We start from the raw sequence: 113,995 nt of genomic DNA, 5'->3' as shown, positions 1-113,995 counted from the left end.
CACACGGGCCGAGCATCACCGAGATCTGCGGGATGACGCCGGAGGCCTTGGTGTTGCGCTGGAAGATGCCGCCGTAGCCGGCGAGCGCCGAGACGCCCTCCTGGATGCGGGCGCCGGCGCCGTCGTTCAGGGAGACCAGCGGGGCACCGGCCGCGATGGCCATGTCCATGATCTTGTGGATCTTCGTGGCGTGGGCCTCGCCCAGCGCGCCGCCGAAGATCCGGAAGTCGTGCGCGTAGACGAAGACCGTGCGGCCCTCGACCGTGCCCCAGCCGGTGATGACACCGTCGGTGTACGGCTTCTTCGCCTCCAGGCCGAAGCCCGTCGCCCGGTGCCGGCGCAGCTGCTCGACCTCGCTGAAGGAACCGGCGTCGAGCAGCAGCTCGATGCGCTCGCGCGCGGTCAGCTTGCCCTTCGCGTGCTGGGCCTCGGTGGCGCGGTCACTCGGGCCGCGGAGCGCCTGCTCGCGCAGGACGTGCAGCTCGGCCACTCGGCCACGGGCGTCAGCGGGCTCGCTCGGGATCTGGTCCACAACGGTCATGTACCGACCCTACGAAGTCGGACAAGAAAACCCCGCCGTCGACTCCGTACAGTCTCCCGTGTCGATTCCTGGTGGGGCTGGACAGAACCATGGCCCGTCCAGCCCGAGTCAACAGCCAGACACCCCCCGTGTTTGTGGGGTTCTCACATAGACGAAGCCGGGCCGAAACGAACCCCGCCCTAGAGGAGGACCTCGCAACGGTGCGTGGCGCCCGCCGTACCGGGGGTGATCCGCAGCCGCAGCGAGCCGCCGGTGCCGAGCACCTCCACCGAGGGGTCGTGCGTGAGCACCCGGCGCACCGGGCGGTCCCAGACCAGCTCCAGCGGCTGCCCCGTGCGGGGCGGTTCGGAGACCCGCAGATCGAGCACGGAGCGGCGCCTGCGGGCGAGGACGCTCACCGGGGCGGTGACCGTGAGCGGCCCCACCGTACCGGCCTGCCAGAAGTTCGCCGCGGTCAGTCCGAGGGACGGGACGGCGACCGCCTGGCGCTCGGCGCTGTTGTCGAGAACGTGCAGCCAGTCCGGGTCGGCGGCGCGGGCGGCGATCCGGCCCCGGGAGGCACCGGGCATCAGGACGTACGCGTACGAGGCGGCGACCGGGTCCGTGCCGTGGTCGAGCCAGAGCGTCCGGTACCGGCGGCTGCGGCGCTCGGTGGAGCTGGTGGTGTTGATGTCGCTCCAGGCCCCGGTGCGGTCGTCCAGGAGGGTGTGGAGCTCCCCCGTACCCCCGGGGAAGACCCAGCCGCCGTGGCCTTCCAGGTGGGCCCAGCGGTCGCCCGTGGTAAAGGCCCGGGTGCCGGCCTCGCCGAGGAGGCGGTTGTCCACGACCGTCTCGACGGGCACGCCGTCCGTCGCGGTGATGCCCGCGCCGAGGCAGACGACCGCGTCGGCCGCGCAGAACCAGGACTTGCGGGCCTCCAGGGTGGAGCCGAGGCCCTTGACGTGCTGGCCGACGGCCGCGTACTCGCCGTCGGTGGCCCCGCCGACCCACCGGACGGCCGGCTTGGGCGCGCCCCACTCGCCGCCGGCGCGGTCGGCGAGGCGCTTGGTGGAGACGGTGGTGCCGGGGAGGCGGTACGGGTCGACGGTGGGCCAGAACCAGTCGGTGTACTGGTCGCCGAGGTCCGGGGTCCACCAGGAGAGCATCCCGGCGCCGGTGTGCCAGCCGCGCGGGTTCTCGCCGTTGCCGCACTCGTAGAACGAGATCCGGTCGGAGGCCATGGCGATGTTGGCGGCCCAGCCGGGTCGGCGGTGCACGGCCCGGTCCATGGCGGCGAAGAGCCGGTGCCCGGTGGGTTCGGGAGCGGCGGGGACGGGCGCGGCGGCCACGGCGTGCAGCCGGGCGAGGTCGGCGACGCCGAACTGGCGGGCGGCGAGGATCGGGGAGACGGTGTCGCGCTGGATCCAGCCCTTCACGCGCGCGTGCCAGCGGTCGCGCTCGGCGGCGGAGGCCCCGCCGGCGAGGAGCGCGATGGCCGCGATGACGCCCTGGCCGTGGAAGTGGTCGGAGCGCATGATCTGCCGGTCGTCGCCCTTGAGGTATCCGCGGCTGATCGCGCGGCCGTTGACGCTGTCCATCATCAGGCCGTCGTAGATGAGGGGCGCGTAGGCCTTCTCGACGCTGTCGAGGACGATCCGGCGGTTCGGGTCGGTGACGGCCCAGCTGGATCCGGCGAGGAGCGAGAAGAGCCGGCCGAGGCCGTCGAGCATGACCTGTCCGTACGTGCCGGAGTAGGCGACCCAGGTGTGCTGGACGAAGGAGCCGTCGGCGTAGAGGCCGTCGCCCTTGGTCACGTACGGGAAGACGGGCGAGAGGGCGTCGCGGGCGAGGGCGATCTTGGCCGGGTTCGCGCCGAGGACCCCGCGCAGGGCGACCGAGCGGCACAGGTCGACGCGGTTGGCGCCGGTGGAGGTGCCGCTGTAGTCCGTGAGCACCGCGTCGGGGACGAAGTGGTCGACGGCGGCGCAGGCGGCGGCGATCCGCTCGGCGCCGAGGTGCGGGTGGAGCGCGGCGACGATGTCCATGAGGAGGCGGGGGCTGCCGATCTGCCACTCCCACCAGTTGCCGTAGCGCGGGGCGCCCGCGCGGTAGACCGTGGCGGAGAGGTGGTCGAGGCCGGTGAGGACGTCGGCGAGCAGGGCCGGGTCGCCGGTGAGGCCGGTGCCGGGCTGGGCGTACGCCTGGGTCATGGTCCACAGGCGGCTGTAGCTCTGGGTGATGCCGGCCGGCGGGTCGAAGGGGACGCCGGGCCAGAGGGAGACGGGCGCCGGGGCCATGGAGGCGCGGAACGCCCGGGCGAGCGTGCCCGTCTCGGCGAGCTTGGAGGCGTACGGCTCGGCCCCGGCGTCGAAGCCGGAGCCGAGCGCGAGGTCGAGCCAGCGGAGCCGCAGCGCCTCGAACTCGCCGTCCGCCGCGTGGGCGGGGGACGGCGGGAGTCCGAGGGCGGCGGCCGCGGCGGAGGCGGTGATCAGGAACGTGCGGCGGGACCAGGCGGGGACGGGCACGGGAGCCTCCCGGGGGAAGTGGTGGAGACCGTTCGGCGCCTGGTGTAACACCGTTTTTCCGACGCAATCAATGAGCACGGCACGGCGGGGAGCGTCGATGGCGAAAGCGCTTACCGCCTTGTGCCGTCTACTCAGCCTCCGCAGTGGAAGCGGGCGTTCCCCCAGTCCGCGTGATCGTTGCCGTTGCCGTCGCCGCCGTCCCCGACGACCAGGTCGACATAGGAGGCGCCGGTGACGTCGGCGGTCAGCGACCAGGCCGTGTCCGTGGCCTTGAGGACCGGGGACTTCACCTTCTCCGCGCCGTCCGCGAGCACGCTGAACTGCACGGTCCCGCGGCTGGTCTGGACGTCGTCGACGCCGACCTCGGCGGTGAGGGAGGTGCAGCGGCCGCCCAGGTAGTAGCGGACCTTGGCGGGGGCGTGGCTGCCGAGCCCCTTGGCGTAGGTCACTCCCCCGATGCGCAGCGGGGAGCCGTCGCCGGTGCCGGTCTCGCCGTTGGAGAGGTCGCGCTCGACGGGTCCCCAGCCGTTGGTGGACGAGGTCCAGTCGAGGTCGCTCGCCCAACTGTCGGCGGTGGGCGGCGGCGGCAGGGTGCGGACGGTGGTGGCGGCGGTGAGCTTCCGGGCGCCTCCCCCGAGGGTGTACGCGACCTCGGCGCCGAGCGTGTACGGCCGGTAGGCGGCGTCCACGGGCGGGGTGACCCGCCAGGTGACGGTGGCGGTGCCGCCCGCCGCGACCGGGTCGAGGGCGACGGGCGCGGCCGGTTCGGCGGTCCAGCCCTCGGGGAGGGTGAGCGCGGCCCGGGCGCCGGTGATCGCGGCGGCCTCGTCGTTGGTGAGGGTCGCCGTGACCTCGTTGGCGCGGCCGGGCTCCAGGGTCTCCGGGGCGGCGACGGCGAGGGTGCCGCAGGCGGCCCGCTCGGCGGCCGGGCCGAGGTCGGTGACGGTGAAGGAGTCGAGGACGAAGTCGGCGCCGTCGGGGGCGTCACCGCGCTTGCGGAGGCCGGTCCAGGTGTCGCCGCAGCCGGCCGTCACGGTCTCGGAGAAGTGCCCGGTCGTGCGCTGCTGCCCGATCGGGGTGCGGCGGGTCTCGACGGCCGGTCCGGTGCCGGTCGTGCGGTCGTAGCCGGTGACCCACTCGTACGCGCCCGCGTGGCTGGACTGGAAGTCGTACTCGACGCGGTAGGTGTTGCCGTCCTTCATCGGGACGGTCCAGGGCGCGGTCCGGTAGACCAGGCCGCTGTTCTCGTCGTGCGACTTGAGGGACTCGGCGCCGCCGATGACGTCGTCGATCGGCTTTCCGTTCCAGCCGGCCTGGGTGTACGGCGCGTGCAGCTGGGCGATGTGGGTGCGCGGGTCGGTGGTCCCGCCGGAGTCGCCCTTGAGGAAGGGGCCCCAGCCCTGGTCGACGGCCTCGAAGTCCTCGTACGCGGCGGCTCCGGCCTTCGTCGCCGGAGCGTTGGCCACGATCCGGACGTCGTCGATCCGGACGCTCGCCGTGCTGCCGCTCGCGGCCTCGATCCGCAGCGGGGCGGAGCCCTTGGCGGGCGCGGTGAAGGTGACCTTGGCGCGCTGGAAGCGGGTGCCGTTCCAGTCGGAGGCGGCGACCCGGTCGTCGAGGGCGGAGCGTTCGACGGTGACGGACTTCCCGCCGATGGAGAGGGTGGTCGGGCGGGTCTTCCCGGCTTCGACCTCGATGAGGGCGGAGGCGGTGTACCGCTTGCCGGGGGTGAGGCCGGTGACCTGCTGGCGTACGGACGCGGTGGCCGCGCCGCCGAGCTTCGCGCTGTTGCGGCCCTGCGCGTCGGTGTCCCGGGCGACGGTGCCCGTCCTGGTCCAGTCACGGAGCCCGGCGTCGTTGAAGCCGGGGTCCTTCACCGGGGTGCCCTGGCCCCACTTCGGGGCGCGCTGCTCGGGGGCGCGGTCGGGGTGGAGGACGTAGGGCTGCCCGGCCGCGGCGTCGAGGGTGATCTTCCCGTCGACGGGCCGCACGGTAGCGGTCTTCACGCGGCCGTTGTCGGTGAGCTTGTAGACGGAGTACGAGCGGGTCCCGGCAGGGACGGCCCAACTCGTCGTGCCGCCGGTCTTGTTGTAGTGGTAGAGCTTCTCGCCGCCGCCTTCGGCGTCCCACGGGAGGAGGTAGTTCTCGCCGTCGAGGACCTTGCGGTCGTCCTGGTAGAAGGTGCGGCGGCCGTTCTCGACGGTGCCGCGGACGCCGCCGGTGAAGGTGATGTCGTTGCCGTTCCAGCGGGTGATCTTCTGCTGCTGGAGGTACTTGGCGGGGAGGTTCCGCTGCCAGATGTTGGCGGTGAAGTCGTTCCAGTCGGTCTCGCCGGTCCAGCCCTCGAAGTCGACGAGCGCGGTCTGGCCGAGGACGGGGTGGTTGTTCCAGACGTCCTTCTCGCCGTTGCGGATGAAGCGGACGATCTGGGAGTTGAGGCCCTTGTTGGTGGCACCGCCGTAGTCGAGGTCGTTGGCCCAGTGGGACCAGAGCGAGGCTCGCTCGAACTTCTCGGACCACTCGGTGGCGACGTTCCAGCCCTGCGCCTGGACGGCCTGCATCGTCTTGTCGGCGATCCAGCCGTGCGTGTAGTAGACGTCGATGTAGAGGGTGGAGAGGTTGGGGTCGGTCTCGTCGCGGAGCTGCTGGAAGCGGCGGGCGAGGTCGCCGCTGTTGATGTCCCGGCGCTGGTCGATGTAGTAGCTCTGGTTGAGCCAGTTCCAGCCGGGCTTGGTCTTGTCGACGAGGGTCTCGCTGAAGTTCTTCGCCTCGGGGTACGACTCGGTGGCGTTGACGTGGACGCCGAAGCCCACGCCCCACTTCCGGCCCTCCTTGAGGAGGGTGTTGAGGTCGGCGAGGCCGCCGGCGCGCTTGTTGTAGTTGCCGCCGTAGTCGGGGTGGGCGGAGTCGTGGCCCTCGGAGCCGTATCCCTTGAGCAGGGCGAACTGGCCGAGTCCGTCGGTGGCGAGCGAGATCCGCTTGACGTCGTCGAGGGTGCGCAGGAAGGGGTGGGTGGCCTGTGAGGCGAAGTTGAACGGGATGTGGGCGACGACCCGGTCGGGGGTCTGCTCGCTGCCGGGGGCCTTGATCCCGATCGTCCGGAAGGCGAGGGCGCCGTCCTGCCAGTCGGTGGCGCCGTCGGCGTTGGCGTCGGGGGTGACGACGACCTTGGCCCAGGGCAGGCCGTCGCCGCTCTCGGGCGCGGGGGCGCCGGCGCCGCGGTAGGTCCACTGGCCGGACCAGACGCCGACGCGGGTCTCGGTCCCGGTCGTCCTGGCCTGGTGCCAGAAGCGGGCGCCGTCGCGGGCGGAGGCGCCTGCGGGCTTGTCGTAGCTGGAGTTGGACTCGACGGCGGCGGCCAGCTGCCCGGTGCTGACGATGGCGTAGCTCGCGCCGACCGGCGTGCTCTCCGCCGGGGTGCCCGCGGTGACCTGGGAGAAGACGTCGGCGGTGCGGGTGGAGTCCGGGTCGAGGCGGGTGAAGGCGGTGGCGGCGCCGGCGTCCGACGAGCCCACGGAGACGAGGTCGTGGCCGGGGATGTCGAGGGTGCCGACGCGGAAGGTGTCGGTGTCGCGGACGGCGGTGACCCGGAAGGTCGTGGCCCGGCCCTCGACGCTCAGGCTCGCGTCGATCTCGACGCCGGGCAGCGCCGGGAAGGCGAGGGTGTACGCGGCGGAGGAGGCGGTCAGGACGGGGGCGCCCTTGGCCTGGACGGCGTAGGCGGTGCCGTTGAGGACGACCTGCGTGACCGGGGCCGTACTGCCGAGGAGGCGGGCGCCGCCGGCCCGGTCGGTGTACGAGAGGACGCGGGGGAAGTCCTCGGCGACGGCGACGGAGAGCTGGGCGGAGGAGATGACGGGGCCGTCGGCGGCCGCGGTGTCGGTGGCCGCGGGGGCGGCTGCCGCGCCCCCGGCCGTGGCTCCCTCGGCCAGGGCGGGCCCGGCCAGGGCGAACACGGCGGAGGAAGCGACGGCGAGCGCACAGGCCGCACGGATTCTTCGCGAAGGGGGGAGGGACATGCGCACCAGTCAGCCCCGCCCCGGCGGCACCGTCAACGAGATCGTGCCGCGCGGGCCCCTCCAGTCCAAGAACCCCCTCCGGTTAGTCCAAGTGACCACCGGAGAGGGTTCTTTCGGGCGGGGGTGCGGTCAGCAGCCGCCGCAGTTGTAGAAGGTCACGTCCCAGTGGTTGCCCTCGTCGGCGTAGACGTTGCCCGCGCCGGACTTCCACTGCGGGGCTCCGTCACCGCGCAGGCCGATGTAGGTGAACGTGTTCTTGATGTAGTTCCCGACGCACGTGTACTTGCTGAAGTCGAGCTTGTAGCCGTTCCAGTGGGAGTACGTGCCGCTCGCGTGGCCGGTCTCGGTGCCGCCGGTGATGTTGAGGGCGCAGCCGCTGGCGCTCTTGAGGGTCTGGGCGCCCTGGGCGGTGGCCAGGTTGAGCTGCTCGAAGGACGTACAGGTGGAGACGTTGCGGTCGGAGCAGTTGCCGGACGAGGACCAGGTGATGCCGGACGACCGGAACATCGAGGTCGCGGTGGCGTGACTGATCTTGGTGACCGCGTGGGCCTCGCCCGCGGCGGTGAGGACGCCGACGCCGGGGGCGAAGAGCGCCCCGAGGACGAGGGCGAGGGCGGTGAGGACGGAGCGGAGCTTCATCGGGAGTGCCTCCTGCTGGTGACCGTGACGGTTGGGGACGGCGGTGCAGGTGGAGCCGGTGGCGCGGGGGGAACCGGTGGCGCGGATGAAAGCGGTTGCGCAGGGAGATGGTGCCGTAGTTCTACGCGCGTCCGAAAGGGGGCGTCGGGCATCTTTCGGCGCCGTACGGGTGAACATCCTCCGGAGATGTTGAAACTTGAACGGAATAGGTCTACAGTCATTCTCGTTGAAGGTTCAACAAACACCGATCAAGGAGCTGTACGTCATGGGTCTCTTCAACCGCAAGACCAACGAGTCCGCCGTCGCCACCGCCACCGCCACCCTCCCGGTGGACCCCGCCCTGGCCGCCCTGACCGGTGACTACACCATCGACCCGGCCCACAGCAGCATCGGCTTCACCGTCCGCCACGCCATGGTCACGAACGTCCGCGGCACGTTCGCCGAGCACGAGGGCGCGCTGAAGCTGGACGGGGCGAACCCGGGCGCCTCCTCCGCCACGATCGACGTCAGGATCGCCTCCATCGACACGGGCATCGGCGACCGCGACGGACACCTGCGCAGCGGCGACTTCTTCGACGCCGAGCAGTTCCCGCTGATGACGTTCCGCTCCACCCAGGCCGAGCAGCTGGGCGGCGACAAGTACCGCGTCACCGGCGACCTGACGATCAAGGACGTCACCAAGCCGCTCGCCATCGACCTGGAGTTCAACGGCACGGCCACGGACGTCTACGGCAACGAGCGCGTCGGCTTCGAGGGCTCGGCCGAGATCCTGCGCTCCGCGTGGGGCCTGACCTGGAACGCGGCGCTGGAGACCGGTGGCGTGATGGTCAGCGACAAGGTCAAGCTGAACTTCGACATCTCCGCGATCAAGAACGCCGCCTGATCCACCCGGAACCCTTCCGGTCACACGAGCGCGCCCGCCCTCCGCAGCAGCGGAAGGCGGGCGCTCGGCGTTCGCGGGGGGGGGCGGGCGCGGGGGGCGGGCGGTCAGACCGCCTTCGCCGCCGCCTCGACGACGGCCGGGATCAGCCGGGCGTTCTCGGCGGCGCCCGGGCCCCCGGCGAAGGCGAAGCGGCGGCGCGCGTAGCTGTAGGCGAGGCCGGTCGCCGGGTCGGCGAAGGCCTGGGAGCCGGGGGCGCCGCTGTGGCCGACGGCGGCCGGGCTCAGGGACGGGTAGCGGGTGGCGAGCGGGACGAAGCCGAGCCCGAAGGCGTTCTCCTCCCCCGTGACCAGGTCCTTGCCCGCCGAGTGGATCCGGGCGACCTCGGCGAGGGTGTCGGGCGCGAGGAGCGGGGGACGGCCGTCGAGCTCGCCCGCGATCGCCGCGTACATCCGGGAGAGGCCGCGCGCGGAGCCGACGCCGCCGCCGGAGAGCGGCGCCCGCTCCCGTACAGCGCGGGAGTTGGCGTAGCCGACGATGTCGAAGGGCGGGTCGGCGTGGAAGTTGAACGCGATGGCCATGAGGCTGTCCGGGGCGATCGGGTTCTCCGCGAGCAGCGCCTGCTCGGCGGGGGTGGGCAGCATCGGGAGGGCCGTACGGAAGCGGGGCTCCAGCTCCTCGGGCAGGCCGAGGTGGTAGTCGATGCCGTACGGGGCCCGGACCCGCTCCTCGTACAGGTCCTGGACCGTCCGGCCGGTGGCCCGCAGGACCACCTCGCCGACCAGGGCGCCGATGACCGTGGCGTGGTAGCCGTGCCCGGTGTCCGGCTCCCAGAAGGGGCGCTGGCCCGCGAGGCGGGCGGCGATCAGCCGGTCGTCGGCGAGCTCCTCGGCCGAGAGGCCGCCGTCGGCGCCGATCACGCCGGAGCGGTGGGCGAGCAGCTGGCGGAGCGTGATCTCCCTCTTGCCCTCGGCGGCGAACTCGGGCCACCAGGAGGAGACTTCGCGGTCCAGGTCGAGGGCGCCCTCCTGGACGAGGAGGGCGGTGATCAGGGCCATGGCGCCCTTGGAGGAGGAGTAGAGCCCGAGCAGGGAGTCCCCGTCGACGCCGTCCCCGCCCCAGAGATCGACGACGAGCCGGCCGCGGTGGTGGACGGCGAGCTGCGCGCCGCCGTCCCGCGCCTCGTTCGCGGCGATCTCCGCGAACACCTCTCGTACGGACTCGAATCCGGGCTCCACCCTGCCGTGGACGCGGATGTCGCTCATCGTGCGCTCTCCCCCTGTGTGCCGCTGTCGTGATGCCTGCCGCCGCATGGAGCGGACGTGATCAGACCGTAGAACGGACGCGGGTGCGATTCCCTTCCCGGGCGGCCGTGTTGCCCGTCCCGGCCTCGTCCCGGGACGTCGCGAAGAGCAGGCCGGCCGTCAGGAGGACCACGACGCCGGTCGCCGCGTGGATGCCGAGCGCGGCCGCGTAACCGCCCCCGTGCGAGAGGACGGCGAGGCAGTCCCCGAAGGGGACGATCGCCATCAGCAGCATCACCCAGGCCAGCGGGCGGCGCTTGCCGAGGGCGAGCAGGGTCAGCACGATCGCGCCGTTGGCGAAGTCGCGGGCGGCCTTGACCCCGAAGTATCCGGCGGCGTCGCCCTCGGGCCAGGACGGGACGCCGAAGCCGGCGGCCGCGGCCTCGGGGGTGAACGTGAAGTTGAAGCCGAACCAGAGGCAGGCGAGACCGAGGAGCACGGCCAGGACGTTGGTGACGCGGTGCAGGTGCATGGTGATTCCCCCAGAGCTTCGATCTAGCATCGCTAGGACTGACAGCAACGCTAGACCTAGCATCGCCCTCTTGTCTAGCGATGCTAGAAAACACGTCGTTGTCAGTGGCGGCCTCTAGCGTCGGCCGCATGGAAATCCGTATCGACAGCGCCGTGTTGACCGAAGCCGTGGCCTGGGCCGCGCGCGTCCTGCCCGCCCGCTCCCCGATGCCCGTCCTCGGCGGACTGCTCCTGGAGGCGGCGGACGGCCGGCTGCGTGTCTCCGGCCTCGACCACGAGGCCTCGGCCCGCGTCGAGGTCGAGGCCGACACGACCTCCGGGGGCCGGGTGCTGGTCCTCGGCCGGCGACTGCTCGACATCTGCAAGGTGCTCCCCCGGGGGTACGCGGAGCTCGCCGTGGAGGACGCCCGCCTCTCGGTGACCTCCGGGGACGCCCGCTTCGGCCTCTCCCTGTTGCCGCTCGACGACTACCCGGCCGCGCCCGCGCTGCCCGAGGTGCGCGGCCTGGTCGACGGCGACGCCTTCGCCTCGGCGGTCGCCCAGGTAGCCGTCGCGGCGGGCCGGGACGGCTCCCTGCCGGTCCTCACCGGGATACGGCTCGCCCTGGACGGCACGGCCGTGACGCTGGCGGCCACCGACCGCTACCGGTACGCGGTCCGCACGCTGGAGTGGAAGCCCGAGGGCGGTGCCGACCCGGAGTCCGCCGACGTGGTCGTCCCGGCCCGCCGCCTCACCGAGATCGCCCGCTCCCTCGCGGGCGCCGGCCCGGCCCGCCTCGCGCTCGACTCCGGCTCGATCGGCTTCGAGAGCGGCGGCATGCGCACCACCACCCGGCTGCTCGAAGGCCGCCTCCCCCGCCACGACAAGCTCTTCGCCCTCGGCGACCACGCCCTGGCGGTCACCGAGCGGGCGCCGCTGACCGAGGCCGTCAAGCGGGTGGCGGTGGTCGCCGAGGGCGACAGCCCGGTCCAGCTGACCTTCACCGCCTCGGGAGTCCACCTCCAGGCGGGGTACGAGGACGACGTCGCCTCCCAGCACCTCCGGGGCTCCCTCGGCGGGACGGACTCCATGACGGTCGCCTTCAACCCGGGCTACCTTCTGGACGCGCTGACCTCCCTGGACACCCGGGAGGTCCGCTTCCACCTCCTCGGCCCGGGCCAGCGGGCCCTGCTCACCGACGCCGAGGACCCGGCCCACCGGCACCTGCTGATGTCGGTGAAGCCGCTGGTCTGAGCGGTCAGAACCCGCCGCCTCCGCCGTCGAATCCGCCGCCCCCGCCGAAGTCGCCGCCGCCGAAGCCGCCACCCGAGCCGAAGTCTCCGCCGGAGAAGTCCCCGCCCGAGAAGTCGCCGCCGCTGAAGTCGCCGCCGGAGAAGTCGCCGCCGCCGTACTCGGAGGCGTACGCGGGGGTGGAGAGCATCGAGCCGAGCATGGTGCCCATGAGGAGGCCAGGGAGGAGACCGCCGCCGAAGTAGCCGCCGGCCCAGGGGCCGTAGGCGGGGCCCGCCTCCCAGTAGGGGCGGCGGCCGGTGTCCGTGTCGACGGTCCGGGCGAGGGGGTCGAGGCCGTCGTCGAGGCGGGCCGCGTCGGCGGCGCAGACCGGGACCCGGCGTGCGGTGCTGCCCGCCGGCTTCCAGTCGCGGTCCTCGACGGAGGGCCCGTGGCGCGGGTCGAAGAAGCAGGGGGCGCGCCGCTCGGGCAGCGGGCGGGACTCGCGGCGGGCGGCGAGGAGCGCGAGGGAGAAGCGCCCGTCCTCCAGGGCCTCGGTGACCGGGCGGACGTCGTGCGGCCGGGTCGCGGAGCCCATGAGCGACTTGGCCTTGTCGTAGGAGTCGAGGGCGCGCTCGTAATCGCCGCGCTGGGCGTCGTCGGCGCCCGCCTCGGCGGGGTGGAAGTCGAGGCGTTCGAGCTCCTCGCCGAAGGCCGTGATGTCCTCGTCGACGACGACCCGCAGCTTGTCGAGGGCCTCCCGCTCCTCGGCCTCCTTGCGGAGCCGCTTGCGGCGGACGACGGTGTACGCGGCTCCGCCGCTCACGGCGACGACCGCGCCCAGGGTGACGAGTCCGGCGACGGGGACCCCGGAGTCCGTACCGACGGCGCCCCAGGACGAGGGGGCGGAGCCGCGGAGGGTGGGGAGGGCCTGGTCGGCGAAGTTGTTCAGCTGGGTGGCCGCGTCGACGCCGGGCTGGCGGACGGAGGTGACGAGGTTCTGCACGGCCTGCTGCGAGATGACGGAGGAGTCGGCCTTCGCGTCGAATCCGTCGCCGAGGCGGATCGCGTACAGGCCGGTGATGCCGGTCTGGGTGCGCAGGTTCTGGAAGAGGTCCTGCGGCGGGAACTCGGCGTTCGCCGGCAGGACGGCCACGAAGAGCGGCTTGTCCGCGTCCTTGATCTTCTGGGCGAGGGCGTCCGCGTCGGCCTTGGAGAGCTGGTCGGCGGCGCCCGGGTCGACGTACACCGGGCCCTGTTTCAGCGCTGCGGCCGCGTCGGATATCCCCGCGGCCCTGGCGCCCGCGGACGGGGCCAGGGCCAGGAGCAGCAGCAGTATCAGCCCGGCGAGGGCCGACCATCCGGTTATCGCCCTGGTCCTCATGCTCTGAAGCTACCCGAACCAGGCCAAACCGAACATAGGGGGCTACTCGGCGGGGTCGATCCCGGCCCGGAGCAGCCCGTACGTGAAGGCGTCCTCCAGGGCCTGCCAGGAGGCCGCGATGACGTTCTCGCCGACGCCGACCGTGGCCCACTCGCCGTTGCCGTCGCTGGTCGTGATCAGGACCCGGGTCGTGGACTCGGTGCCGTGGCGGCCCTCCAGGATGCGGACCTTGTAGTCGACCAGCTCGAACTTGGCGAGCTGCGGGTAGATCCGCTCGAGCGCGACCCGCATCGCGAGGTCGAGGGCGTTGACCGGGCCGTTGCCCTCGGCGGTGGCGACGATCCGCTCGCCCTTGGCCCAGAGCTTCACGGTGGCCTCGTTGGCGTGGGTGCCGTCGGGGCGGTCCTCGACGATCGCGCGCCAGGACTCCGTACGGAAGTAGCGCCGGGCCCGGCCCTCGGCCTCCTCGCGGAGCAGCAGCTCGAAGGAGGCGTCGGCGGCCTCGTACGTGTAGCCCTGGAGCTCGCGCTCCTTGACCCGCTCGACGACGCGGGCGACGAGCGCGCGGTCGTCGCCCAGGTCGACGCCGAGCTCCTTGCCCTTGAGCTCGATCGAGGCGCGGCCGGCCATGTCGGAGACGAGCATCCGCATGGTGTTGCCGACGAGCTCGGGGTCGATGTGCTGGTAGAGGTCGGGGTCGACCTTGATGGCGGAGGCGTGGAGCCCGGCCTTGTGCGCGAAGGCGGAGACGCCGACGTACGGCTGGTGCGTGGAGGGGGTGAGGTTGACGACCTCGGCGATGGCGTGGGAGATCCGGGTCATCTCGGCGAGCGCGCCCGCGGGGAGGACCGTCTTGCCGTACTTGAGCTCCAGGGCCGCGACGACGGGGAAGAGGTTGGCGTTGCCGACCCGCTCGCCGTAGCCGTTGGCGGTGCACTGCACGTGGGTGGCGCCCGCGTCGACGGCGGCGAGGGTGTTGGCGACGGCGCAGCCGGTGTCGTCCTGGGCGTGGATGCCGAGGCGGGCGCCGGTGTCGGCGAGGACGGTGGCGACGACGGCCTGGATCTGGGCGGGGAGCATGCCGCCGTTGGTGTCGCAGAGGATGACGACGTCGGCGCCGGCCTCGTGCGCGGCGCGGACCACGGCCTTGGCGTAGTCGGGGTTGGCCTTGTAGCCGTCGAAGAAGTGCTCGCAGTCGACGAAGACGCGGCGGCCCTGGGAGGTCAGGTAGGAGACGGTGTCGCGGACCATCTCCAGGTTCTCGTCGAGCGTGGTGCGCAGGGCCAGTTCGACGTGCCGGTCGTGCGACTTGGCGACGAGGGTGATCACCGGGGCGCCGGAGTCGAGCAGCGCCTTGACCTGCGGGTCCTCGGCGGCGTTGCCGCCGGCCCTGCGGGTGGCGCCGAAGGCCACGAGCTGCGCGTTCTTGAACGCGATCTCCTGGCGGGCGCGGGCGAAGAACTCCGTGTCGCGCGGATTGGCGCCGGGCCAGCCGCCCTCGATGAAGCCCACGCCGAAGTCGTCGAGGTGGCGCGCGATGGTCAGCTTGTCGGCGACGGTGAGGTTGATGCCCTCACGCTGCGCTCCGTCGCGCAGCGTCGTGTCGAAGACGTGGAAGCTGTCGTCGACATGGCGGTCGTCGAGGCGCGGGCTCTCGCCGTTCTCCGTGGTCATGACTGTGATGGCTCCTGTCGGATGTGGCTCCGGAAGGTCTGGATCCACTTGCCCCCATTCTCACGCGCTGTCCGCTTCCGGCATGGGTGGGGCCGGAAAACGAAAAAACCCCTCGCGGGTGCGAGAGGTCTGCGCGCGGGTCTGAGGCACGGTGTCCACTGCCGCGGGGGGTTGTGCCGCGGATTCAGTGGCCACTGCGGACCGGCGCGCCGCTGCCGATAATCATCGTGGTAGCAAGCACGCCGGAAGTCTGACACAGGTGGGGGGCCGCCGGGACGGCGGTCTCACGATACGGGCAGCTGATCTCGCTTCTGGCCGGGCAGGGTGCCGGGGCCGCCGGAGGCGCCGACCCGGCCCAGGTCGATGTCCCGGGTCTCCCGCATCGCGAGATAGACGACCAGGGAGACGGCCGCGCAGCCCGCCACGTACCAGGAGAAGCCGGATTCGATGCCCGCGTCCTTGAACCACAGCGCGACGTACTCGGCGGTCCCGCCGAAGAGCGCGTTGGCGATGGCGTACGGGAGGGCGACGCCGAGGGCACGGATGCCGGTCGGGAAGAGCTCGGCCTTCACGCAGGCGTTGATGGAGGTGTAGCCGGTGACGACGAGCAGCGCGAGCAGGGAGAGGCCGAGGGCCGGCCAGAAGGAGCCCGCGTGCTTCAGCATCGCCAGGATCGGCACGCTGAGGAGGGTGGAGCCGACCGCGAAGGTGATGAGGAGCGGGCGGCGGCCGATCCGGTCGGAGAGCCGGCCGGCGAGCGGCTGGAGGCAGGCGAAGACGATCAGGGCGCAGAAGGAGACGAGAGTCGCGGTCTGCTTGGGGAGTCCGGCGGAGTTGGAGAGGTACTTGGTGAGGTAGGTGGTGTACGTGTAGTAGGCCACGGTCCCGCCCATGGTGAGGGCGATGACGAGGAAGGCCTCGCGCTTGTGCGCCCAGAGCGCCTTGAGGGTGCCCTGCTCACCGGCGGCGACCCCGTCGCCCGCGCTCTCCTCGTACACCTCCGTCTCCAGCATCGTGCGCCGCAGGTAGAAGACGACGGCCGCGCCGAGGGCGCCGATGACGAAGGGGATGCGCCAGCCCCAGCTGTGCAGGGCCTCGCTGGACATCGTCTGCTGGAGGATGATCAGCAGGCCGAGGCCGAGGATCTGGCCGGCGGTCATCGACACGTACTGGAAGCTGGAGGCGAAGCCGCGGTGCTCCGGCGCCGAGGCCTCCGTGAGGTAGGTGGCGCTGGCGGCGTACTCGCCGCCGACGGAGAGGCCCTGGAGGAGGCGGGCGATCAGGAGGACGGCGGCGCCGCCGTAGCCGGCGACGGCGTAGGTGGGGGCCACGGCGATCAGGAGCGCCGAGGCGGACATCAGGGTGACGGTGAGGGTGAGCGCCGCCTTGCGGCCCTTGCGGTCGCCGACCCGGCCGAGGAGCCAGCCGCCGACGGGCCGCATGAAGAAGCCGACGGCGAAGATGCCGGCGGTGTTCATGAGTTTGGCGGTGTCGTTCCCCTCGGGGAAGAAGGATCCCGCGAAGTAGGTGGCGAAGCTCGCGTACACGAACCAGTCGAACCACTCGACCATGTTGCCGGCGGAGCCGACCCAGATCTTCTTCCAGTGCTCTCGTCCCATGGACCGGAACCGTGCCGGAGTTCCCGCCCGGGCAACAAGGCTGTAGCGCGCAACGATCCTGTGTACTTACGTGCGTTACGGTCGCGGCAGCAGGTCCTGCTCGATGAACTCCCGTACGTGGGCGAGAACTTGCTCCCGACCGGTGCCCGGGATCCCGACGGCCACATGCACACTGAAGCCGTCGAGCAAAGCCCTCGTACGGGTGGCGAACCGGTCCGGGTCGACCGCCCGGAACTCGCCCCGCGAGACCCCCTCGGCGAGGATCGCGACGAGGTCCCGGTGCCAGGCACCCTCGATGGCGGCCTGCCGGACGCGGGCGTCGTCGTCGGCGTTCTGCGAGCGGTTCCAGACCTCCAGCCACAGGGTCCAGTGCGGGTCGCGCGGCCCGCGGGGCACGTACACGTCGACGTACCCGTCGAGCCGCTCGCGCGCGGTCCCGGGCCGGGCGAGCAGCGCGCTCCGCGCGGAGCCGAGCCGCCCCTCGCTCCACTCCAGGGTCTGGAGCAGCAGCTCGTCCTTGGTGCGGAAGTAGTAGAGCAGGTGCCCGCTGCTCATCCCGACCTGCCGCCCGAGCCCGGCCATGGTGAGCCCGTCGAGCCCACGCTCGGCGATGGTGTCCATGGCCGCGGCGAGCACGTCCTCGCGGGGCGGGGCGGCCTGGTTGCGGCGGCGGGGAGAAGGGTCCGGGTTGCTGCTCTGACTCACCCGTATGTTCTACAGGATGGCCCTGCCGGGGCCGGTCGTCGCGGTCCACGCGCGGAGCTTCTCCGGGTTGCGGACCGCCCAGATGCGGGCGACGCGGTCGCCGTCGAACTCGAAGGCGGCCACGGTCACGGTCACGCCGGTGAACTGGGCGACGAGACCCGGCCTGCCGTTCACCGACCGCTCCAGGAGCCGCAGCCCCGGCGCCTTGTCGGCGATGTGGATCAGGTACGCGGCGATCTCCTCGGCGCCCACGACCGGGTGCAGGACGGTGCCCACCAGACCGCCGCCGTCGGCGACCATCGCGGCGTCGGGGTCGAGGAGACCGACGAGGGCCTCGATGTCCCTGGCCTCCCACGCCTCCTTGAAGTGCCGCACCAGACCGGCCTGCCCGGCCGACGGCGCCGCCGGGGTCCGCGCGGCGCTGACGCGACGGCGGGCCGAGGTCGCCAGCTGGCGGCAGGCCGCGGGCGTCCGGCCGATGATCTCGGCGATCTCCGCGAAGGGATAGCGGAAGACGTCGTGGAGGACGAACGCCACGCGCTCGGCCGGCGTCATCGACTCCAGCACGACGAGGAAGGCCATGCTCACCGACTCGTCCAGGGTGATCCGGTCCGCGGGGTCGTCCCCGCCGGCCCACTCCGCGCGGTCGGGAAGCGGCTCGGGGATCCAGGCGCCGACGTAGCTCTCGCGCCGGGCCCGCGCCGAGCCGAGCACGTCGAGGCAGATGCGCCCGGCCACGGTCGTCAGCCAGGCACCGGGCGCGGCGATGGCAGCCTGCTCCCGCGGCGACATCGCGTACCAGCGGGTGTACGTCTCCTGCACGGCGTCCTCGGCCTCGGCCAGCGAACCGAGCAACCGGTAGGCGAGATTGGTCAGATGGCGCCGCTCACCGACGACGACGCTCGTATCCACCCCGGGCTGTGTGCTCATGATGCCGACCGCTCCCCGCTTCTCCCCGTGACGCCCGACACCCCACCTCACATTTCGCGGGGCTGCGTCGTCGGACAGTCGAGAGAGTACCGATCCACCGCCGCGAGGCAGAAGAAGGGACCACATCATGGCCGTACAGACGACTCCGGCACCGGGCAGGATCACGTTCTCGCAGGTCGCGATCGCTCTGCAGACCCTGTCCCTCTTCTTCCAGTCGGTCACCGCCGGAATGCTGCTGTCCTCGTCCCACGGCTACCTGCTGCACGAGGTCGGATCGCGGGTGATGTACGGCGCGTCGATGCTGTACGTCCTCGCCGCGATCCTGGCGTGGCGACCGGGCGGGGGCTCCCCCCGCCCGATCCTCCACGCCACCGGCTTCCTCGTCCTCGCCTCGGCACAGGTGGCCCTCGGCGTCGCCCACGTGCCGACCTTCCACGTCCCCCTGGGCATCCTGATGTTCGCCCTGAGCGTCCTGGCCCTGGCCGGCACGGTGCGGACCGCACGCGGCGCCGCCCGATCCGACTGAGCGGCAGTCGGCGGTCACTGCCCCTCTGTACGTTCACGAGCTGCCCCGTACGTTCACGAGTTGCCCCGTGCCGACCGTCGATAGGGTGCCCGCATGGCTGAGAACTGGGGCTCGACCGACGGGATCGTGCGGTTTCCTTCAGGCGCCCTGGTGCGTGGCCGGGGTTTGCGCCACCCCCTGCCCTCAGGGCCGGTGCCGTCCTTCGCGGTCTATCTGCTGGGCAGGCAGCCTCCACCGACCGAGTGGGAAGCCCGATGGCTGCCGTGGCCTGACTTTCGGCTTCCCAAGGACCGCCGGCAAGCTCGGACGGTGTTGGAGGAGGCGCTGGCTCGGGCCCGGAACGAACGCGTGGAGATCGCGTGCGGAGGTGGGCGCGGGCGGACAGGAACGGCCCTGGCATGCATGGCCGTCCTGGACGGGGTTCCGGCGGACCAAGCCGTGGCGTTCGTCCGCCGGAACTACCACCACCGTGCCGTGGAGACCCCGTGGCAGCGACGCTTCGTACGACGCTTCGGCGACGCCTGACTCCCGCTCGCGTAGCTCCCGCGCGCAACCGCACCCGGAGCGCCCTGATCAGGGCGGCATCGCCTACACGCGCGGCTGCTGCTGCGTGATGCAGTGGATGCCGCCGCCGCCCGCGAAGATCGCCCGGGCGTCGACCAGGGTCACCGTGCGCTCCGGGAAGAGGCGGCGGAAGATCTCGGCGGCGAGTTCGTCGTGCGGGTCGTCGAAGGCGCAGAGGACGACGCCGTCGTTGCAGAGGTAGTGGTTGATGTAGGAGTAGTCGACCCAGTCGCCCTCCTCGTCCTTGAGGACGGTGGGGGCCGGGATCTCGACGACCTCCAGGGGGCGGCCCTGGGCGTCCGTCTGGCCGCGGAGGATGCTCACGTACATCCGGGAGCGCTCGTAGTCCGGGTGGGCCGGGTCCTGCTGGCTGTGGACGAGGACGGTGCCGGGGCGGGCGAAGGCGGCGACGATGTCGACGTGGCCCTGGGTGCCGTAGAGGCCGTAGTCGCCGCTGAGGCCGTGCGGGAGCCAGATGGCCTTGGTGGTGCCGAGCTTGGCGTGGATCTCGGCCTCGACCTGGGCGCGGGTCCACTCCGGGTTGCGGCCCGAGCCGAGCTGGACGGTGTCGGTCAGGAGGACCGTGCCCTCGCCGTCGACGTGGATCGCGCCGCCCTCGTTGACGAGGGGGGAGGACAGGACGGGGACGCCCGCCGCGTCCGCGACATGGCGGGCGATCTTGGAGTCGTGCTCCCAGCGGGCCCAGTCCTGGCCGCCCCAGCCGTTGAAAACCCAGTCCACGGCCGCCAGTTCGGTGCCGTTCGTGACGAAGGTCGGGCCGATGTCCCGCATCCAGGCGTCGTCGAGGTCGCGCTCGACCAGCTCGACGTCCTCGCCGAGGAGGGCGCGCGCGGACTCCGTGTCGCCGGGGGCGACGACCATCGTCACCGGCTCGTGGCGGCGTACGGCCCGGGCGACGGAGGCCCAGGCGGCGCGCGCCTCGGCGAGCTCCTCCTCGTTGGTGAAGGTGGGGTTGGGGCTGGGCCAGGCCATCCAGGTGCGCTCGTGCGGCATCCACTCGGCGGGCATGCGGAAGGTCATCAGAGGTCCTAAGGAAGGTCAGAGGAAGTAGAGGCGGTTGAGGGAGACGGACTCGGCCGCCTCGGAGCGGATCGGCGAGCCGTCGAGCGAGACGAGGCCGGTGTGGCCGTCGACCTGCACGTCTCCGGTGCGGGAGTTGAAGACCAGGTCCGCGGGGCCGATGCCGCGGGTGCCGCGCACGGCGACGCGGCGGCGGCGGGTCGGCAGCGCGTCGGAGCCGAGGTCGACGGCGGCCCGCGCCACGAAGGCGACGGAGAGGTCGGCGGCCGTGGCGCCGTGACCGCCGAACAGCGGTCCGAGGACGAGCGGTTCGCAGGTGTCCGTGGCGGCGTTCGGATCGCCCACGACCCCCCACGCGGGGAAGCCGGACTTCAGCACCATCTGCGGCTTGGCTCCGAAGAACTCCGGCCGCCACAGCACGATGTCGGCCAGCTTGCCGACCTCGATCGAGCCGATCTCGTGGGCGAGGCCGTGGGCGATCGCCGGGTTGATGGTGAGCTTGGCGAGGTAGCGGAGGACGCGGGCGTTGTCGTCGTGCGCGCCGTCGCCCTCCAGCGGGCCCAGCTCGGCCTTCATCTTCCCGGCCATGGCGAAGGTCCGGCGTACGGTCTCGCCGGCCCTTCCCATCCCCTGCGCGTCGGAGGAGGTGATGCCGATCGCGCCGAGGTCGTGCAGGACGTCCTCCGCGCCCATCGTCCCGGCCCGGATCCGGTCGCGCGCCATGGCGGCGTCGCCCGGGAGGTCGGTCTTCAGGTCGTGGACGGAGACGATCATCCCGTAGTGCTCGGCGACCGCGTCGCGGCCGAAGGGCAGGGTGGGGTTGGTGGAGGAGCCGATGACGTTCGGCACGCCCGCCATCTTCAGGACGTTGGGTACGTGCCCGCCGCCACAGCCCTCGATNGCCGAAGGGCAGGGTGGGGTTGGTGGAGGAGCCGATGACGTTCGGCACGCCCGCCATCTTCAGGACGTTGGGTACGTGCCCGCCGCCACAGCCCTCGATGTGGAAGGCGTGGATGGTGCGGCCGTCCAGGACCCGGAGGGTGTCCTCCACCGACAGGCACTCGTTGAGGCCGTCGCTGTGCAGGGCGACCTGCACGTCGTGCTCCTCGGCGACGCGCAGGGCGGTGTCGAGGGCCCGGGTGTGGGCGCCCATGTCCTCGTGCACCTTGAAGCCGGACGCCCCGCCCTCCGCCAGGGCCTCCACCAGCGGCGCCGGATCCGAGGACGAACCCCGTCCCAGGAAGCCGATGTTGACCGGCCAGGCGTCGAAGGCGTTGAAGGCGTGGCGCAGCGCCCAGGGCGAGTTGACGCCGACGCCCCAGACCGGGCCGAACTCCTGGCCGATGATCGTGGTGACGCCGCTCGCGAGCGAGGCCTCCATGATCCGCGGGGACAGGAGGTGGACGTGGGTGTCGACGGCTCCGGCGGTGGCGATGAGGCCCTCGCCGGAGACGATCGAGGTGCCGGTGCCGACGACGACGTCGACGCCGTCGAGGGTGTCGGGGTTGCCGGCCCGTCCGATGGCGTGGATCCGGCCCTCGCGGATGCCGATGGACACCTTGCGGATGCCCTGGACGGCGTCGATGACGAGGACGTTGCTGATGACGACGTCGCAGGTCTCGCGGACGGCCGCGGCCTTGAGGTGGAGGCCGTCGCGGGCGGTCTTGCCGAAGCCGGCGAGGAACTCGTCGCCCTGCTTCTGGGAGTCGGACTCGACGCGGACGACGAGCCCGGAGTCGCCCAGGACGACGCGGTCGCCGGCGCGGGGGCCGTGCACGGAGGCGTACTCGTACGGGTCCATCAGTTCTCGTCTCCGCTCTCGACTCCGAGGTAGCCGCAGGCCGCCGCGCGCCGCAGGGCCTCTTCCTTCGCGCCGGGCGCGTCCAGCGGTCCGTCGACCAGGCCGGCGAAGCCGATGGCGACGCGCGCGCCGCCGATCGGCACGAGGCCGACCTCGGCCGCGCCGCCCGGGTCGAAGCGGAAGGACGCGCCGGCCGGGATGGCGAGGCGCATGCCGTAGGCGGCGGCGCGGTCGAAGTCGAGGCGCGGGTTGGCCTCGAAGAAGTGGAAGTGGGAGGTGACGCTGACGGGCACGGTCGCCGTGTTCCTTACGGGGATCGTGACCGCGGGCGCGGGCTCCGGGTGCTCGGGGCCGGGCAGCAGGGCGCCCGGCGCCTCGGCGCCCAGCCGTCCTCCCCCTGCTTCGCGGGGGGACCCCCAGCCGATCGGGTCGGAGACGACCGCGAGGCGGGAGCCGTCGTCGAAGACGGCCTCGACGTGGACCTCGGTGACCACGTCGGCGACGCCGGGGAGGACGTCGTCGGGGCCGAGGACGGCACGCGCCTCGGCGATCGCCTCGGCGAGTCGCTTGCCGTCGCGGGCCGCCTCGCAGACCGTGTCCGCGATGAGCGCGGTCGCCTCGGGGACATTGAGCCGCAGGCCCCGGGCCCGGCGGGCACGGGCGAGCTCGGCGGCGCCGAAGAGCAGCAGCCGGTCGCGTTCCGTGGGGGTCAGTCGCACGTCCGAAACACCTCCTGTTTGAGCGACACTCTAAATGTTGAGACCCCGCGTGCCAAGCATTGACGTGGCCGACAGCGATAGGTCACATTGAGCGCCACTCTAAATCTGCGAGCCACCCTCGCCCCGCTCCCCTCCCAGGAGTCCTCATGCCGATAGAACAGCGCGGAGTCGACACCATCCCCGAGGCCGAACGCACCAGTGGCCCCCGCGATCTCGTCTCGATCCTGCTCGGCTCCAACCTCTGTCTGGGGGTGATCGTCTTCGGCTGGCTCCCGGTCTCCTTCGGCCTCGGCCTCTGGGCCTCGGTCACCTCGGTCGTCGCCGGCACCGTCGTCGGCGTCGCGGTCACCGCCCCGCTGGCGCTCGTGTCGCTCCGTACGGCGACCAACCTCTCCACCTCCTCCGGCGCCTTCTTCGGCGTCCGCGGCCGGCTCGTCGGCTCGGTGGTCGGACTGCTCCTCTCGCTCGGCTACACCGCGCTGACGCTGTGGATCGGCGGGGACGTCATGGTGGGGACGCTGGCCCGGCTGGTCGGCCTGCCCACCGGCGGCGCCTCGCACGCCGTCGTCTACGCGCTGCTCGCCGCGGGCACGGTGGTCGCCGCGGTCTACGGCTACCGGCTGCTGCTCAAGCTGAGCAAGGCGCTCGCCGTCGGCATGACCGTGCTCCTCGCGGTCGGCCTGGTCGCGTACGCCGGGGACTTCACGACGGCCGCCGTACCGGAGACCCCGTACCTCCTCGGCTCGTTCTGGCCGACCTGGCTGCTCGCCGCGGTCGCCGCCGGACTCAGCGGGCCCGTCGCCTTCATCACCCTGCTCGGCGACTACACGCGGTACGTCTCGCCCGCGCGGCACAGCGCGAAGAAGGTCTGGCGCGCGACCTGTCTCGGCCTGCTCGTCGGCCTGCTGGTCCCCCAGCTCTTCGGTACGTACACGGCCCTCGCGGCCCGCGGGGCCCTCGACTACGCGGGGCCGCTCGTCGCCGCCTCCCCCGCCTGGTACCTGGTGCCGCTGCTGCTCGCCGCCACGGCCGGCTCCGTCGGCAACGCCGGGCTGATGCTGTACTCGATGGGGCTCGACCTCGACGCGATCCTGCCCCGGGCCACCCGGGCGCGCGCCACGCTCGTCGTCGCGGCGGTGGCGACGGCCTTCGTCTTCCTGGGCCACTTCGCCTCGGACGCCCAGACGGCGATGACCTCGTTCGTCCTGCTGCTCACCGCGATCGGCACCCCGTGGGCCGTGATCACCCTGATCGGGCACGCGCGCTGCGGAGGTTCGTACGACCCGGAGGCGCTCCAGGTCTACAACCGCCGCTCGCGCGGCGGGATCTACTGGTTCTCGGCGGGCTGGCACCCGCGCGCCACCGCCTCCTGGGCGATCGGCGCGGCGGTCGGCCTGGCCGGGGTGTCGACGCCGCTCTACGAGGGGCCGCTGCTCGCCCTGACGGGCGGGATCGACTGCAGCTTCGTGCTGTCGGGGGTGGTGGGCGGCGCGCTGTACGCCGTCCTGACGCCGAACAGGGCTTCCGGGACCGTGACGGCCCCGGAAGCCCTGGCGGCGACGGAGTAGGAGCTGCTACCGGAAGCCTTGCGGCAAACGGAGTAGGAGCTGCTAGCCGAGTTCGTGCATCCAGCCGTGGACGTCGTCGGCCTTGCCGGTCTGGACGGCGAGCAGCGCGTCGCGCAGCTTCATCGTGACCTCTCCGGGCTCGCCGCCCGACTGCTGCCACTCGCCCCGCTCGGACTTGACGGTGCCGACCGGGGTGATGACGGCGGCGGTGCCGCAGGCGAAGACCTCGGTCAGGGTGCCGTTCGCGGTGTCGGCCTGCCACTGGTCGATGGAGACGCGGCCCTCCTCCGGCTCCAGACCGAGGTCCGCCGCCAGCTTCAGCAGCGAGTCACGGGTGATGCCGGCGAGGAGCGAACCGGTGAGGGTGGGGGTGACGAGCTTGTTCCCGTACACGAAGTACAGGTTCATGCCGCCGAGCTCCTCGACCCACTTGTGCTCCACGGCGTCGAGGTAGGCGACCTGGTCGCAGCCCTGGGCCGCCGCCTCGGCCTGCGCGAGCAGGGAGGCCGCGTAGTTGCCGCCGGTCTTGGCGTCGCCGACGCCGCCGGGGACGGCGCGGACGCGGTTCTCGGAGAGCCAGATGGAGACGGGCTTCACGCCACCGGGGAAGTACGGGCCGGCCGGGGAGGCGATGACGACGAAGAGGTACTCGTTGGCCGGGCGGACGCCCAGGCCGACCTCGGTCGCGATCATGAACGGGCGCAGGTAGAGCGAGGCCTCGCCGCCGTGCGCCGGGACCCACTGCTTGTCCTGCCGGACGAGCAGGTCGCAGGCCTCGACGAAGGTCTCGACGGGCAGCTCCGGCATGGCCAGACGGCGGGCGGAGGCCTGGAAACGGCGGGCGTTGGCGTCGGGCCGGAAGCTGGCGACCGAGCCGTCGGGGCGGCGGTAGGCCTTGAGGCCCTCGAAGATCTCCTGCGCGTAGTGCAGGACGTTCGTCGCCGGGTCCAGGTGCAGGGGGCCGTACGGCACGAGCTGACCGTCGTGCCAGCCGCGGCCCTCGGTCCACCGGATCGTGACCATGTGGTCGGTGAAGTGGCGGCCGAATCCGGGGTTGGCCAGGATCGCCTCGCGCTCCGCGTCGGACAGCGGGCTGGAGGAGGGCTTGAGCTCGATCGTGGGCGTCGTCATGAGTGCGTGTCCTTCACCGTTTGTGTGTGTAGGACCGCGCTCACGCCTCCGTCACCGGCTTTCGCCCATGACTACGTGGACGTCCGAGCATGCCCGCATGCCGCGGCCCCACGTTCGATTATCGCTCGCGGGGACCGGTGCGTGAAACGGGTGAACGCGGTCCAGGGTTCGATGGTGGCACCCTTCGGCCGCACAGGTACAGCCGCCGGGTGCAGGTGCGACCCGGCGGCTGCTGTCAGATGTCAGTCGGCTGCGCGGGTCAGCTCGCTACTCGCGCGGCGAGCGCGTCGCCGATCTCGGCCGTCGTACGGACGGCGGTGCCCCGCTCGGTGAGGTCGGCCGCGACGGCCTCCTCCACCCGGACGGCCTCGGTCTCGTAGCCGAGGTGGCGCAGCAGGAGGGCGACGGAGAGGACGGTGGCCGTGGGGTCGGCCTTGCCCTGACCCGCGATGTCCGGCGCGGAGCCGTGGACCGGCTCGAACATGGACGGGAATTCACCGCTCGGGTTGATGTTGCCCGAGGCGGCGACGCCGATGCCGCCGGAGACGGCCGCGGCGAGGTCGGTGATGATGTCGCCGAAGAGGTTGTCCGTGACGATGACGTCGAAGCGGGCCGGGTCGGTGACGAGGAAGATCGTCGCGGCGTCGACGTGCAGGTAGTCGGTGGTGACCTCGGGGAACTCCGCGGCGACCTTGGTGAAGATGTTCGTCCAGAGGTGGCCGGCGAACGTCAGCACGTTGTTCTTGTGGACCAGCGTCAGCTTCTTGCGCGGACGGGCCTGGGCGCGGGCGAAGGCGTCCCGGACGACACGCTCGACACCGAAGGCGGTGTTGACCGAGACCTCCGTGGCGACCTCGTGCGGGGTGCCCTTGCGGATGGTGCCGCCGTTGCCGGTGTACGGGCCCTCGGTGCCCTCGCGGACCACGACGAAGTCGATCTCGGGCTGCCCGGCGAGCGGGGTGGCGACGCCGGGGAGCAGCTTCGAGGGACGCAGGTTCACGTGGTGGTCGAAGGCGAAGCGGAGCTTCAGGAGGAAGCCGCGCTCCAGGACGCCGGACGGCACCGACGGGTCGCCGATGGCGCCGAGCAGGATGGCGTCGTGCTTCTTGAGGGAGTCGAGATCGGCGTCGGTGAGGGTCTCACCGGTGGCGTGGTAGCGCTTCGCGCCGAAGTCGTACTCCTCGGTCTCCAGCTTCACGTCCTGGGGAAGGACGGCCGAGAGGATCTTGAGGCCCTCGGCCACGACCTCCTGGCCGATGCCGTCGCCGGGAATGACTGCGAGATTGATGCTGTGAGACATGTCGGCACCCTACTCTTCGTCCCATCGTCTGACACGTTCCGTCCATCATGTGGACGAAGCGCCATCCGGGTGAAGGTGTGTCAGTGGCCGGTGGAGCCGCCGTTGTCACGGCGGTCGAGGGCGCGCTGGAGGGCGGCGGCGGCGTTCTGGCGGGCCTCGTCGTTGGAACGGCCGGCGGAGTGGCGGACGCGGCGGGTGGTCTGAGTGGCCATGAGGGATCGACTCCTTGAGATCAGTGATGATCCGAAAGTGCGGAGATCAGTGGTGATCGAAGGTGCCGGCAGGGGCGGGGAGCGCCGCCGCAGGGGTTGCCTGCACAGGGGCGTCGCGCTCTCGACCGCCATTCGCTGATGTAGCGAGACGTTCGGCTTCTACAAAGCTAGGGCAGGGCGCCGCATCTGTCTCCACAATTACTCGGACTTCCTACTATCTGAGACGGCGCGGGACTCAGGGTCCTCCCGGCGTCGCCCGAGGGTCACCCCGCGACGGCCCGAAGCTCCCTGATGAGCGCCCGCACGGCGAGGGTGGAGGCCAGCTCGGGGGTGGTGACGTAGCCCACCGAGCGCGTCGGGCGCTCCGGTCCGAGATCGGTGATCTCGACGGAGGGCGGTGCTCCGACCAGGGAGAGTTCCGGCATCACGGCCATCCCGTAACCGGTGCTCACCATCGAGAGCACCGCTCCGTCGTCCTCGGCCTGTACGGTCGCCGGCGGCAGCCACTCCTGCCCGGCCCACCATTCCCGGGTGTACGAGGTGCAGTTCTCCGTCCAGTCGACCAGCGGCAGCGAGCGCGGCGCCGGGTGCCCGGCCGGGTGCACCAGCGCGTACCCCTCCTCCACCAGGACACCGCCGACCAGCTCCGGCGGCACGGGCGAGGTGGTCCCGATGGTCGCGATCCCCAGGTCCGCCCGCCCGTCGAGGACTTCACCGGCCGTCCCGCGCCCGACCTCCCGCACGATCCGCACCTCGGGCACGATCTCCGGGTGCCGCGCCGTCAGCCGCCCCAGGGCGCGCGGCAGCAGATGCAGCGCCGCACTGCGGAAGGCCGCGATCCGCAGCGGCCCTGCGAGGGTGACCGGCCCGTCGCCCGCACCGCCGGCCCGTCCCGCGCCGCGCACCTCCGCGGCCATCACGTCGAGCAGCCGGAGCACCCGCCGGGCGTGCGCGAGGGCCCGCTCGCCCGCCGCCGTCGGCGTGGCGCCGGTCCGTCCCCGGTCGAAGAGGACCGCGCCCAGCTTGCGTTCGGTGGTGCGCACCGAGTGCGAGACGGCGGACTGCGTCATGCCGAGGGCGACGGCGGCGGCGGAGAAGCCGCGCTCCTGGCCGACGGCAAGCAGGACGCGCAGTTCGCGCGGGGCGAGGTCGTCGGTCATCGGGGCTCCCACCTGCCTGCATGAGCGGCATTCATGGATCGGCCGCGGCCATCGACGCTACCCCCTGCCCGGGCCGTGCGCCCCCTCCTACCGTCATCTCCATGCCTACCGACGCCATGATCACCGTCCAGCAGACCGCCCGCCCCACCGGTTTCCCCACCCCCGACCTGTTCTCCTTCGTCGAGTCCCCCGTCCCGGCGCCGGAGCCCGGCACCGCCCTCGTCGAGAACCTCCAGTGGTCCGTCGACCCGTACCACCGCGAGGCGATGGACTCGGACGAGCTGTGGACCCTGAACTCCCCGATGGAGGGCCGGACCCTGGGTCGCGTGCTCGACTCCCGCGACCCGGCCCTGCGCCCCGGCGACCTCGTCCTGCACCGCAAGGGCTGGCGCACCCACGCCCTGGTCTCGAAGGACGAGACGCGCCCGGTCCCGGACTTCGAGGGCGTCCCGCTCGCCGCGCACCTGAGCCTGCTCGGCGGTACGGGCCTGTCGGCCTACGTGGGCCTGACCCGGATCGCGCGGCTCCAGCCCGGCGAGGACCTCTTCGTGTCCGCGGCGGCGGGCGGGGTGGGCACGGCGGCGGGCCGGCTCGCCCGGCTGCTCGGCGCGGGGCGGCTCGTCGGCAGCGCGGGGTCGGCGCGCAAGGTGGCGTACCTGACGGAGGAGGTGGGCTTCGACGCGGCCTTCGACTACCACGACGGGCCGGTCGCGGAGCTGCTCGCGAAGGCGGCGCCGGAGGGTCTCGACGCGGTCCTGGACGGGGTGGGCGGGGAGCATCTGGAGGCCGCGATCGACGCGCTGCGTCCGCACGGCCGGATCGCCTGGGTCGGCGCGGTGGGCCAGTACCACTCGCTCTCCGCTCCCCCGCCGGCCCCGCGCAACCTCTTCGACGTGGTCGGCAAGAGCATCCGGCTCGAAGGCTTCCTCGTACGCGACCACATGGACGCCCTGGAGGAGCTGTACGACCTCGCCGTCCCGCACCTGCGCAGCGGGGCGCTGCCGCTGGACGTGACGGTGGTGGAGGGGTTCGGGCACATCGTGGACGCGTTCCTGGGGATGCTGCGCGGCGAGAACCTCGGAAAGATGCTGGTCGCGGCCTGACTTCGGCATCTCTATCTAGTTTGCATTCCTATCTAGCTGGTGCTCCAATACACCTATGGCCGCAGACCGCAGATCCAGCTGGCTCAAGGGCGTCCTCGACCTGCTCGTCCTCTCCCGACTGACCGACGGCGAGAGCTACGGGTACGAGATCGCCAAGGCGCTCGCCGAGGCGGGACTCGGCGAGATCAAGGGCGGGACGCTCTATCCCGTACTGAACCGCCTGGAGGAAGCCGGTCTGGTGGAGGCCGAGTTCCGCGCCGCCGAGCGCGGGCCGGGCCGCCGCTACTACCGGCTCACCGAGCGGGGGCGCGAGCACCTCGCCGCCGAGAGCCGCGACTGGCTGCGCTTCCACCGCGCCGTCGAGACCACGCTGCACCCAGGGGGAAGAACGACATGAGCACGAACAAGGACTCCGACCGGTACTTCTCGGAGCTGACCGACGCCCTGCGCGCCGCGCGCGTGCCCGACGAGCAGATCACCGCCACCGTCGAGGACCTGCGCGGCCACCTCGCCGAGACCGGGGCGCGCCCGGAGGAGGAGTTCGGCCCGGCCGCCGGCTTCGCGGCGCAGCTCGGCGGGGTCGTCCCGCTGCCCGCCGAGCCGGACGAGCGGGCGGAGAACTGGACCTGGACGGCCGACATCTTCAACGACCGCCGCATGCTCGCCGTCCACGGCGACCAGGGCTGGGAGGTGGAGTCCCTGGACTCGCTCGGCCGGTTCGTCTGCCGCCGTTCCGCGCGGGCGACGCTGCGGTGGGAGTACCGCCGCGAGGTCATCGCCGGCCGGCGCCGCGCGAAGGTGCTTGGCGAGCTGGAGCCGGAGGGCTGGGAGCTGTGCGGCGAGTGGCTGGTGTACGGCTACTTCAAGCGGCCCCGCGCGGCGACGGCGGGCCCCGCGGGCGCCCTGGAGATCCCGCCGGCCACCCCGCTCCGTCAACTGTTCCTGAGCCGCCGCGGCAAGGTGGCCCTCGCGGTGTGGCTCGTCCTGGTCGGCGGCGCGATGGCGGCGTGCTTCATCGGGACGCTCGGCATGGGCGGGCTCGCGATCACGATCGCCCTCGCCTCCATGTTCTCCGCCCTGTTCACCTCTCAGCTGGAGACGGCCAGGGGGCGCGTGGAGAAGGCCAAGGAGCGCGCGGAGCAGAGCCCGCCGGCTCCCTGACGCGGCTTCACACCACGTCCCCGTCACGCCAGTCGAAGACGAGCGGGTCGGCGGCCCCGGGCAGGACACGCCCCGCCGCCGCCCGCAGGAAGACGGACCCCTCCTCGTCCGCAAGCCGGACGGTCCCCTCGGGGGCGAGGACCTCGATCCGCCCCTTCCAGACCCGCCATCCGCGGGCCCGGTAGAGCGCGGCCCCTTCGTCGGAGGCGCTGAGCGCCCCGAAGGCGTACGCGCCGTCGATCACCCGCTCCAGGCCGTCCATCACGGCCCCGCCGAGCCCCCGCCGCCTGAGATCGCCCCGGACGGCGACCCCTTCGACGTACCCGACGCGGTACGAACGCCCCCGGTGGAGCACGCGCCGCATGACGACGGCGCCGTGGGCGGCGATGCCCGCCCCGTCCTCGATCCAGGCGTGGACGCCGCCGAGGGTGTGGTCCCAGTCCTCGTCGGCGAAGTCGCCGTCGAAGGCGGTGTCGAGCATCTCGCGTACGGAGCGGAGCCGGGCGGCCCCGAGTTCATGGGTGGGCGCGATCCTCACGGTCATGCACTCACCCTCCCACGACGATCTAACCCCTCTCGCGCCATTGACAGGTTACTCCTGCCCTGATTGAGTCATCCCATAACCAGTCACTCACACATAAGGGGTTAGAAGATGTCCGTGCTGCCGACCCACCACCGCACCGCCACCGTCCGCGGCCACGAGATCTCCTACCGCGAGGCGGGCCCGGCCGACGCCCCCGTCCTGCTCCTGCTGCACGGCTTCCCCACCAGCTCGCGCATGTTCCGCGACCTGATCCCGCTCCTCGCGGACCGCTACCGCCTGATCGCCCCCGACCACCTGGGCTTCGGCCGCAGCGACGCCCCCTCCGCCGCCGACTTCGCCTACACCTTCGCCGAACTGGCCGCGCTCACCGCCGAGTTCACCGAGACCCTGGGCCTGGAGCGGTACGCCCTCTACATCCAGGACTACGGCTCCCCCATCGGCCTGCGCCTCGCCCTCGCCCACCCCGAGCGCGTCACCGCGATCATCAGCCAGAACGGCAACGCGTACGACGAGGGCCTCGGCGCCGAGGCCTGGGCCCCGGTCCTCGCCCTGATCGAGAACCGCACCCCCGAGACGGAGGAGCCGGTCCGCGGCATCCGCTCCCTCGACGGCATCCGCTGGCAGTACGAGACCGGCGTCCCCGCCGAGTTCCGCGACCTCCTCGACCCGGACTCCTGGCACCACGACGCCGCCCTGATGGCCCGCGAGGGCCAGGACGAGATCCAGCTCGGCCTGATCGCCGACTACGGCTCCAACTTCGCCCTCTACCCCGCCTTCCAGGAGTACTTCCGCACCTCCCGGGTCCCGCTGCTCGCGGTCTGGGGCGAGGGCGACCAGGTCTTCGTCCCGGCGGGCGCCGAGGCCTTCCGCCGCGACCTCCCGGACGCCGAGATCCACCTCCTCCCCACGGGCCACTTCGCCCTGGAGACCCACGCGCCGCAGATCGCCGAGCTGATCGGCGACTTCCTGAAGCGGCGGACCGGGGAATGAGAACCGCCCCCGTCCTCAGTTGGGGGACCGAGGAGGGGGGCGGTGATCAGGGGCGGGCCTCAGGGAGGCCCGAAGGGCGTCAGCCCATGTGGGGGTAGCCGTACTCGGTCGGCGGAACCAGCGTCTCCTTGATGGCGCGGGTCAGCGTCCAGCGCATCAGGTTCTGCGGGGCGCCGGCCTTGTCGTTCGTGCCCGAGGCACGGCCGCCGCCGAAGGGCTGCTGGCCGACGACGGCGCCGGTCGACTTGTCGTTGATGTAGAAGTTGCCCGCGGCGAAGCGGAGCTTCTCCATCGTGTACGCGGCGGCCGCGCGGTCGCCGGAGATGACCGAGCCGGTGAGGGCGTAGTCCGAGACCGACTCCATCTGGGTCAGCATCTCGTCGTACTTCTCGTCCTCGTACACGTGGATCGCGAGGATCGGACCGAAGTACTCGGCCTTGAAGACCTCGTTCTCCGGGTCGGTGCAGGCAATGACGGTCGGACGGACGAAGTAGCCCACCGAGTCGTCGTAGGTGCCACCGGCGATGATCGTGCAGGTCGGGTCGGCCGCGGCACGGTCGATCGCCGCCTTGTTCTTGGCGAACGAGCGCTCGTCGATGACGGCGCCGATGAAGTTCGACAGGTCGGTGACGTCACCCATGGTGATGCCGTCGACCTCGGCCGCGAACTCCTCCTTGAAGCCGTCGTTCCAGATGGAGGCCGGGACGTACGCACGCGAGGACGCGGAGCACTTCTGGCCCTGGAACTCGAAGGAGCCACGGGTCAGCGCGGTCTTCAGGATGGCGCGGTCGGCGCTGGGGTGCGCGACGACGAAGTCCTTGCCGCCGGTCTCGCCGACGATCCGCGGGTACGAGCGGTACTTCTCGATGTTGGTGCCGACCGTCTTCCACAGGTGCTGGAAGGTCTTGGTCGAGCCGGTGAAGTGGATGCCGGCCAGGTCGGGGTGGTTCAGGGCCACCTCGGAGACGGCGATGCCGTCGCCGGTCACCAGGTTGATGACGCCCTTCGGCAGGCCGGCCTCCTCCAGGAGCTCCATGAGGAGCACGGCGGAGTGCGTCTGCGTCGGGGACGGCTTCCAGACCACCACGTTGCCCATGAGGGCGGGGGCGGTGGGCAGGTTGCCCGCGATGGCCGTGAAGTTGAACGGCGTGATCGCGTAGACGAAGCCCTCGAGCGGGCGGTGGTCCAGACGGTTCCACACACCCGGGGAGTTCGCCGGCGGCTGCTCGGCCAGGATCTGGCGGGCGTACGCGACGTTGAAGCGCCAGAAGTCGACGAGCTCGCACGGGGTGTCGATCTCGGCCTGCTGGGCGGTCTTCGACTGGCCGAGCATGGTGGACGCGGCCAGCGTCTCGCGCCACGGGCCGGCGAGCAGCTCGGCGGCGCGCAGGATGATCGCGGCACGGTCGTCGAAGGCCATCGCGCGCCAGGCCGGGGCCGCGGCCAGGGCGGCGTCGACCGCGTCCTGGGCGTCCTGCGTGGTGGCGCCGCGGAAGGTGCCGATGACGGCCTTGTGGTTGTGCGGCTGGACGACCTTGAACTCCTCGCCGCCGCCGAGGCGCTTCACGCCGCCGATGGTCATCGGCAGCTCGCGCGGGTTCTCGGCCAGCTCCTTGAGCTTGACCTCGAGACGGGCGCGCTCGGGCGAGCCGGGGGCGTAGCTGTGCACCGGCTCGTTGACCGGAGCGGGGACCTGGGTGACAGCGTCCATGAGTCGCATTACTCCTTGTGAGAGGTGGGGGGCTCAGCCCTTGGTGAGGATGGAGCGGACGAAGAAGAGCAGGTTGGCCGGCTTCTCCGCGAGACGGCGCATGAAGTAGCCGTACCAGTCGGTGCCGTAGGCGGTGTACACGCGCATGCGGTGGCCCTCGGCGGCGAGACGGTTCTGCTCCTCGCTGCGGATGCCGTACAGCATCTGGAACTCGTACTCGTCCAGCTTGCGCCCGGCGCGGCGGGCCAGCTCCTGGCCGATGGAGATCAGGCGCGGGTCGTGGGAGCCGATCATCGGGTAGCCCTCGCCGTCCATCAGGATCTTCATGATCCGGACGTACGCCTTGTCGATCTCGGGCTTGTCCTGGATGGCGACGGAGGCGGGCTCCTTGTAGGCGCCCTTCACGATCCGGACGCGGGAGCCGTTCTCCGCGAGGCGGCGGGCGTCGTCCTCGGTGCGGAAGAGGTAGGCCTGGATGACGCAGCCGGTCTGCGGGAAGCTCTTCCGGAGCTCCTCGTGGATGGCGAACATCGAGTCGAGGGTGGTGTGGTCCTCGGCGTCCAGGGTGACGGTGGTGCCGATCTCGGCGGCGGCCTCGACGACGGGGCGGACGTTCGCGAGAGCGAGCTCGTGGCCGTTCTCCAGCGACTGGCCGAACATCGACAGCTTCACGGACATCTCGGCGCGGGCGCCGAGGCCCAGCTCCTTGAGGCGGCCGATGAGCTCCAGGTAGGCGTCCCGGGCGGCGTAGGACTGCTCGACGGTGGTGATGTCCTCACCGACGACGTCGAGGGTGACCTCCAGGCCGCGGTCGCTCAGCTCCTGGACGATCGGGACGACGTCGCCGACCGACTCACCGGCTATGAAGCGGGCGACGACCTGCTTGGTCCCGGGGGCGGCCGACACGAGACGGCGCATCTTGTCGCTGCGCGACGCGGCGAGAATCACGGGACCCAGCACGGGGCACCTCCAGAAGGACAGGGTGACGAAGGGTGCTGTACCCGATCTTTCGTAAGAAAACGGGAACAGCACGGAGAACCACCGTGAAACCTATGGATCGCTCCGATCCTCTGCCATCGACAGCTGTCACGCATCCGTGCGCGGCATCTCATACACATGTCTGAAGGGGTGCGAGAATGGCGCTGTGAAGGGCGATTACCAAGAACTGGTCGACGAGATCTCCGCGCTCCTGGGCGCCCCGGCGACGCTGGAGAACCGCGACTTCGGGCTGATCGCCTTCGGCGCGCACGACAGCGACGACGACGCCGCGATGGACCCCGTCCGGACGCGGTCGATCCTGACCAGGAAGTCGACCCCGGCGGTCCGCGCCTGGTTCGAGGGCTTCGGCATCACCCGGGCGACGGGCCCGGTCCACATCCCGGCCGCCCCGGACGCCGGGGTGTTCCGCGACCGGATCTGCCTTCCCGTACGCCATCGGGGCGTCGTCCTCGGGTACGTCTGGCTGCTCGACGCCGAGCCCGGCCCCACGCCCGCCCAGCTCGCGGCCGCGATGGAGGTAGCCACCCGGATCGGCGGGCTCCTCGCCGACGAGGAGCGCGCGGGCGCCGACCTCTCCCGCGAGTTCGCCGCGGTGCTGACCGCCGGGCGCGGCTGGCAGAGCGACATGGCCGTCGCGGCGCTCCGGGCGGCCCTGGGCCCCAGCGCGGACGGACTGCACACCCTCGTCTGCGTGACCCCCTGGCAGGGCGAGGCCCCCTCGATCCGGCCGGTCCCCGGCGCGGCGGCGGTCGCAACGCTCCCGGAGGCCGAGTCCCTCGCCGTCCTCGTACGGCTGCGCACGCCCGAGGACCTCTCCCCCGCCCACACGGCCGCGGACCGGCTGCGCGCCGCCGCGACGGCCGGCATCGCGACCCCCCGCCGGGGCCTCACGGAGCTCCCGGCGGCCTGGCGCGAGGCCAGCACGGCGGCCCGCGCCGCCACGGCTCAGCCGACGCTCGGCCCGGTCGCGGAGTGGGCCGGGATCGGCCCGTACCGGCTGCTCGCGGCGCTCTACCACCCCGAGATCGACCCCGCCGTCGCGCCGCTGCTCGCCCCCGCGCACGCGGAACTGGCCCGCACCGCCGAGGTGTTCCTCGACAACGCGGGCCAGGCGGGCCGCACGGCGGCGGCCCTGGGCATCCACCGGCAGACCCTCTACTACCGGCTGTCCCGGGTCGAACAGCTCACGGGCCTGGACCTCGACGACGGCGAGGACCGGCTGCTGCTCCACATGTCCCTGAAGTCGGCGCGGCTCTGAACGCAGCCGTCAGGGACGCGCGCGGCGGCGCAGCTCCGGCTCCCCCAGCGCGGGCGGCACGTATCCGCCGTCCCGGGCGGACAGGTTCGTGCCCGGCGGCACGATCTTGTCGATCCGGTCGAGGACGTCCCGGCTCAGCCGGATCCGGTCCGCGCCGAGCTGCGCCTCCAGCTGCTCGAAGGTCCGGGGCCCGATGATCGCCGAGGTGACGGCGGGGTGCTCCAGGACGAAGGCGAGCGCGAGCTGGACGAGGGTCAGTCCGGCCTCGTCGGCGAGGTGGGCCAGCGCCTCGGCGGCGTCGAGCTTGGCCGCGTTCTCCGGGTCGGCGATGTCGAAGCGGGCGGCCTGGCGGTCGATCCGGCTGGACTGCGGCTGCTCCGCTCCCTTGCGGTAGCGGCCCGAGAGCCAGCCGCCGGCGAGCGGGCTCCAGGTGAGGACACCGAGCCCGTAGCGCTGGGCGACGGGCAGCACCTCGCGCTCGATGCCCCGGGCGAGCAGGGAGTACGGCGGCTGTTCGGCGACGACCCGCTCGCGGCCCCGGCGCTCGGCAATCCACTGGCCCTCGACGATGGCGGAGGGCTCGAAGGTGGAGGTGCCGATGTAGCGGATCTTGCCCTGGCGGACGAGGTCGGTCAGGGCGCCGAGCGTCTCGTCGAAGTCGGTCTCCGGCTCGGGGCGGTGCACCTGGTAGAGGTCGATCCAGTCGGTGCCGAGGCGGCGCAGGCTGTTCTCGACCTCGCGGACGATCCAGCGCCGGCTGTTGCCGCGCTCGTTGGTGTCCTCGCCGAGGCTGCCGTGGAACTTGGTGGCCAGGACGACGTTGTCCCGGCGGCCGCCCGCGAGGGCCTTGCCGACGATCGTCTCCGACTCCCCGGCCGAGTAGACGTCGGCGGTGTCGACGAAGTTGATGCCGGAGTCCAGGGCTTTGTGGATGATGCGGACGCTGTCGGCGTGGTCGGTGTTGCCGCGGGCGCCGAACATCATCGTGCCCAGGCACAGCAGGCTCACCCGGACGCCGGTGCGGCCCAGCAGGCGGTGTTCGGTGGTCATCGTGCACTCCCTTGTACGAGTCGGTCGTGGTGCTCCGCCGCCGCGGGGGCGGACGGGGTGGTACGGGTGGTGGTGCCCTGCCGGTAGGCGTCCCAGAGGCGGCGGTACGGCCCCTGGCCCGCGAGGAGCTGGGCGTGCGTGCCGCTCTCCACGACGGTGCCCGCCTCCAGGACGACGACCCGGTCGGCCCGGGCGGCCGTGGTGAGCCGGTGCGCGACGACGAGCGTCGTGCGCCGGCGGCTGAGCGCGTCGACGGCGGCGGCCACGCGCCGCTCGGTGGCGAGGTCCAGCGAGGCGGTCGCCTCGTCCAGGAGCAGGACGTCGGGGTCGATGAGTTCGGCCCGGGCGAGGGCGAGCAGCTGGCGCTGCCCGGCCGAGAGGCCGTGGCCCCGCTCCCCCACCGGGGTCAGATAGCCGGCCGGCAGGGCGGCCACCGTGTCGTGGGCGCCGACCGCCCTGGCGGCGGCCTCCACCTCGGCGTCGGTGGCGTCCGGGCGGCCGTAGGCGATGGCGTCGCGGACGGTGACGCCGAACAGGTGCGGCTCCTGCGGCACGATGCCGAGCCTGCGGCGGTAGCCGGTCAGGTCGAGCTCGCGCAGGTCGTGACCGTCCACCCGGACGGCTCCGGCCACCGGGTCGTAGAACCGGGCGAGCAGCTTGACGACGGTGGACTTGCCCGCGCCGGTGGTGCCCACGAGCGCGACGGTCTCGCCGGGGGCGACCCGCAGCCGGACGCCGTGGAGCACGTCCCGGTCCCGGCCGCCCGCGTAGTGGAACGACACGTCGTCGAACTCGATCTCGCCGCGCAGCGAGGTCACCCGGAGCGGAGCCGCCGCCGGGGGCGTGGCGACGGGGGTGCGCATCAGGGCGCGCAGCCGGCTCATCCCGACGACCGCCTGCTGGTAGCCGTCGAAGACCTGGGAGAGCTGCTGGATGGGTGAGAAGAAGAGTTCGACGTAGAGCAGGAAGGCGATCAGCGTCCCCGCCGTCAGCTCCCCGGAGCGCACCTGCCCCACGCCGACGGCGAGGACCGCGGCGGTGGAGAGCGTGCCGAGGAACTCCACGAAGGGGAAGAAGGTGCCCATGTAGCGCTGGGCGCGCAGCCGCGAGTCGCGGAACGACCAGGCGAGGGCGGCGAAGTGGGCGGCGTTGTGCCCCTCGCGCCGGAACGCCTGGGTGACCCGCAGCATGCCCACGTTCTCCTGGAGGCAGGCGTTGACCGTACTGATCCGTTCCCGGGCCTCCAGGTAGGCGGGCACCGAGTAGTGCCGGAACACGGCGGTCGCGCCGATGAGCAGCGGCAGCGCGGCGAGCAGGACGAGCGCGAGACCCGCGTCGATGACGAGGAGCGCGGCCAGGACGCCGAGGACGGTGAGGAGGCTGACGACCGCGGTGATCAGACCGGTCTGGAGGAAGTTCGACAGGGCGTCCACGTCGGTGGTCATCCGGGTCATGATCCGGCCGCCGAGCTCCCCCTCGTAGTAGTCGAGGCCGAGTCGCTGCAACTGGGCGTAGGTCTTGATCCGCAGGGTGTAGAGGAGCCGCTCGCCGGTGCGTCCGGTGGTACGGACCTGGGCGACGCCGACGAGCCAGTTCAGGCCGACGACGAGGGCGGCCGCGGCCGAGGCCGCGAGGAGGACGCCCCCGGCCTGGTGGGCGACGCCGCCGTCCACCCCGTGGCGCACGAGGACGGGCACGGCGATCTGTGCGAGGGCGTCCACGGCGACCAGGAGCAGACCGGCGAGGAGCGGGAGCCGGAACGGCTTCAGGAGGGTGCCGAGATGGAACCGGGGGTCGGCGGAGACGGCCTGTTCCAGCGGCACCCTGGGGTCGTCCTCGGGCAGCGGGAGCCGTTCGAGGGCAGCGAGGAGTTCCGGGGTCGGCGGTGCGGAGCCGAGGACCCCGCCGCCCGGTCCGCCGCGGCCCGGACCGGCGGTGGCCGCGGCCTCGGCGAGCGCGTTGGCGGCCCGTACGGCCGTGGACTCGTCGTGGACGCGACCGGAGTCCGCGGGGCGCCGCCACAGCTCCTCGGTGACGCCCCGCGCCGGGGCCGGGGCCTCCTCCTGCCGCCCCGCCTCCCCGTCGATGGCCAGGAGCGAGCGGAACAGGGCCGAGCGCGAGCGCAGTTCGTCCAGGGTGCCGGTGTCCACGATCCGGCCGCCGTCCATGAGCGCGATCCGGTCGGCCAGTTCCAGCGTCGATTCGCGGTGGGCGACGAGCACGGTGGTGCACCGGCGCCCGGCCTCGCGCAGGGAGGCGTGGATGTCGGCCTCGACGCGGGCGTCGATCGCGGAGGTGGCGTCGTCGAGCACCAGGACGGCGGGGTCGCCGAGCAGGGCGCGGGCGAGGGCGATCCGCTGGCGCTGACCGCCGGAGAGCGTGAGGCCCTGCTCCCCCACGAGGGTGTCGTAGCCGTCGGGCAGCCGCTCGACGAACTCGTCGGCGCACGCGAGGCGGGCGGCCGCCCGGATCTCCTCGTCGCCGGCGTCCGGACGGCCGTACGCGATGTTGGCCCGTACGGTGTCGGAGAGCAGCAGGCTCTCCTCGAAGACGAAGCCGATGCGGGAGCGCAGGCCGACCAGGGTGAGGTCGCGGACGTCGTCCCCGCCGACCCGGACCGTGCCGGCCGCCGTGTCGTAGAAGCGGGGCAGCAGGGCGACGGCGGTGGACTTGCCGCAGCCCGCGGGGCCGATGAGCGCGAGCGTCTCGCCCGGGCGCACGTCCAGGCTGAAGCCGCGCAGCAGGGGCTCGCCGGCCCCGTGGGCGAAGGTCACGTCGTCCCAGGCGAGCGCGGGGAGTTCGGTGGCCGTGCCGGGGGCGCCCGGGCCGTTCGTGGACTCGGCGGGCAGGTCGCGGGCGGTCGGCGGGTCGGTGATCCCCGGCTCCTCGTCGATCACCTCGAAGACGCGCTCCGCGCCCGCTCTCGCCTGCTGCCAGACGGTGAGCAGGGTCGCGACCTGGCGGACCGGGGTGACGAACGAGCCGAGGTACGCGGTGAAGGCGAGGAAGGTGCCCAGCGAGACCCGGCCGTCGAGCGCCAGCCAGCCGCCGAGGACCAGGACCGCCACCTGCCCGAGCGCGGGGACGGCCTGGAGGGCGGGGTTGTAGCGGCTGGTGAACGCGACGACGCGGAGCCGCGAGGAGAACAGCCCCCGGACGCGGCGTTCGAGCCCCTCCAGTTCGCGCCGCTCCTGGCCGAAGCCCTTGACGATGCGGACCCCGGTGACCGTGGCCTCGACGGCGGAGGCGACCTCGGCCGCCTCCTGCTGGGCGTGCCAGTTGGCGGGGAAGAGGGTGCGCCGGCCGCGCAGCGCGATCAGCCACAGGAGGGGGCCGACGACCAGGGCGACGACGGTGAGCAGCGGCGAGAGCCAGGCCATGAAGACCAGCGAGACGCAGAACATCAGGGCGTTGCCGGTCATGTTGGGCAGGAACTGCAGCAGCGTCTGGATCAGGGTGATGTCGGAGATGGAACGGCTCACCACCTGGCCGGTGCGCAGGTCGTCCTGTTGCGCGCCGTCGAGCCGGAGGAGCGCGGCGAAGGCGTCGTTGCGCAGGTCGTACTGGACGCCGAGGGAGAGCCGGCCGGAGCAGTAGCGGCGGACGAAGCTCCCGGCGAAGCGCACCGCCCCGATGCCGGTGAGCAGCAGCACCCACGGGGCCAGGGAGGCGGTGGCGGAGCCGGCGACGCCGTCGACGACGTGGCGGAGGACGAGGGGCAGCGAGGCGGTGGCGACGGCGGCGACGGCCGCGGCGCCGAAGGCGAGCAGGAGGTCGGTGCGGCGGCGGAGCGCGTACCCGCCGAGGCGGCGCGCCCAGCCGGGCCGCGCCGTCCCGGCGGGCCCGGCCGCCGGGGACGGTGCGGACTCCGCGGCGGACGGGGACCGTGCGGCGGACGGGGCGGCCGTGTCAGGGGGACAGTCGCTCACCGGGTCTCGACCAGACCGATGCCGAGGTGGCCGCCGGGCGCCTCGGCGCCCTCGCGCCCGGCCCCGTCGAACAGCCGGTTGGCGGGCCGGGGCAGGCCGTAGTGGTCCCGCAGGGTGGTGCCGGTGTACTCGGTGCGGAACAGGCCGCGCTCCTGCAGGAGCGGCACCACCCGGTCGACGAAGGCCTCCAGGCCCGAGGGCAGGACGGCCGGCATGATGTTGAAGCCGTCGGCCGCGCCGCTGACGTACCAGTGCTCGATGGTGTCGGCGATCTGCTCGGGCGTACCGGCGAACGTCCGGTGTCCGCGGCCGCCGCCGAGCCGTCCGATCAGCTGGCGGACGGTGAGCCGTTCGCGGCGGGCCAGTTCCACGATCAGCGTGTAGCGGCTCTTCGCGCCCTCGATGTCGTCCTCGGTCGGGATGTCCTCGGGCAGTTCGGCGTCCAGGTCGAGCTCGTCGGGCGCGATCTTCAGCCGCAGGGCCAGCTGGCGCTTGGCGTACTCCGGCACGATGAGCCGGTCGAGTTCGGCGTCCAGCTCGCGGGCCTCCGCCTCGGTGTCGCCGATGACGGGGACGATGCCGGGGAGGATCTTGATGCCGTCGGGGTCGCGGCCGAGCGCGAGCGCCCGCTGCTTGACGTCCTTGTAGAAGGCGATGCCTTCCTCCAGGGTCTGCTGGGCGGTGAACACCGCCTCGGCGTAGCGGGCGGCGAAGTCCTTGCCGTCCTCGCTCGACCCGGCCTGCACCAGGAGGGGGTAGCCCTGCGGGGAGCGCTCGACGTTCAGCGGCCCCTCCACCCGGAAGAACTCGCCCCGGTGACCGATGCCCCGGACCCGGTCGGCGCGGGCGTGGATCCCGCCCTCCTTGTCCGCGACCACCGCGTCGTCGGCCCAGCTGTCCCACAGCTTGGTGGCCACGTCGACGAACTCGGCCGCGCGCCGGTAGCGCTCGCGGTGCAGCGGGGTGTCGTCGAGGCCGAAGTTGCGGGCCGCGTCCGCTCCGGCCGTGGTGACGATGTTCCAGCCGGCCCGCCCGTTCGACACGTGGTCGAGCGAGTTGAAGCGGCGGGCCAGGTTGAAGGGTTCGTTGTAGCTGGTGGAAGCGGTCGCGATGAGCCCGATGCGGGAGGTGACGGCGGCCAGGGCGGTGAGGAGCACGGTCGGCTCCAGCTTGCTGACGGGCCGGCGCCCGGGGTCGCCCTGCTGGACGGGGCTGTCCGCGAGGAAGACCGAGTCGAGCAGGCCGCGTTCGGCGATGCGGGCGAGGTTCTGGTAGTGCGCGATGCCGGTGCCGCCGTCGGCGGGGCTCTCGGGGAGGCGCCAGGCCGCCTCGTGGTGGCCGACCGACATGAGGAAGGCGTTGAGGTGGAGGGGCTTGCGGGCGGGGCGGTCAGACGCGTGCGGCATGGGGGTGGTCCTCCGGGCGGGGTTCGGGGGCGGGCGGTGCGGAGTGCACGCCGAGCGCGGCGAGCAGGGCGTCGCGGTACTGCTGGAAGCGCGGGTCCCGGCGGTTGCGCGGGGTGGGGAGGTCGATGGCGAGGTCGACGGAGATCTCCCCCTCGTCGAGGACGAGGACGCGGTCGGCGAGTTCGACCGCCTCGTCGACGTCGTGGGTGACGAGGAGGACCGCGGGGCGGTGGCGTTCGTACAGTTCGCGGAGCAGGTCGTGCATCTTGATCCGGGTCAGGGCGTCGAGCGCGCCGAACGGCTCGTCGGCGAGCAGCAGTTCGGGGTCGCGTACGAGTGCGCGAGCGAGCGCGGCCCGCTGCTGTTCGCCGCCGGACAGTTCGTGCGGCCAGGACCGCTCGCGGCCGGCGAGGCCCACCTCGGCGAGCGCGGTCAGACCGCGTTCGTGGGCGCCGGGCCCGCGGAGCCCCAGGGTCACGTTGTCGAGGACCCGCAGCCACGGCAGCAGCCGGGAGTCCTGGAAGGAGAGCGAGACCCGCTCGGGCACGAGCAGCTCTCCCGAGCCCTCGACGTCGTGGTCGAGGCCGGCCACGGCGCGCAGCAGCGTGGACTTGCCGGAGCCGCTGCGGCCGAGGAGGGCGGTGAACTCCCCCGCCGCCAGGGCAAGATCGATCTCCTTGAGGACGACGCGGTCCCCGAAGCGCCGGACCAGGCGCCCGGCCCGTACGGCGGGGGGTGCGTCGGGGACGCCGGGAGCGGGGGCCCCGGGATCGAGGCCCTGCCGGCTGCCGTCCCGCCCCTCGGGGGCGGTCTCCGCCTCGACGGGGCGCGGGGCGTGGTCCTTCGTCAGCCCGCCAGCGTGCGTCGCCATGACAGGGCCCTCCTCTCGACGGCGCGGACAAGGGCGTCGGAGGCGAACCCGAAGGTGCCGTAGGCCACCAGGCCGACGATGATCACGTCCGACTGGGCGTACTGCTGGGCCTGGAACATCATGTAGCCGATGCCGCTGGTGGCGTTGACCTGCTCGACCACGATCAGCCCCAGCCAGGACGAGGTGACGCCGAGCCGGAGCCCCACGAAGAAGCCGGGCAGCGAACCGGGCAGGACGACCTTGCGCAGGAACTGCCAGCGGCCCAGTTCCAGCACCTCGGCGAGCTCCACATGCCGACTGTCGATGCCGGTCAGCGAGGCGTAGGTGTTGATGTAGACGATCACGGCGACGCCGAGGGCGATGACGGTGATCTTCATCTGCTCGCCGATGCCGAGCCAGAGGATCAGCAGCGGCAGCATCGCGAGCGACGGAATGGCCCGCTTGATCTGGAGGGGCCCGTCGACGAGGTACTCGCCGGTGCGGCTGAGTCCGGCGACGACGGCGAGCAGCACGCCCGAGGCGACCCCGAGCAGCAGACCGAGCCCGGCGCGCTGCAGGGAGACGAGCACATTGCCCTGGAGTCGCCCGTCGGCGATGAGCTCGACGGCCGTGGAGACGACCGCACCGGGACCGGAGAGGATGCGCGGGTCGAGGTAGCCGGCGGCCGAGGCGGCCCACCAGAGGGCGACCACGAGCGCGGGGCCGAGGAGCCGGCCGAGGGGAACGCTCCGGCCGGGGCCGAGGCGTCGCCGCCGCCGGAGGCCGGAGCGGGACACCGGGGCGGTGGCCGGTGTCGCGGCGGCCGGCTTCCGGGCCGCGGGGGGCTTCGTGTCGGCCGGCTCCCGCGGCGGGGCGGGGACGCCCGCCGGGACGCGGGTGCGGACATCGGTCAGGGCGTCGCTCATGATCCCTCCCGGTACTGGGCGGGTACGGCACCGGAGGCGAGGCCCTCGAAGCGCCGGTCGAACAGCGAGGCGGCGTCCAGCTTCGGCACGAACCCTCCTTCGGCCAGCAGGTCGGCGGTCTCCTGCTCCCAGGCGATGGCCTTGTCCCAGGAGACGGGGAACTGCGGTTTCGCGAGGGAGGCGACGATGCGACGGCCGTCGGCCTCCTTCACGCCCTGGTCCTTGACGTAGTAGGCGTCGATCCAGCGGTCGGTGTTCTCCCACGCCCACACCACGCCCTGGGCCCACAGCGGCACGAAGCTGCGGACGGCCGCGGCCTTCGCCGGGTCGTTCAGCACCTCGACGGGCGCCCAGAGGACGGTCAGCAGGTCGATGACGTCGGTGGGCACCCGGCGGGCGCCGTCCCCGGCGTACTGGCTCAGGTACTTGGTGAGCGTCGGCTCGCCGAGCGGCGCGGCGTCGACCTGCTTGGACTGCAGCGCGGTCAGGAACTGGGTGCTGGGCAGTTCGACGAGATCGACGTCGCCGTTGGCTATCCCGGCCTGCTTCAGGGCCCGCAGGACGACCACGCCCTGCGCCTGCCCCTGCGAGAAGGCGATCTTCTTGCCCCGGAAGTCCGCGACGCTCCGGACGGCCGAGCCGGGCGCGGTGGCGAAGACGTACGAGGGCTGTCTGCGCACCTGTACGGCGACGATGCGGGATTCCACACCGATGGCCTCGGCCTGGATCGGCGGAATTCCTGCATTGCTGGCCAGGTCGATGGAGCGCGCCCGGAATCCCTGGATGATGTCGGGTCCCGCGCTCAGATTGGGCCACTCGGAGACGGTGAAGGGGAGTTTCTTTCCGATACCCGATTCGGCGAATTGAATGCGTGAACTGCGGACGGCGACGGTGAGCGACGTACCGGCCGGCGGCGGCCCGGTGGGCAGCTCCTTCAGCGGTACGGAACTGGCGGCGTTGCCGATCTGGGGCGCGCATCCCGCGGCAGCGAGGACGGCGCCGGACGCGAGGGCGAGGAAGCCTCTGCGTCCGAGGGCGGGGGACGGTGGCAGGTGCGGGAAGGAGGACATGGCGGGAGTTCCTGTCGGGTGCGGTGCGCGCGGGCGAGGGGGTCAGAGGGAGTGGTAGCCGCCGTCGTGGAAGACCAGCGGGCGCCGGTTCGCGTCCTGCCGGGCCTCCACGACGCGGCCGATGACGATGCGGTGGTCGCCGGCGGGGACGAGCTGCTCGATGTCGACGCGCAGCCAGCCGGTGACGCCGTCGAGGACCGGGTCGCCCTGGTCGAGCCGCCGCCACCCGGTGGGCCGGGCGAACCTGTCGATCCCGCTGGTGGCGAAGCGCCTGGCCAGGGCCTCCTGGTCGTCGCCGAGGAAGTTGACGACCGCGGACGTGGCGCGCCGGATGTGCGGCCAGGAGGAGGAGCGGGTGGCGATGCCGAAGGAGAGGAGCGGCGGTTCGAGGGAGAGGGAGGTGAGCGAGGTGGCGGTGAAGCCGACGGGGCCGGATCCGGCGTCCGCGGTGACGACCACGACGCCGGCCGGATAGGCGCGGAACGCCTGCTTGAAGAGGCCGGGTTCGAGACCGGCCGCGGGATGCGAGGACAAGGAGACAGTCATGTTTCCCCCGGGCGACGGAGAGGGGTGGGCAGGGCGGAGGACGGCATGCCGAAGCCGGACAGGGCGGAACGAGGGCACGGCGACGGAAGGGCCGGAACGTCACGCGTGCGGAAAAGGGGCACGCGCGGAAAAGGAAAGCGGGATCGAAAGCAGGGAAACCGCTCGGATCAACAGGCGCGGCAGGGACAACAGGAACGACGGGCAGGTGCCGAATGCGGCACGTGGCGTCGGGTCCTCTGCGGGCTGCTCATGAATACATCTTCCCGTTGGCGATCCGACCGGGTCAACAATGCAACTATCTGAATTAAGTCGGCATTCGCCGTCAGGACACCGCGGGCAGCGCCGGCCAGGGACCGAGCGGGTCGTCGTGCAGGGCGCCGAGGGCGACGGCCGGTCCCGCGGTGGCCAGCACCCGGCCGGTGAAGCTGCTCGGCACGACGGACCGCTCGGGGTCGTCGCAGACCAGCGACCGTTCGGTCGTGGTGGCGCGCAACTCGGCCAGGCAGTGCGCCAGTCGGCCGGCGCTCGGTTCGACGACGACCAGGACCTCGGGGTCGAACATGTCGAGGAGGACGGCCGCGGCCCGGCCGACGAACCGGGCCCGCCGGCGGAACACCGAGACCGCGGTCTCGTCCCCGTCCACCGCCCGCTGCAACAGCTCGGGGAACGTCTCGGCGTACAGGCCCTGCCGGGCGGCCCGGCGCAGCATCGCGGGCTCCGACACCTCGGACTGGAGGCAGCCGGGGACGCCGCACTCGCAGGTCGTGCCGGCGTCGCCCGTCCCCACCGGCAGGTGGGCGATGTTGCCCGCGCCGAACCTCGGCCCCTGGTGCACCGTGCCGGCGGAGACGAAGGCCGCGTCCACCACGTTGCCGACGAAGAGCACCACCGCGCTGGCCCGGGCCGAGGCGACGCCGACGAGCTGTTCGGCGCGGGCGAGGGCGCGGGCGTGACTGTCCACGTGGACGGTCAGCCCGGTGGCCTCCGCGAGCACCTCCCGCACCGGGACGTCCCGCCAGCCCAGCTGCGGATGGTGGACGACGACCCCGGCGGCCGGGTCGACCCAGTGGCCGGTGGCGACGCCGAGCGCGAGCGCGGTCCGGCCGGGGCCCTGGGCGGCGAGCATCCGGGGCAGCCCCTCGGCCACCCGGTCGAGCACCTCGGCGGGTTCGGTGCTGGTGTGCGGGAGGCGCTCCTCGGCGACGAGGCGCCCCCGGAGGTCCATGAGGGCGAGCGTGGTGTGGGTGACGGCGACGTGCGCGCCGGCGAGGAGGTAGCGCGCGGTGTCGATCTCGACGGGGATGTGGGGGCGGCCGAGTCCTCGCGGGCCGGCCGTTTCCGGGCCTTCCTTGACGAGCCCTCGGCCGATCAGGGCGCCGCAGTGGCCGGTGACCGAGGCAGGAGAGAGGCCGGTGAGCCGGGCGATCGTGCTGCGGGCGACCGGCCCGTGGTCGAGGATCGCCCCCAGGACGGCGCCGGTGCTCGAGGTGCGCCGCGGGGGGACGGCCGCGGAGGGGATGTCCGCGCGGCGCAGGGGGACGGGGCGGGAGGAGGACATGCGCGTTCTGTCCACGAGGGCCTTCTTCGGGTCCGTAGCGGTGGTGCGTACCGCCGCCGCGCGGGATGCGGCCGGCCGTCCCGCCGGGTGCGGCGGCGGGGAGGGGACGGCGTACCGGAAGGGTCGGACGGGCGGGAGCCGTTCCGGAGGCGGGCGGACGCGCGAAGCTCCCGGTCGGGAGCCGCTCTCGGCGTGCGCCGACGGGCCGCGGGGTCCACTCCCCGGAAGTGTCCTCGGGGTGTCAGGGGGCCGCGCGGTCTCCGCCGTGCGCTCGCGGAGCTACGGACACGCTGCGGAGCACACACGCTTCAGGTCGACGTGACCTCGTGTCGTGAGAAGCGCGGAACGGTGCATGGCGCGCAACATAGCCGGAGTGCCGCAAGACGGTCAATCGACGGCCCGCATGATGGACGGCGCCGGCCCGGACCCTTCCCGGCCGGCGGAGTGTCAGTTCTGCTCCCCCATGAGCACTTTGAGGCCCTCCGTGAGGTCGTCCGCGCTCGGTGCCGTGTCCGGGTCCACCATCCACTGGATCATCACGCCGGTCGCGAGGGCCTGGCAGAGCAGTCCGGCGACGCGGGCCTTCTCGGGGTCCCGCTCCGGGTCGATGCCGAGGAAGCCCTGGGCCATGCCGAGGCGGCCCTCGCGCTGGGGTTCCTTGATGGCCTCGCGGAGCTTCTCGTCGTCGTCGATGCGGGTGACGACCTCGGTCTGGAGCTTCCAGACCGGCCGGCTCGCCCCGGCCGCGGCGATCACCTGCTCCCAGACGGCGTGGAAACGCTCGTACGGGTCGGCCGGCAGCGCCTCGGCACCCTCCGCACCGGCCGCACCGGCCTGGTCCCCCCACTCCTCGGTGAGGGCCAGGAAGGCCTGCTGGAGCAGGGCGTCCTTGGAGCCGTAGTGGTAGCCGATGGAGGCGAGGTTGGTGCCGGAGGCGGCGACGATGTCGCGGGCCGTGGTGCGCCCGTACCCCTTCTCCAGGAGGCAGCGCTTGGCACCGTCGAGGAGGTCTTCCTTGTGTCCCATGACAGCACTGTACCCGGCCGATAGACAATTGTGTAAGACGAATGTCTATCGACCGGGTACGGGTACGCGCGTACGGACGGTGCCGTGCGTCAGATCAGGTTGACCGAGCGGGCCGAGGCGGCGCCGATCTCCTCGGAGATCTCCGCGAGGACGGCCGCCGGCACGCTGTCGTCCACGGTGAGCACGACGAGCGCCTCGCCGCCCTCCTCCGCGCGGGAGACCTGCATGCCCGCGATGTTCAGACCGGCCTGGCCGAGGATCCGGCCGACCGTGCCGACGACGCCCGGGCGGTCCTCGTAGCGCAGCACGACCATGTGCTCGGCGAGCGCCAGGTCCACGTCGTAGTCGCCGACCGCGACGAGCTTCTGGAGGTGCTTCGGGCCCGCCAGCGTGCCGGAGACCGCGACCTCCTCGCCGTTCGCCAGCGTGCCGCGCACGGTGACGACGTTGCGGTGGTCGGGCGACTCTGAGCTGGTCGTCAGCCGGACCTCGACACCGCGCTCCTGCGCGAACAGCGGGGCGTTGACGTACGACACGGTCTCGTCGACCACGTCCTCGAACACGCCCTTGAGCGCGGAGAGTTCGAGCACCTTCACGTCGTGCTGGGTGATCTCGCCGTAGACCTCGACGTCGAGACGGGCCGCGACCTCGCCCGCGAGGGCGGTGAAGATCCGGCCGAGCTTCTCGGCGAGCGGCAGACCCGGCTTCACGTCCTCGGCGATGACGCCGCCCTGGACGTTGACCGCGTCCGGGACGAGCTCGCCGGCGAGCGCCAGGCGCACCGAGCGGGCGACGGCGACGCCGGCCTTCTCCTGGGCCTCGTCCGTGGACGCGCCGAGGTGCGGGGTGCACACGACCTGGTCGAGCTCGAAGAGCGGGGAGTCCGTGCAGGGCTCCTTCGCGTACACGTCGAGGCCGGCGCCGGCGACCCGGCCCTCCTTGAGGGCGGTGTAGAGCGCCGCCTCGTCCACGATCCCGCCGCGCGCGGCGTTGACGATCCGGACGGAGGGCTTGACCTTGTGCAGCGCCTCGTCACCGATGAGACCGAGGGTCTCGGGGGTCTTCGGCAGGTGGACGGTGATGAAGTCCGCGACCTCCAGGAGCTCGTCCAGGGCCAGCAGCTTCACCCCCATCTGGGCGGCGCGGGCCGGCTGCACGTAGGGGTCGTACGCGACGATCTTCATGCCGAAGGCCGACATGCGCTGCGCGACCAGGACGCCGATGCGGCCGAGGCCGACGACGCCGAGCGTCTTCTCGCTCAGCTCGACGCCCGTGTACTTGTTGCGCTTCCACTCGCCGTTCTTCAGCGCGGTGTTGGCCTGCGGAATGTTGCGCGCGGTGGCGACGAGCAGACCGCACGCGAGTTCGGCGGCGGTGACGATGTTCGAGGTCGGGGCGTTGACGACCATCACGCCGGCCTTGGTGGCGGCGGAGACGTCGACGTTGTCCAGACCGACACCGGCACGGGCGACGACCCGGAGCTTGTTCGCGGCGGCGATGGCCTCGGCGTCGACCTTGGTCGCGGAACGGACCAGGATCGCGTCCACGTCCGCGATGGCGGGGATCAGCTCGGCGCGGTCGGCGCCGTTGCAGTGCCGGATCTCGAAGTCCGGGCCCAGCGCGTCGACGGTGGCGGGCGACAGCTCTTCAGCGATGAGTACGACAGGTTTCGAGCTCACGTGAGTCCTCACAGATCCAGTGCGGACGGCCGTCCCGACGGCCGCAGGCGGTGGAGGGGGCTTGCCGCGTGAAAGCGCACGACGCTGTGGGCCTGACGCGTATGTTGTTGAGAAGTGTAGTGGTGCGTCGGCGCAGCTCATACGCCTCGTTGGAAGGATCACCCGTCCGTGGTTGGACGAGGTGTCCAACGATGCGGGACGGGGCCGGACACACTGTCCGGCCCCGTCCCGGAAGGCTTACGCCTCCTCGTCGTTCACCCAGCTCATGAGCTTCCGCAGCTCCTTGCCGGTGGTCTCCAGGAGGTGGTTGGCGTCCTGGGTCTTGTACTCGTTGTACTTCTTCAGGCCGCCGTGGTACTCGGCCATCCACTCCTTGGCGAAGGTGCCGTCCTGGATCTCCGCGAGGACCTTCTTCATCTCGGCCTTGGTGGCGTCGGTGATGATCCGCGGGCCGGTGACGTAGTCGCCCCACTCGGCGGTCTCGGAGACCGACCAGCGCATCTTCTCCAGGCCGCCCTCGTACATGAGGTCGACGATGAGCTTCAGCTCGTGGAGGCACTCGAAGTACGCGATCTCCGGCTGGTAGCCGGCCTCGGTCAGGGTCTCGAAGCCCGCCTTGACCAGCGCCGCGGTACCACCGCAGAGGACGGCCTGCTCACCGAACAGGTCGGTCTCGGTCTCTTCCTTGAAGGTCGTCTTGATGACGCCCGCGCGGGTGCCGCCGATGCCCTTGGCGTACGAGAGCGCGAGCGCGAAGGCGTTGCCGGTCGCGTCCTGCTCGACGGCCGCGATGCACGGAACGCCGCGACCCTCCTCGTACTGACGGCGGACCAGGTGGCCCGGGCCCTTCGGGGCGACCAGGGCGACGTCGATGCCCTCGGGGACCTCGATGAAGCCGTAGCGGACGTTCAGTCCGTGGCCGAAGAAGAGGGCGTCGCCCGCCTTCAGGTTGTCCTTGATGGACTCCTCGTAGACCTTGGCCTGGATCGGGTCCGGGGTCAGGATCATGATGAGGTCGGCCTCGGCCGCCGCCTCGGCGACGGAGACGACGCGCAGGCCCTGCTCCTCGGCCTTGGCCTTGGACTTGGAGCCCTCCTGGAGACCGACGCGGACGTCGACACCGGAGTCACGGAGCGACAGCGCGTGGGCGTGGCCCTGGCTGCCGTAGCCGATCACCGCGACCTTGCGGCCCTGGATGATGGACAGGTCGGCGTCGGCGTCGTAGAAGAGCTCGGCCACTGGAAATCTCCTTGAGGTGCTGGTGTTGCGTCCCACCGTACGGGGGAGCGCTTGAGGGAAGCTTTGGGGTCTCGGCAGTCGGACCGCCGGATGGACCGGCGGTTGACCTCCGATGACTCTCAGGCGCTGCGGTCGAGGGCGCGCAGGGACCGGTCCGTGATGGACCGGGAGCCGCGCCCTATGGCGATCGTGCCGGACTGGACGAGCTCCTTGACGCCGAACTGCTCCAGCATCTTGAGCATCGCGTCGAGCTTGTCACTCGAACCGGTGGCCTCGATGGTGACCGCCTCGGGCGAGACGTCCACGGTCTTGGCGCGGAACAGCTGCACGATCTCGACGATCTGGGAGCGGGTCTCGTTGTCGGCGCGGACCTTCACCAGGACGAGCTCGCGCTGGATCGCGGCGCTGGGCTCGAGTTCGACGATCTTCAGGACGTTGACCAGCTTGTTGAGCTGCTTGGTCACCTGCTCCAGGGGCAGGTCCTCGACATTGACCACGATGGTGATGCGGGAGATGTCGGGGTGCTCGGTGACACCGACGGCGAGCGAGTCGATGTTGAAGCCGCGGCGGGAGAAGAGCGCGGCGATCCGGGCGAGGATGCCGGGCGTGTTCTCGACGAGAACGGAGAGCGTGTGCTTGGTGGACATGTCTGGGTCTCTTCCTTGTCGCTCTTCGCCGTCAGTCGTCTTCGCCGTCGCCGAAGTCGGGGCGCACGCCCCGCGCGGCCATGACCTCGTCGTTCGAGGTGCCCGCGGCGACCATCGGCCAGACCTGGGCGTCCTCGTGGACGATGAAGTCGACGACGACCGGACGGTCGTTGATGGCGTTCGCCTCGGCGATGACCTTGTCCAGGTCGGCCGGGTCCTCACAGCGCAGGGCGACACAGCCCATGGCCTCGGAGAGCTTGACGAAGTCGGGGACGCGGGTGCCCTTGTTCGCCTGGACGTCGTCCGGGCCGGAGTGCAGGACGGTGTTGGAGTAGCGCTGGTTGTAGAACAGCGTCTGCCACTGGCGGACCATGCCGAGGGCGCCGTTGTTGATGATGGCGACCTTGATCGGGATGTTGTTCAGCGCGCAGGTGGTGAGTTCCTGATTGGTCATCTGGAAGCAGCCGTCGCCGTCGACCGCCCAGACCGTGCGGTCCGGCATGCCGGCCTTGGCGCCCATCGCGGCGGGGACCGCGTACCCCATCGTGCCGAGGCCGCCGGAGTTCAGCCAGGTGGCGGGCTGCTCGTAGTCGATGAAGTGGGCGGCCCACATCTGGTGCTGGCCGACGCCCGCGGTGAAGATCGTGCCCTCGGGGGCGAGCGCGCCGATGCGCTGGATGACCTGCTGCGGCGAGAGGCTGCCGTCCTGCGGCAGGTCGTAGCCGAGCGGGTAGGTCTCGCGCCAGCGGCCCAAGTCGCTCCACCATGCGGTGTAGTCGCCCTTGTTGCCCTCGCTGTGCTCGGCCTGGACGGCCTGGACCAGGTCGGCGATGACCTCGCGGGCGTCACCGACGATCGGGACGTCGGCGGCGCGGTTCTTGCCGATCTCGGCCGGGTCGATGTCCGCGTGGACGATCTTGGCGTACGGGGCGAAGCTGTCGAGCTTGCCGGTGACGCGGTCGTCGAAGCGGGCGCCGAGGGCGACGATCAGGTCGGCCTTCTGGAGGGCGGTGACGGCGGTGACCGAGCCGTGCATGCCCGGCATGCCGACGTGCTGCGGGTGGCTGTCGGGGAAAGCGCCGAGGGCCATCAGCGTGGTGGTGACCGGGGCGCCGGTCAGCTCGGCGAGGATCTTCAGCTCGGCGGTGGCGCCGGCCTTGATGACGCCGCCGCCGACGTACAGCACGGGCCGCTTGGCGGCGGAGATCAGCTTCGCGGCCTCGCGGATCTGCTTGGCGTGCGGCTTGGTCACCGGGCGGTAGCCGGGCAGGTCGGTCTGCGGCGGCCAGCTGAAGGTGGTCTTCGCCTGGAGGGCGTCCTTCGCGATGTCGACCAGGACCGGGCCGGGGCGGCCGGTGGAGGCGATGTGGAAGGCCTCGGCGATCGTCCGCGGGATGTCCTCGGCCTTGGTGACCAGGAAGTTGTGCTTGGTGATCGGCATCGTGATGCCGCAGATGTCCGCCTCCTGGAAGGCGTCCGTGCCGATGGCCTTGGAGGCGACCTGGCCGGTGATCGCGACGAGCGGGACGGAGTCCATGTGCGCGTCGGCGATCGGGGTGACGAGGTTGGTCGCGCCGGGGCCGGAGGTCGCCATACAGACGCCGACCTTGCCGGTGGCCTGCGCGTAGCCGGTGGCGGCGTGGCCCGCGCCCTGCTCGTGACGGACGAGGATGTGGCGCACCTTCTTCGAGTCCATCATCGGGTCGTAGGCCGGGAGGATGCAGCCGCCCGGAATGCCGAAGACGGTGTCGGCTCCGACTTCCTCGAGAGAGCGGATGAGGGCCTGCGCGCCCGTGACGTGCTCGACGGCGGTGGCGGGCTGCGCGCCGTTACGGGGCCGCGGCTGCGGATGGTGCCCGGTGGCCTGGTCGGTCATCAGCATCTCTTCTCGAAGCAGAGGGTGTTTGCGAGGCGTTTTGCGAGGTTTTGCGTTGCTCTGGGAGTGATCCAGTGCAACAAAAAACCCCTCGTGCCGTGAGGCAAGCGAGGGGAGCGCGTCGGGTGCTTTCTCAGCTGGGCCTGTGGTGGCCCCGCTTCAGCCGACGCGCTTTCCAAGTACGAGAATTCGGGTGCGCATGGCACTGACCCTCCCTCTCCCACCTCACCACTGTCAAGTGGGTGGGACGGGCGTCTCAGTATTTGAGCGGAACGGGGGACGGTTTCCGGCCCGTACGGGGACCCCTCCGGGGAGCGGGTACTCGTCCCGTACGAGGGCCCTGCGCAGGCGGTACTCGTCGAGCGGGCCCGAGAAGGCCATGCCCTGGGCGTGACTGCAGCCCATGGCGCGCAGCGCGATCACCTGCTCCGGTACGTCGACGCCCTCGGCGACGGTCTGCAGCCCGAGCTCGCCGGCGATGCGGAGCACCCCTCGGGTGATCTTGCGGAGCCTGGCGGACTCGACCACGCCCTCGACGAGCCCTCGGTCCAGCTTCAGTATGTCGACGGGAAGGCGCCGGAGGGCGTCGATCGCCACATGTCCGCTGCCGAATCCGTCGAGGGCGATCCGCACGCCGAGACGGCGCAGGGTCACGAGGCGCTGTTCGAGTTCGTCGAGCGAGGTCCGGGCGTCGCTGTCGGCGAGCTCGATGATCAGCGAGCCGGACGGCAGTCCGTGCCGGGTGAGCAGCGACTCGACCGAGCCGAGCGGGAGCGAGCGGTCGAGGAGGCGGCTGGCGGAGAGCCTGATGGACACGGGCGCGCGGTGGCCGATACCGGCCCGCTCGGCGGCCTGCTCCACCGCCTCTTCGAGGAGCCAGCGGCCGAGCTCGGCGGTGCGGGCTCCGTCGTCGGTGACGCGGAGGTACTCGGCGGGGGTGAAGAGGATGCCCTGGGTGGAGCGCCAGCGCGCCTGGGCGCTGACGGCGGAGATCCGGCCGGTGGCGAGGTCGACGACGGGCTGGTGGAGCAGGGCGAACTCGCCGTCGTGGAGGGCGGTGCGCAGCCGGGCGGCGAGCTCGGTCCGCCGGACGACCTCGGCCTGCATCTGCGGCGCGTACAGCTCGACCCGGTCCTTGCCGGCGGCCTTGGCCCGGTACATCGCGAGGTCGGCGTTGCGCAGGAGGTCGCCCGCCTCCATGCCGGGCTCGGCGAAGGCGACGCCGATGGAGGCGGCGACCCGCACCTCGTTGCCGCCGTCGACGCGGTACGGCCGGGAGAGCGTGAGCCGGAGCCGGTCGGCGATCTCCTGGACCTGGGTCTCCCGGGCGTCCTGCTCGCGGCCGCCGTCGCCGAGGATGAGGGCGGCGAACTCGTCCCCGCCGAGCCGGGCGGCGGTGTCGCCGGCCCGCACGGACTCCTGGAGGCGGCGGGCGGCCTGGACGAGGAGGTCGTCGCCGGCCTGGTGGCCGAGTCGGTCGTTGACCCCCTTGAAGCCGTCGAGGTCGATGAAGAGCACGGCGGTGCCGGGGTCGGAGGCCCGGCGGCCGCTGAGCGCCTGCCGGACCCGGCGGGTGAAGAGCGCCCTGTTGGGCAGGTCGGTGAGCGGGTCGTGCTCGGCGTTGTGCTGCAACTGGGCCTGGAGGCGGACCCGTTCGGTCACGTCCCGGCTGTTGAAGATGAGGCCGCCCTGGTGGCGGTTGACGGTCGACTCCACGTTGAGCCAGTCGCCGCGGCCGGAGCGGAAGCGGCACTCGATCCGGGTGGTGGGCTCCTCGGCGGGCGAGGCCGCGAGGAAGCGGCGCACCTCGTGGACGACGCCGCCGAGGTCCTCGGGGTGGATGAGGGAGGCGAGCTCGGAGCCGATGAGCTCCTCGGCCTCGCGTCCGTACACACCGGCGGCGGCCGGGCTGACGTAGCGGAGGATCCCGGTCGGCGCGGCGATCATGATGACGTCGCTGGAGCCCTGCACGAGGGACCGGAAGTGGTTCTCCTTCTGGGCCAGTTCGTGGGTCAGCGCGATGTTGTCGAGGAGCATGATGCCCTGCCGCACGACGAGGGCGAGCACGACGGTGCAGCCGGTGAGCACGACGACCCGGTCGACCCGGCGGCCCTCGACGACGTTGTACAGGATGCCGAGGGTGCAGACCGCGGCGGCGAGGTACGGCGTGAGGGCGGCGAGCGAGCCCGCGACCGGACGGCTGTGCAGCCACGGCCCGCGGGTGGCGGCGGTGCTGTCGGGCAGCCGTCGCACCCCCCAGGGCGCGTACGCCAGGAGCAGGGAGCCGGCGAACCAGCCGGCGTCGAGGAGCTGGCCCGAGGCGTAGTTCTCGCGGAGCAGCGGCGAGGTGAACAGGGCGTCGCACAGGACGGTCAGGGCGAGCGCGGCGATCGCGGTGTTGGTCGCCGAGCGGTTCGCCTGGGAGCGCCGGAAGTGCAGCGCAAGGACCATGCTGACCAGGACGATGTCGAGCAGCGGGTACGCGAGCGACAGGGCGGCCTGGGCGACGGACTCGCCGTCGAAGTGCGCGGTACGGGCGAGGGCCAGGCTCCAGGAGAGCGTGAGCAGGGAGCCGCCGATGAGCCAGGCGTCGAGCCCGAGGCAGACCCAGCCGGCCCGGGTGACGGGCTTCTTGGCCAGGACGAGGAGTCCGACGATGGCGGGCGGCGCGAAGAGCAGGAAGAAGAGGTCGGCGACGGAGGAGTCGGGCACCTGCGTCCGCAGGACGACCTCGTACCACCCCCACACCGCGTTCCCCGCGGCGGCCATGAACGAGGAGAAGGCGAAGAGCAGCCACGCGGGGCGGTCGCTGCCGCTGTGGGCGCGGGCGTAGAGGGAGCAGGAGACCGCGGCTGTGAGCGCGGCGGCGCTGAGCCCGAAGTCCCCCATGAAGAGGGCGAGTTCCGGCGATCCCCAGCCGAGGGACGCGCCGGTCGTGTAGCCGGCGCAGATGAGCACCAGGGCGATCTGGGAGAGGAGCGAGCCGATCCCGGAGCGGTCGCGGCCGGGGTGCCCGGATTCGCCGCCGACGGGGCTGCGCGCGATGACCGCCCCGGGCGCGCTCACCGGCCCCTCCGGCGTCGCGCCGCCACACCCGGACGGATGGTGCGGACGCGCGGGCGGCTCCTCGGCACCTCCGGTGGCGTGCCCGTCGCAGTCGTGCGGTCCGGCGGCGCGTGGCGCCCGGAGCGGTGTGGCCTGGCCCGGCACCGAGCGCGCGAGATCGGCAGAGGGGCGCGGGAGGCCGGCCGGCGGCGTCGCCGCCGCGTCGGATCGTCGGTCCTTCGGCCGTGCTTCACCCGTCGCCCCCCTCGAAAACTGATGACCCGTCACTTCGCTCCCCAGCGTCAGCCCGTCATCGACGCAGCCCCCCGCTCCGGGACGATACACCAGGACCGTCACTCAGGGACAGGGTCGCAGTACTCTCCGTGACTACCTGGGGGCTTGTGAGCGGCGCGCGTCGGGGGCGCACTCCGCACGCCCCGGCCGGCCGGGGCCATGGGGCTCAGCCGGTGGTGAGGAGGACGTTCGCCGGCTCCTCCCCCGCCGCGAACCGCCGCAGCTGCCCCGCGATCAGCCGCTTCGCGCGCGGCATGAACGCCGAAGTGGAACCGCCCACATGGGGACTGATCAGGACACCGGGAGCGTGCCACAAAGGATGCCCGGCCGGCAGCGGTTCCGGGTCGGTGACGTCGAGCGCCGCCGTGATCCGGCCGCTCTCGACCTCCTTGAGCAGCGCGGCCGTGTCCACGACCGGCCCGCGGGCGACGTTCACGAGCAGTGCGCCGTCCTTCATCCTGGCCAGGAAGCCGGCGTCGGCGAGGTGACGGGTCTGGGGCGTGAGCGGAGTGGACAGCACGACCACGTCGGCCTCCGGGAGCAGGGCGGGCAGCTCCGCGAGGGCGTGCACCCGGCCGCGCTCGGTGGTGCGCGCGGAGCGCGCGACGCGCGCCACCCGCGCGCACTCGAACGGCGCGAGCCGGTCCTCGATGGCGGCGCCGATCGACCCGTACCCCACGATCAGCACGGACTTGTCGGCGAGCGCGGGGTAGAAGCCGTCCCGCCACTCCTCGGCGTCCTGGCCGCGCACGAACCCGGGGATGCCGCGCAGCGAGGCCAGGATCAGCGCGAGCGTGAGCTCGGCGGTGCTGGCCTCGTGCACCCCCTTCGCGTTGCAGACGGCGACGCCGGGCCGCAGCGAGCCGATGCCGGGGGTGACGTGGTCGATGCCCGCGGAGAGGGTCTGCACGACCCGGACCGAGGTCATCGCGGGCAGCGGCCGCACGGCGACCTCCGAGCCCTTCATGTACGGGACGACGTAGAACGCGCAGCGTGCGGGATCGGCGGGGAAGTCCGGTCCGCCGTCCCAGAAGCGGTAGTTCAGGCCCGACTCGCCCGGTGCGGGGAGTCCTTCGATCTCGTCCGCGGGAACCGGAAGCCACACGTCGACGGTGCTGTCTTCGAAAGTCATGTCCGGGAGGCTATGCGAAGAATCCCGCGCGCCATTGGTTACTTTGGGGGACGGCACAGGGAGGGGTACCGGCAGGTGGAGCGCAGGACTATCGGGGCGACGGCGCTCGACGTGGGTGCGATCGGCCTGGGGTGCATGCCGATGAACTGGGCGTACAGCCGTTCGCAGCAGCGGGGGGACCGCTCGCTGCGGACCGTGCACGCGGCCCTGGACGCCGGGGTGAGCCTGCTCGACACCGCCGACATGTACGGGCCGTTCACCAATGAGCTGTTGGTGGGACGGGTGTTGAAGGAGCGGCGGGCGGAGGCCTTCGTCTCGACGAAGTGCGGACTGCTCGTCGGCGACGGCGGCGAGCGTCGGCACGTGGTCGCCAACGGCAGGCCGGGGTACGTGCGTCGGGCCTGCGACGCCTCACTGCGGCGGCTCCAGACCGATGTGATCGACCTCTACCAGCTCCATCGCGCGGACCCCGAGGTGCCCGTCGAGGAGACCTGGGGCGCCATGGCCGAGCTGGTGTCGGCGGGCAAGGTGCGGGCGCTCGGGCTGTGCGCCGTCGGCACGCGGTCGGCCCGCAGGGGCGCCACGGGCGTCAACCGCGACGGATATGAGGGAACGATCCGCCAACTGGAGCGGATCCAGCAGGTCTTCCCGGTGGCGGCCGTCGAGGCCGAGCTGTCGGTGTGGTCGCCGGAGGCGCTGGTCCGGCTGCTGCCGTGGTGCGCGGCCCGCGGGGTGGGCTTCCTGGCGGCGATGCCGCTGGGGAACGGTTTCCTCACCGGGACGCTGACCCCGGGCGGCGGCTTCGAGGAGGACGATCCGCGCGCCCGGCACCCCCGGTTCACGGCCGAGATGATGGCGGCGAACCAGCCGCTGGTGGCGGGGTTGCGGCGGGTCGCGGCGCGGCACGGGGCCGAGGTCACCCCGGCGCAGGTGGCGCTGGCGTGGGTGCTCGGGCGCGGGCCGCACGTCGTGCCGGTGCCGGGGGCGAAGCGGGAGCGGTGGGCGGTGGAGAACGCGGGGGCGGCCGGGCTGCGGCTGACGGCCGGGGACCTCGCGGAGATCGCGGCGCTGCCGGCGCCCCGGGGGTCGTGGGACTGAGCGCCGCGCCGGAACCGGTTGCCGGTGGGCGGGAACCTGATCGGGTCGAGCGGTGTATCAAGGGTGTGAGGATGCCGCTCGACTCGTCGAAGGGGACCGGACCATGAGCCGTCCTGTTGTGCTGAAGGCCCTGTGGGGCGCCGCCGTGCTGGCGCTCGTCGCGGGCTGCTCCTCGGGCGGTGGCGAGGACCGTCCGGGGACGGCTCCGCCGACGTCGGCGTCGGCACCGGCCTCCACCTCTGCCTCCGCCTCCGCCCCGGGCTCGGCTCCGACGTCCGGGACCGCGTCCCCGGCGGGCGGCGGGCGGGTGTCGGTGGCGGGGACGCTCACGGAGGGGCTGAAGTCTCCCTGGGGCCTCGCCGAGCTGCCCGGGGGCGACCTGCTGGTCTCCTCGCGGGACGAGCGGACGATCACCCGGGTCGACGGGAGAAGCGGCGCGAAGACCCTGCTCGGCGAGGTGCCGGGGGTGGTCCCGGGCGGCGAGGGCGGACTCATGGGGCTCGCCGTCCACGACGGCTGGGTCTACGCGTATCTGACGGCCGCCTCCGACAACCGCATCGTGCGCATGCGATACGGCGGCGCGGCAGGCGACCGGCTCGGGGCGCCGGAGCCGGTGCTGACGGGCATCCCTAAGGGGGTCGTGCACAACGGCGGGCGGATCGCGTTCGGCCCGGACGGGATGTTGTACGCGGGGACGGGCGAGACGGGACGGACAGGGCTGGCGCAGGACCGGGCCTCGCTCGGCGGGAAGATCCTGCGGATGACGCCGGAGGGCAGACCGGCGCCGGGCAATCCTCTCGCCGGGTCGGTGGTCTATTCGTACGGGCACCGCAATGTGCAGGGGATCGCCTGGGACGCGGACGGGCGGCTGTGGGCGGCCGAGTTCGGGCAGAACACCTGGGACGAGCTGAATCTGATCGAGCCGGGGAAGAACTACGGCTGGCCCGAGGCCGAGGGACGGACGGGCCGGGAGGGGTTCGTGGACCCGGTGGCACAGTGGCCGACCTCGGAGGCCTCACCGAGCGGCATCGCGTACGCGCGGGGCGCGATCTGGATGGCCGGGCTCAGGGGCGAGCGGCTGTGGCGCGTTCCGCTGTCCGGAGCGGAACGGTCCGGGGAGCCCGAGGCGTTCCTCTCGGGTGAGTACGGACGTCTGCGCACGGTTCTCGCCGGGGGCGACGGCCGGCTCTGGCTGGTGAGCAGCGAGACCGACACCCGGGGCACGCCCGAGCCCGGGGACGACAGGATCCTCCGGCTGGAGGTGAGGTGAGGGAGGCGGTGACCGTGTTCGATCCGATCGCGGAGCTCTTCGCGCCGGGACGCCGGCACACCGAGGAGGAGCTGCGGCGGCAGGCCCTCACGCGGGAGGACCCGGGGGACGCGGACCCGTCGCGCGGCCCGATAGACCTGACCTCGGGACGCGTGACGATACGGATACCCGGTCCGGGGACGGTCGCGCTCCCCCGGCCGGGGTCAGAGGGCCGTGTCGAGGAGGTGGAGCCGGTGGGCGAGGGCGGCGGCCTCGCCGCGGCCGGCGACGCCGAGCTTGGCGAGGATGTTGGAGACGTGGACGCTCGCCGTCTTCGGTGAGATGAAGAGCTCCTCGGCGATCTGCCGGTTGGTGCGGCCGGCCGCGACCAGGCGCAGGACGTCCTGCTCGCGCGGGGTCAGGCCGAAGGTGTCGTCGCCGGGCTCCACGGCCGCCGGGGACTGCTTCTCGGGCGCCAGGGAGAGGCGGGCCCGGGCGGCGAGGAGTTCCACGTCCTCGCGGAGCGGGCGGGCCCCGAGGCGGACGGCGGTGGCGTGGGCCTCGCGCAGCAGGGCCGTGGCCTCGTCCCGGTGGCCGCCCTCGACGAGCAGGGCGTCGGCGAGGCGGTGGCGGGCGCGGGCCAGCTGGGCGGGGCGGTCCAGCGGCTCGTAGGCGGCGACGGCCTCGGTCCAGCGGGCGGCGGACTCGCTGCCCTCGGCGCGGGCCAGTTCCTGGGAGACCTGGAGGGAGTGGGCGGCCCAGATCGGGGCCGGGGCGGCGAGGGCGCGGACGCAGCGGCGGATCGTCGCGAGCGCCTCGGCGCGGCCCTCGTCGGCGGCGGGGAGTCCCCGGCTGTCGGCCTCGGCGGCGGCGGCCGTGAGGACGAGCGGCCAGCCGTAGCGGTGGGTGCCGGGCGGGAATCCGCCCTCCGCGGCGGCGGCGAGCTGGCCCCGGACGTCCTGGACGCGGCCCTCGGCGGCGGCCACGGCGATCGCGACCTGGGCCATGGGAAGGGTGTACTGCGGGATCGGGTCGCGGGTGCCGTAGACGGCGCAGGCGGCGGCGAGGTGGCGGGTGGCCGCTTCGAGCTCGCCCCGCGCGGCGGCGAGCTGGGCGAGACGGAGGGAGGCGGAGCCCCGGGGCTTGGCGCCGGACGCCGAGCCCTGGAGCCGCTCGGCGGCCTCTCGTGCCTCGTCCCAGCGGCCGAGGGAGAGGAGGGACTCGGCGCGGTTGGCCTCGATCCAGCCGATGCTGCCGACGAGTCCGTACGAGCGGGCGAGGCGGATGCCGGCGTCGGCGATCTCGACGGCCTCGGCGGAGCGGCCGAGGGACTCAAGAGCGGAGGAGATGTTGATGTGGGCGCGCGCGGTCTCGCTGAACTGGCCCAGGGCCGTGGTCCGTTCCCGTACCTCGTGCATCTCGGCGAGACCGGCCTCGACGTCCCCGGCGGCGGTCAGGATGGTGCCGAGGGTGAGGCGGGCGTTGAGCTCGATCGACTCGGCCTTGACGTGCCGGGCGTACTCGACGGCGCGTTCGGCGGCGGTGAGGGCCTCGGGGCCGGGGTTGCGGAGCATTCCCCAGCCGGCGGCGCCGACGAGGACGACGGCGTGGACGGCGGACGGCGGGAGGCCCTTGACCAGTTCCTGGGCGCGGGCGATCTCCTCCCAGCCGTCGCCGCGGCCGAGATTGGACTGGAAGCGGGCCTTCTCCGTCCAGAACCAGGCGGCGCGCAGGGGGTCGTGCACGTCCTCGCTGTCGAGGAGGCGCAGTGCCATCCGGCCGATCTTCAGGGCGCGTTCGTGTTCGCCGCTGAACCGGGCGGCGACGGCGGCCTCGGCGAGGAGGTCGAGGTAGCTCAGCGGGGTCGTCTCGGGGTCGCAGCCGCACGCGGGGTAGGCCTCGGCGTAGTCCATGGGCCGGAGTCCTCGGCGGATCTCGGCGGGGGCCTCGTCCCAGAGCTCCATGGCCCGCTCCAGGAGCCGGAGCTGCTCGGCGTACGCGTGGCGCTTGCGGGTGGCGACGGAGGCGCGGAGGACGGCCGGCAGGGCCTTGGCCGGGTCGTGTGCGTGGTACCAGTACGTGGCGAGCCGGGTGGCCCGCTCGTCGGGCCGGACGAGCGTGGGGTCGCTCTCCAGGGCCTCGGCGTAGCGCCGGTTGAGGCGGGAGCGTTCGCCGGGGAGCAGGTCGTCGCTGACGGCCTCGCGGACGAGGGAGTGGCGGAAGCGGTAGCCGTCGCCGTCGGGGACGGCGAGCAGGATGTTGGCGCCGACGCAGGCCCGCAGGGCCTCGATGAGCTCGTCCTCGCCGAGCCGGGCGACGGCGGCCAGCAGGCCGTACTCGACGGTGGAGCCGCCCTCGGCGACGATCCTGGCGACCCGCTGGGCGTCCTCGGAGAGCGTCTCGACCCGGACGAGCAGGAGGTCGCGCAGGGAGTCGCTGAGCTGGCCGGGGGCGCAGCCGGCCTCGTGGGAGACGACGAGCTCCTCGACGAAGAAGGCGTTGCCGTCGGAGCGTTCGAAGACCTCCTCGACGAGCCCGGGGGCGGGTTCGGCGGCGAGGATGCCGGTGAGCTGGCGGTGCACCTCGGTGCGGGTGAAGCGGGAGAGCTCGATGCGGCGGATGGTGCGGAGCCGGTCGAGTTCGGCGAGGAGGGGGCGCAGGGGGTGGCGGCGGTGGATGTCGTCGGCGCGGTAGCTGGCGACGACCACGATCCGGCCGCGGCGGAGGGTGCGGAGGAGGTAGGTGAGCAGGTGCCGGGTGGAGGTGTCGGCCCAGTGCAGGTCCTCCAGGACGAGCACGATCGTGCGGTCGGCGGCGAGCCGCTCCAGGAGCCGTACGGTCAGTTCGAAGAGGCGTGCGGTGGAGTCCTCCTCGGAGGACTCGTGGCTGCCGGGGTCGCCCAGCTCGGGCAGCAGTCGGGCGAGCTCGCCCTCCTGGCCGTCGGCGGCGGCGGTCAGTTCGTCGGGCAGCTTGCGGCGGAGCGAGCGCAGGGCGGTGGCGAAGGGCGCGAAGGGCAGGCCGTCGGCGCCGAGTTCCACGCAGCCGCCGACGGCGACGACGGCGCCCCGGTCGCAGGCCGTGTCGAGGAACTCCTCGATGAGACGGGTCTTGCCGACCCCCGCCTCACCGCCCACGAGCAGGGCCTGGGGCTCTCCCGCGGTCGCGCGGGAGAGCGCCTCGGTGAGGGCGGTGAGTTCGCCGGCACGGCCGACGAAGACGGGACTGACTGACCTGGTCTCCACGGCGCCGAGCATCGCACAACCGTCCGTACGGTCGCTCATACGGGGGTCACGCGGCCCGGGCGAAGTCACCGCGTCCGGCGCCGCTCACCGGCCCCTCGGTGTCGTGGCCCCCATGGCGGCGGCCGAAGCGGCGCAGACCCCGGATGGCACCGGTGGACTCGGAAGCCTCGTGGGTCAGTCGCTGGGCGGCGGCCTCGCGGACGAGCTGGGCGTGGTTCATGCGGTGGAGTTCGTACTCGAACATCGTGTGCTCCCTGGTCGCTTCGGGTTTCGGTATCGCTCCTTGCGATGCCTCTACTCTCGGCTCCCAGGGGGTGCGGTCACATCGGGCGAGTGCCGCATGTTCGGGGTACGGGGGGCCTTAGACGGTCCCTAGGGGGTCCTTAGACGGACGGGGGACCCGCCTCAGGAGCCGGCGCTGGGCAGGCTCAGGAAGAGGTCGAAGTAGGTACCGACCGACAGGAGCAGCCCCAGGCCGCCCAGGACGGCGCCGGCGACGGCGACCGCACGGACCCAGGCGGGGCGCTCGGGGCGGACGAGGACCAGGACGAGGACGGCGGTGACGAGCGCGAGCAGCGCGAAGACGCCGTTGACCAGGGCGGTGGCGTGCCAGGCGTCTCCGTAGATCTCGGAGATCTGCTGGGCCGGGGTGCCGGACTGCGAGGTGCTGATCTGCCCGACGAGCGTCTCGCGCTCGGAGACGACCTTGCCGGTCCAGGTGCCCGTGAGCGCGACGGCGCCGAGGGCGGCGGAGACCACGGCCGCGCCGCCGACGCCGACGCCCGAGCCGGCGGGCGCCGCCGCGAGGAGCTCGTCGTCCAGGTCGTCGTCGTCCAGGTCGTCGTCGGCGGCGCCCTGTTCGACGAGCTGGTCGACGGCGCCGTCGGCCTCGGCAGCGGCCTCAGGAGTGCCCTCGGCAGCACCCTCGGCAGCGGCCTCCGGCGCCGTGGCCTTCGCCTCCGCCGTCTCGTCGGTCTTCTCGACGGCCTTGTCGGCGGTCTTCTCGTCGGTCTTCGTGATGTCCATGCGGCGCACGCTAGGTGGCGCACATGAGAACGGCCTTAAGAAAGCTCGGCCTTGGCCGCGCGCCACTCGGGCGCGAGGACGGCCCAGACCTCGGTGTCGGAGCGGGTGCCGCGGTGCGGGTAGTTCTCCCGCAGCACGCCCTCGCGCGTCATGCCGAGGCGGCGGGCGACGGCGGTGCTCGGCAGGTTCTTCGACGAGGCGTGCCATTCGACGCGGTGGATGCCGCGCTCCTCGATCGCCCAGTCGATGATGACGCGGCAGGCCCGGGTGATCAGACCCTTGCCGACGGCGGCCTCCTCCAGCCAGCAGCCCGCCTCCGCGGTCCCGTACGTCACGTCCATGGTCCGGAAGAGGACGCCGCCGACGAGCGTGCCCCCGGTCCAGATGCCGTAGATGCGTCCGGTGTCGTTCGCGGCCTTGTCGGCGTACGAGCGGAGGAAGGAACGCGCGGAGTCGAGGTCGGCGACGAAGTCCGGGAGGGCGATGTGCTGCCCGATGAACTCGCGTCCCCGGTCCATGTGGGTCAGGAACTCCTCGGCCTGCCAGGGCTCCAGGGGCCGCAGCTCGGCACCGTCGTCACCCAGCGATATCGCGAACATCGGAAGTCTCCTCGACCATCGGAATCGTCACACGTTGTCCCGGGATCCTCGCACGCGCGTCGGCGGCCTCGCGGCACTCGGGCGGCTCGATGCTGATCCGCGGCAGCAGGCGGTCGAGCCACTTCGGCAGCCACCAGTTCGCCCCGCCGAGCATGTGCATGAGGGCGGGGACGAGGAGGGTGCGCAGCACGAAGGCGTCGAGCGCGACGGCCGCCGCGAGGGCGATGCCGAACATCGCGATGACCCGGTCGCCGGAGAGGACGAAGGCGAGGAAGACCGCGATCATGATGACGGCCGCGGAGTTGATCACGCGGCTGGTCTCGGCCAGGCCGACCCGGACCGCCCGCCGGTTGTCGCCGGTCTCCAGCCACTCCTCGTACATCCGGCTGACCAGGAAGACCTGGTAGTCCATGGAGAGCCCGAAGAGGACCGAGACCATGATCACGGGGAGGAAGGGTTCGATCGGTCCGGCGCTGCCGAGACCGAGGAGCTCGCTCCCCCAGCCCCACTGGAAGATCGCCACGACGACGCCGAAGGCGCCGGCGACGGCCGCCACGTTCATGGCGGCGGCCTTGAGCGGGATGCCGATCGAGCGGAAGGCGAGCAGGAGCAGCAGGCAGCCGAGGGCGATGACGACGCCGACGAAGAGCGGCAGCTTGCCGATGATGATCTCGGCGAAGTCGTCGTACGAGGCGGTGACGCCGCCGACGTGGACGTCGAGGGAGGTACCGGTCTCGGCCTTCGGGAGGACGTCCGTGCGGAGCCGGTCGACGAGCTCGCTGGTGGCCTTGGACTGGGGCGAGGACTCGGGGACGACGGTGAGGAAGGCGGTGTCGCCCGAGCTGTTGTAGCTGACCGGGGAGACGGACGCGACCCCGCGGGTGGCGGAGAGCGCGGCCGGCAGCTGGTCGAGGGCGACCCGGTCGTCGGCGCCGTCCAGCCCGGCGACGAGGGTGAGGGGCCCGTTGACGCCCGGCCCGAAGCCCTCGGCGATGAGGTCGTACGCCTGCCGGGTGGTCGCGGTGGCCGGCCCGTTGCCCTGGTCGGAGGTGCCGAGGTGGAGCGAGAGCGTGGGCAGCGCGAGGACGCCCATGACGACGGCGGCGACGAGCCCGAGGAGCTTGGGGTGCCGCTCGACGAAGGCGGACCAGCGGGCGGCGAAGCCGGTGGGGAGCTCGGGCTGCGGTCCGTGCTCGGCGAGCGTCCGGCGCTCGCGCCGGGACAGCGCGCGCATGCCGATGAGCGAGAGCAGCGCCGGCAGGAGGGTGACCGAGGCCGCCACCGTGAGGACGACGGTGAGGGAGGCGGCGATGGCGACGCCGTTGAGGAAGCTGAGCCGCAGGATCAGCATGCCGAGGAGCGCGATGCAGACGGTGGCCCCGGCGAAGACGACGGCCCGGCCGGTGGTGGCGACGGCCGTCTCGGCGGCCTCGGCGACGGAGAGCCCGCGTTTCAGGCCTCTGCGGTGCCGGGTGACGATGAAGAGGGCGTAGTCGATGCCGACGCCCAGGCCGACGAGCATGCCCAGCATGGGCGCGAAGTCGGCGACGGTCATCAGATGGCCGAGCAGGACGATGCCGGAGTACGCGATGCCGACGCTGACCAGCGCGGTCGCGATGGGGAGCACGGAGGCGGCGAGGGAGCCGAAGGCGAGGAAGAGGACGACGGCCGCGACGGCGACGCCGACGACCTCGGCGATGTGGCCGCCGGGGGCCTCGGTGAGGGCGACGGCGCTGCCGCCGAGCTCGACGGCGAGGGTGTCGTCCGCCGCGGCCTTCGCCGTGTCGACGAGGGCGCGGGCCTGCGCCTCGGGGATGTCGTCGGCCTGCTCGCGGAAGGTGACGGTGGCGTAGGCGGTGTGTCCGTCCTCGCTGACCTGGCCCTGGGTGTCGCCGTAGGGCGAGGTGACGGCGGCGATGCCGGGCAGCTCGGCGACCTCGTCGAGCATCGCGGTCATGCGCCGTTCGACGGCGTCGGCGCGGACGCTGCCCTTGTCGGTGTGCCAGACGATGGTGTCGCTGTCGCCGCCGAGGCCGTGGAAGCCGCGGTCGAGGAGGGCGGTGGCCCGGCCCGATTCGGTGCCGGGGACCTCGTAGTCGTTGGAGTAAGCGCTGCCGGCGAGGATCGCGCCGGTGCCGACTCCGCCGAGGGCGAGGAGCCAGAGGAGAACGACGACGAGACGGTGCCGAATGCACCATCGTGCGATGGCTGCCAAAGGACGTGCTCCCTGGGTGGTTCGTGGATCTTGCACGGGAGCGGCCCGAGAAGAACGCATGACCTAATTGCGCCCACTCTTGCAGCCAAACCTGATCGTTTGCCCCTTTCGTGTCGATGCTCACAGCCGTGTGCGGAGGTTCGGGACCGAGGTCCCGGACCCCCGCTCACGCAGTGCCATCACCCGGAGACGGTGGGGTCAGCCGGAGACGCTGGGGCGTCCGTTCTCGATGTGGCCCATGAGGCGGCGGCGGAAGCCACCGGGCGCGGTGACCTCGACGTCGTACCAGCCGTGCGCGTCGGCGGCCGAGTGCACGACCGTACGGGTCTTCCCGGGCTTCACGGTGACCGTGCGGGTCCAGTCGGCGAGGTCGTGCTCGTCGACGTATCCGAGCGGCCTGATGGTGAAGGCGAGCGGGGCCGTGCCCGTGTTCCGTACGGTGAGGTGCAGGTCACGGTCGTGATGATCGATACGGGAGGCCAGCTCGACGCCGCCCGCCGCGGGGCCCTCGAACTCGCGGCGGAAGCCGTTCGGGCCGGTGATCGTGAAGCGGTAATGATCACCCGTAACGGGGACGGTCCACTCCCCCGTCCCCCTGACGTCCCGGTGCTGCGGGACGGCGAACTCGCCCGCGTACGGGTAGAGGGCGAAGTGCGCGCTCGCCCTGCCGGTGTTGCGCAGGGCGACGGTCACGGCCCCGGTCGAGACGGTCGCGGAGGCGTCCGGCTGGTACGGCAGGGGGCGGGCCGGGCGGGTGCCGGGCTCCTGGACGGGCATCTGCTGGACGGCCGGGGGCTGGGGCCGCCAGCGGCCGGTGAACGGCGGGATCGGGCCGGGCTGCTCGACGGGCGGCTGCCGGCGGCCCCGCTTGAAGTCGAAGGCGGAGGTCAGGTCGCCGGTGACGGCCCGGCGCCAGGGCGTGATGTTGGGCTCGGCGATCCCGGTCAGCTTCTCCAGGAAGCGGATCACGGAGGTGTGGTCGAAGGTCTCGGAGCAGACGTAGCCGCCGACCGACCAGGGGGAGACGACGAGCAGCGGGACGCGGATGCCGAGGCCGGTGGGCTGGCCCTTCCAGCGCTCGTCCGTGTTCTCGGCCGGCGGGACCGGCGGCGGCACGTGGTCGAAGAAGCCGTCGTTCTCGTCGTAGTTGATCAGGACCACGGTGTGGCGCCAGACGTCCGGGTGCGAGCCGAGGGCGTCGAGCACCTTGTAGACCAGGCCGGCGGAGGCGATCGGCGAGGAGGAGCCGGGGTGCTCGGAGTCGATCGCGGAGGGCACGAGGTAGGAGACCTCGGGGAGCGTGCCGGCGGCGACGTCGGCGCGGAAGGCGTCGGCGAGGGTGCCGCTCTCGACGCGGCGCAGTCCGCGCTCGAAGAGGGAGCGCTCGGCCTCGGTGAGGCCGGCGACGCCCTCTTCCAGGAGGCCGAGGAGGCGGGTCCGCTCGGCTGTGTCCTCGGTGTCGCGGACGGCGGCGTAGAAGGACTCCATGAAGGTGTGCCCGCCGGTCCCGGCGAGCGCCTTCCGGGCGATCTTCTTGAAGGTGGTGAAGAACTCGATGTTGTTGTCGGTGAAGTTCTCCCACTCCGTGTACGTCTTCCAGCTCCGCCCGGCGGCTTCGAGCCGCTCGGCGTAGGTGGACCAGCCGTAGCCGGGGTGGGTGCCCTCCGCGTACGCGGCGTTGGTGACGGCCCGGTTGCCGTCGGCCTCGAAGCCGGTCCAGCCGGACCAGAGGTGGTTGCGGTTGGGGCTCGTCGAGGTGTGGATGGACGAGTGGTAGGCGTCGCAGACGGTGAAGGTGTCGGCGAGCTCGTAGTGCAGGGGGATGTCCTGCCGGTCGTAGTACGCCATGGTGGCGGCGGTCTTGGCCGAGACCCAGCCGTCCATCCAGCCGCCGCGCCAGGCCTTGCCGCCGCCGCTCCAGGAGTGGTCGAGGTCGCCGATGTACTGGAGGTCCTTCTGCTGCGTCTCGGCGGCGCCGCGGATCGGGAAGGGCAGCACGGTCCGGCCGAGCGCGGCGGGCTGCTCGAACACCGGCTTGCCGGAGGGCAGCTCGATGGCGTTGCGGTCGGAGAATCCGCGGACGCCGCGCAGCGTCCCGAAGTAGTGGTCGAAGGAACGGTTCTCCTGCATGAGGATCACCACGTGCCGCACCGCCCCCAGCCCGCCGGCCGGCGGCTCCGCGGCCATCGCGGCCTGGAGGGACGGCGGCAGCAGCGAACCGGCCGCGGCGACACCGAGGGCGCCGCCGCCGAGCGCGAGGAGCCTTCTGCGGGACAGCTCGGGTGACTTCTCGGATGACAAGACCGACCTCCAGTCGACGGCCAATGGTTCGCCTTCGAGCCATTGGTTGGTACGTCGGGGACGGTAATCAGCCGGGGTGACGCCGAGAAGACCCGACGGGGGCGCGACGGTGAACGTCCAAGAGAACGGAACGGGAGTCCAAGCGCTTTCCGGCCACGAACGCCCGCCACCACTCCCCTCGTACGACCGCGCGTCAGGTCCCGCTCGGGATCACGCAGTGGCCGGGGCCGCTCGGGAGGACCCGCTTCTCGTCGTACAGGTCGGCCTGGGCGACGCGGGTGCCCTCGGCCGCCTGGCCCGCCTTCCACCGGCCCTCGGCGAAGAGAGGGTGGAGGTATCCGTCCTTCGGCGCCGAGCAGTCGTGGTTGGCGACCTCGCTCGCGTAGGCGCCCAGGACGAGCTTCCCGTCTTTCGACGTGACCGTGAACTGCCGCCGTACGGCGATCCGTGCCACCTCGGGGACGCCGGGGATCACGTCATGGCCTTCCTCGGCCCGCACCAGCGGGTAGACGAACGCGTAGTCGACGTGCACCGCCAGCTCCCCCGCCGCCGAGACCTGGTAGGTCATCGCGCCCCGTACCCGGACGCCGCTCTCGTCCGGGTACACCTCCTCGGGGTCGAAGCGGGTGACCATGTCCCTCCGTACGGCGTCGTCGGCTCCGCGCGGATCGAGCAGGGCGAGCGCCGCCGTGGGCTCGGCGCCGGCCAGGGTGTCCTCCGAGAGGTTGGTCTCGACGAGCAGGGTCTTCACGTCGTCGAGCACGGCGGTGATCTCCTTCGCGGTGAGCCCGTCGGGCGCCACGGGCACGGGGACGTAGATCGCGTCGGCCCCTGCCGCCCAGCCGGACGCGGGCGAGTTCCGGAACGGCATGTCTTCCGTGTACGGCCATTCCAGTGGCCAGATCTCCTCGCGGAGCGTCTGCGCGCTGTACGGCTGGTACGGCGGCCGCTCCCCCGTCACGTCGCTCAGCCAGAACCCGAACCCGCCGAGCAGCAGCACCCCGGCACCGGCCGCAAGGACGATCTTGAGCCGTCGCATCGCCCGGTCGCGCCGCAACGCCTCCTCAAGTCCCGGATCGCTCGCCTGCGCGCGCAGCCGAGCGACGTAATCCGTGGGTTCCACCGACATTTCTTGTTCCCTCCCCTGCTCCGCCAGGGTCGACGGAGCGGGACGGAGCTTCTCACGCGGCATCGCGGGCCGTCATCGCGAATTCCCCTTGCTGAACGTCCAGGGCGACGACGCGCCGCCCGACGCCTTCCGCCGGGCCTCGGCGCCGTCTCCGGAGGCGCCGCGCTCGTCGGCAAGGTAGGTGTCCCGGAGGCGGTCCACGGGCCGCTCGCACTCCTGGCCGGACAGGCCCGGGTCTCCGCCCGCCGCGTCGGCGAACTCGCACCAGACGATCTTGCCGGGGTTGCGCGCGCCCACGCCCCAGCGGTCGGCGAGGGTGTCGACGAGGAGGAGGCCCCTGCCTGACTCGCCGGAGGGTTCGCGGACGGCCGGGGTGCCGTCGGCGCTGTCGTGGACCTCGATACGGAGGGGGCCGGGGCGCTCCAGGTAGAGGTGGAGGCGGTAGCCGCGGCCGGGCGGGGCGCCTACGAACTCCAGGAAGAAGGTCCCCTCATGGGAAGTGGTCGGCGCCCTGGTGGCGCTTTACCGGAAACAAGCGGGCCTTACCCAGCCCCAGTTGGCCACGCAGGCGTGCGTGGCGCTGGAGACGCTGGGCTCGATCGAGCAGGGGCGGCGGGCGCTGCGGCTCGGGCTCGCGGGTGAGCTGGACGGCATCCTGAACACCGGCGGCGCGCTGGCGGTGGCGGTCGGGAAGGCGCCGAAGAAGGAGCGATACCCGGCGTTCGTCCAGGAGTTCATCGAGCTGGAGGCGCAGGCGCTCAGTATCTGCTCGTACGAGAACGGGGTCGTCCCGGGTCTGCTCCAGACCCCCGAATACGCCCGCGCGGTCTTCGGCTGCCTGTATCCGCCGATGACTCCGCAGGAAGCGGAGGACCGAATGCTCGACCGCCTCGACCGTCAGCGCATCTTCGAGCAGACCCCATGGCCCCCGATGATGTCCTTCCTGCTGGACGATTCCATCCTGGAGAAAACGATCGGCGGACGCGAAGTCCTGCGGGGACAGATCCTCCATCTGCGCGAGATCGCCGAACTCCCCTTCCTCGGGCTCCAGATCATCCCGAAGATGCGGACGACACACGCGGGGCTCGACGGGCTCATGGTGCTCCTCGAAACGCCCGCCCACGAACACGTCGCCTACATCGAGGGGCAGCGGGTGAGCTTCCTCATCGACGACCCCGACGAGGTCGGCATCCTCCAGGCCAAGTAGGGAATGTTGCGGTCACAGGCCCTGACGCCCGAGGACACCATGGGCCTGCTGGAACGTCTGGCAGGAGTGACATGAGCGCAGCAGCACTTTCGTGGTTCAAGTCCAGCTACAGCAGCGACGAGGGCGGTGCCTGCGTCGAGGTGGCCGCCCACCCCGCCACCGTGCACGTCCGGGACTCCAAGCTCGGCGGGACCAGCCCCGTCTTCACCGCCTCCCCCGACACCTGGGACGCCTTCGTCGCCCGGGCTGCACGCTAAGCGCACAGGCAGACGTTGCGGCCCTCAAGGAGGGCGCGGCCCAGCTTGGTGACGGTGTGCAGGGTCGCGTTGCGGTGGCGGTGGCTGGAGACCAAGGCCGCCTCCCGCAGGGCCGCGACGTGGCGGCTGGCGTTGGGTGCGGTGGTGCCCGCGCGGCGGGCGAGCTGGCCCGTCGTCGCGATGCCGTCCGCCAGCGCGAACAGCAGGACGGCCCGCGTCGGGCCGATCAGCGCCGCGAGCGCCCCTCTGTCCGCCGGCCCCACCTCCGGAGTGGCCCAGTGGGGCTCGTGTTCGATCGGGTGGACGAGGACCGGCGGCAGGGCCGGGTCGGCGAACGTCGTCGGGGCGTAGCGGCAGAAGAACGACGGCTGGAGCAGCAGGCCACGGCCGCCCAGGTGAAGATCCTGGTCGACGGGGAACGCGAGCCGGAGCACCGGATACTCCCAGTGCGCCGACGGATGGAGCGTGCTGAGGACCGCGTCCCAGCCTCCCTCCGCGAGCACCGCCGAGCGGCGCGTCCGGTCGCGGCTCACCTGCACCCAGATCCGCTCCCAGAACGGATCGAGCACGGCGTCGACGTACGCCTGCGCGGCGTCGGCCACCCGGCCCATCCCCGCCGGCTCCCCCGCCACCAGCTCCCGATGCCAGGCCGGCAGCCGCCGCTTGGGGTTCTGGATGCCGAACTCCCGTAAATCTTTCGTCACTTGATGCAGGGGTGTGGAGCGCAGCGCCTCCAGATGGGCGGCGAGGCCCCCGCCGACCGCCGGAGTCAGGAAGTCGGCCGAGTACCCGACGGGCGGCGCGAGTGCCGTCAACAGCCTTGTGGTGGCGGGCACTCGGGGCAGCGACTCGCGGAGCCATGGGCCCAGGAGCATGCCCGAGTCCCGTCTTCGCAGCCGGTGCAGGCTCATGAGCATCTCCCACATCGGGTCGGGTCCGGTCGCGATCCGGATCCGTGCGAGATCTTCCCCCGTGAAGTGAATTCGCAGCATCTCAACCCCTCCCACCAGGGCAATTACGTTCCAGCGCACAGACGTTCACGGAACTCCCCCGGTACTCGCAGACTCTGATCTGTCCGATTCCCGATCAGCACCCTTCAGCAACAGGACGGTGGATCGTAAAATGCCTGAGCCCCTGACGAAGAGGCGTTGCGGCGGGCGTGTCGCGTCGCGCAAGCTCGTTCGCGCACTCGCCGCCGGGATGGTTCTCGCCGTGTGCGCCGGGTGTTCGGGCACGAGTACGGGCAGGGGTTCGGCCACGGGCCGGACGCCGGTGCCCGCCGCGGCAGGGAAGCCGGCGACGGTCGCGGACCCCGCCGAGCTGACCGCGCTGCACCGGCTGCCGCCCGTGACCGGCCTGCTCTTCACCCCGCAGTCGCGTGCCGTCGGGGCACAGCAGAAGATCAGCATCGCCTGCATGGCCGAACGGGGCTACCGATACGCCCCCGTCCCCCCGCCCGAGAACCCGGGGGCCGACGAGCGCCCGCAGTCCTTCGGTCTCGAGTCCACGACTCCGCCGCGCCCGGCCACCCCTTCGGTGCCCCCCGAGGCGCCGCCCAAGCCCGGCAGCCCGGAGGCCTCCGACGCGTACGCGCGGGCTCTCTTCGGCGACGAGGCCAAGCGGGTCACCGTCATGGGCGCGCGACTGAGCGTCTCGCGGCCTGGCAACGGCTGCCTCGCCGAGGCGGAGACGCGCCTGCTCGGCGAGGGCCGGCTGCGCTGGCTCCAGGTGCGGATCCTGCTCTTCGAGGCCCAGGAGCAGACGCGCCAGGACGTGGAGAAGGACCCCGCGTTCCGTACGGCGACCACGCGCTGGCGGGAGTGCATGGACCGGGCGAAGGTCAAGGCCGAGGATCCCGTACAGGTGGAGCGATCGCTGCGTTCGGATGCTGACCGGCGGAGCAGTCCCGTCGCCGCGGCGGATCTGCGCTGCAAGGCGGAGACCCGATACCTGACCACGGCGTACCAGCGGCTCGCCGCCGTCCAGCAGCGCTGGCTGGACGAGCACCCCGACATCGGCCGGGACTGGAAGAAGCTGTCGGCCCGCCAGGACACGGCGGCCGACGAGGTCCTCGCCACCACAGTCTTCCGCCCCTGACTCCAGGTGCGGATGTTCTCCGACAGTGACACGAAAGCGAGATTGGCATGTCCATGCTTAATGTGAAGTCCGGGCTCCGCAGGAAGGTCGCGGCCGTCGCCGGCGCCACCGCGCTCCTCGTGGGCGGCGGCATCGCGACCGCGTCGACCGCGTCGGCCGGTCCCAACTGCCCCTCGGGCTACCACTGCCTCTTCGAGGGCAGCATCGGGACCCCCGTGCACAACTACTTCAACAGTGACGCCGACTTCAGGGACGACGCGTTCTACCCCAGCGGGGCCCTGGTGAACGACAACTCGTGGTCGGCCAGCAACTCCAGCAACGGCGGCTACGAGAGCCACTACTACAAGGACCCCGGCTACCAGAACTTCAACTTCTGCGTGAACCCGGGCAGCTACGTGACCCACGACCGACTGGAGGACGACGGCTACAACGGCAACGGCGTCGGCCAGCGAGACGAGTCCAGCTCCCTGCTGGTCCGGGGGACGACCTCGGTCTCCTGTTTCTGATCGCCACACCCGCACGAAAGGCGGCCCCGCACCGGAACTCCGGTGCGGGGCCGCCCCCTGTACGCGTACGAGAAGAGGATCAGCCCTCGCTGACGCCCAGCTTCTCCAGGATCAGGTCCTTGACCTTCGCCGCGTCCGCCTGGCCGCGGGTGGCCTTCATGACCGCACCCACGAGGGCGCCGACCGCCGCGACCTTGCCGCCGCGGATCTTGTCCGCGATGGCCGCGTTGCCCGCGATGGCCTCGTCGACCGCCGTGCCGAGCGCGCCGTCGTCGGAGACGACCTTCAGACCGCGCTTCTCGACGACCTCGTCCGGGGTGCCCTCGCCGGCGAGGACGCCCTCGATGACCTGACGGGCCAGCTTGTCGTTCAGATCGCCGGCGGCGACCAGGGCGGAGACCCGGGCCACGTCCGACGGGGTGATCGCCAGCTCCTCGAGGGAGACGCCCTGCTCGTTGGCGTTGCGGGCGAGCTCGCCCATCCACCACTTGCGGGCCGAGGCCGCGTCCGCGCCCGCCTCGATCGTGGCGACGATCGAGTCGACCGCGCCCGCGTTGAGGATGGACTGCATGTCCAGCTCGGACACGCCCCACTCCTCGCGCAGCCGGTTGCGGCGCACGCGCGGCAGCTCGGGCAGGCCGCCCCGCAGCTCCTCGACCCACGCGCGGGCCGGGGCGACGGGGACGAGGTCGGGCTCCGGGAAGTACCGGTAGTCCTCGGCGTTGTCCTTGATGCGGCCGGAGGTCGTGGAGCCGTCGTCCTCGTGGAAGTGACGGGTCTCCTGGATGATCGTGCCACCGGAGGTGAGCACGGCCGCGTGGCGCTGGATCTCGAAGCGCGCCGCACGCTCCACCGAACGGAGCGAGTTGACGTTCTTCGTCTCCGAGCGGGTGCCGAACTTCTTGGTGCCGTTCGGGCGCAGCGACAGGTTCACGTCGCAGCGCATCTGGCCCTTGTCCATGCGCGCCTCGGAGACACCGAGGGCGCGGATCAGCTCGCGCAGCTCGGCGACGTACGCCTTGGCGACCTCGGGGGCCCGCTCGCCCGCGCCCTCGATCGGCTTGGTGACGATCTCGATGAGCGGGATGCCGGCCCGGTTGTAGTCGAGCAGGGAGTGGGACGCGCCGTGGATACGGCCGGTGGCGCCGCCCACGTGCAGCGACTTGCCGGTGTCCTCCTCCATGTGGGCGCGCTCGATCTCCACGCGGAAGATCTCGCCGTCCTCCAGCTGGACGTCCAGGTAGCCGTTGAAGGCGATCGGCTCGTCGTACTGGGAGGTCTGGAAGTTCTTCGGCATGTCCGGATAGAAGTAGTTCTTCCGGGCGAAGCGGCACCACTCGGCGATCTCGCAGTTCAGCGCGAGACCGATCTTGATGGCGGACTCGACGCCGATCGCGTTGACGACCGGCAGCGAGCCGGGCAGGCCGAGGCAGGTCGGGCACGTCTGCGAGTTCGGCTCCGCGCCCAGCTCGGTCGAGCAGCCGCAGAACATCTTCGTCTTGGTGCCGAGCTCGACATGGACCTCCAGGCCCATGACGGGGTCGAACGCCGCGAGGGCCGCGTCGTACGACAGCAGTTCAGTGACAGTCACGGTGAGACTTTCCCTCTCAGCCCAGCAGGACGTCGTCGTCGCCCAGGCGCTTGAGCTCCCGGTAGAGGATCGCCAGGCCGGTAACGATGGCGGCGGCGGACACGGCGGAGTCGATCAGCCGCAGCATGTCGTTGTCGTTGCGGGCCAGCTTGGCCTGCTTCGCGACGCTGATGGCACCGAACGCGGTGGTCGCCAGCGAGACGTAGACGCCGGTCTTGGACTTCTTGAAGTTCTTGGCCTTCTTTGCCATGGCACTCACAGCGACGGAGCCTCCTCAAGCAGCGGATGCCCCCACTTTTCCACGAACGCGGCCTCGACGGCGGCGCCGACCTTGTACAGCCGGTCGTCCTTGAGCGCGGGAGCGATGATCTGCAGGCCGACCGGCAGCCCGTCCTCGGGCGCGAGGCCGCAGGGCAGGGACATCGCGGCGTTGCCGGCCAGGTTGGTCGGGATGGTGCACAGGTCCGCGAGGTACATCGCCATCGGGTCGTCGGCGCGCTCGCCGATCGGGAAGGCGGTGGTGGGGGTCGTCGGGGAGACGATCACGTCCACCTCCTCGAAGGCCTTCTCGAACTCGCGGGTGATGAGGGTCCGGACCTTCTGGGCCGAGCCGTAGTACGCGTCGTAGTAGCCGGAGCTCAGCGCGTACGTACCGAGGATGATGCGGCGCTTGACCTCGTCGCCGAAGCCGGCCTCACGGGTGAGGGCGGTGACGTCCTCGGCCGAACGGGTGCCGTCGTCGCCGACCCGCAGGCCGTAGCGCATGGCGTCGAAGCGGGCCAGGTTCGAGGAGCACTCGGACGGCGCGATCAGGTAGTACGCCGAGAGGGCGAGGTCGAAGGTCGGGCAGTCCAGCTCGACGATCTCGGCGCCCAGCGACTTGAGCAGCTCGACGGACTCGTCGAAGCGCTGCACGACACCGGCCTGGTAGCCCTCGCCGCGGAACTGCTTGACGACACCGACGCGCATGCCGGCGACCGAGCCGTTCCGCGCGGCCTCGACGACCGGCGGGACCGGGGCGTCGATGGAGGTCGAGTCGAGCGGGTCGTGCCCGGCGATCGCCTCGTGCAGGAGGGCCGCGTCCAGGACCGTACGGGCGCAGGGGCCGCCCTGGTCGAGGGAGGAGGAGAAGGCCACCATGCCGTAGCGGGAGACCGCGCCGTACGTCGGCTTGACGCCGACGGTGCCGGTGACGGCGGCGGGCTGGCGGATCGAGCCGCCGGTGTCCGTGCCGATGGCGAGCGGGGCCTCGTACGCGGCGAGGGCGGCCGAGGAGCCACCGCCGGAGCCGCCGGGGATCCGGGTCAGGTCCCAGGGGTTGCCGGTCGGGCCGTAGGCGCTGTTCTCCGTGGAGGAGCCCATCGCGAACTCGTCCATGTTGGTCTTGCCGAGGATGACGACGTCGGCGGCCTTGAGGTTCTTGACCAGGGTCGCGTCGTACGGCGGGATCCAGCCCTCGAGCATCTTCGAACCGACGGTCGTCGGAATGCCGACCGTGGTGAAGATGTCCTTGAGCGCGAGCGGGACGCCGGCGAGCGGGCCGAGCTTCTCGCCGCGGGCACGCTTCTCGTCGACGGCGCGCGCCTGCGCGAGGGCGCCCTCGCGGTCGACGTGCAGGAAGGCGTGGACCTTCTCGTCGACGGCCTCGATACGGGCGAGGTGGGCCTCGGTGACCTCGACGGCGGTGAGCTCGCCCGCGGCGATCTTCCCGGCGATCTCGGCGGCCGTGAGCTTGATGATGATGTTGTCCGTCATGACGTGTTAGTCCTCCCCCAGGATCTGCGGCACCTTGAAACGCTGCTGCTCCTGGGCCGGGGCGCCGGAGAGCGCCTGCTCGGGGGTGAGCGACGGACGGACCTCGTCCGCGCGCATGACATTGGTCAGCGGCAGCGGGTGGGAGGTCGGCGGTACGTCTTGGTCGGCGACCTCGGAGACGCGGGCGACCGCGCCGATGATGTCGTCGAGCTGGCCGGCGAAGTGATCGAGTTCTTCGCCCTTCAGCTCCAGACGCGCCAGCCGTGCGAGGTGGGCGACCTCCTCGCGCGTGATGCCAGGCATGCGGATCCTCACGGGGTGAGCTTGATGGTGTCGGCCCATCCTAGGGGGCCGGTGCCGCTCCCCGTGAAACGGTCGCCCCGGGGCGTGACGGCGTCTACTGCACGACCTGGCCCGAGGGCCGCCCGAGGTCGACCTCGGCCGCGAGGTCGGCGGCGATGTCGACGGGGCGGCGCCAGCCGTGCTCGCCGCGGGCCAGGAGCCAGGCGGTCGCCTCGGCGGGCGGCATCGCGGCGGCGACCAGCCAGCCCTGGACGGCGTCGCAGCCCAGGTCGCGCAGGCGCTCCCAGGTCTCGTCGTCCTCCACTCCCTCGGCGACGACGAGGAGGCCGAGCGAGTGGGCGAGGTCGAGGGTGCAGCGGACGATCTCGGCGTCCTCGGTGTCGACGGCGAGCCGGGCGACGAAGGAGCGGTCGATCTTCAGTTCGCTGACGGGCAGCCGGCGCAGGTGGACGAGCGAGGAGTAGCCGGTGCCGAAGTCGTCGAGGGACATCTTGACGCCGTGGCCGGTGAGGCCGTTCAGCGTGTCGGCGGCGCGCTGCGGGTCCTCCAGGAGCACGTGCTCCGTTATCTCCAGCTGGAGCGCGCCGGCCGGGACGCCGTGGCGGGCGAGGCGGGCGGCGACGGCTCCCGCGAAGCCGGGGGTGTGGACGTCGCGCGGCGAGACGTTCACGGCGACCGGGACGTTGAGGCCCTGCGCGCGCCAGCGGGCGACCTGCGCGAGGGCGGTCTCCAGGACGTACTCGGTGAGGTGGGGCATCAGGCCGGAGGACTCCGCGATGGCGATGAACTCGTCCGGCGGAACCTTCCCTCGCTCCGGGTGGACCCAGCGGACGAGCGCCTCCAGGCCCGCGACCTGGCCGTCGAAGCGGACCTTGGGCTGGTAGTGGAGTTCGACCTCGCCCGCGTCGAGGGCGCGGCGCAGGTCGCCGAGGAGGCCGAGCCGGTCGGGGGTGTTGGAGTCGCGCTTGGACTCGTAGACCTCGACGCCCGTGCGGTCCCGCTTGGCCTGGTACATGGCGACGTCGGCGCGGCGCAGCAGGCCCTCGGCGTCGAGGGCGTGGTCGGGGAAGACGGCGACGCCGGCGCTGGCCTCCAGGACGAGGGTGAGTCCGTCGAGGTCGAGCGGGGAGGAGAGCTCGGCGACGAGGTGGCGGGCGACGCGCTGCGCGCTGGTGGTGGAGTCGGCGGTGGGCAGCAGGACGGCGAACTCGTCGCCGCCGAGCCGGGCGGCCTCGGCGCCGCGGGGCAGGGCGAGGCGGAGCCGCTCGGCGATCTGGAGGAGCAGCCGGTCGCCCGCGAGGTGTCCGAGGGTGTCGTTGACCGAGCGGAAGCGGTCGAGGTCGATGAGGACGAGGGCGGCGCGGGCGCCTTCGCCTTCGGCCTCTTCCAGGGCCGTCCAGGCCCGCTCCAGGAGCCACTGGCGGTTGGGGAGCCCGGTCAGCGGGTCGCGCAGCTGTTCCTCGGCGCGGGCCCGGGCGATCCAGAGGGTGGAGTCGAGGGCGATGAGGGGGACGGCGAAGAGGGGCAGGAGGACGGGCCGGGTGGCGGCGACGACGCAGATGAGCGGGGCGATGCCGAGCAGGGCGACGGCGACGAGCCCCTGCCGGAGGAGGGCGGTGCGGGCGATGGTGGGCAGTCCGCGGCCCTGGGGCGCGAGCGTGTACCACAGCAGGATCCGGGTCACCACGAGATAGGCGGCCGCGGCGAGGACGACTTCCGGGACGTCCCCGATCGTCCAATCGAGGGGCTGCCAGGGCTCCTCGACGGTCGGTACGTCTCCGAAGAGGGCGAGCACGAGGGCGGCGGCGCCGACCCCGAGGACGTCGGCGGCGCCGTGCAGCAGGCCCTGTCGCCAGCGGTGCCGGCGGGCGGCGCCGACGAGGGCGACGACGGTCAGCGAGACGAGTCCGGCGGGCACCCAGCCGTACAGCAGGAGGACGGCGAGGGTGAGGGCGGCGCCGGAGCCCGTGCCGCCCCACCAGCGGTCGCGGCCGAGCGCGACCAGGTGGCCGACGATGAGGCCGGTGAGGACGGCGAGGGACCAGCCGGTGCCTCCGCCGGGGAAGAGGCCGTGTCCGGTGCTCAGGGCCCGCTGGAGGCCGGCGACGAGCACGACGGCGGCGATGCCCACCACGGCTGCGGGCAGCCGGGAGGTCGGACCCGTGGGGACCACACGGCCATACGGCCGTGGGGCCGGGGCGGCGCTCTCGGTCGGTTCCATTCCCGTCCCTCTCACAGGCGGCGGTGCCGTCGGTGTGCGATGGGCCGCGCTCGCGCGGCCGTCCGTCGTCCGGCCGTCCGCCATGCGGCCGCCACCGGGCGGCCGTTCCTCATGCCACTGGGCCGTTCGTCCTGGCGCGCACGACCGGCAGCCCTCGCGCGGACGTGCGGGACAGGACGCACGGTCACCACAGTAGGCCGCCGAGGGCTCCGACGGGCAGCGCTCTCCCTCTCTTGCCCGAATGCGACCCGGCCACCCGTAACGATCTGGTATGCGCCGAACGGGTGACCTTCCCAGGGGCCGGCAGAGGCTATTCGGCGACCGGCACCGCGGCCTCGCGAGCGGCTTCGGGACCTTGTTCGAGCAGGACGGAGAAGCCTTCCTCGTCGAGAACCGGAACCTTCAGCTGCATCGCCTTGTCGTACTTCGAACCAGGGTTTTCGCCCACCACCACGAAGGCCGTCTTCTTCGAAACGGAACCGGTGACCTTCGCTCCGAGGGTCTGGAGGGACTCTTTTGCGCCATCCCTGGTGAACTTTTCCAGGGTGCCGGTCACGACGACCGTGAGACCTTCGAGCGGACGGGGCCCCACGTCCTCCCCGGCGCCCTCGTCCTCTAGGGAGACTCCGGCGGCGCGCCACTTGCGCACGATCTCGCGGTGCCATTCCTCGGCGAACCACTGCTTCACCGCGGTCGCGATGATCCCGCCGACGCCGTCGACGGCGGCCAGCTCCTCCTCGCTCGCCTGCTCGATCCGCTCCAGGGAGCGGAACTCACGGGCCAGCGCCTCGGCCGCGACCGGACCCACGTGCCGGATCGACAGGCCGTTGATGAAGCGGGCGAGCGGCCGCGTCCTGGCCGCCGCGATGTTCTCCAGCATCGCCAGGGCGTTCTTCTTCGGCTCGCCCTTCTGGTTGGCGAAGACCGTGACGATCTTCTCCTCGCCGGTCTTCGGGTCGCGCTTGGGCAGCCCGCTGTCCGGGTCGAGGACGTACGCCTTGATCGGGAGCAGCTGCTCGATGGTGAGGTCGAAGAGGTCGCCCTCGTCCCTGAGCGGCGACTCGGCCGGCTCCAGGGGGTTGGTCAGCGCCGCCGCGGCCACTGAGCCGAAGTTCTCGATGTCCAGGCACTGGCGGCCGGCCAGGAAGAAGAGCCGCTCGCGCAGCTGGGCCGGGCACGTGCGCGCGTTCGGGCAGCGGAGGTCGATGTCGCCCTCCTTCATCGCCTTCAGCGGCGTCCCGCACTCCGGGCACTCGGCGGGCATCACGAACTCCCGCTCGCTGCCGTCCCGCAGGTCGGCGACGGGCCCGAGGATCTCGGGGATCACGTCACCGGCCTTGCGCAGCACGACCGTGTCGCCGATCAGGACGCCCTTGGCCTTCACGACCTCCTGGTTGTGAAGGGTGGCGAACTCGACCTCGGAGCCGGCCACCGTCACCGGCTCCACCTGCGCGTACGGCGTGACGCGGCCGGTGCGGCCGACGCCGACCTTGATGTCGATCAGCTTGGTGTTGACCTCCTCCGGCGCGTACTTCCACGCGATGGCCCAGCGGGGGGCGCGCGCCGTGGAGCCGAGCCGGCCCTGGAGCGGGATCTCGTCGAGCTTGACGACGACCCCGTCGATCTCGTGCTCGACGGAGTGGCGGTTCTCGCCGAAGTACGCGATGAACTCCCGCACGCCGTCGAGCGAGTCGACCACCCTGTTGTGCCGGGCGGTCGGCAGGCCCCACTCGTGGAGCAGGGCGTACGTCTCCGACAGGCGGGAGATCTCGAAGCCCTCGCGGGCGCCGATGCCGTGCACCACCATGTGGAGCGGGCGCGAGGCGGTGACCTTGGGGTCCTTCTGGCGCAGCGAACCCGCCGCCGCGTTCCGCGGGTTGGCGAAGGGCTTGTCCCCCGCCTCCACCAGGCGGGCGTTGAGCCCCTCGAAGGCCTCCATCGGGAAGTAGACCTCGCCGCGGATCTCGACCAGGTCCGGGACGCGGTCGCCGTGCAGCCGGTTCGGGATGTCGGCGATCGTCCGCACGTTGGGCGTGATGTCCTCGCCCGTGCGGCCGTCGCCGCGGGTCGCGGCCCGGGTCAGCCGCCCGTGCTCGTACGTCAGGTTCACGGCGAGGCCGTCGACCTTGAGCTCGCACAGGTAGTGGTAGTCGGGGGTGCCGACGTCCCGCGCGATCCGCTCGGCCCAGGCGGCCAGTTCCTCGTCATCGAAGGCGTTGTCCAGCGAGAGCATGCGCTCCCGGTGCTCGACGGAGGTGAAGTCGGTCTCGTACTGTCCGGCGACCTTCTGGGTCGGCGAGTCCGGCGTCCGCAGCTCCGGGTACTCCTCCTCCAGCGCTTCCAGCGAGCGCAGGAGCTTGTCGAACTCGCCGTCGCTGATGACCGGCTGGTCCTTCACGTAGTACCGGAAGCGGTGCTCCTCGATCCGCTCCGCGAGCTCGGCGTGCTTCTCCCGTGCCTCGGCGGGCAGGGCCCCCTGTTCGACTGCCACCTTCGTCCGTCCTCCCGTGCCTCGAAACCCGGTCACTCTGGGTTGTCCGCGAGCGATCTCGCCGCCCGGGCGCAATGGGCGAGCGCCGCACGGGCATAGGCGGGCGAAGCGCCCGCGAGCCCGCACGTGGGAGTGACGACCACGGACTCCGCGAGAGTCCCCGGATTCAGCCCCAGCCTGCGCCACAGCGTCCTGACACCCATGACGCTACCGCCCGGGTCCGACAACGGGCCGTCGGTGGACGGCACCACACCGGCGAAGAGCTTCGTTCCGGCCTCCACGGCCTCGCCGATCGACTCCTCGTCACGTTCGGTGAGGAGCCCGAAGTCGAACGAGACGCCGGCGACGCCGGCCCTGCGCAGCAGCGCGAAGGGGACGTCGGGGGCGCAGGAGTGGACGACGACCGGACCGTCGTGGACCCCGGCGACCTCCCGCAGGGCGCTCTCCACGACCTGCCGGTCGACGGCCCGGTAGGTGCGGTAGCCGCTGGCGGTGCGGACGTGTCCGCCGAGGACGGCGGTGAGCGAGGGCTCGTCCAGCTGGAGGACGATCCGGGCCCCGGGGATCCGCTTGCCCAGCTCCGCGAGGTGGGTGCGGAGCCCTTCCGTGAGGGAGCCCACGAGGTCGCGGCAGGCGCCGGCGTCACGGAGGGCGGCTTCGCCGCCGCGCAGTTCCAGGGCCGCGGCGAGCGTCCACGGGCCGACGGCCTGGACCTTGAGCGGGCCCTCGTACCCCTGGGTGAACTCCTCCAGGGCGTCCAGGTCCTCGCCGAGCCAGGAGCGGGCGCGCTTGGTGTCGCGGCCGGGCCGGTCGCTGATCCGCCAGCCGCTCGGCTCGACGTGCGCGTACAGGTCGACGAGCATCCCGATGGTCCGGCCGATCATGTCGGCGCCGGGCCCGCGGGCGGGCAGCTCCGCCAGGAAGGGGAAGTCCTCGAAGGTGCCGGTGACCGTCTTGGCGGCCTCGCGGGCGTCGCCGCCGGGCAGGGACCCGACGCCGGTGGCGGGGCCGAAGGGGCTGGTGTCGCTCATGTCCACCGTCCTACCGTCCCGGACGGACGGTCAGGTCGTTGATCTCGGCGTCGCGCGGCAGGTCGATCGCGGTGAGGATCGCCGTCGCGACCGACTCGGGGTCGATCCACTTCGACGCGTCGTACTCCTTGCCCTCCTGCTGGTGCACCTTCGCCTGCATCGGGCTCGCGGTGCGGCCCGGGTAGACGGAGGTCACCCGCACGCCGTTGGCGTGCTCCTCGTGGCGCAGGGAGTCGGCGAGGGCCTTGAGGCCGTGCTTGGAGGCGGCGTACGCGCTCCACTCGGCGTGCGCGGCGAGCCCGGCGCCCGAGTTGACGAAGACGACGTGGCCCTGGGAGACCCGCAGCTGGGGCAGGAGGTGGCGGGTCAGCTCGGCCGGGGCGACCAGGTTGACGTTGAGCTGGTGGTGCCAGGTCTTCGGGGTGAGCTCCCCGACCGGCCCGAGGTCGACGACGCCCGCGATGTGCAGCAGGCTGTCGACCCGCTCCGGCATGGTCTGGTGCGAGAAGGCCCAGGAGAGCCGGTCCGGGTCGGCCAGGTCCCCGACGAGCGTCCGCGCGCCGGGGAACCGCGCCGCGAGCTCCTTGGCCCGTCCCGCGTCGCGCGCGTGCAGCACGAGTTCGTCCCCGCGCGCGTGGAGGCGGCGCGCGACGGCCGCGCCGATGCCGGAACCGGCTCCGGTGATCACATGTGTAGCCATGGGCACCATGCTCGCATCACTCGCCCCGGCGGGAGGCGCCGCTCTCCCCCGGGCCCTACCGCAGGCTCTCCTCCAGGTGCGCGAGGGCCGTCGGGCCGTCCTCCGCGAAGAAGACGAGGTCGGTGAGCGGGATCGGCAGGAAGCCCTCGTCCTCCATGCGGCGGAGCTGGGTCTTCAGGCCGTCGTAGAAGCCCGCCGTGTTGAGCAGGACCACCGGCTTGGTGTGCTTGCCGTGCTTCTTCAGCTCCAGGATCTCGGTGGCCTCGTCGAGGGTGCCGATGCCGCCGACCATGATCACGATCGCGTCGGACTTGGCGAGGAGGAGCGCCTTGCGCTCGGCCAGGTCCCGGGCGACGACCATCTCGTCCGTGTCCGGGCGGGCCTTGCCCTGGAGGAAGTCGACGGAGACGCCGACGAGCCGGCCGCCCGCCTCCTGGACGCCGTCGGCGACGACCTTCATCAGGCCCGTGTCGGAGCCGCCCCAGACGAGGGTGTGGCCGGCCTTGCCGAGGAGGCCGGCGAACTCGCGCGCCGGAGCCGTGTAGCGCTCGTCGAGGTCGGCGGCGGAGAGGAAGACGCAGATGTTCATGCGCTCCACCGTAGGCCCTGACCAGCGGCTTCAAAGATTCTTCGGGAAATCCCCTCGCGCGGCGATGAGTTCCGGTGACGGGCCGGGTCTGCACTGCCATGGACGAGGTGAAGACCACGCTGAGCACGGTCAGGGGACGGGTCACGTCACGGGACGGGACGACGATCGCGTACGAGCGGCACGGGGACGGACCGCCGCTGGTCCTGGTGAGCGGGGCGCTGTGCACGGCTGCGAGCGAGCGGCCGCTCGCCGGGCTCCTGGCCGGGCGCTTCTCGGTCGTGGCGTACGACCGGCGGGGGCGCGGCGCGAGCGGGGACACCGGGCCGTACGCGGTGGAGCGGGAGATCGAGGACCTGGCGGCGGTCGTCGGGGAGGCCGGGAGCGGCGCGGCCCTGCACGGGGTGGGCACGGGGGGCGCCCTGGCGCTCGCCGCGGTGGCCGCCGGTCTGTCGGCCGGGCCGGTGTCGGTCTACGAGCCGCCGTACTCGGCGGAGGACGCGGCGCGGCACGGCCGGGCTTCGGCGCTGCTCGACCGGGGGCGGCGGGGCGCGGCCCTCGACCTGTTCCTCGCGGGGTCGGGCGTCCCCTCGGAGGCGTGGCGGGGGCCGGAGGAGCTGGTGTCGACGCTCGCGTACGACCATGCCGTCCTGGGCGACGGGACGGTGCCGGAGCGTCGGTTCGCCGGGGTCCACGCGCGCGTGCTGGTCGTCGACGGGGGCGCGAGCCCGGCGTGGACGCGCCGGGCGGCCCGCGCCCTGACGGCGGCGCTCCCCCGGGCCCGCCACCGCACGCTGACGGGCCAGACGCACGAGGTGGCCCCGCACGTCCTGGCTCCGGTCCTGGAGGAGTTCCTGGCGGAGGAGCGGGAGACGAGCGGGGCCTCGTAGTCGGCGTGGCCGGTGGGGCCGGCGGGGCTACGCGGGGGTGGGCTCCGTCGTGCGGCGGGTCGTCGTGGCGATCGTGGCCGAGCCGACGACGCGCGTGCCGTCGTAGAGCACGATCGCCTGGCCGGGCGCGACGCCGCGGACCGGCTCGTCGAAGGTGACCGTGAGCCCGCCGTCCACCAGGGCCGCCGTCACCTCGGTCTCGCCGCCGTGGGCGCGCAGCTGGGCGGTGTAGCGGCCCGGGCCCTCGGGGGCGGTGCCGCACCAGCGGGGCTTGATCGCGGTGAGGGCGGTGACGTCCAGGGCCTCGACCGGGCCGACCGTGACCGTGTTGTTCACGGGCGAGATGTCGAGGACGTAGCGGGGCTTGCCGTCGGCGGCCGGGTGGCCGATCCGCAGGCCCTTGCGCTGGCCGATGGTGAAGCCGTACGCACCCTCGTGGCTGCCGACCTTCGTGCCGGACTCGTCGACGATGTCGCCCTCCGCCTTGCCCAGGCGGGAGGCGAGGAAGCCCTGTGTGTCGCCGTCGGCGATGAAGCAGATGTCGTGGCTGTCGGGCTTCTTCGCGACCGCGAGCCCGCGCCGCTCGGCCTCGGCCCGGATCTCGTCCTTGGTGGTGAGGGTGTCGCCGAGCGGGAACATCGCGTGCGCGAGCTGCTTCTCGTCGAGCACCCCGAGGACGTACGACTGGTCCTTGGCCATGTCGGAGGCGCGGTGCAGCTCGCGCGTGCCGTCGTCGTTGAGGACGACCGTGGCGTAGTGACCGGTGCAGACCGCGTCGAAGCCGAGGGCGAGGGCCTTGTCGAGCAGCGCCGCGAACTTGATCTTCTCGTTGCAGCGGAGGCAGGGGTTGGGCGTGCGGCCCGCCTCGTACTCGGCGACGAAGTCGTCGACGACGTCCTCGCGGAACCGCTCGGCGAGGTCCCACACGTAGAACGGGATGCCGATGACGTCGGCGGCCCGGCGCGCGTCGCGCGAGTCCTCGATCGTGCAGCAGCCGCGCGCTCCGGTACGGAACGACTGCGGGTTCGCGGAGAGCGCGAGGTGCACGCCGGTGACGTCGTGGCCTGCTTCGGCGGCACGGGCGGCGGCGACGGCGGAGTCCACGCCGCCCGACATGGCGGCGAGGACGCGAAGGGGGCGCTGGGGCGGAGTCTGAGTCATAGCCCTACCAGGGTACGGGGCGCGGGAACCATGGTCGCGGGAGTAAGCGTTCTCTGGTGCATGGGGAGCAAGGGGAGCGGTACGGACAGGCGGGTGGGGCGGCGGGCCGTGCTGCTCGGCGGCGGGGTCGCCGTGCTGGGGACGGCCGCGCTGGCCAGGGACGAGCTGGCGCGCGCGTGGTGGCGACTGCCGGGGATGGAGAAGAAGCGCGTCGAGGGCGAGCTCGACCACAAGGTCGCCGAGTGGACCTCGGCGGCGCGGGCGAACTGGCGGCGGGCCGACCGGCCGGACGACTACCGGATAGACAGGGTCGTGATCCATGTCGTCCAGGGCAGTTACGCGACCGCGCTGAAGGTCTTCAAGAACCCGGGTCACGGGGCCGCCGCGCACTACGTCGTCCGCAAGGACGGTCATGTGGCGCAGATGATCCGGGAGCTCGACGTCGCCTTCCACGCGGGGAACCGCGACATGAACGAGCGGAGCATCGGCATCGAGCACGAGGGCTTCGTCGACCGGCCGCAGGACTTCACGGCGGCGATGTACGCGGGGTCGGCGCGGCTGACGGCCGACATCTGCGCCCGGTACGGGATACCCGTGGACCGGGAGCACATCATCGGGCACGTGGAGGTCGAGGGCACCGACCACACCGACCCCGGGCCGCACTGGGACTGGGACCGCTATCTGCGGCTGGTGCGCGAGGCGTCGAAGAAGCCCGTCTGACGCCGTGACGGCCCTGAGGCGTCAGGCCCTCGGGGCTCAGCTCAGGCCCGCGGTCCTCGCCCGTTCCACGGCCGGTCCGATCGCCTCGGTGACCGCCGCCACGTCCTCCGCGGTGGAGGTGTGGCCCAGGGAGAAGCGCAGCGTGCCCCGGGCCAGGTCGGGGTCGGTGCCCGTGGCCAGCAGGACGTGACTGGGCTGGGCGATGCCGGCGGTGCAGGCGGAGCCGGTGGAGCAGGCGATGCCGGCGGCGTCGAGCAGCAGGAGCAGGGAGTCGCCCTCGCAGCCCGGGAAGGTGAAGTGGGCGTTGGCGGGGAGCCGCTCGACGGGGTCGCCGCCGAGGATCGCGTCGGGGACGACCGTACGGACGGCGGTGACGAGCTCGTCGCGCAGGGCGCCGACCTCGCGGGCGAACTCCTCGCGCCGCTCGGTGGCGAGCCGGGCGGCGACCGCGAAGGCGGCGACGGCGGGCACGTCGAGGGTGCCGGAGCGGACGTGCCGCTCCTGGCCGCCGCCGTGCAGGACGGGTACGGGGGTGTACTCCCGGCCCAGGAGCAGGGCGCCGATCCCGTACGGGCCGCCGATCTTGTGGCCGGAGACGGTCATCGCGGCGAGGCCGGAGGAGGCGAAGTCGACCGGAACCTGACCGACGGCCTGGACCGCGTCGGCGTGCAGGGGCACGTCGAACTCGGCGGCGACGTCGGCGAGTTCGCGGACCGGCATGACGGTGCCGATCTCGTTGTTCGCCCACATGACGGTGGCGAGCGCGACGGAACCGGGGTCGCGGGCGATCGCCTCGCGAAGGGCCTCGGGGTGGACGCGTCCGTAGCGGTCGACGGGCAGGTACTCGACGTCGGCGCCCTCGTGCGTGGCGAGCCAGTCCACGGCGTCGAGGACGGCGTGGTGCTCGACCGGACTGGCGAGGACGCGGGTACGGCGCGGGTCGGCGTCGCGGCGGGCCCAGTAGAGGCCCTTCACGGCGAGGTTGTCGGCCTCGGTGCCGCCGGAGGTGAGGACGACCTCGCTGGGCCGCGCGCCGAGCGCGGCGGCGAGCGTCTCGCGCCCTTCCTCGACGGTCCGCCGGGCGCGCCGACCGGCGGCGTGCAGAGAGGAGGCGTTGCCCGTGACGGCGAGGTGGGCGGTCATCGCCTCGATCGCCTCGGGCAGCATGGGCGTGGTCGCGGCGTGGTCGAGGTAAGCCATGGTGGGTCGATTCTACGAGTCCACCGCGGCGGCCTCGGCGTCTGGCCTGTTTACGCCCCTGCCCACGCCGTCAGGCCGCCCGTAACCACGCCGTCAGGCCGCCCCTGCCCACGCCGTCAGGCCGCCCCTGCCCGCGCCGTCGGCCCGGCCCTGCCACGCCATCGGCCCGCCCGTGCCCGCACCGTCGGCCCACCCCTGCCCGCACCGCGCGCCGGCCTCGTCGGGCGGGCGCGCCGGGAGCTTCAGCCGCGCGGGGCGCGGGCCAGTTGGCGGGACTGGGCCACCAGGCGGTCGGCGCTGTCCCAGACCTCGGCGTCCTCCTCCAGGAAGCCGCCGGCGAGGTTGCGGGTGGTGATGGAGACCCGCAGCGGGCCGGGGGCCGGGCGGCAGCGGACGTGGGTGGTGAGCTCCACGGTCGGGGTCCAGCCCTTGAGGCCGAGCTCGAAGGAGGTCGGCGGCAGCGCGTCGACCGTGAGCAGCAGGGAGAGCGCGTCCGGCGCGCGGCCGTCGGCGAGGCCGAACCAGGCCCGCATCTCGCCCTTGCCGGACGGGGCGCCGACGGCCCAGCCGACGCAGGACGGGTCGAGGCGGAGGTCCAGCCGGTCGGCGATGGCGGAGGAGCCGGGGATCCGCGGGGCCGGGTTGTCGGCGGCGCTGAAGCAGTTCTCGATCGGGGCGAACGCGGGCGGCGTCGCGGTGGTGCGGACGTCGTCGGAGAGGGCGTCGAGGTCGCCGTACGAGGCGAGGACGCGGATGCGCTCGACCTCGGTGCCGTCCTCGGCGTACTGGAAGAGCGAGGCCTGTCCGGTGGAGAGGGTCCGGCCGGTACGGACGGTCTCGGTCCGGATCACCGCGGGGCCGGGCACGGACGGCGTGAGGTAGTGCGCCGAGATCGTGAACGGGTCGGGGTGCGGGAGGTGGTCGCCGAGGGCGCGGCCGAGCAGGGCGAGGAGGTAGCCGCCGTTGACGGCCTGGATGATCGTCCAGCCGGCGGAGAGGTCGGCGTCGTAGACGCCGGGGGCCCGGAGGGTGACGGCGGTGTCGCGGTCGAACTCGCTCGCGGTCTCGACGGCGGTCGTCTCGGTGCTCGTGCTCATGGTTTCGACGGTACCCCAGCTTGCTACTGAGCGGTAGCTTTTTCGGGCTCCTCGCGGGCGGAGGAGCGGCGGTTCCAGGCGCGGGGCGCGCGCCAGTGGTAGCGCATCGCGAGGAGCCGGAGGAGGAAGGCCATGAGGACGGCGGCGCCGCTGGTGAAGGCGTTGAGCATGTCGAAGCGGATGCAGAGGACGACCATCGTCGCGCCGACGATCGCGGGGACGGCGTACAGGTCGCGGTCCCAGCGGAGCAGCGACGGCACCTCGTTGGCGAGCACGTCGCGCAGGACACCGCCGCCGACGGCGGTCGCGAGCCCGAGCGCGGCGGAGGCGGTGAGGCCGAGGCCGTAGTCGTACGCCTTCGTCGTGCCGGTCACGCAGAAGAGCCCGAGGCCGGCGGCGTCGAAGACGTTGACGGCGGTCTGGGTCCGCTCGACCTCCGGGTGGAGGAAGAAGACGAGGACCGTCGCGACCAGCGGCATGACGAAGTAGCCGAGGTCGCTGAAGGCGGCGGGGGGTACGGCGCCGATGATCAGGTCGCGGAGGAGACCGCCGCCGAGGGCGGTGACCTCGGCGAGGACCGCTATGCCGAAGACGTCGAAGTTCTTGCGGACGGCGAGGAGGGCGCCGGAGATGGCGAAGACGAAGATGCCGACGAGGTCCAGGGCGTGCTGGACATCGGGGCTGAACAGATCGTGGAGCACCGCCCCATTGTCCCGGTCGTTCCCGTACGGGGTGCGCGGACTCCCCCTGACGGCGCCGCACCCGTGGTGCGGGTCCGGGCGCGGAAGCCCGGGCCCGGCGGCGGGGGCTGCCCGGGCATGCCGGAGGCCCCCTGCCGTCGTGTGGCGGCAGGGGGCCTCTCTCTGGGGTCACTCCCCGGGCGCGTCGTCCTTCGCGACCGGCTCGGCCGGCTCCGCCGCCTTCGGCGCTTCCGCCGCCTCGGGCTTCTTCGTGATGGAGACCTCCACCGACTCCCGGGCGCCCGGGATCGTCAGGGAGTCCGCGTTCTCCGGGTGGTGGCAGGCCACGCGCTGGCCCGGGCGGAGCTCCACGAGCGGCGGCTCCTGGGTCTTGCAGACCTCCGTCGCCTTCCAGCACCGGGTGTGGAAGCGGCAGCCCGCCGGAGGGGCGATCGGGGACGGGACGTCGCCGGTGAGCAGGATGCGCTCGCTCTTGGCGCCCCGGCGGCGCGGGTCCGGGATCGGGACCGCGGACATCAGGGCCCGGGTGTACGGGTGCATCGGGTTCTCGTACAGGGACTTGCGGTCCGCGAGCTCGACGATCTTGCCGAGGTACATCACCGCGATGCGGTCCGAGACGTGCCGGATGACCGACAGGTCGTGCGCGATGATCACGTACGTGAGGCCGAGCTCCTGCTGGAGGTCGTCCAGGAGGTTGACCACCTGCGCCTGGATGGAGACGTCCAGGGCCGACACCGGCTCGTCCGCCACGACCAGCTTCGGCTTCAGGGCCAGCGCGCGGGCGATGCCGATGCGCTGGCGCTGACCGCCGGAGAACTCGTGCGGGTAGCGGTTGTAGTGCTCGGGGTTGAGGCCCACGAGGCCGAGGAGCCGCTGGACCTCCTTCCGCACGCCGCCCTCGGGCTCGACGCCCTGGAGCTTGAAGGGGGCGGAGACGATCGTGCCCACCGTGTGGCGCGGGTTCAGCGAGCCGTACGGGTCCTGGAAGATCATCTGGATGTCGCGGCGGTAGGGACGCATCCCGCCGACTCCCAGGTGGGAGATGTCCTTGCCCTGGAACTCGACCGTGCCGTCGGTCGGTTCGAGGAGCCGGGTGATGAGCCGGCCCATCGTGGACTTGCCGCAGCCGGACTCGCCGACGACGCCGAGCGTCTCACCGGGCAGGACCTCGAAGTCGATCCCGTCGACCGCCTTGACCGCACCGGTCTGGCGCTGGAGAAGCCCCTTCTTGATGGGGAAGTGCTTCTTCAGGCCGGTGACCTTGAGCAGAGGTTCCATGTTGTCGCTCACAGTTTCGGCGCAATCTCTTCGGTCCAGATGCGGGTCCGCTCCTCCTGCGGCATGTGGCAGGCCGAGAAGTGGCGGTCCCCGGCCAGGGCCAGCTCCGGCCGCTGGGTGCGCGTGATGCCGCCCTTGGGGACGTCCGCGTACGGGCAGCGGGGGTTGAAGGCACAGCCGCTCGGGATGTTGATGAGGCTGGGCGGGTTGCCCTTGACCGGGATGAGGCGCTCGGTCTGCTCCCGGTCGATCCTCGGCATCGAGCCGAGCAGGCCCCAGGTGTAGGGGTGCTGCGGCTCGTAGAAGACGGACTCGGCCGGTCCGCGCTCGACGCAGCGCCCGCCGTACATCACGAGGATGTCGTCGGCGAGCTCGGCGACGACGCCGAGGTCGTGGGTGATGATGACGACCGCTGAGCCGAACTCCTTCTGGAGGTCCCGCATCAGGTCGAGGATCTGCGCCTGCACGGTCACGTCGAGCGCGGTGGTCGGCTCGTCCGCGATGAGCAGTTCGGGGTTGTTGACGAGCGCCATGGCGATCATCGCGCGCTGGCGCATGCCGCCGGAGAACTCGTGCGGGTAGTTCTCGAACCGCTTCGCGGGCTCGGGGATGCCGACCCGGTCGAGGAGTTCGACGGCCCGCCGGCGCGCCGTCTTCTTGTCGACCTTGTGGTGGACGCGGTACGCCTCCACGATCTGGTGGCCGACCGTGTAGTACGGGTGCATCGCGGACAGCGGATCCTGGAAGATCATCGCCATCTCGCGGCCGCGCATCCTGCGGACCTCGTCGGGGTCCGCGGAGAGCAGCTCGCGCCCGTTCAGCCAGATCTCGCCGGAGATCCTGGCCTTCTGGCGGCCGTACTGGCCGACCGTGTGCAGGCCCATGATGCCGAGCGAGGTGACCGACTTGCCGGAGCCGGACTCGCCCACGATGCCGAGGGTCTTGCCCTTCTCCAGCTGGAAGCTGAGGCCGTCGACCGACTTGACCAGACCGTCGTCGGTCGGGAAGTGGATCTTCAGGTCGCGTACGTCGAGGAAGGCGTCCGACGGGGCGTCCTTCGAGGGCGCGACGGGCTCTCCGAGCGCCGCGCCCGTCTTCGTCAGCTTGTCCGTCATGCGAGCCTCACTCGGGGGTCGATCACCGCGTACAGAAGGTCCACCACGAGGTTGGCGATGACCACGCAGGAGGCGGTGATGAGGGTGACGGCCAGGATCAGCGGCAGGTCACGCTCGCTCACGCCCTTGATGGCCAGGCCGCCGAGGCCGTGGAGGCTGAACGCGGTCTCCGTCAGGATCGCGCCGCCGACGAGGGCGCCGAGGTCCATGCCGAAGATCGTCAGGATGGGGGTCATGGTGGAGCGCATCGCGTGCTTGCCGAGCACGACCGGCTCCGGCAGACCCTTGGCCCGCGCGGTACGGATGTAGTCCTCGCCGAGGACCTCCAGCATGGTGGCGCGGGTGAGCCGCGCGTACATCGCCGCGTACAGGAAGGCGAGGGTGACCCAGGGCAGGAGCAGCCCGCCGAACCAGCCGCCGAACGACTCGCTGATCGGGACGTACGTGGCGTCGACCCAGTGGAGCTGGGTGCGGAAGACGAGCATCGCCAGCATGGCGGTGAAGAAGATCGGGAGCGAGACGCCCGCGAGCGCGGTGATCATCGCCGCGCGGTCGATGATCGTGCCGCGCTTGAGCGCGGAGATCACGCCCGTGGAGACACCCAGCACCAGCCACAGCACCGCGGCGCCGATGACCATGGAGAGGGTCACGGGGAAGGCGTCGGCCAGCATCGTCGACACCTCCTGCTCGGTGCGGAACGAGTAGCCGAAACAGGGCATCGCGCAGTGGATGGTGTCGCCACCGCCCGTGTAGTCCCGGCCGACGAAGATGCCGGAGACGAAGTGCCAGAACTGAACCAGGATCGGCTCGTCCAGGCCCAGCTTCTGACGGATGCCCTCAATGGAAGCCGGATCCGCCTGCTTGCCGACGAACATCGCGGCAGGGTCGCTGCCGGTCATCTTGGGGATGAGGAAGAAGATGCTGAGCGTCACGAACGTGACGACGAGCAGCATCACGACGACTGCGAAGAGCCGTCGGACTATGTATGCAAGCATGCGGTCGGCCGGCCGGCGGCCGGGGGACCCGATCGGGTCCCCCGGCCGCCGCCAACGGCCATCACCTGCCCTTCGGACCTGGCGGCGGGTGGTGCGCCGGTGAAGCGGGTCGGATTACTTGACGACGCCGAGCGACGCGTAGTCGTAGCGGCCGTTGTAGGCGTCCGCCGTGTAGACGTTGGTCAGCCGGGAGCTGCGCCAGATGATGTTCTTCTCATGGGTGAAGGGCAGGTAGACCGCGGCCTCCGAGACCTTCGTGTTGATCTGCTTGTAGAGCTCGCCGGCCTTGGTCGGGTCGGTCTCCTTCAGCGCCTGGTCGAACAGGCCGTTGATGGCCTTGTCGTTCAGCTCGGAGAAGTTGTTGTTACCGCTCTTGAGGATGAAGCGGCCGTCGACCAGCGGCTGGAGGAAGCCCTGACCGGTCGGGAAGTCGGCGCCCCAGCCCATGATGATGATGCCGTAGCCCTTGTCCTTGACGACCTTCGGCGAACCGATGATGCCGGACGTCTGGGCGCCGTCGAACAGGTCGATCTGGGCGTCGATGCCGACGGCCTTCAGCGAGTTCTGCAGCGACTCGGCGGTCGCGATCTCGACCTTCTTGTTGTTGCGGACCGCGATCGTGGTCTTGAAGCCGTTCGGCTTGCCGCACTTCTTCAGGGCGTCCTTCGCCTTGGCGAGGTCGGGCGCACCGGCGAGCTTGCCGTACGGGTCGGCCTTCGCGTCGGCACCCTTGAGCGCCGGCGGCAGCATGTTGGTGGCGATGTCGCCACCGCCCTGCGGGCCGCCACGGGCGGTCTGGAGGGACTTGGAGTCGGCCGCGTAGATGATGGCCTTGCGGCACTCGATGTTGGGGATCACCGTCTGCGGGAAGACCGCGTAGCGGATGAAGCCCGTCTGCGGGTTGTCGACGTTGCCCTTGTGCTGCTGGAGCACCTTCTGGCGCGCGGCGGCGCCGACACCCGTCGCGTTGATGTCGAGGTCGTACTCGCCCTCGACCAGACGGTTGTCCATGTCGTCGGCGTTCGTGGTGAACGTGACGCTGATGCTGTCGGGCAGCGCCTTGCGGACGGTGTCGGTCTTCGCGTCCCACTTGTCGTTGCGGACGAGCTTGATCGACTTGTTCGGCGTGTACGACTGCCACTTGTACGGGCCGGACGAGAAGGGCTTCAGCTGGTACTTGGCCTTGGTGTCCTTGTCCTGGCGGACCGGGGACGCGGCGGGCATGGCCAGCATCTGCAGGAAGTCACCGTTGGCGACCGGCAGCTTGAAGATGATGGTCTTGTCGTCCGGGGTCTCGATCGCCTTCAGGCCGAGCTTGTCCGCGGAGGTGTCCTTGTAGGGACCCTTGTACTCGTTCTTCGGGTCGAGGACCTGCTGGAGGTAGATCGGGCCGCCGGAGATGACGTCCTGGGCCCAGATGCGCTCGATGCCGTACTTGATGTCCTTGGAGGTGATCGGCTTGCCGTCCTCCCAGGTGACCCCGTCCTTCAGCGTGAAGGTGTAGGTCAGGCCGTCGGCCGAGACCTTGCCGGTGTCGGTGGCGAGGTCCGAGACCAGCTCGGTGGAGGCGGCGCCCGGCTCGGCCTTGAAGGTGACCAGCTGGCGGGTGTAGTAGCGGGCGAAGTCCCACACGAAGCCGTAGTAGCCGCGCTGCGGGTCCCACGAGTCGGCCTCCTGCGAGCCGATGAACTTCAGCTCGCCGCCCTTCTTGTCCGAGGCGTTGGCGACCTTGTTCACGGCGGCGTTGAAGCCGGACGCGCCCGTCTTGCCGTTGTCGCCCTTGCCGCCGCCGTCGCTGCCGCCGCACGCGGTGGTGACGACCATCGTGGCCGCTGCCAGCAGCGCGCCCGCGGCGATTCTGCGCCTCTGAGAGCTCATCAGAGTCATGGGTCTCGCAACCTCCGGAGTAGTGGCGGCCGTTACGTCGGTCCGCCGTTGGGGGATGAGCCTCCTGTCGCCAGCGGCAGGGGCGGGGTCTTGGGTCTCGTCGGCCGAGCGGTCAGCGGGAGCCCTTCGGGTCGAGCGCGTCACGCACGCCGTCGCCGAAGAGGTTGAACGCAAGGACGGTGACGAAGATCGCGAGGCCGGGGATCACCATGAACACGGGGTCCGCCTCGTAGGTGGTGATGGCCGTCGACAGCATCTGGCCCCAGGAAGCGGTGGGAGGCTTCACGCCCGCGCCGAGGAAGCTGAGCGCCGCTTCGGTGAGGATGTTGGTGGGGATCATGAGGGTCGCGTAGACCATGATCGGCGCGATCAGGTTGGGCAGCAGCTCGCGGCGCAGGATGTAGAGGCGGCCGGCGCCCAGGCTCTGGGCGGCCTCGACGTACTCGCGGTTGCGCAGCGAGAGGGTCTGACCGCGGACGATGCGGCCCACGTACGGCCAGCCGAAGAAGCCGATGACGAGCACCAGGGCGGCGATGCGCACCCCGGAGCCGTCGAGGCCGAGGAGCTCGTTGGGCAGCACCGAGACCAGGGCGATCGTGAAGAGCAGCTGCGGGAAGGCGAGCATGACGTCCATGACGCGGCTGAGGGCCGCGTCGATCCAGCCGCCGAAGTAGCCCGCGACGATGCCGAGGACGGTGCCGAGGAAGACCGCGAAGACCGCCGCGAGGAAGGCGACGAGCAGCGAGATCCGGGCGCCGTAGACGATCCGGCTGAAGACGTCGCGGCCGTTGACCGGCTCGACGCCCAGGAGGAAGTCGGAGCTGATGCCGCCCCACGAACCGATCGGCGTACCGAAGAGCGGGTCGATCTGGTCCTCGTGGAAGTCGTTCGGCGGGTGGCCGAAGAGCCCGACGATGACCGGGGCGAAGATCGCGACGAGGATCAGGAAGACGACGACGAAGGCGCCCGCGAGGGCGAGTTTGTCGCGCTTGAGGCGGGTCCAGGCGATCTGCCAGGGCGAGCGGCCCTGGATCGCCTTGGCGGTGCCGGAGTTGTCCGGAGTGCCGGGAGCGTCGGGCGCGCCGACGACGGTGGCGGTCGACTCGCCCGCACTCGTCTCGTGCAGTGGTGCCGTCATCGTGGTGAGGACCCCTCTCGGCCGCCGGTAGCCGGCCCTTGCCCTGCCGCGGGTAGCGGCTCGGTGGAACAACCTGCTGGGCTTCGATTCGAAGGGAGCCGAACGCCCGGTGTTCCGGGGAGTCTTCAACGCGTCCGCGATCACCCGCCAGCCCTGACGAGGAATGTTTGCTCAAACGTGATGCGGTGCTGCGACTTCCGTTATCCGGACGTCGTGATCACCTGAGCGGACCATCTCGGGTCACCGTCACCGTAATCGGACATGTCGCGCAACTAGGCGTTCGAGGTGCGGTATTGGGGCGAACAACGGCCTCCGGAGAGGACTCCGGAGGCCGGTGGGTGACGAGGGGAAAAGGGTGACGTCTCAGTATCCGGACGGAGCCGGTGGCGGGTATCCGTACCCGGGGACGGCGGCGGATCCGCGTCCCGCGTGCGCCTCGCGGTCGTAGAAGGGACGCGCGTGGGCGCTCAGCCAGAGGGCCACCGGGTCGTACGCGTCGGAGAGCGCGACCGTCGAGACGGGCAGCCCGTCGGGCACGGCGGAGATCGACTGGCGCATCATCGCGCGGACGGAGTCGACGGCGGCCGCGGAGGTGTCGTACAGGTCGAGCCCGACGGCGAGGTACGGGGAGCCGAGCGCGGGCTGGACCCAGCCGCGGCGCAGCGAGCGGACGGCCGGGGTGCGGTGCGCGTTCTGCGTGAGCAGGGCGTAGAACTGCGGGATCTCCAGCGCGGGCTCGCTGACGCGCAGCGGCCCGGCGGGCATCCGGTCGAGGCCGGTGGCGATCCGGCGCAGGTCGGCCCAGGGGATGCCGACGCCGCCGCCGGGGGCGTGCGGATTCAGCCAGATGCCCCAGCGGTCGGGGTAGAGGGCGCGGGCCATCTCGCGGCCGGTGACGAGCTCGTGGGCGCGGTTCCAGCCGGACGCGGCGAGCTCCTGGGCGGAGGTGACGCAGGGCGCGTAGCCGAAGCCGTCGACCTCCATGTTCCCGTACTGGGCGTCGGACGAGCCGGGCGAGCCCTGCCAGAGCAGCATCCAGACCTCGCCGTCGGCCAGGGCGTGCAGCAGCCTCTCGTACGCGTCGTAGCGTCCGGGTGCCACCTGGCGCAGCATGTGCTCGACCTGACCGGTCGCAGCGGTGCCTGACGCGCTCACCCTGGGTCCCGCCCCTCTTCCGTTCACCACGTCCGCCCGGACGTCGTCCGTCCGGCTACCGATTTCAGTTCAGCTTAAACAGGGTGCCGCTCACCCGGCGGCGCGCTGGTAGAAGGGGCGCACCCGCTCCACCATCCAGTCGCCGACCGGGTCCTGCGCCATGTCGAGCAGGATGAGGTTGACCGGCCAGGCGACCTCGACGCGGCCGAGGGCGCGGCCGAGGGCGTCCAGGGGCGCGTTCCGGTCGACGCCGTCCCAGCCGGTGAGCTGGACGCCGATGAAGAGGGCCGGTTCGGTGCCCTCGACGCTCGCCAGGGCGCGGCGGGCGGTGGCGACGACTCCGGTGGCCTCGAATTCTGCGGAGGCGGCGGCGAGGAAGTCGACGGGGTCGTCCTGCCAGTCGGGCTCGAAGAGCCGGACGCGGCCACCGCTGGCGGGGCCGTCGAGCGGGGTGCGGCCGGCGCGGCAGAGCTCCGCGACGGCGGGCGGGGGCAGCGGGACGCCCACGGTGCCGCCGGGGTTCACGGCGATGCCCAGCTGCGGGGGCAGGCCGCGGGCGAAGTCGCGGGCGGGGGCGACGGTGTAGGACATGTGCGGGCCGACACAGGCGAGGAACTGCTGCTCGGAGCTGAAGACGGGGACGAAGGCCGCGCCGTCGATCTCCATGGTGGCGAGATCCAGGTCGGCGCTGTCCACGCCGCCGCCGTTGGGCAGGGGCACCCAGACCTCGCTGCGGCCCAGCACCTCGACCAGCCGGCCCCCTGCGGAGGGGTTGCCGAGCGAGGCGGTCAGCACCTCTTCGAGCTCATTGCCCGGCCACGTCACGTCCACGGTCCCTGTTCCCCTATCTCGCGCGCGGGGCGCGCCCTCCCGCGCCGCCCCGCAGCACCCTAACGCCGCCCTGGCGCCGCCGTGGCCAAAAGCAGCGGGTACGGGCAGGGGCCCGCCCTCAGGACGCGTCGCGGAATCCAATCTTCCGCAGGGCGTCCGCGGCGTCCCGGTCGAGGAGCGTCGCCGAGGCGCAGCCGTGCGGCAGGCCGCCGGACTCGGCGGTCCTCAGGAGCCGGCCGACGGCCCGCCGGTGCCGGGCGAAGGCGTACGCGGAGACGCCCCGGCCCCGGTCGCGCTGGCCGTCCCTCGCGGTGTCCGGGTCGACGTCGAGCAGGACCAGGTGCAGGGCGGCGCCGCGCCGCCGCGCCTCGCGGGCGAGCCAGCCGCGCACCCAGGACTGGGTGCCGCAGTCGTGCACGATCACGCTCGCGCCGGAGCGCAGGGCGCGGCGCAGACCGGCGTAGTGCGCGATCCGGACCAGGGGGCGGTAGACCGCGTACGGCAGGAGGCGCGGCATGCGGGCCTCCCAGCGCTCGCGGACGTCCTGGGAGTCGATGCCCCGGCCGTCGGCGGCCCGCTTCATCAGGGTGGACTTGCCGCTGCCGGGCAGCCCGGAGACGACGACGAGGTCGCCGGCCGCGAACGTGAGGGCGCGGGGGCCCCGGCCGCCGCGCTCGCGCAGGTCCCGCAGGATCCTGCCGCGCCGGCGGGTCCTGGCTCTGGTCCGGGCTCGGGCACGCTGGGACGGTATGCCGGTACCCGTCGCGTACGCACCGGTGTGCTGGATCCTCATCGCTGCTCCCCCTGCCGGGCCTCGGGAGACCCTTGCCCACAAAGTGTAAAGAAGCGGTAATGAGATACAAGTGATGTGCCGCGCGGAGCACGCGTGCAATGATGTGCCCGCCAGGCGCGCTCAGTCGCCATACAACCTCATACCGGCCGCTCGAATCCGCGCGGGAGAGTTCCGGACCGCCTTCGGCGCCCGGACGCCGAAGGAGCAAGACCCTCCCTTGAATCTCTCAGGCCCCGTACCGCGTGGATGAGGCAGATCTGAAAAGCGGGACACCCTGCCGTGTCCCCACCCAAGGTGCAAGCCGATCTCTCGGTGCCGATCTTCCGGTGACGAGATGCTCTCGGTGAACCTCTCAGGTTCCATGACAGATGGGGAGGACGTCCTCGCCCGTCATGTGTTTCGTCACCGAACCGCCCTTGGGATCCGGGAGCCACCCCATGAGCACTGCCCCCCGTCTGACCGCCCTCGATGCGCTGCATCGTTCGCTGGGCGCGACCATGACCGACTTCGCGGGCTGGGACATGCCGCTGCGCTACGCCAGCGAGCGGGACGAGCACAACGCCGTCCGCACCAAGGCCGGCCTCTTCGACCTCTCCCACATGGGTGAGATCACGGTCACGGGCCCGCAGGCCGTCGAGCTCCTCGACCACGCCCTCGTCGGCAACATCTCCACGGTGGGCGTGGGCCGCGCCCGCTACACGATGATCTGCCAGGAGGACGGCGGCATCCTCGACGACCTGATCGTCTACCGCCTCGGCGAGACGGAGTACATGGTCGTCGCCAACGCCTCCAACGCGCAGATCGTCCTGGACGCGCTCGTGGAGCGCGCGGAGGGCTTCGACGCCGAGGTCCGCGACGACCGCGACGCGTACGCCCTGCTCGCGATCCAGGGCCCGGAGTCCCCCGGCATCCTGAAGTCGCTCACCGACGCCGACCTGGACGGGCTGAAGTACTACGCCGGTCTGCCCGGCACGGTCGCGGGCGTGCCCGCGCTGATCGCCCGTACCGGCTACACCGGCGAGGACGGCTTCGAGCTGTTCCTGAAGCCCGAGCACGCCGAGGGCGTCTGGAAGGCGCTGACCGAGGCCGGCGCCCCGGTCGGTCTGATCCCGTGCGGTCTGTCCTGCCGTGACACGCTCCGCCTGGAGGCGGGCATGCCGCTGTACGGCCACGAGCTGACGACCGCCCTCACCCCCTTCGACGCCGGTCTCGGCCGGGTCGTCAAGTTCGAGAAGACGACCAACGAGGGCCGCTTCGTCGGCCGCGAGGCGCTCGAGAAGGCCGCCGAGCGCTCCGAGACCGCCCCGCCGCGCAAGCTCGTCGGGCTGATCGCCGAGGGCCGCCGGGTCCCGCGCGCCGGCTTCTCCGTCGTCAAGGACGGCGTGGTCATCGGCGAGGTGACCTCGGGCGCCCCGTCCCCGACCCTCGGAAAGCCGATCGCGATCGCGTACGTGGACGCGGCGCACGCCGCGCCCGGCACCGAGGGTGTAGGTGTGGACATCCGCGGCACCCACGAGCCGTACGAGGTCGTGGCGCTGCCGTTCTACAAGCGCCAGAAGTGACGCAGTCGTCTCATCCCGGGTCTCACCCCGCGAGACCCGCGTTCATCAGTACTCCCCCGATCCAGGAGAATCAGGTCATGAGCAACCCCCAGCAGCTGCGCTACACCAAGGAGCACGAGTGGCTGTCGGCCGCCGAGGACGGCGTCGCGACGGTCGGCATCACGGAGTTCGCGGCCAACGCGCTCGGTGACGTCGTCTTCGCCCAGCTTCCCGCCGTCGGCGACACCGTCGCCGCGGGCGAGACCTGTGGCGAGCTGGAGTCGACGAAGTCCGTGAGCGACCTGTACTCCCCCGTCTCGGGTGAGGTCGTCGCCGCCAACCAGGACGTGGTGGACGACCCGTCGCTGGTGAACACGGCTCCGTTCGAGGGTGGCTGGCTGTTCAAGGTACGTGTCGCGGGCGAGCCGGACGAGCTGCTCTCCGCCGACGAGTACACCGCGTTCTCCGCCGGCTGAGACCGGGCCCGAGACCCCTAGGGATCGATTCATGTCGCTTCTGAACACTCCCCTCCACGAGCTGGACCCCGACGTCGCCGCCGCCGTCGACGCCGAGCTCCTTCGTCAGCAGTCCACCCTCGAGATGATCGCCTCGGAGAACTTCGCTCCGGTCGCGGTCATGGAGGCCCAGGGCTCCGTCCTCACCAACAAGTACGCCGAGGGCTACCCGGGCCGCCGCTACTACGGCGGCTGTGAGCACGTCGACGTGGCCGAGCAGATCGCGATCGACCGGATCAAGGACCTGTTCGGCGCCGAGTACGCCAACGTCCAGCCGCACTCCGGCGCCTCCGCGAACCAGGCCGCCCTCTTCGCGATCGCCCAGCCCGGCGACACGATCCTGGGTCTGGACCTGGCGCACGGCGGCCACCTCACCCACGGCATGCGCCTGAACTTCTCCGGCAAGCAGTTCAACGTGGTCGCGTACCACGTGGACGAGGCCGGTCTGGTCGACATGGCCGAGGTCGAGCGCCTCGCCAAGGAGCACCGCCCGAAGGTCATCATCGCGGGCTGGTCCGCCTACCCGCGTCAGCTGGACTTCGCGGAGTTCCGCCGGATCGCCGACGAGGTCGAGGCGTTCCTGTGGGTCGACATGGCCCACTTCGCGGGCCTGGTCGCGGCCGGTCTGCACCCGAACCCGGTCCCGTACGCCGACGTGGTGACCTCCACCACGCACAAGACGCTCGGCGGCCCCCGCGGCGGCATCATCCTGGCGAAGAAGGAGTTCGCGAAGAAGCTGAACTCCTCGGTCTTCCCCGGTTTCCAGGGCGGCCCGCTGGAGCACGTGATCGCGGCCAAGGCCGTCTCCTTCAAGGTCGCGGCCTCGGAGGAGTTCAAGGAGCGCCAGCAGCGCACCCTGGACGGCGCCCGCATCCTCGCCGAGCGCCTGGTGCGGGACGACGTCACCGAGCACGGTGTCTCGGTCCTGTCCGGCGGCACGGACGTGCACCTGGTCCTGGTCGACCTGCGGAACTCCGAGCTCGACGGCCAGCAGGCCGAGGACCGTCTCCACGAGGTCGGCATCACGGTCAACCGGAACGCCGTTCCGAACGACCCGCGCCCGCCGATGGTCACCTCGGGTCTGCGCATCGGCACGCCGGCGCTCGCGACCCGCGGTTTCCAGAACGAGGACTTCACCGAGGTCGCCGACATCATCGCGGAGTCCCTGAAGCCGGGCTTCGACGGCGAGAAGGCCGAGGCCCTCAAGGCCCGGGTGACCGCGCTGGCCGACAAGCACCCGCTGTACCCCGGCCTGAAGTAATTTCGTACGATTTAGTTCCGGTTTCGTTCGTACGATAGTTCCGGGGCACCGCGCACACTGGACAGTGAGCGCGGTGCCCCAGTTCATGTCTCCACGCCGCATCACACGCTCTTCTGCTCCACCCCGGCAGACAACGGCGTCTAGCCCCCACAAGGAGTTCTTCCGTGGCCATCTCGGTCTTCGACCTGTTCTCGATCGGCATCGGCCCGTCGAGCTCCCACACGGTGGGCCCCATGCGCGCGGCCCGGATGTTCGCCCGCCGGCTCAAGAACGAGGGCCTGCTCGCCCACACCGCGGCCATACGGGCGGAGCTGTACGGCTCGCTGGGCGCGACCGGCCACGGCCACGGCACCCCCAAGGCGGTGCTCCTCGGCCTGGAGGGCAGCTCCCCCCGCACCGTGAACGTCGAGACGGCCGACGACGAGGTCGAGCGGATCAAGACCAGCGGCCGGATCAACCTGCTCGGCGCGCACGAGATCCCCTTCGACTTCGACGCCGACCTGATCCTGCACCGCCGCAAGGCGCTCCCGTACCACGCCAACGGGATGACGATCTTCGCGTACGACGCCGAGGGCGCGCTGGTCCTGGAGAAGACGTACTACTCCGTCGGCGGCGGCTTCGTCGTCGACGAGGACGCGGTCGCCGGCGAGAACCCGATCGTCCCGGACGACACCGTCCTGAAGTACCCCTTCCGCACCGGTGACGAGCTGCTGCGGCTCGCCAAGGAGACCGGCCTCTCCATCTCCTCGATGATGCTGGAGAACGAGAAGGCCTGGCGCACCGAGGAGGAGATCCGCGCGGGTCTCCTGGAGATCTGGCGCGTCATGCAGGCCTGCGTCTCGCGCGGCATGTCCCGCGAGGGCATCCTGCCGGGCGGCCTGAAGGTGCGCCGCCGCGCCGCGAACACGGCCCGCAAGCTGCGCTCCGAGGGCGACCCGGCGGCGCTCGCGATGGAGTGGATCACCCTCTACGCGATGGCCGTGAACGAGGAGAACGCGGCCGGCGGCCGGGTGGTCACCGCCCCGACGAACGGCGCCGCCGGCATCATCCCCGCGGTCCTGCACTACTACATGAACTTCGTGCCCGGCGCCGACGAGGACGGCATCGTCCGCTTCATGCTCGCGGCCGGCGCGGTCGGCATGCTCTTCAAGGAGAACGCCTCGATCTCCGGCGCCGAGGTCGGCTGCCAGGGCGAGGTCGGCTCGGCCTGCTCGATGGCGGCCGGCGCGCTCGCCGAGGTCCTCGGCGGCACCCCCGAGCAGGTGGAGAACGCGGCCGAGATCGGCATGGAGCACAACCTGGGCCTGACCTGCGACCCGGTCGGCGGCCTCGTCCAGATCCCGTGCATCGAGCGCAACGGCATGGCGGCGGTCAAGGCCGTCACCGCGGCGAAGATGGCGATGCGCGGCGACGGCTCGCACCTGGTCTCCCTCGACAAGGTCATCAAGACCATGAAGGAGACGGGCGCGGACATGAGCGTGAAGTACAAGGAGACCGCGCGCGGCGGGCTCGCCGTGAACATCATCGAGTGCTGAACCCGTAGCCGCACGCCGCTGTAGTGTCCGCGTCATGACTACGGAGATCATCGACGCGGAATGTCTCACGCTCACCCGGGATCTGCGCCGCCGGGGAGCGACCGTCCTGGCCGTCTTCGCCCTCGTCTGGGCCTTCGCGGCCGGCTCCGGCATAGCCTCGGTGCCGGTGGCGGGCGTCCTCGGTGCCCTCGCGGTCATCGTGACGGCGTACGCGCTGGTGACGGCCCGGCGCGGGACCGCCGGGCCCGTGACCCGGACCGTACGGCTGCCCGAGAAGTGGAACCGCTGGGTCGGCCTGGTCAACGCCGGCGAACTGGTGGCGATCTTCGCGGTGATCGCCGCGTCCAACGCCTCGGGCCACCCCGAGTTCATCCCCGTCGGGATCTGCCTCGTCGTCGGCCTGCACTTCTTCCCGCTGGCGCGCCTCTTCGACCAGCGGCAGTACACGTGGACGGCGGTCTCCCTGTCGGCCGTCGCGCTGGTGGGTCTCGCCGTCCTCGCGGCCGGCACCTCGGCGGAGACGATCCGTGCGGTGGTGGGTCTGGGCGCCGCGGTCGTGCTGTGGGCCTCCTCCTTCCACGTCGCCCTGAAGGGCTGACCGCCTCACCCCGTCAAGCCGCGATCCAGTGCGGGTCGGGCACCACCGTGAGGAGCGCCGAGACGACGACGATCACGGCCAGCGTGCCCACCTCGATACGTGCCGGGGCCTCGGCGTCGCCGCCGGACAGCATCCGGCTCCTGGCCGCGAGCGCCAGCAGGCTCACCCCGCCGAACAGCAGCAGCTTGACCAGCAGGATCCTTCCGTATGCCGTGGTCAGGACCTCGTCGAGCGGCAGCCTGCGCAGGGTCGAGGCCGTGCCGGTGGCCGCGAGGGCGGCGTAGAGGACGGCGGCCATCCGGGCGTAGCGGACGAGGACGTCACGGCCCCCGCGCCGCAGCCGCATGGTGCGCAGCACGTACAGGAGCGAGCCGAGCCAGAGCGAGGCGCCCGTGAGGTGGACGACGGTCAGTCCGATGCCCACGGCGGGCGTGTACGTCTCGGTGTGGGCCCGCAGCGCCTCGGCCACGACCGCGACGGCGAGCGGGAGGGCGGCGAGGCCCGGGCGCCGGGAGGTCGCGCACAGGGCGGCGAGGGCGAAGGCGTTGGCGGTGACGAGCAGGAGGCGGCCCTCCCGCAGCCCGTACACGACGGGCAGGCTCAGCCCGCTGACGGCGGCGAGGAGCAGCAGGAGTCCGGCGGAGGCGGCCGCGGCGAGCAGGGCGGCGGGCACGGACAGGGCGCGGGGCCGGGGTCCTTCCCCGGCGAGGCGGCGGCCGGCGAGTTCGCCGGCGTGGACGGCGAGGCCCGTGAGGACGAGGAAACGCAGCAGCGCGGTGGTGCCGGCGGCGGGTATCCGGAGCTCTCCGGTGCCCGTCTGGGCGAGGCCCGCGCCCAGCAGGGCGAGGCCGATGACGGCCAGGGCGGCGACAGCGGCGAGGAGCGCCGCCGTCGGACGGCTCGGGGTACCGAAGGGTCCGGGAAGCGTCACCGGACGATCGTCACCGAGCCCCGGACGGGCGGCAACTCAGCGTTGCGCCGCCCGCCCGGGCGGGCGGATCAGGCCTTGTTGTAGTGCGCCCAGAACTCGTCCCAGGACAGGACGCCGTCGCCGTTGGTGTCGCGCTGCTTGATGAGCACCTCGGCGACCGTCTCGGTGACGTTGAAGTCGCCGAACTGCGCCATGAGGCTCTTGTACTCCGCCGCGGTGATGAAGCCGTCGCCGTCCGCGTCGAACTTGTTGAATGCCGTGCGTGCCGACTCGATGTCCGCCACTGCTTCCGCCCCTTCTCGGTACTTCTCTGACGGTGGCCAGATTAGCGGGCCCGCCGATGCCGGGTGAGGGCGGTAGAAGGTAGCGGCGCTATCTGAAGATGCCGGTGTGACCGAGGGAGTAGCGGCCGGGCTGGGGGTAGACCGCGAGGCCGTGGGGGCCGCCGCCGACGGGGATGCGGGCGAGCTGCTTGCCGCTGGCGGTGTCGATCGCGTAGACCTCGGAGTCGTAGCGTCCGGACAGCCACAGCACCTTGCCGTCGGCGGAGACGCCGCCCATGTCGGGGGAGCCGCCGTCCGGGAGCCACCACTTCTTGGTGAGCTTGTTCTTCGCGAAGTCGAAGACGGAGACCGAGCCCTCGCCGCGGTTGGGGACGTACATCTCGCGCGAGTCCCGGCTGACGTAGAGGCCGTGGGCGCCCTTGCCGGTGGGGAGCAGGGTCGGGGTGGTGAACTTCTCGCCGTCGAGGACCCACATGCCGTGGGCCATCATGTCGGCGACGTAGAAGGTCTTGCCGTCCGGGGAGATCTTCACGTCCTGCGGCATGGCGCCCTGGAAGGGCAGTTTCTGCTGGCCGATGACCTCCATCTTCTCGGTGTCGACCTTGAGCAGTTCGCCGGAGAACTCGCAGGAGACGACGAAGTACCGTCCGTCGGCGGAGAAATCGGCGTGGTTGACGCCGTAGCAGCTCACGGGGACGGTCTTCTTCCGCTCCATGGTGTGGGGGTCGCGGAAGACGAGTTCGCGGTCGAGCGAGGCCATGACGACGGCGTACTTGCCGTTGGGCGTGAAGTAGAGGTTGTACGGGTCGTGGACCTCGACCGGCTTGCCCGCGATGCCGGTGGCGGGGTCGATGGGGGTGAGGGTGTGGCCGCGGTTGTTGTTGACCCAGAGGGTCTTCATGTCCCAGGAGGGCACGACGTGCTGGGGCTGGTTGCCGACGGGGATGGTCTCGATGACCTGGTAGGTGGCGGGGTCGATGACCGAGACGGTGTTGGAGGTGGTGTTGGGGACGTAGACCCGGGAGGGGAAGTTCCTGACGACCGGTGAGAGCTTGTTCGGCCGGTCGGCGGCGTAGACGTCGTCGGGGTCGAGGAGCGGTGGCATGCCGGGGAGTCCGGCGGGCGCCGCGGCCGGCTTGGGCACGGCGGGGGCGGCGGCCTTCTTGACCCCGGTGGCGCCGTTCTCGGCCTGGTTCCCGCCGCCGCAGCCCGCGAGGGTGACGAGGAGGGCGGCGGCGAGGAGGGCCGCGCTTCGTCCGGTGTGGTGTGCCATCAGGTCAGCAGCTCCGTGGTGGTGACCGCGCGCAGTCCGCGGCGGCCGAGGTCGGCGAGGAGGAGGGGCAGCGCGGCGGCGGTGTCCGGGTAGCCGAAGTGCAGGCTGACGACCGATCCGGGCCGGACGGAACCGGTGACGTTGCGGACGATCGCGGCGGCGCCGGGCGAGGTGAAGTCGAGGGAGTCGACGTCGTACGAGAGGGCGTGCGGGTATCCGGCGCGTCGGGCGGCGCGCAGGACCGCGGGGGCGGCGTGCTGCGTCCGGGAGGGCCGGAACCAGGTGCCGACGGAGCCGGTGAGGCGGCGCAGGCGGGTGGCGCAGGCCTCGATCTCCGCGTGGGCCTCGGTCTCGGTCATGGCGTTGATGTCGGTGTGGTGCTGGGTGTGGTTGCCGAGGTCGTGTCCGCCGTCGAGGATGCGGCGGGCCATGCCGGGGTGTTCGTCGAGCCAGGAGCCGACGGCGAGGACGGTGACGCGGGCGCCGGCCTTCTCCGCCTGGCCGAGGAGGGTGCGGGCGAGGGCGGGGTCGCCCTGGCCGTGGAAGGTGAGGGCGACCCGGGGCCGGTCGCGGGGGCCGTGGTCGATCTCGGCGGGCCGGCCGGGGAAGCGGCGCGGGGCGGGGGCGGCGACCGGGGCGGCGGCGGGCGCCGTGCCGGGGCGGCGGGCGGCGGGGGCCGGGCGGGGCTCCGTACCGCAGGCGGTGGCGAGGGCTCCCGCGAGGGCGGCGGCCGCGCCCGTCCGGAGGACGCCGCGGCGGTCGGTCGGCTTCACCCGACCAGTAAAGAAGGATGTCGACCGAATCGTGATGATTAGGCCGATTCAGGACGTTTGCGGCCTCCCCCGGGGCGTCCACCATGCGGACGGGCCGGGGAAACAATCGATGAACCGCATAGCCATTCAATGTTTGCAAGGCGAGTGCCGCAGGTCACCAATGATTCATAGACGATCAATCCCCATTTGCCCGACTCTGTCCCGGTAGGGACTTTTGGCGGCGAGGCCTCCCGTCTGCCATAGTCGGAGACACGACCCCCATTGACCCGGGCCAGGTCGACATAGCAGCCGTGGATACACCCCCCCGTCCACGGCGCATCACACGAGAGCCCCCAGGCGCCCCACAGCGGCGGACGGGGGCTTTCGTGCACCCGGAGGCATGCCAGGGGAATCCTCAGGCGCGGTCGGCGACCCGCATCTCGAACCAGGTCGTCTTGCCGCGCGGCGCGAGGTCCACACCCCAGCGGTCGGAGAGCTTGTCGACGAGGAAGAGGCCGCGGCCGCTCGTGTCGAGCTCGCTCACCGGCATCAGACAGGGCAGCCCCCGCGACGGGTCGCGGACCTCGATCCGGATCCACCCGCGCCGCCGGTGCAGCCGCAGCCTGAAGGACCGGGCGCCGGTGTGCCGGACGGCGTTGCCGACGAGCTCCGAGACGAGCAGCACCGCGTGCTCGGCGATCTGCGGGCCGAGCCCCCACTGGCGCAGGACCACGCCCTGCGTGAGCCGGCGGGCCACCCACGCGGACTCGGGGCGGGACGGCAGCACCACGTCCTCGTCCGCCGGGTTGCCGTACAACTCCAGTACGCAGGCGACCTGTTCGTCGTCCACGGCCGGTGACCACCGCGCGGCGGCGGCGCTTCCGCGCTGCCACGGTTGCTCCGTACCCTCCAGGCCCGCCATGCCCCCATCATGGCCGCACGAAGCCGTCCGCGGGGGCCGTTCCGGTGGAATCGGCCCCCTCGGACACGGCTCAGGCGAACTTCGCCTTGCCGGGACCCTCCTCGACGAAGCTACGCATGCCGTTCTCGCGGTCCGCGGTGGCGAACAGCCCGGCGAACCAGGTGCGTTCGATGGCGAGGCCGGTGTCGATGTCGGCCTCCAGACCCTGGTCGACCGCCTCCTTCGCGGCCCGCAGGGCGACCGCGGGACCCTGCGCCAGCTTCGCGGCCCAGGCGTGCGCCTGCTCGTACACCTCGGCGGCCGGGACGACCCGGTCGACCAGGCCGAGGGTGAGGGCCTCGTCCGCCTTCACCATGCGGCCGGTGAAGATGAGGTCCTTGGCGCGGGAGGGGCCGATCAGCCGGGAGAGGCGCTGCGTGCCGCCCGCGCCGGGGATCAGGCCGAGCAGGATCTCCGGCTGGCCCAGCTTCGCGTTGTCGGCGGCGATCCGGTAGTCGGCGCAGAGCGCGAGCTCGCATCCGCCACCGAGCGCGTAGCCGGTGACGGCGGCGACGACGGGCTTGGGGATGCGGGCGATCGCGGTGAAGGAGTCCTGGAGGGCGCGCGAGCGCTTGACCATGGCCACGTGGTCCATGACCTGCATCTCCTTGATGTCCGCGCCGGCCGCGAACACCTTCTCGCCGCCGTAGAGGATCACGGCCCGCACGTCGTCGCGGTCGGTCGCCTCCTGGGCCAGCTCGCGCAGCCGGTCCTGGGTGGCGATGTCGAGGGCGTTCATCGGGGGGCGGTCGAGGCGGATCGTGCCGACGCCATCGGCGACTTCGAGGTTCACAGTCATGGAACGAAGGTTAGTAGGCGTTAACGCGAAGGGACCCGGTGCCGTTTGTCACAGCACCGGGCCCCTCTCATGACCTGCGGACGCGGACTAGGCGGTCCACTCCGACCACGACATGTTCCAGCCGTTGAGGCCGTTCTCCGGCTGGATCTGCTTGTCCTTGGAGTTCTTCACGACGATCACGTCACCGATGATCGAGCGGTCGAAGAACCAGGCGGCCGGGGTCGAGCTGTCGCCCGCGCCGCGCGTGTCCGACAGACCGACGCAGCCGTGGCTGACGTTCGAGGAGCCGAAGGTGCTCTTCGGGGCCCAGTAGTTGCCGTGCACGAAGGTGCCCGAGGTGGACAGACGCATCGCGTGCGGGACGTCCTTGATGTCGTACTCGCCACCGAAGCCGACCGTGGCGCCGTTCATCCGGGTCACCTTGTACTTCTCGCTGATGACCATCTCACCGTTGTACGTGGTCGTCGACGGGGCGCCCGCGGTGATCGGCAGCGTCTTGATGATCTTGCCGTCCCGCTCGATCTTCATCGTCTTGGCGCTCGCGTCGACGGTGGAGACCTGACGGCGGCCGATGGTGAAGGTGACGGTCTTCTTCTGCTTGCCGTAGACGCCCGGGCGGCCTTCGACACCGTCCAGGTTGAGGTGCACGGTCACCTTGGTGCCCGCGGCCCAGTACTCCTCGGGGCGGAAGTCGAGGCGGTCGTTGCCGAACCAGTGCCCCTCGATCTCCACGGCCGGCTCGGCCGTCACCTTGATGGCCTTCTCGACGGCGTCCGGGTCGGTGATGCCCCGGGTGAAGTTGATGGACACCGGCATGCCGACACCGACGGTCGCGCCGTCCTCCGGCGTGTAGTGGCCGATGAAGGTGTTCTTCGGGACCAGCGTGGTGAAGGTGGTGTCCTTCGCCGACTCGCGGCCCTCGGCGTCCTTCGCGATCGCGTGGACCTTGTACTGGGTCCCCGCGGACAGGTGGGCGGTGGGCGCCCAGCTGGCACCGTCCGCCGCGATCTTGCCCTCGACCGCGGCGCCCTTGGAGTCGGCGACCTCGACCGTGGTCAGCTTGCCCTGCTCGGCGGAGACCTTGAGGGCCCCGCTGGTGGCGACCGAGTCGGCGCCGTCCTTCGGAAGGATCGTCACGACCGCCTGCGAGGCGGCGTTCTCCGGCTTGCCGCTCCCCTGCGACGCCGGGTCCTGGCCCCCCTTGCCACCGCCGGTGGCCGTCTCTCCACCGCCGCAGGCGGTGAGGACGATGAGCAGCGCCCCCGCGGCCAGCGCCTGCAGACGGACGCCCCCGCGTCGTCGGCCGCGCCGGCCATTCGCTCCTACCGATGCCCCCGATATCGGCTGCCCGTTCACTGTGGTCTTCTCCCCTCACACGGCCGGGCAACGCCACGGCCCCACCCCCGTGCGCATCCGCTCGCGCACACGGCGCTAGATAATCACACCGCAGGACACGAAAGATCCTCGTGAATGTCACCGTTCCGTCCCGATCGACGTGCTAAAGCACCGAGGTGACGGCCCGGGTGGCGGGAGGGGCGCGAGGGGGACGCGAGAGGGGGCTCAGCGCAGCGCCGAACCGGCCTTCCACTGGGTCCAGTCCATGTTCCACCCTCCGAGCCCGTTGTCGGGAGCGACCTTCCGGTCACGCGAGTTGACCACTTCCACCACGTCGCCGATGAGCGTCCGCTCGAAGAACCAGCCCGCCGGCGAGTCCGCGCTGCCGCCCTTCTCGTCCCGCAGCCCCACGCAGCCGTGACTGACGTTCGCCGAGCCGAACGTGTCGGCCGAGGCCCAGTAGTTGCCGTGCAGGAAGGTCCCCGACTCGGTGAGCCGCATCGCGTGCGGGACGTCCTTGATGTCGTACTCGCCGCCGAAGCCGACCGTCCGCCCGTCCATCCGCGTCACGTCGTACAGCTCCGTGACGACCATCTTCCCGTTGTACGTGGTGGTCTTCGGCGCGCCCGCGGTGATCGGCACGGTCGCGAGGACCTCGCCGTTCCTGCGGACCTCCATGGTGTGCGCGGCGGCGTCGACCAGGGAGACCTGGGAGCGGCCGACGGTGAAGCCGACCTTCTTGCGCTGGATGCCGTACACGCCCGGCGCGCCCTCGACGTCGCGGAGGTCGAGCTCCACGCCGACCTCCGTCCCCGGCCGCCAGTACGCGGCGGGCCGGAAGTCGAGCCGCTCCTTCCCGAACCAGTGGCCGACGACCTCGACCGGCGGGTCGGAGGTGATCCGGATGGCCTTCTCGACCTCGTCCCGGTTCTCGATGGGCCGGTTGAAGGAGAAGGAGACGATCATTCCGGTGCCGACAGTGGAACGGTTCTCCGGCTTGAAGTAGCCGATGAACCGGCTCTCCGGCACCACGGTCGTGAAGGTGGTGTGCCGGGCGGAGCGGCGACCGTGGGCGTCGAGCGCGACGGCGTCCACGCTGTACTTGGCGGCCAGCGCGAGCCGGGCGTCGGCCCGGGGCCGCCACCGCAGCCCGTCCGCGGAGATCTCCCCGGCGACCCGGGTCCGCTGGGCGTCCTCGACCTGGACGACCGTCACCCGTTCGAGCCGCCCGCTGTCCACCCGTACCTCTACGGGACCCCCGGCCGGCACCCCCCGACTGCCGTCCTCCGGACTCACCCGGATGACATCCCCGGGGGCCCGCGCCTTGCCCGGCAGGGAGATGTCGATGCCGCCTTCGCCGTCCGCTCCTGTGCAGCCCGCGAGGCCCGCCATCAGTCCCGCCACCGCCAGGGCGTACCTTGCCCGCTTCCATACACGATTCACGCTCGGCCCAACGACAGCCCCCCTCCAGGGGAAACGTGCGTGCGGGCCATGTTGGGAGCACGGCCGTGCGGGCAGAACAGGGAGGACGACGGGAAAGAGCGGCGGCCGGGACGCCGCCGCTCCCCCGGATGCGGGCCCCACGAGCCCCACGAGCCGCGGGAGGCCGGACGGTGTCGAGTGCAGCCGAGCAGGAGGCGGTACAGGAGCGTGCCCTGGAACGGTCGGGGCCGGAGAGCAGGGAGCCCGGCACCGACAGGACACG

At 72.0% G+C, this 113,995-nt stretch carries 98 protein-coding genes, 2 pseudogenes and 1 riboswitch (2 of these 101 cut by a window edge); of the genes and pseudogenes, 25 read left to right on the top strand and 75 right to left on the bottom strand.

Features of this window, described 5'->3' with window-relative positions; all coding sequences use genetic code 11:
- The 4 genes from ASC82_RS10295 to ASC82_RS10280 form a co-directional block, all read right to left on the bottom strand.
- A protein-coding gene (locus ASC82_RS10295) for an acyl-CoA carboxylase subunit beta (RefSeq protein WP_024756260.1) crosses the window boundary here: on the bottom strand, positions 1–541 show its beginning. 1,043 nt of this gene lie to the left of the window's left edge; only the first 541 of its 1,584 coding nucleotides appear in the window; the start codon lies at positions 539–541; its stop codon lies off the left edge, out of view.
- A 179-nt stretch (positions 542–720) separates the two neighbouring features.
- Complete coding sequence (locus ASC82_RS10290; RefSeq protein WP_056644426.1) at positions 721–3,045, bottom strand: polysaccharide lyase 8 family protein; 2,325 nt, start codon at positions 3,043–3,045, stop codon at positions 721–723.
- A gap of 131 nt (positions 3,046–3,176) precedes the next feature.
- Positions 3,177–7,064 carry an endo-alpha-N-acetylgalactosaminidase family protein gene (locus ASC82_RS10285; RefSeq protein ID WP_056644424.1) on the bottom strand — a complete coding sequence of 1,296 codons (3,888 nt, stop codon included), beginning with the start codon at positions 7,062–7,064 and terminating at the stop codon, positions 3,177–3,179.
- A gap of 129 nt (positions 7,065–7,193) precedes the next feature.
- Complete coding sequence (locus ASC82_RS10280) at positions 7,194–7,703, bottom strand: hypothetical protein (protein WP_056644421.1); 510 nt, start codon at positions 7,701–7,703, stop codon at positions 7,194–7,196.
- A 265-nt stretch (positions 7,704–7,968) separates the two neighbouring features.
- On the opposite strand from ASC82_RS10280, the gene ASC82_RS10275 reads away from it, so the two are divergent.
- Positions 7,969–8,586: a YceI family protein gene (locus tag ASC82_RS10275; protein ID WP_056644418.1), complete on the top strand. Its 618-nt coding sequence runs from the start codon at positions 7,969–7,971 to the stop codon at positions 8,584–8,586.
- Between the two features lie 104 nt (positions 8,587–8,690).
- Here ASC82_RS10275 and ASC82_RS10270 read toward each other — a convergent pair whose 3' ends face one another.
- Complete coding sequence (locus tag ASC82_RS10270) at positions 8,691–9,848, bottom strand: serine hydrolase domain-containing protein (RefSeq protein ID WP_056644415.1); 1,158 nt, start codon at positions 9,846–9,848, stop codon at positions 8,691–8,693.
- Between the two features lie 61 nt (positions 9,849–9,909).
- A complete protein-coding gene (locus tag ASC82_RS10265; protein ID WP_079039180.1) occupies positions 9,910–10,359 on the bottom strand; it encodes a DUF4267 domain-containing protein in 450 nt (149 codons plus the stop codon).
- A 128-nt stretch (positions 10,360–10,487) separates the two neighbouring features.
- Between ASC82_RS10265 and dnaN the strand changes: the two genes are divergently transcribed.
- Positions 10,488–11,591 carry a DNA polymerase III subunit beta gene (dnaN, locus tag ASC82_RS10260; RefSeq protein ID WP_056644412.1) on the top strand — a complete coding sequence of 368 codons (1,104 nt, stop codon included), beginning with the start codon at positions 10,488–10,490 and terminating at the stop codon, positions 11,589–11,591.
- A gap of 4 nt (positions 11,592–11,595) precedes the next feature.
- On the opposite strand, the gene ASC82_RS10255 is transcribed toward dnaN, so the two are convergent.
- The 5 genes from ASC82_RS10255 to sigJ all read right to left on the bottom strand — a co-directional run bounded on the left by ASC82_RS10255 (position 11,596) and on the right by sigJ (position 17,879).
- Positions 11,596–12,951: a hypothetical protein gene (locus ASC82_RS10255; protein WP_056644409.1), complete on the bottom strand. Its 1,356-nt coding sequence runs from the start codon at positions 12,949–12,951 to the stop codon at positions 11,596–11,598.
- A gap of 42 nt (positions 12,952–12,993) precedes the next feature.
- Positions 12,994–14,625 carry a citramalate synthase gene (gene cimA, locus ASC82_RS10250; protein WP_056644406.1) on the bottom strand — a complete coding sequence of 544 codons (1,632 nt, stop codon included), beginning with the start codon at positions 14,623–14,625 and terminating at the stop codon, positions 12,994–12,996.
- Positions 14,626–14,909: 284 nt separating this feature from the next.
- On the bottom strand, positions 14,910–16,244 hold the full coding sequence (locus tag ASC82_RS10245; protein ID WP_056644402.1) for an MFS transporter: 1,335 nt from the start codon (positions 16,242–16,244) through the stop codon (positions 14,910–14,912).
- A gap of 75 nt (positions 16,245–16,319) precedes the next feature.
- A complete protein-coding gene (locus ASC82_RS10240) occupies positions 16,320–16,865 on the bottom strand; it encodes a TetR/AcrR family transcriptional regulator (protein ID WP_242427633.1) in 546 nt (181 codons plus the stop codon).
- Between the two features lie 93 nt (positions 16,866–16,958).
- The gene (gene sigJ / locus ASC82_RS10235; protein WP_056644396.1) at positions 16,959–17,879 is read right to left on the bottom strand and encodes an RNA polymerase sigma factor SigJ; all 921 of its coding nucleotides are present in this window, start codon (positions 17,877–17,879) and stop codon (positions 16,959–16,961) included.
- 127 nt (positions 17,880–18,006) lie between these two features.
- Between sigJ and ASC82_RS10230 the strand changes: the two genes are divergently transcribed.
- Entirely contained in the window at positions 18,007–18,405 is a 399-nt protein-coding gene (locus ASC82_RS10230) for a hypothetical protein (RefSeq protein ID WP_056644392.1), read from the top strand.
- 93 nt (positions 18,406–18,498) lie between these two features.
- Entirely contained in the window at positions 18,499–18,930 is a 432-nt protein-coding gene (locus tag ASC82_RS10225) for a protein-tyrosine phosphatase family protein (RefSeq protein WP_056644389.1), read from the top strand.
- A gap of 63 nt (positions 18,931–18,993) precedes the next feature.
- On the opposite strand, the gene ASC82_RS10220 is transcribed toward ASC82_RS10225, so the two are convergent.
- The 4 genes and pseudogenes from ASC82_RS10220 to ureA all read right to left on the bottom strand — a co-directional run bounded on the left by ASC82_RS10220 (position 18,994) and on the right by ureA (position 22,530).
- Positions 18,994–20,010, bottom strand: a complete 1,017-nt coding sequence (locus tag ASC82_RS10220; RefSeq protein ID WP_056644386.1) for an agmatine deiminase family protein — start codon at positions 20,008–20,010, stop codon at positions 18,994–18,996.
- An 18-nt stretch (positions 20,011–20,028) separates the two neighbouring features.
- Positions 20,029–20,910: pseudogene (locus ASC82_RS31025) on the bottom strand (urease subunit alpha); the annotation flags it as partial.
- Position 20,911: 1 nt separating this feature from the next.
- Positions 20,912–21,811, bottom strand: a 900-nt coding sequence (locus tag ASC82_RS31020) for an urease subunit alpha (protein WP_242427623.1), incomplete at its 3' end; no start/stop codon positions are given.
- The gene (gene ureA, locus ASC82_RS10210) at positions 21,811–22,530 is read right to left on the bottom strand and encodes an urease subunit gamma (protein ID WP_056644383.1); all 720 of its coding nucleotides are present in this window, start codon (positions 22,528–22,530) and stop codon (positions 21,811–21,813) included. The genes ASC82_RS31020 and ureA, both read right to left, overlap by 1 nt.
- Positions 22,531–22,676: 146 nt before the next feature.
- Between ureA and ASC82_RS10205 the strand changes: the two genes are divergently transcribed.
- On the top strand, positions 22,677–24,098 hold the full coding sequence (locus ASC82_RS10205) for a cytosine permease (protein ID WP_056644380.1): 1,422 nt from the start codon (positions 22,677–22,679) through the stop codon (positions 24,096–24,098).
- Positions 24,099–24,140: 42 nt separating this feature from the next.
- Here ASC82_RS10205 and ASC82_RS10200 read toward each other — a convergent pair whose 3' ends face one another.
- The 4 genes from ASC82_RS10200 to ASC82_RS10190 form a co-directional block, all read right to left on the bottom strand.
- Entirely contained in the window at positions 24,141–25,229 is a 1,089-nt protein-coding gene (locus tag ASC82_RS10200) for a branched-chain amino acid aminotransferase (protein WP_056644377.1), read from the bottom strand.
- 259 nt (positions 25,230–25,488) lie between these two features.
- Positions 25,489–26,529, bottom strand: coding sequence for a 3-isopropylmalate dehydrogenase (locus ASC82_RS10195; protein ID WP_056644374.1), 1,041 nt, complete (start codon positions 26,527–26,529; stop codon positions 25,489–25,491).
- A gap of 80 nt (positions 26,530–26,609) precedes the next feature.
- Positions 26,610–26,741, bottom strand: a complete 132-nt coding sequence (locus ASC82_RS31360; RefSeq protein WP_260605541.1) for a hypothetical protein — start codon at positions 26,739–26,741, stop codon at positions 26,610–26,612.
- Positions 26,742–27,004: 263 nt separating this feature from the next.
- Positions 27,005–27,901, bottom strand: coding sequence for a LysR family transcriptional regulator (locus ASC82_RS10190; protein WP_056644370.1), 897 nt, complete (start codon positions 27,899–27,901; stop codon positions 27,005–27,007).
- A gap of 101 nt (positions 27,902–28,002) precedes the next feature.
- Between ASC82_RS10190 and ASC82_RS10185 the strand changes: the two genes are divergently transcribed.
- The 3 genes from ASC82_RS10185 to ASC82_RS10175 are packed head-to-tail and all read left to right on the top strand — an operon-like array spanning position 28,003 to position 30,165.
- Positions 28,003–29,004, top strand: coding sequence for an NADP-dependent oxidoreductase (locus ASC82_RS10185; protein WP_056644367.1), 1,002 nt, complete (start codon positions 28,003–28,005; stop codon positions 29,002–29,004).
- Positions 29,005–29,059: 55 nt separating this feature from the next.
- Positions 29,060–29,401 (top strand): helix-turn-helix transcriptional regulator, encoded by a 342-nt coding sequence (locus ASC82_RS10180; protein ID WP_024756281.1) that lies wholly within the window; start codon positions 29,060–29,062, stop codon positions 29,399–29,401.
- On the top strand, positions 29,398–30,165 hold the full coding sequence (locus tag ASC82_RS10175) for a hypothetical protein (RefSeq protein WP_056644365.1): 768 nt from the start codon (positions 29,398–29,400) through the stop codon (positions 30,163–30,165). Before ASC82_RS10180 ends, ASC82_RS10175 begins: the two co-directional genes overlap by 4 nt.
- Before the next feature lie 7 nt (positions 30,166–30,172).
- Here the strand turns inward: ASC82_RS10175 and ASC82_RS10170 are convergent, their stop codons facing one another.
- Complete coding sequence (locus ASC82_RS10170; RefSeq protein ID WP_056644362.1) at positions 30,173–30,709, bottom strand: GNAT family N-acetyltransferase; 537 nt, start codon at positions 30,707–30,709, stop codon at positions 30,173–30,175.
- 108 nt (positions 30,710–30,817) lie between these two features.
- Between ASC82_RS10170 and ASC82_RS10165 the strand changes: the two genes are divergently transcribed.
- Entirely contained in the window at positions 30,818–31,699 is an 882-nt protein-coding gene (locus tag ASC82_RS10165; protein ID WP_056644361.1) for an alpha/beta hydrolase, read from the top strand.
- A 79-nt stretch (positions 31,700–31,778) separates the two neighbouring features.
- Here ASC82_RS10165 and pruA read toward each other — a convergent pair whose 3' ends face one another.
- Positions 31,779–33,410 carry an L-glutamate gamma-semialdehyde dehydrogenase gene (gene pruA, locus ASC82_RS10160; protein WP_056644359.1) on the bottom strand — a complete coding sequence of 544 codons (1,632 nt, stop codon included), beginning with the start codon at positions 33,408–33,410 and terminating at the stop codon, positions 31,779–31,781.
- A gap of 33 nt (positions 33,411–33,443) precedes the next feature.
- Positions 33,444–34,370 (bottom strand): proline dehydrogenase family protein, encoded by a 927-nt coding sequence (locus ASC82_RS10155; RefSeq protein ID WP_056644357.1) that lies wholly within the window; start codon positions 34,368–34,370, stop codon positions 33,444–33,446.
- A gap of 184 nt (positions 34,371–34,554) precedes the next feature.
- Between ASC82_RS10155 and ASC82_RS10150 the strand changes: the two genes are divergently transcribed.
- On the top strand, positions 34,555–35,667 hold the full coding sequence (locus ASC82_RS10150; RefSeq protein WP_056644355.1) for a helix-turn-helix domain-containing protein: 1,113 nt from the start codon (positions 34,555–34,557) through the stop codon (positions 35,665–35,667).
- Positions 35,668–35,676: 9 nt separating this feature from the next.
- Here ASC82_RS10150 and ASC82_RS10145 read toward each other — a convergent pair whose 3' ends face one another.
- The 15 genes from ASC82_RS10145 to ASC82_RS10075 all read right to left on the bottom strand — a co-directional run bounded on the left by ASC82_RS10145 (position 35,677) and on the right by ASC82_RS10075 (position 57,940).
- The gene (locus ASC82_RS10145; RefSeq protein ID WP_056644353.1) at positions 35,677–36,717 is read right to left on the bottom strand and encodes an aldo/keto reductase; all 1,041 of its coding nucleotides are present in this window, start codon (positions 36,715–36,717) and stop codon (positions 35,677–35,679) included.
- On the bottom strand, positions 36,714–40,646 hold the full coding sequence (locus tag ASC82_RS10140; RefSeq protein ID WP_056644352.1) for an ABC transporter ATP-binding protein: 3,933 nt from the start codon (positions 40,644–40,646) through the stop codon (positions 36,714–36,716). The genes ASC82_RS10145 and ASC82_RS10140 overlap by 4 nt, the downstream gene beginning before the upstream one ends.
- Positions 40,643–42,052 (bottom strand): LLM class flavin-dependent oxidoreductase, encoded by a 1,410-nt coding sequence (locus ASC82_RS10135; protein ID WP_056644350.1) that lies wholly within the window; start codon positions 42,050–42,052, stop codon positions 40,643–40,645. The genes ASC82_RS10140 and ASC82_RS10135 overlap by 4 nt, the downstream gene beginning before the upstream one ends.
- Positions 42,036–42,923 carry an ABC transporter ATP-binding protein gene (locus ASC82_RS10130; RefSeq protein WP_079039179.1) on the bottom strand — a complete coding sequence of 296 codons (888 nt, stop codon included), beginning with the start codon at positions 42,921–42,923 and terminating at the stop codon, positions 42,036–42,038. Before ASC82_RS10130 ends, ASC82_RS10135 begins: the two co-directional genes overlap by 17 nt.
- Positions 42,899–43,828, bottom strand: a complete 930-nt coding sequence (locus tag ASC82_RS10125; RefSeq protein ID WP_056644348.1) for an ABC transporter permease — start codon at positions 43,826–43,828, stop codon at positions 42,899–42,901. The genes ASC82_RS10130 and ASC82_RS10125 overlap by 25 nt, the downstream gene beginning before the upstream one ends.
- Positions 43,825–44,898 carry an ABC transporter substrate-binding protein gene (locus ASC82_RS10120; RefSeq protein WP_056644346.1) on the bottom strand — a complete coding sequence of 358 codons (1,074 nt, stop codon included), beginning with the start codon at positions 44,896–44,898 and terminating at the stop codon, positions 43,825–43,827. The genes ASC82_RS10125 and ASC82_RS10120 overlap by 4 nt, the downstream gene beginning before the upstream one ends.
- A 42-nt stretch (positions 44,899–44,940) precedes the next feature.
- Positions 44,941–45,444 (bottom strand): flavin reductase family protein, encoded by a 504-nt coding sequence (locus ASC82_RS10115; protein ID WP_056644344.1) that lies wholly within the window; start codon positions 45,442–45,444, stop codon positions 44,941–44,943.
- A gap of 322 nt (positions 45,445–45,766) precedes the next feature.
- Positions 45,767–47,002, bottom strand: a complete 1,236-nt coding sequence (locus tag ASC82_RS10110; protein WP_056644342.1) for an ROK family transcriptional regulator — start codon at positions 47,000–47,002, stop codon at positions 45,767–45,769.
- A gap of 447 nt (positions 47,003–47,449) precedes the next feature.
- Complete coding sequence (locus ASC82_RS10105) at positions 47,450–48,028, bottom strand: TetR/AcrR family transcriptional regulator (protein ID WP_056644339.1); 579 nt, start codon at positions 48,026–48,028, stop codon at positions 47,450–47,452.
- 89 nt (positions 48,029–48,117) lie between these two features.
- Entirely contained in the window at positions 48,118–49,707 is a 1,590-nt protein-coding gene (serA, locus tag ASC82_RS10100; RefSeq protein WP_056644337.1) for a phosphoglycerate dehydrogenase, read from the bottom strand.
- A gap of 237 nt (positions 49,708–49,944) precedes the next feature.
- Positions 49,945–50,946, bottom strand: a complete 1,002-nt coding sequence (ilvC, locus tag ASC82_RS10095; protein WP_024756290.1) for a ketol-acid reductoisomerase — start codon at positions 50,944–50,946, stop codon at positions 49,945–49,947.
- A 119-nt stretch (positions 50,947–51,065) separates the two neighbouring features.
- Positions 51,066–51,593 (bottom strand): acetolactate synthase small subunit, encoded by a 528-nt coding sequence (gene ilvN / locus ASC82_RS10090; protein WP_024756291.1) that lies wholly within the window; start codon positions 51,591–51,593, stop codon positions 51,066–51,068.
- A gap of 31 nt (positions 51,594–51,624) precedes the next feature.
- Positions 51,625–53,475 carry an acetolactate synthase large subunit gene (locus ASC82_RS10085; protein ID WP_056644335.1) on the bottom strand — a complete coding sequence of 617 codons (1,851 nt, stop codon included), beginning with the start codon at positions 53,473–53,475 and terminating at the stop codon, positions 51,625–51,627.
- Positions 53,476–53,703: 228 nt separating this feature from the next.
- Positions 53,704–56,457 carry an EAL domain-containing protein gene (locus ASC82_RS10080; protein ID WP_199862513.1) on the bottom strand — a complete coding sequence of 918 codons (2,754 nt, stop codon included), beginning with the start codon at positions 56,455–56,457 and terminating at the stop codon, positions 53,704–53,706.
- Positions 56,458–56,974: 517 nt separating this feature from the next.
- Positions 56,975–57,940 carry a 2-hydroxyacid dehydrogenase gene (locus tag ASC82_RS10075; RefSeq protein ID WP_199862507.1) on the bottom strand — a complete coding sequence of 322 codons (966 nt, stop codon included), beginning with the start codon at positions 57,938–57,940 and terminating at the stop codon, positions 56,975–56,977.
- A 75-nt stretch (positions 57,941–58,015) separates the two neighbouring features.
- Here ASC82_RS10075 and ASC82_RS10070 point away from each other — a divergent pair, with 75 nt between their 5' ends.
- From ASC82_RS10070 to ASC82_RS31015, 3 genes are all read left to right on the top strand, one after another.
- Entirely contained in the window at positions 58,016–59,038 is a 1,023-nt protein-coding gene (locus ASC82_RS10070; protein ID WP_056644331.1) for an aldo/keto reductase, read from the top strand.
- Positions 59,039–59,141: 103 nt separating this feature from the next.
- Positions 59,142–60,308 carry a PQQ-dependent sugar dehydrogenase gene (locus tag ASC82_RS10065; RefSeq protein ID WP_199862506.1) on the top strand — a complete coding sequence of 389 codons (1,167 nt, stop codon included), beginning with the start codon at positions 59,142–59,144 and terminating at the stop codon, positions 60,306–60,308.
- A 14-nt stretch (positions 60,309–60,322) separates the two neighbouring features.
- Positions 60,323–60,628: a DUF6191 domain-containing protein gene (locus tag ASC82_RS31015; RefSeq protein ID WP_242427632.1), complete on the top strand. Its 306-nt coding sequence runs from the start codon at positions 60,323–60,325 to the stop codon at positions 60,626–60,628.
- On the opposite strand, the gene ASC82_RS10060 is transcribed toward ASC82_RS31015, so the two are convergent.
- The 8 genes and pseudogenes from ASC82_RS10060 to ASC82_RS31010 form a co-directional block, all read right to left on the bottom strand.
- Positions 60,512–63,568, bottom strand: a complete 3,057-nt coding sequence (locus ASC82_RS10060) for a helix-turn-helix transcriptional regulator (protein WP_079039178.1) — start codon at positions 63,566–63,568, stop codon at positions 60,512–60,514. The two genes, ASC82_RS31015 and ASC82_RS10060, sit on opposite strands and share 117 nt — an antisense overlap.
- Before the next feature lie 7 nt (positions 63,569–63,575).
- Positions 63,576–63,773, bottom strand: a complete 198-nt coding sequence (locus tag ASC82_RS10055) for a hypothetical protein (protein ID WP_056644326.1) — start codon at positions 63,771–63,773, stop codon at positions 63,576–63,578.
- Positions 63,774–63,934: 161 nt separating this feature from the next.
- A complete protein-coding gene (locus ASC82_RS10050) occupies positions 63,935–64,555 on the bottom strand; it encodes a hypothetical protein (protein ID WP_079039177.1) in 621 nt (206 codons plus the stop codon).
- 35 nt (positions 64,556–64,590) lie between these two features.
- On the bottom strand, positions 64,591–65,154 hold the full coding sequence (locus ASC82_RS10045) for a GNAT family protein (protein ID WP_056644325.1): 564 nt from the start codon (positions 65,152–65,154) through the stop codon (positions 64,591–64,593).
- A complete protein-coding gene (locus ASC82_RS10040; protein WP_056644323.1) occupies positions 65,132–67,369 on the bottom strand; it encodes an MMPL family transporter in 2,238 nt (745 codons plus the stop codon). Before ASC82_RS10040 ends, ASC82_RS10045 begins: the two co-directional genes overlap by 23 nt.
- A 198-nt stretch (positions 67,370–67,567) precedes the next feature.
- On the bottom strand, positions 67,568–69,670 hold the full coding sequence (locus tag ASC82_RS10035; protein ID WP_056644321.1) for a phospholipase C, phosphocholine-specific: 2,103 nt from the start codon (positions 69,668–69,670) through the stop codon (positions 67,568–67,570).
- Between the two features lie 193 nt (positions 69,671–69,863).
- Positions 69,864–70,793 carry a hypothetical protein gene (locus ASC82_RS10030; protein WP_157863460.1) on the bottom strand — a complete coding sequence of 310 codons (930 nt, stop codon included), beginning with the start codon at positions 70,791–70,793 and terminating at the stop codon, positions 69,864–69,866.
- A 258-nt stretch (positions 70,794–71,051) separates the two neighbouring features.
- A pseudogene (locus tag ASC82_RS31010) lies at positions 71,052–71,264 on the bottom strand (ATP-binding protein); the annotation flags it as partial.
- 34 nt (positions 71,265–71,298) lie between these two features.
- Between ASC82_RS31010 and ASC82_RS10020 the strand changes: the two are divergent.
- Together ASC82_RS10020 and ASC82_RS10015 are read left to right on the top strand one after the other, a co-directional pair.
- A complete protein-coding gene (locus tag ASC82_RS10020) occupies positions 71,299–72,006 on the top strand; it encodes a Scr1 family TA system antitoxin-like transcriptional regulator (RefSeq protein ID WP_347336074.1) in 708 nt (235 codons plus the stop codon).
- Between the two features lie 71 nt (positions 72,007–72,077).
- Positions 72,078–72,263 (top strand): DUF397 domain-containing protein, encoded by a 186-nt coding sequence (locus ASC82_RS10015; RefSeq protein ID WP_056644314.1) that lies wholly within the window; start codon positions 72,078–72,080, stop codon positions 72,261–72,263.
- Here ASC82_RS10015 and ASC82_RS10010 read toward each other — a convergent pair.
- Positions 72,260–73,255: a winged helix-turn-helix domain-containing protein gene (locus ASC82_RS10010; RefSeq protein ID WP_056644312.1), complete on the bottom strand. Its 996-nt coding sequence runs from the start codon at positions 73,253–73,255 to the stop codon at positions 72,260–72,262. The two genes, ASC82_RS10015 and ASC82_RS10010, sit on opposite strands and share 4 nt — an antisense overlap.
- A gap of 280 nt (positions 73,256–73,535) precedes the next feature.
- Between ASC82_RS10010 and ASC82_RS10005 the strand changes: the two genes are divergently transcribed.
- Complete coding sequence (locus tag ASC82_RS10005; protein ID WP_056644310.1) at positions 73,536–74,360, top strand: hypothetical protein; 825 nt, start codon at positions 73,536–73,538, stop codon at positions 74,358–74,360.
- A gap of 47 nt (positions 74,361–74,407) precedes the next feature.
- Entirely contained in the window at positions 74,408–74,866 is a 459-nt protein-coding gene (locus tag ASC82_RS10000) for a hypothetical protein (RefSeq protein ID WP_157863459.1), read from the top strand.
- Positions 74,867–74,945: 79 nt separating this feature from the next.
- Here the strand turns inward: ASC82_RS10000 and gatB are convergent, their stop codons facing one another.
- From gatB to ASC82_RS09955, 9 genes are all read right to left on the bottom strand, one after another.
- On the bottom strand, positions 74,946–76,457 hold the full coding sequence (gatB, locus tag ASC82_RS09995) for an Asp-tRNA(Asn)/Glu-tRNA(Gln) amidotransferase subunit GatB (RefSeq protein ID WP_056644305.1): 1,512 nt from the start codon (positions 76,455–76,457) through the stop codon (positions 74,946–74,948).
- A 16-nt stretch (positions 76,458–76,473) separates the two neighbouring features.
- Positions 76,474–76,707: a hypothetical protein gene (locus ASC82_RS09990; protein WP_030320338.1), complete on the bottom strand. Its 234-nt coding sequence runs from the start codon at positions 76,705–76,707 to the stop codon at positions 76,474–76,476.
- Between the two features lie 5 nt (positions 76,708–76,712).
- A complete protein-coding gene (gene gatA / locus ASC82_RS09985; protein WP_024756531.1) occupies positions 76,713–78,212 on the bottom strand; it encodes an Asp-tRNA(Asn)/Glu-tRNA(Gln) amidotransferase subunit GatA in 1,500 nt (499 codons plus the stop codon).
- 6 nt (positions 78,213–78,218) lie between these two features.
- On the bottom strand, positions 78,219–78,515 hold the full coding sequence (gatC, locus tag ASC82_RS09980) for an Asp-tRNA(Asn)/Glu-tRNA(Gln) amidotransferase subunit GatC (RefSeq protein WP_015036350.1): 297 nt from the start codon (positions 78,513–78,515) through the stop codon (positions 78,219–78,221).
- Positions 78,516–78,609: 94 nt separating this feature from the next.
- Entirely contained in the window at positions 78,610–80,736 is a 2,127-nt protein-coding gene (locus tag ASC82_RS09975) for a bifunctional diguanylate cyclase/phosphodiesterase (protein WP_056644303.1), read from the bottom strand.
- 310 nt (positions 80,737–81,046) lie between these two features.
- Positions 81,047–83,227, bottom strand: a complete 2,181-nt coding sequence (gene ligA, locus ASC82_RS09970) for an NAD-dependent DNA ligase LigA (protein ID WP_056644301.1) — start codon at positions 83,225–83,227, stop codon at positions 81,047–81,049.
- 32 nt (positions 83,228–83,259) lie between these two features.
- Entirely contained in the window at positions 83,260–84,258 is a 999-nt protein-coding gene (locus ASC82_RS09965; protein WP_056644299.1) for a methionine synthase, read from the bottom strand.
- 10 nt (positions 84,259–84,268) lie between these two features.
- On the bottom strand, positions 84,269–84,967 hold the full coding sequence (locus ASC82_RS09960) for an SDR family oxidoreductase (RefSeq protein ID WP_056644296.1): 699 nt from the start codon (positions 84,965–84,967) through the stop codon (positions 84,269–84,271).
- A gap of 46 nt (positions 84,968–85,013) precedes the next feature.
- Complete coding sequence (locus ASC82_RS09955; RefSeq protein WP_056644294.1) at positions 85,014–85,547, bottom strand: TIGR00730 family Rossman fold protein; 534 nt, start codon at positions 85,545–85,547, stop codon at positions 85,014–85,016.
- 98 nt (positions 85,548–85,645) lie between these two features.
- Between ASC82_RS09955 and ASC82_RS09950 the strand changes: the two genes are divergently transcribed.
- The gene (locus tag ASC82_RS09950; RefSeq protein WP_056644942.1) at positions 85,646–86,434 is read left to right on the top strand and encodes an alpha/beta fold hydrolase; all 789 of its coding nucleotides are present in this window, start codon (positions 85,646–85,648) and stop codon (positions 86,432–86,434) included.
- 27 nt (positions 86,435–86,461) lie between these two features.
- On the opposite strand, the gene mnmA is transcribed toward ASC82_RS09950, so the two are convergent.
- Positions 86,462–87,595, bottom strand: a complete 1,134-nt coding sequence (gene mnmA / locus ASC82_RS09945; RefSeq protein WP_056644292.1) for a tRNA 2-thiouridine(34) synthase MnmA — start codon at positions 87,593–87,595, stop codon at positions 86,462–86,464.
- A gap of 60 nt (positions 87,596–87,655) precedes the next feature.
- Here mnmA and ASC82_RS09940 point away from each other — a divergent pair, with 60 nt between their 5' ends.
- Positions 87,656–88,315: an N-acetylmuramoyl-L-alanine amidase gene (locus ASC82_RS09940; RefSeq protein WP_107105862.1), complete on the top strand. Its 660-nt coding sequence runs from the start codon at positions 87,656–87,658 to the stop codon at positions 88,313–88,315.
- Positions 88,316–88,351: 36 nt separating this feature from the next.
- Here the strand turns inward: ASC82_RS09940 and ASC82_RS09935 are convergent, their stop codons facing one another.
- The 11 genes from ASC82_RS09935 to ASC82_RS09885 form a co-directional block, all read right to left on the bottom strand.
- The gene (locus ASC82_RS09935) at positions 88,352–89,515 is read right to left on the bottom strand and encodes a cysteine desulfurase family protein (protein WP_056644289.1); all 1,164 of its coding nucleotides are present in this window, start codon (positions 89,513–89,515) and stop codon (positions 88,352–88,354) included.
- Between the two features lie 242 nt (positions 89,516–89,757).
- Positions 89,758–90,612 (bottom strand): thioesterase family protein, encoded by an 855-nt coding sequence (locus ASC82_RS09930; RefSeq protein WP_056644286.1) that lies wholly within the window; start codon positions 90,610–90,612, stop codon positions 89,758–89,760.
- A gap of 23 nt (positions 90,613–90,635) precedes the next feature.
- Entirely contained in the window at positions 90,636–91,313 is a 678-nt protein-coding gene (locus ASC82_RS09925) for a trimeric intracellular cation channel family protein (protein ID WP_056644285.1), read from the bottom strand.
- A 168-nt stretch (positions 91,314–91,481) separates the two neighbouring features.
- Positions 91,482–92,591 (bottom strand): dipeptide ABC transporter ATP-binding protein, encoded by a 1,110-nt coding sequence (locus ASC82_RS09920; protein WP_056644939.1) that lies wholly within the window; start codon positions 92,589–92,591, stop codon positions 91,482–91,484.
- 8 nt (positions 92,592–92,599) lie between these two features.
- Positions 92,600–93,706: an ABC transporter ATP-binding protein gene (locus ASC82_RS09915; RefSeq protein WP_056644283.1), complete on the bottom strand. Its 1,107-nt coding sequence runs from the start codon at positions 93,704–93,706 to the stop codon at positions 92,600–92,602.
- On the bottom strand, positions 93,703–94,701 hold the full coding sequence (locus ASC82_RS09910) for an ABC transporter permease (protein ID WP_056644281.1): 999 nt from the start codon (positions 94,699–94,701) through the stop codon (positions 93,703–93,705). Before ASC82_RS09910 ends, ASC82_RS09915 begins: the two co-directional genes overlap by 4 nt.
- A gap of 114 nt (positions 94,702–94,815) precedes the next feature.
- Entirely contained in the window at positions 94,816–96,588 is a 1,773-nt protein-coding gene (locus tag ASC82_RS09905; protein ID WP_056644279.1) for an ABC transporter substrate-binding protein, read from the bottom strand.
- A gap of 112 nt (positions 96,589–96,700) precedes the next feature.
- Positions 96,701–97,726, bottom strand: coding sequence for an ABC transporter permease (locus tag ASC82_RS09900; protein ID WP_056644277.1), 1,026 nt, complete (start codon positions 97,724–97,726; stop codon positions 96,701–96,703).
- A gap of 363 nt (positions 97,727–98,089) precedes the next feature.
- Positions 98,090–98,881, bottom strand: a complete 792-nt coding sequence (locus ASC82_RS09895) for an enhanced serine sensitivity protein SseB C-terminal domain-containing protein (protein WP_024756548.1) — start codon at positions 98,879–98,881, stop codon at positions 98,090–98,092.
- A 90-nt stretch (positions 98,882–98,971) separates the two neighbouring features.
- Positions 98,972–99,712: an enhanced serine sensitivity protein SseB gene (locus ASC82_RS09890; protein ID WP_056644273.1), complete on the bottom strand. Its 741-nt coding sequence runs from the start codon at positions 99,710–99,712 to the stop codon at positions 98,972–98,974.
- Positions 99,713–99,830: 118 nt separating this feature from the next.
- Complete coding sequence (locus ASC82_RS09885; protein ID WP_056644271.1) at positions 99,831–100,505, bottom strand: AAA family ATPase; 675 nt, start codon at positions 100,503–100,505, stop codon at positions 99,831–99,833.
- 151 nt (positions 100,506–100,656) lie between these two features.
- Positions 100,657–100,756, top strand: a riboswitch (glycine riboswitch).
- A 186-nt stretch (positions 100,757–100,942) separates the two neighbouring features.
- Between ASC82_RS09885 and gcvT the strand changes: the two genes are divergently transcribed.
- From gcvT to ASC82_RS09860, 5 genes are all read left to right on the top strand, one after another.
- Positions 100,943–102,067: a glycine cleavage system aminomethyltransferase GcvT gene (gene gcvT / locus ASC82_RS09880; RefSeq protein WP_056644269.1), complete on the top strand. Its 1,125-nt coding sequence runs from the start codon at positions 100,943–100,945 to the stop codon at positions 102,065–102,067.
- A gap of 77 nt (positions 102,068–102,144) precedes the next feature.
- Positions 102,145–102,522, top strand: a complete 378-nt coding sequence (gcvH, locus tag ASC82_RS09875) for a glycine cleavage system protein GcvH (RefSeq protein WP_056644267.1) — start codon at positions 102,145–102,147, stop codon at positions 102,520–102,522.
- 31 nt (positions 102,523–102,553) lie between these two features.
- A complete protein-coding gene (gene glyA / locus ASC82_RS09870; RefSeq protein ID WP_056644266.1) occupies positions 102,554–103,822 on the top strand; it encodes a serine hydroxymethyltransferase in 1,269 nt (422 codons plus the stop codon).
- Between the two features lie 164 nt (positions 103,823–103,986).
- Positions 103,987–105,357 carry an L-serine ammonia-lyase gene (locus ASC82_RS09865; protein WP_056644264.1) on the top strand — a complete coding sequence of 457 codons (1,371 nt, stop codon included), beginning with the start codon at positions 103,987–103,989 and terminating at the stop codon, positions 105,355–105,357.
- A gap of 34 nt (positions 105,358–105,391) precedes the next feature.
- Positions 105,392–105,955, top strand: coding sequence for a hypothetical protein (locus ASC82_RS09860; RefSeq protein ID WP_056644262.1), 564 nt, complete (start codon positions 105,392–105,394; stop codon positions 105,953–105,955).
- A gap of 13 nt (positions 105,956–105,968) precedes the next feature.
- Here the strand turns inward: ASC82_RS09860 and ASC82_RS09855 are convergent, their stop codons facing one another.
- The 8 genes from ASC82_RS09855 to ASC82_RS09820 all read right to left on the bottom strand — a co-directional run bounded on the left by ASC82_RS09855 (position 105,969) and on the right by ASC82_RS09820 (position 113,682).
- Positions 105,969–106,886 carry a CopD family protein gene (locus ASC82_RS09855; protein WP_056644259.1) on the bottom strand — a complete coding sequence of 306 codons (918 nt, stop codon included), beginning with the start codon at positions 106,884–106,886 and terminating at the stop codon, positions 105,969–105,971.
- 68 nt (positions 106,887–106,954) lie between these two features.
- On the bottom strand, positions 106,955–107,170 hold the full coding sequence (locus tag ASC82_RS09850; RefSeq protein WP_056644257.1) for an EF-hand domain-containing protein: 216 nt from the start codon (positions 107,168–107,170) through the stop codon (positions 106,955–106,957).
- An 88-nt stretch (positions 107,171–107,258) separates the two neighbouring features.
- The gene (locus ASC82_RS09845) at positions 107,259–108,443 is read right to left on the bottom strand and encodes a YncE family protein (protein WP_056644255.1); all 1,185 of its coding nucleotides are present in this window, start codon (positions 108,441–108,443) and stop codon (positions 107,259–107,261) included.
- Positions 108,443–109,216 carry a polysaccharide deacetylase family protein gene (locus ASC82_RS09840; protein WP_056644253.1) on the bottom strand — a complete coding sequence of 258 codons (774 nt, stop codon included), beginning with the start codon at positions 109,214–109,216 and terminating at the stop codon, positions 108,443–108,445. Before ASC82_RS09840 ends, ASC82_RS09845 begins: the two co-directional genes overlap by 1 nt.
- Before the next feature lie 394 nt (positions 109,217–109,610).
- Positions 109,611–110,117 carry an ATP-binding protein gene (locus ASC82_RS09835; protein ID WP_056644251.1) on the bottom strand — a complete coding sequence of 169 codons (507 nt, stop codon included), beginning with the start codon at positions 110,115–110,117 and terminating at the stop codon, positions 109,611–109,613.
- A gap of 70 nt (positions 110,118–110,187) precedes the next feature.
- On the bottom strand, positions 110,188–110,955 hold the full coding sequence (locus ASC82_RS09830; protein ID WP_024755207.1) for an enoyl-CoA hydratase-related protein: 768 nt from the start codon (positions 110,953–110,955) through the stop codon (positions 110,188–110,190).
- Between the two features lie 87 nt (positions 110,956–111,042).
- On the bottom strand, positions 111,043–112,311 hold the full coding sequence (locus ASC82_RS09825; protein WP_056644249.1) for an Ig-like domain-containing protein: 1,269 nt from the start codon (positions 112,309–112,311) through the stop codon (positions 111,043–111,045).
- A 204-nt stretch (positions 112,312–112,515) separates the two neighbouring features.
- Complete coding sequence (locus ASC82_RS09820; protein WP_242427631.1) at positions 112,516–113,682, bottom strand: Ig-like domain-containing protein; 1,167 nt, start codon at positions 113,680–113,682, stop codon at positions 112,516–112,518.
- 221 nt (positions 113,683–113,903) lie between these two features.
- Here ASC82_RS09820 and glgX point away from each other — a divergent pair, with 221 nt between their 5' ends.
- A protein-coding gene (glgX, locus tag ASC82_RS09815; RefSeq protein WP_079039175.1) for a glycogen debranching protein GlgX crosses the window boundary here: on the top strand, positions 113,904–113,995 show its beginning. The gene runs 2,146 nt beyond the window's last position; only the first 92 of its 2,238 coding nucleotides appear in the window; the start codon lies at positions 113,904–113,906; the stop codon falls past the right edge of the window.

It is taken from the genome of Streptomyces sp. Root431, from assembly GCF_001426585.1.
Taxonomy (GTDB): Bacteria; Actinomycetota; Actinomycetes; order Streptomycetales; family Streptomycetaceae; genus Streptomyces; species Streptomyces stackebrandtii.
Note: the sequence above shows the minus strand (reverse complement) of the source record. Positions and strands in the feature narration are given on the sequence as shown.

Bases quoted from the DNA above. Each gene is read 5' to 3' on its own strand.
- ASC82_RS09965 (WP_056644299.1), bottom strand. From the start codon at position 84,258: ATGAGCGACACCAGCCCCTTCGGCCCCGCCACCGGCGTCGGGTCCCTG.
- ASC82_RS10180 (WP_024756281.1), top strand. From the start codon at position 29,060: ATGGCCGCAGACCGCAGATCCAGCTGGCTCAAGGGCGTCCTCGACCTG.
- ASC82_RS09845 (WP_056644255.1), bottom strand. From the start codon at position 108,443: ATGGCACACCACACCGGACGAAGCGCGGCCCTCCTCGCCGCCGCCCTC.
- ASC82_RS10190 (WP_056644370.1), bottom strand. From the start codon at position 27,901: ATGACCGACGACCTCGCCCCGCGCGAACTGCGCGTCCTGCTTGCCGTC.
- ASC82_RS10110 (WP_056644342.1), bottom strand. From the start codon at position 47,002: ATGTCCTCCTCCCGCCCCGTCCCCCTGCGCCGCGCGGACATCCCCTCC.
- ASC82_RS10195 (WP_056644374.1), bottom strand. From the start codon at position 26,529: ATGTCTCACAGCATCAATCTCGCAGTCATTCCCGGCGACGGCATCGGC.
- ASC82_RS10115 (WP_056644344.1), bottom strand. From the start codon at position 45,444: ATGACTGTCTCCTTGTCCTCGCATCCCGCGGCCGGTCTCGAACCCGGC.
- ASC82_RS10085 (WP_056644335.1), bottom strand. From the start codon at position 53,475: ATGCTGATGACCGACCAGGCCACCGGGCACCATCCGCAGCCGCGGCCC.
- ASC82_RS09960 (WP_056644296.1), bottom strand. From the start codon at position 84,967: ATGGTGCCCATGGCTACACATGTGATCACCGGAGCCGGTTCCGGCATC.
- ASC82_RS10135 (WP_056644350.1), bottom strand. From the start codon at position 42,052: ATGCCGCACGCGTCTGACCGCCCCGCCCGCAAGCCCCTCCACCTCAAC.
- gatA (WP_024756531.1), bottom strand. From the start codon at position 78,212: ATGACGGACAACATCATCATCAAGCTCACGGCCGCCGAGATCGCCGGG.
- ASC82_RS10275 (WP_056644418.1), top strand. From the start codon at position 7,969: ATGGGTCTCTTCAACCGCAAGACCAACGAGTCCGCCGTCGCCACCGCC.
- ASC82_RS10000 (WP_157863459.1), top strand. From the start codon at position 74,408: ATGTCCATGCTTAATGTGAAGTCCGGGCTCCGCAGGAAGGTCGCGGCC.
- ASC82_RS09990 (WP_030320338.1), bottom strand. From the start codon at position 76,707: ATGGCAAAGAAGGCCAAGAACTTCAAGAAGTCCAAGACCGGCGTCTAC.
- ASC82_RS09915 (WP_056644283.1), bottom strand. From the start codon at position 93,706: ATGACGGACAAGCTGACGAAGACGGGCGCGGCGCTCGGAGAGCCCGTC.
- ASC82_RS09930 (WP_056644286.1), bottom strand. From the start codon at position 90,612: ATGAGCACGAGCACCGAGACGACCGCCGTCGAGACCGCGAGCGAGTTC.
- ASC82_RS10245 (WP_056644402.1), bottom strand. From the start codon at position 16,244: ATGGGACGAGAGCACTGGAAGAAGATCTGGGTCGGCTCCGCCGGCAAC.
- ASC82_RS10010 (WP_056644312.1), bottom strand. From the start codon at position 73,255: ATGCTGCGAATTCACTTCACGGGGGAAGATCTCGCACGGATCCGGATC.
- ASC82_RS09905 (WP_056644279.1), bottom strand. From the start codon at position 96,588: ATGACTCTGATGAGCTCTCAGAGGCGCAGAATCGCCGCGGGCGCGCTG.
- ASC82_RS10185 (WP_056644367.1), top strand. From the start codon at position 28,003: ATGCCTACCGACGCCATGATCACCGTCCAGCAGACCGCCCGCCCCACC.
- ASC82_RS09900 (WP_056644277.1), bottom strand. From the start codon at position 97,726: ATGACGGCACCACTGCACGAGACGAGTGCGGGCGAGTCGACCGCCACC.
- ASC82_RS10200 (WP_056644377.1), bottom strand. From the start codon at position 25,229: ATGACGACGCCCACGATCGAGCTCAAGCCCTCCTCCAGCCCGCTGTCC.
- ASC82_RS09935 (WP_056644289.1), bottom strand. From the start codon at position 89,515: ATGGCTTACCTCGACCACGCCGCGACCACGCCCATGCTGCCCGAGGCG.
- ASC82_RS10230 (WP_056644392.1), top strand. From the start codon at position 18,007: ATGGCCGTACAGACGACTCCGGCACCGGGCAGGATCACGTTCTCGCAG.
- ASC82_RS10050 (WP_079039177.1), bottom strand. From the start codon at position 64,555: ATGGACATCACGAAGACCGACGAGAAGACCGCCGACAAGGCCGTCGAG.
- ASC82_RS10285 (WP_056644424.1), bottom strand. From the start codon at position 7,064: ATGTCCCTCCCCCCTTCGCGAAGAATCCGTGCGGCCTGTGCGCTCGCC.
- ASC82_RS09955 (WP_056644294.1), bottom strand. From the start codon at position 85,547: ATGAACATCTGCGTCTTCCTCTCCGCCGCCGACCTCGACGAGCGCTAC.
- ASC82_RS10270 (WP_056644415.1), bottom strand. From the start codon at position 9,848: ATGAGCGACATCCGCGTCCACGGCAGGGTGGAGCCCGGATTCGAGTCC.
- gatC (WP_015036350.1), bottom strand. From the start codon at position 78,515: ATGCCTGGCATCACGCGCGAGGAGGTCGCCCACCTCGCACGGCTGGCG.
- ASC82_RS10015 (WP_056644314.1), top strand. From the start codon at position 72,078: ATGAGCGCAGCAGCACTTTCGTGGTTCAAGTCCAGCTACAGCAGCGAC.
- ASC82_RS10075 (WP_199862507.1), bottom strand. From the start codon at position 57,940: ATGACTTTCGAAGACAGCACCGTCGACGTGTGGCTTCCGGTTCCCGCG.
- ilvN (WP_024756291.1), bottom strand. From the start codon at position 51,593: ATGTCCACCAAGCACACGCTCTCCGTTCTCGTCGAGAACACGCCCGGC.
- ASC82_RS10255 (WP_056644409.1), bottom strand. From the start codon at position 12,951: ATGAGGACCAGGGCGATAACCGGATGGTCGGCCCTCGCCGGGCTGATA.
- ASC82_RS09910 (WP_056644281.1), bottom strand. From the start codon at position 94,701: ATGCTTGCATACATAGTCCGACGGCTCTTCGCAGTCGTCGTGATGCTG.
- ASC82_RS10170 (WP_056644362.1), bottom strand. From the start codon at position 30,709: ATGACCGTGAGGATCGCGCCCACCCATGAACTCGGGGCCGCCCGGCTC.
- gcvT (WP_056644269.1), top strand. From the start codon at position 100,943: ATGAGCACTGCCCCCCGTCTGACCGCCCTCGATGCGCTGCATCGTTCG.
- ASC82_RS10265 (WP_079039180.1), bottom strand. From the start codon at position 10,359: ATGCACCTGCACCGCGTCACCAACGTCCTGGCCGTGCTCCTCGGTCTC.
- ASC82_RS10175 (WP_056644365.1), top strand. From the start codon at position 29,398: ATGAGCACGAACAAGGACTCCGACCGGTACTTCTCGGAGCTGACCGAC.
- dnaN (WP_056644412.1), top strand. From the start codon at position 10,488: ATGGAAATCCGTATCGACAGCGCCGTGTTGACCGAAGCCGTGGCCTGG.
- ASC82_RS10240 (WP_242427633.1), bottom strand. From the start codon at position 16,865: ATGGACACCATCGCCGAGCGTGGGCTCGACGGGCTCACCATGGCCGGG.
- ASC82_RS10225 (WP_056644389.1), top strand. From the start codon at position 18,499: ATGGCTGAGAACTGGGGCTCGACCGACGGGATCGTGCGGTTTCCTTCA.
- sigJ (WP_056644396.1), bottom strand. From the start codon at position 17,879: ATGAGCACACAGCCCGGGGTGGATACGAGCGTCGTCGTCGGTGAGCGG.
- ASC82_RS09975 (WP_056644303.1), bottom strand. From the start codon at position 80,736: ATGGAACCGACCGAGAGCGCCGCCCCGGCCCCACGGCCGTATGGCCGT.
- pruA (WP_056644359.1), bottom strand. From the start codon at position 33,410: ATGGACGCTGTCACCCAGGTCCCCGCTCCGGTCAACGAGCCGGTGCAC.
- ASC82_RS10045 (WP_056644325.1), bottom strand. From the start codon at position 65,154: ATGTTCGCGATATCGCTGGGTGACGACGGTGCCGAGCTGCGGCCCCTG.
- gcvH (WP_056644267.1), top strand. From the start codon at position 102,145: ATGAGCAACCCCCAGCAGCTGCGCTACACCAAGGAGCACGAGTGGCTG.
- ASC82_RS09940 (WP_107105862.1), top strand. From the start codon at position 87,656: ATGGGGAGCAAGGGGAGCGGTACGGACAGGCGGGTGGGGCGGCGGGCC.
- glyA (WP_056644266.1), top strand. From the start codon at position 102,554: ATGTCGCTTCTGAACACTCCCCTCCACGAGCTGGACCCCGACGTCGCC.
- ASC82_RS10165 (WP_056644361.1), top strand. From the start codon at position 30,818: ATGTCCGTGCTGCCGACCCACCACCGCACCGCCACCGTCCGCGGCCAC.
- ASC82_RS09860 (WP_056644262.1), top strand. From the start codon at position 105,392: ATGACTACGGAGATCATCGACGCGGAATGTCTCACGCTCACCCGGGAT.
- ASC82_RS10130 (WP_079039179.1), bottom strand. From the start codon at position 42,923: ATGGCGACGCACGCTGGCGGGCTGACGAAGGACCACGCCCCGCGCCCC.
- ASC82_RS10205 (WP_056644380.1), top strand. From the start codon at position 22,677: ATGCCGATAGAACAGCGCGGAGTCGACACCATCCCCGAGGCCGAACGC.
- ASC82_RS10060 (WP_079039178.1), bottom strand. From the start codon at position 63,568: ATGAGCGACCGTACGGACGGTTGTGCGATGCTCGGCGCCGTGGAGACC.
- ASC82_RS10280 (WP_056644421.1), bottom strand. From the start codon at position 7,703: ATGAAGCTCCGCTCCGTCCTCACCGCCCTCGCCCTCGTCCTCGGGGCG.
- ASC82_RS10220 (WP_056644386.1), bottom strand. From the start codon at position 20,010: ATGACCTTCCGCATGCCCGCCGAGTGGATGCCGCACGAGCGCACCTGG.
- ASC82_RS10065 (WP_199862506.1), top strand. From the start codon at position 59,142: ATGAGCCGTCCTGTTGTGCTGAAGGCCCTGTGGGGCGCCGCCGTGCTG.
- ASC82_RS10055 (WP_056644326.1), bottom strand. From the start codon at position 63,773: ATGTTCGAGTACGAACTCCACCGCATGAACCACGCCCAGCTCGTCCGC.
- ASC82_RS09920 (WP_056644939.1), bottom strand. From the start codon at position 92,591: ATGGAACCTCTGCTCAAGGTCACCGGCCTGAAGAAGCACTTCCCCATC.
- ASC82_RS09885 (WP_056644271.1), bottom strand. From the start codon at position 100,505: ATGAGGATCCAGCACACCGGTGCGTACGCGACGGGTACCGGCATACCG.
- cimA (WP_056644406.1), bottom strand. From the start codon at position 14,625: ATGACCACGGAGAACGGCGAGAGCCCGCGCCTCGACGACCGCCATGTC.
- ASC82_RS10120 (WP_056644346.1), bottom strand. From the start codon at position 44,898: ATGTCCTCCTTCCCGCACCTGCCACCGTCCCCCGCCCTCGGACGCAGA.
- ASC82_RS09950 (WP_056644942.1), top strand. From the start codon at position 85,646: ATGGACGAGGTGAAGACCACGCTGAGCACGGTCAGGGGACGGGTCACG.
- ASC82_RS09830 (WP_024755207.1), bottom strand. From the start codon at position 110,955: ATGACTGTGAACCTCGAAGTCGCCGATGGCGTCGGCACGATCCGCCTC.
- ASC82_RS10145 (WP_056644353.1), bottom strand. From the start codon at position 36,717: ATGACCACCGAACACCGCCTGCTGGGCCGCACCGGCGTCCGGGTGAGC.
- ASC82_RS09820 (WP_242427631.1), bottom strand. From the start codon at position 113,682: ATGGCGGGCCTCGCGGGCTGCACAGGAGCGGACGGCGAAGGCGGCATC.
- ASC82_RS09835 (WP_056644251.1), bottom strand. From the start codon at position 110,117: ATGGCGGGCCTGGAGGGTACGGAGCAACCGTGGCAGCGCGGAAGCGCC.
- ASC82_RS31360 (WP_260605541.1), bottom strand. From the start codon at position 26,741: ATGGCCACTCAGACCACCCGCCGCGTCCGCCACTCCGCCGGCCGTTCC.
- ASC82_RS10105 (WP_056644339.1), bottom strand. From the start codon at position 48,028: ATGGGACACAAGGAAGACCTCCTCGACGGTGCCAAGCGCTGCCTCCTG.
- mnmA (WP_056644292.1), bottom strand. From the start codon at position 87,595: ATGACTCAGACTCCGCCCCAGCGCCCCCTTCGCGTCCTCGCCGCCATG.
- ASC82_RS10125 (WP_056644348.1), bottom strand. From the start codon at position 43,828: ATGAGCGACGCCCTGACCGATGTCCGCACCCGCGTCCCGGCGGGCGTC.